This window comes from Mesorhizobium opportunistum WSM2075 (genome assembly GCF_000176035.2).
GTDB lineage: Bacteria > Pseudomonadota > Alphaproteobacteria > Rhizobiales > Rhizobiaceae > Mesorhizobium > Mesorhizobium opportunistum.
This window is the reverse complement of sequence record NC_015675.1, coordinates 4,565,659-4,675,986: the sequence shown is the minus strand read 5'-3', so window position 1 is coordinate 4,675,986 and position 110,328 is coordinate 4,565,659. Positions and strand designations below refer to the sequence as shown.

Genomic DNA, 110,328 nt, shown 5'->3' with positions numbered 1-110,328 from the left:
TCCGATGGGCATGCTGGTCTAAGAAGGAAAAGGGCGGTGCGGAAATTCTTCACCAGCCTTTTCGCCTTCATTCTATCCGGCCTGGCTGGCGGCCTGGTCGCGCAGGAACTGGCCGTCGTCACCGACGCGCAGGAAGAATACATCCTCGTCTTCATGGCGTCGGTTCTGGTGACGATCATCGTAACCTTCGTCTTCTTCGTGGCGCAGTTGATGAGCGATCCGCCGGCAACCGTCGGCAAGACGGGAATGTGGTTGCTGATTGTCTTTGTGGCGCTGCTTGTCCTGCTGATTGCCGCGATCCTTTATACCGACGGCAGCATGACGGCAGTGAAGGGCGACATTCCCATCGTGCTCGGACTTGGCCTGCCGGGCCTTGTGATCATACTGGTGCAATGGCTGTTCGTGCGATGGCGGTTGAAGCGTGGCATGGCCAACATGAAGGCGGGTTGATCGATGAAGACGGTGCTTTGCTACGGCGACTCGCTGACCTGGGGCTACAATGCCGAAGGCGGCCGCCACGCCTTTGAGGATCGCTGGCCCAGCGTGCTGCAGGCAGGGCTCGGCGGCGGCGTCCAGGTCATCGCCGATGGTCTCAATGGCCGCACCACCGCCTTCGACGATCACCTTGCCGGTGCCGATCGCAACGGCGCGCGGCTGCTGCCGACGGTGCTGACGACGCACGCGCCGATCGACCTGATCGTCATCATGCTCGGCGCCAACGACATGAAGCCATGGATCCACGGCAATCCGGTTGCCGCCAAGCAAGGCATCCAGCGGCTGATCGACATCGTACGCGGCCACGACTATCCATTCGACTGGCCGGCGCCGCAGATCCTGATTGTTTCGCCGCCTCTCGTCAGCCGCACCGAAAATGCCGACTTCAAGGAAATGTTTGCCGGCGGCGACGACGCCTCGAAGCTGTTGGCGCCGCAATATGCCGGGCTCGCCGACGAAGCCGGCTGCGGCTTCTTCGATGCCGGCACGGTCGCGCAAACCACCCCTCTCGACGGCGTCCACCTCGACGCCGAAAACACGCGGAACATCGGCAAGGCCCTGACGCCCGTCGTGCGCGTCATGCTGGAACTGTGAATAAGGAGAAAAATCGTGGCTGAGAACTACGACGTCATCATCATCGGCTCCGGCCCCGGCGGCTATGTCACGGCGGTGCGTTCCGCCCAGCTCGGCTTCAAGACGGCGATCGTCGAGCGCGAGCACCTCGGCGGCATCTGCCTCAACTGGGGCTGCATCCCGACCAAGGCGCTGCTGCGCTCAGCCGAGATCATGCACTATTCCGATCATTTGAAGGACTATGGGCTGAAGCTCGACGGCAAGGTCAGCGTCGACACATCGGCCGTCGTCGACCGCTCCCGCAAGGTTTCGCTGCGGCTCAATGGCGGCGTCGGCTTCCTGATGAAGAAGAACAAGGTCGACGTCATCTGGGGCGAGGCCAAGCTGTCGAAACCGGGCGAGATCGTCGTCTCCAAGACGGGCAAGAAGCCGATGGAACCGCAGCCGCCGGTGCCGAAAGGCATCAAGGGCGAGGGCACCTACGCCGCCAAGCACATCATCCTGGCGACCGGCGCCCGGCCGCGCGCGCTGCCCGGCATCGAGCCGGACGGCAAGCTGATCTGGACCTACTTCGAGGCCATGGTGCCGAAGGAGATGCCGAAGTCGCTGCTGGTGATGGGCTCGGGCGCCATCGGCATCGAATTCGCCTCCTTCTATCGCACCATGGGTGCCGAGGTGACCGTGGTCGAGCTTCTGCCCGCGGTGATGCCGGTCGAGGATGCTGAAGTCTCAAAATTCGCGCAGAAGCAGTTCGAAAAGCAAGGCATGAAGATCATTCTCGAAGCCAAGGTGACCAAGGTCGAGAAGGGTGCCAACTCGGTCACCGCGCATGTCGAGATGAAGGACGGCAAGGTCGAGAAGATCACCGCCGACCGCATGATCTCGGCCGTCGGCGTGCAAGGCAACATCGAGAACCTTGGCCTGGAGACGCTTGGCGTGAAGACCGAGCGCGGCTGCGTCGTCATCGATGGCTACGGCAAGACCAATGTGCCCGGCATCTATGCCATCGGCGATGTCGCCGGCCCGCCGATGCTTGCCCATAAGGCCGAGCATGAAGGCGTGGTTTGCATCGAGAAGATCGCCAATTTCCCTGGCGTGCATGCCACCGACAAGTTCAAGATTCCGGGCTGCACCTACTGCAATCCGCAGGTTGCCTCCGTCGGCCTGACGGAAGCGAAAGCCAAGGCCGAAGGCAAGGATATCCGCGTCGGCCGCTTCCAGTTCGCAGCCAACGGCAAGGCCATCGCGCTCGGCGAGGACCAGGGCTTCATCAAGACCATCTTCGACAAGAAGACCGGCCAGTTGCTCGGCGCCCACATGGTCGGCGCCGAAGTGACCGAACTGATCCAGGGTTTCGTTGTGGCGATGAACCTCGAAACCACCGAGGAAGAGCTGATGCACACCATCTTCCCGCATCCGACGCTGTCGGAGATGATGAAGGAGAGCGTGCTCGACGCCTATGGCCGCGCGCTGAACGCATGATAGAATCGCCGCAAGAGACTCAGCCCCGAAGGCCGCGGGATCTCGGCGGCAAGTCAGTTCGTTTCCGGATGCATTTTTACGCACGCAAGGAGAAGGCATATGCACTTGAACGGCGTGGGCTGGATCGCAGCCATCATAATCGGCGGCCTGGCAGGCTGGTTGGCCGAAATGTTCATGAAGAGCAACACCGGCATTTTCATGAACATTATCATGGGCATCGTTGGCGCGGTGGTGCTGAACGCGATCTTGCAGGCGCTCAATTTCGGCCCATTCGGCGTCGGCTGGATCGCGTATCTGATCACCGGCTTCATCGGCGCCTGCCTGCTGATCTGGGTCGGTCGCCTGGTGCGCCGCTAGTCGATATGGTTCCGGCTATGCGAAAACGGTCGTAGCGGCATGCGCCGCTGCAGCCTTTTTCTTTGTGCCGAAAAGTCCTAGATGACGTAAAGCTGACGACCGCCGACGGGCGGTCGCAAGAAAAGCCAGGGTTCAGATGGTCACTGTCCTCGACACGATCGCCAACGCGCCGCGGCTGCGGCATCCCGAGAAGGCGCACAAGCCCGACCAGGAAGTGCTGCGCAAACCCGACTGGATCCGCGTCAAGGCGCCGGTCTCCAAGGGTTACGCCGAGACACGCGAGATCGTGAAATCCCACAAGCTGGTGACGGTCTGCGAAGAGGCCGGCTGCCCCAACATCGGCGAGTGCTGGGAAAAGAAGCACGCCACCTTCATGATCATGGGCGAGATCTGCACGCGCGCCTGCGCGTTCTGCAACGTCGCCACCGGCATTCCAACGGCGCTCGACCCCGATGAGCCGGCCCGCGTCGCCCACGCCGTCAAGCAGATGGGCCTCAGCCACGTCGTCATCACCTCGGTCGATCGCGACGATCTTGCCGATGGCGGCGCACAGCATTTCGCCGAAGTCATTCGCGCCATCCGCGCGGCAACGCCTTCGACCACGATCGAAATCCTGACGCCCGATTTCCTGCGCAAGGATGGCGCCCTGGAGATCGTCGTGGCGGCCAAGCCCGACGTCTTCAACCACAATCTGGAAACCGTGCCGTCGAACTATCTGAAGGTTCGGCCGGGCGCCCGCTATTTCCATTCGATCAGGCTGCTGCAGCGGGTCAAGGAACTCGACCCGTCGATCTTCACCAAGTCAGGCATCATGGTGGGTCTGGGTGAGGAGCGGAATGAAATCCTGCAGCTGATGGACGATCTGCGTTCGGCCAATGTCGACTTCATGACCATCGGCCAGTATCTGCAGCCGTCCAAGAAGCACCATCCGGTGATCCGCTTCGTCACCCCGGAAGAGTTCAAGTCCTTCGAGACAATTGGCCGAACCAAGGGTTTCCTGCTGGTGGCATCGAGCCCGCTGACGCGCTCGTCGCACCATGCCGGCGACGATTTCGCCCGGCTGCGCGCAGCGCGGGAAGCGCAACTCCAGAAGTCGCTCTAGCCGGTCTTATGCCGAAATTCGAAGCCACCCGCCGCGTCGCTCACACGCCGCAGCAGATGTTCGCGCTGGTCGCCGATGTCGAGGCCTATCCGCAGTTCCTGCCGCTGTGCGAAGCGCTGACCGTGCGCTCGCGCAAGGAGCGTGACGGACGCACCGTTCTCCTTGCCGACATGAGCATCGGCTACAAGGCGATCCGCGAAACCTTCACGACGCAGGTGCTTTTGAAGCCCGACGAGAACGCCATCGACGTGAAATACATCGATGGCCCGTTCAAATATCTGAGCAATGTCTGGCGTTTCGAACCCGATGGCGCCGGCTGCGCCGTGCGCTTCTTCATCGACTATGAGTTCAAGAGCCGCATCCTGGGCGCGCTGATGGGCACCATGTTCGACCGCGCCTTTCGCATGTTCGCCGAGGCTTTCGAAAAGCGCGCCGACGTCATCTACGGTGTCGCGCGGCAGGCCTAATTCTGACCAAGCGCTTGCAGGCCCAGCTTCAGGGCGTGTCTCACCGTCTCGTGGCGGATAAATTCGCGGCCCTTGTGGCCAAACAGCTGGCGCTCGGCGACAACCGGGTGGCCGGCCAGGGCTAGCCCGAACCAGACGAGACCGACCGGCTTGTCGGCCGAACCTCCGCCAGGACCGGCAATGCCGGTAACGGCAAGAGAAAGGCTTGCGCGTGAATGCGCCAGCGCGCCGGCCGCCATCTCCAGCACCGTTTCGCGCGATACAGCTCCATGCGCGTCGAGCGTTTCGGCGGAAACGCCGAGCATCTCCATCTTGGCTTCGTTGGAATAGGTGATGAAGCCGCGGTCGACCACAGCGGAGGAGCCGGCAATGTCGGTGAGCGCCGCGATGATCAGGCCGCCGGTGCAGCTTTCCGCCGTCGCCAGCATGATGCCACGTTGCTGGCAGGCCAGCAGCAGAGAGTTTGCGAGCTCGGCGTTACTCATTCCGGCACCTCGCCGGGAAACACCACGCTGGCGGTGGCGATCGCCGCAATGCCTTCCTCACGGCCGACGAAGCCGAGTTTCTCGTTGGTTGTCGCCTTGATCGAGATGCGGTCGGCGGAAATGCCCAGCATCTGGGAAAGGGCCGATGTCATCGCCTCGCGGTGCGGGCCGACGCGCGGCGCCTCGCAGATCAACGTGATGTCGGCATTGGCGATGCGGCCGCCGCGCTCGCGCACCAGTCTTGCCGCATGTTCGACGAATATCCGGGATGCGGCACCCTTCCACTGCGGATCGGACGGTGGAAAATGCGTGCCGATGTCGCCGGCGCCGCAGGTCGCCAACAGCGCGTCGGTCAGGGCGTGCAGGCCGACATCGGCGTCCGAATGGCCGGATAATTTCTTTTCATGCGGAATGGCGATGCCGCACAGGGTGACATGGTCGCCCGGCTCGAAGGCGTGGACGTCGTAGCCGTTGCCGGTGCGGATGTCCGGAAAGTGTATCCGTTCGCTGGAAAGCCGCTGGTGTGCCATGGCGATGTCCCGTGCCCAGGTGAGTTTGACATTGTCCGGCGAACCCGGAACGATCTTGACCGGAATATGCGCCCATTCGGCGATGGCCGCGTCGTCGGTGAAATCCAGCCTGCCCAGCTGATGCGCCCTGTCATGCGCGGCAAGGATCGGCCCGTAGGGAAAACCTTGCGGCGTTTGCGCCGCGTGCAGCCCGCTGCGGGAAACCGTCTCTGCGACCACGCCGGAGGCCGATTCGCGCTTCAGTGTGTCGGCGACGGGCAGGGCGGGCAACGCCCCCTCATGTTCGCCGATGGCGGCGATGGTGCGGTCGATCAATTCCGCGTCGACGAATGGACGCACGGCGTCGTGAATGAGAACCTGGGCCGGTTCGTGGCCTTTCAACGCAAGCAAGCCGAGCCGGACGGACTCCTGCCTGGTCGCGCCGCCGATGACGGCGGTGACGCGCTGGACGTGGGTGCCCGCCGCTTGCCGGAACAGCTCATGATCGTCGGCATGGATGGCGACGACGATCTGGCCGGTTCGCGGATGGGCCAGGAACATCTCCAGCGTATGGGCAATGACGGCGCGGCCGCCGATGCACTGGTACTGCTTGGGCCCGTTGGCCTGCCCGGCACGAGCGCCGCGGCCGGCGGCGACGATCACCACGGCAACCCCGCCTTGCGCGCTCGCGTTTTCACTTCCCTCGGTCATGCCGATTGGCTTAGCGCACGATCCCGAAAAGTGTAATCGGTTTTCGGAAAAGATCGTGCGCCAAATATGTACATCTAAAGCGTCCTTTGCGGGTCCCGGAGGAATGCGCGGCGCTCTCGTCGCGGCAAAAATCCGGCGGCAGGCATTTTCCCAATTGCGCCTTAATGTGGCGTCATTCCGCGTTGCACATTGCGGCGGTTCTGGCTAGAGAATGTGCAACGAATGGACATGCTTGGTTTTTGTGCATGGTTAATGTGACCAAATTGGCCGCTCCGCTCGACGTCGGCGGCGTGAGTATCCGCAATCGCGTGTTCCTCGCGCCGATGTCCGGGATTACGGACCAACCGTTCCGGCAGCGCGCACATGCGCATGGCGCGGGCCTTGTCGTGTCCGAAATGGTGGCCAGCGGCGAACTCGCCAAGGGCCGGGCCGGCTTCGACCTGCGCATACGTCATTCCGGCCTGCCCGTCCATATGGTGCAGCTTGCCGGCCGCGAGGCGATCCATATGGCCGAAGGCGCGCGTATAGCCGCGGGCGAGGGCGCCGATATCATCGACATCAACATGGGCTGCCCGGCCAAGAAGGTCACCGGCGGTTATGCCGGCTCGGCATTGATGCTGGACCTCGACCATGCGCTCTCGCTGATCGAAGCCGTGGTCGGCGCGGTCAAGGTGCCGGTTACGGTCAAGATGCGGCTCGGCTGGGACGAGGGCGCGCTCAACGCGCCGACGCTCGCACGCCGTGCCGAGCAGGCAGGCGTCAGCATGGTCACCGTGCATGGCCGCACGCGCTGCCAGTTCTATCAGGGCAAGGCCGACTGGCGCGCGATTGCCCGCGTCAAGGAGGCCGTCTCAATCCCGGTGGTCGCCAATGGCGATGTCTGTTCCCCGGCTGAGGCCGCCGCGATCCTCGATCAGTCTGGCGCCGACGCGGTGATGGTCGGCCGCGCGCATTACGGCGCGCCCTGGATCGCCGGCGGCATCGCAGCCGCGGCCGCGGGCGAAATGGCGGTTGGCGTGCCGCAAGATCCTACGGCGCTGGCCGACTATGTCGTCGCCCACTACGAGGACATGCTGGCGCTTTACGGCGTGGAGAGCGGCTTGCGGCAGGCGCGCAAGCATCTGGGCTGGTATCTCGATCGCCATGCCGTCGCCGACGACAGCCGGAAGGCAATATTGACCGCGTTCGAACCGGTCCGCGTCGTTGCCTTGCTGCGGGATGTGTTTTCGCGCGATCCGCAACCCTTGAACCTGCGGAGCGCCGCATGAACGCCACCGCTGGCCAGGGCATTGAAATGACCGATGCCGCGCAGATCGTGCTCAACACCATCCGCCGCCCGGTGATCATGATCAGCGAGGAAGGGTTCATCACCTTCGCCAACGCCGATGCCGAGGACTTCTTCCGCTCCAGCGCCACCATGCTGGCGCGCAACACCCTGTCCAAGCTCATCCCGTTCGGCAGCCCGCTGCTGACGCTGGTCGACCAGGTGCGCGAGCGCCGGGCTCCGGTCAATGAGTATAGGGTCGATGTGTCGTCGCCACGCCTCGGCATCGAGAAGGTCGTCGATCTCTATGTCGCGCCGGTGCCCGAGTTTCCGGGCTCGGTGGTGGTGATGTTCCAGGAACGGTCGATGGCCGACAAGATCGACCGGCAGATGACCCATCGCGGCGCCGCGCGCTCGGTGACCGGCCTGGCGGCGATGCTTGCCCATGAGATCAAGAACCCGCTCTCGGGCATAAGGGGCGCGGCCCAGCTGCTCGAACTGTCCGCGTCCGACGAGGATCGCGCGCTGACCCGGCTGATCACCGACGAGACGGACCGCATCGTCTCCCTGGTCGACCGCATGGAGGTGTTTTCCGACGAGCGGCCGATCGATCGCTACCCCGTCAACATCCATGTCGTGCTCGACCATGTGAAAGCTATCGCCAAGAACGGTTTTGCGAAAAGAATCAAGATCTTGGAGGATTATGATCCATCATTGCCTCCGGTCTTCGCCAACCGCGACCAGCTGATCCAGGTGTTCCTCAACCTGGTCAAGAATGCCGCCGAGGCGATCGGCAGCGATCCGCAGGGAGAGATCGTGCTTTCGACGGCGTTCCGGCCCGGCATTCGCGTTTCGGTTCCGGGCACGCAGGACCGCGTGTCGCTGCCGCTGGAATTTTGCGTGCGCGACAATGGCTCCGGCGTCTCGGAAGATATCCTGCCGATACTGTTCGACCCTTTCATCACCACCAAGCCGAACGGCTCGGGGCTGGGGCTTGCATTGGTCGCCAAGATCGTCGGCGAACATGGCGGCATCATCGAATGCGAATCGACGCCGCGTGCCACCACGTTTCGCATTTTGATGCCCGCCTGGAAGGAAACCCAGTTCGGTGCCGATGAAGACGGCGAAGGAGACCGCAAATGACCGTTCGCGGCAATATTCTCGTCGCCGACGACGATGCGGCGATCCGCACCGTGCTCAACCAGGCGCTCTCCCGCGTCGGCCACGAGGTGCGCGTCACCTCCAACGCCTCGACATTGTGGCGCTGGGTGGCGGCGGGCGAGGGCGATCTGGTGATCACCGACGTGGTCATGCCGGACGAGAACGCTTTCGACATGCTGCCGCGAATCAAGAAGGCGCGGCCGGAACTGCCCGTCATCGTCATGAGCGCCCAGAACACCTTCATGACGGCGATCCGCGCATCCGAAACCGGCGCTTACGAATACCTGCCGAAGCCCTTCGACCTGACCGAGCTCCTCAACATCGTCAACCGCGCCCTGTCGGAGCCGCGGCGGCCGAAGATCGATGCGCGGCCGGAAGAACAGCCCGACGCGATGCCGCTGGTCGGCCGTTCGGCGGCCATGCAGGACATCTACCGCATGCTGGCGCGCATGATGCAGACCGACCTGACGGTGATGATCTCGGGCGAATCGGGCACCGGCAAGGAACTGGTGGCGCGCGCGCTGCATGAATATGGCCGTCGTCGCGGCGGCCCGTTCGTTGCCATCAACATGGCGGCGATCCCGCGCGACCTGATCGAATCGGAACTGTTCGGGCACGAGAAGGGTGCTTTCACCGGCGCCCAGAACCGCTCCACCGGCCGCTTCGAGCAGGCCGAGGGCGGCACGCTGTTCCTCGACGAGATCGGCGACATGCCGATGGAGGCGCAGACGCGCCTGCTGCGTGTCCTCCAGCAGGGCGAGTACACGACCGTTGGCGGCCGCACGCCGATCAAGACCGATGTGCGCATCGTCGCCGCCACCAACAAGGATCTGCGTACGCTGATCAATCAGGGACTGTTCCGCGAGGATCTGTTCTACCGCCTCAACGTCGTGCCGCTCAGGCTGCCGGCGTTGCGCGAGCGCTCGGAGGATGTGCCCGATCTCGTGCGCCATTTCTTCAAGCTCGGCGAGATGGAAGGGCTGCAGACCAAGCGCATCTCGTCCGGCGGCATCGAGCTGATGAAGCGCTATCCCTGGCCGGGCAATGTGCGCGAACTGGAGAACCTCGTTCGCAGGCTGGCCGCGCTCTATTCACAGGACGAGATTTCGGCCGAGATCATCGAGGCTGAGCTCAAGACCGGCGAGCGTCCCGTGGTGCCTGATGGCGGCAACCTCATTCCCGACGACTTGTCGATCGGCCAGGCCGTGGAGCACTTCCTGCAGCGCTATTTCGCCTCTTTTGCCGGTGAATTGCCGCCCGCTGGCCTTTACCAGCGCATTCTGTCCGAAGTCGAATATCCGCTGGTCCTGGCCTCGATGACGGCAACGCGCGGCAACCAGATCAAGGCGGCGGAACTGCTGGGGCTCAACCGCAACACGCTGCGCAAGAAGATTCGCGAACTGGGCGTCAACGTCTACAAATCGTCGCGGCCGGGCTGAGCGCTGGTCTGACGCGGTCTTTTCAGGGGACGGAACGGCGAAAGATTCCCGTCGTTGTCACACTTGTTGCATAATCGCCACAATGCGTTGCATAGATCGGACGCAATCATTGGCTCCATACGGCGACATGACTCCGCAGGCACCGAACCTCAACAAGCCGCTTTTCAGCGAACATGGCACGCGCGACGGACGTCGCTTGCTGGCGCTGCCCGGCGTGGTGGCGGTCGTCGGCGCGCTGATCATGGCGGCCATCTCCTTCACCATCCTGGTCGGCGCGACGCCGATCGCACCCGATGCCAGGACGACCTGGGCGCTGATCGCGCTCAACGCGGTCTTCGTGCTCTTCCTCATCGCGTTGGTTGCACGCGAGGTGCATCGCATCGTCATGGCGCGCCGGCATGGCAAGGCGGCCTCGCGGCTGCATGTGCGTATCGTCGCCATGTTCGCGCTCGTCGCCGCCATTCCGGCCATCATGGTGGCGATCATCGCCTCGATCACGCTCGATATCGGCCTTGATCGCTGGTTCGAGATCCGCACCAAGACCATCGTCAATTCCTCGCTGTCGATCGCCGATGCCTATGTCCAGGAGAATGCCCGCAATCTGCAGGGCACGACACTGTCGATGGCCTATGACCTCGATGCGTCGCGTACGCTCTACGGCCTTGATCGCACGGGCTTTCTCGACCTCATGAGCAAGGAGGCCGTGGGCCGCTCGCTGGCGCATGCGGCGCTGATCAGGTCCGACGGCTCGTTCGTCATGAGCGCCAAGACCGATGCCGATTTCGCCATGCCGGAACCGCCCGAAGGCTCCGTCAGCGGCGCCACCGACGGCAGGCCGGTGCTGATCGAGCCGCGCACCCGCAACATCATGGGCGCCATCGTCAAGCTGCGTGAGATCGAGGGCATGTACCTCTACACCATCCGCTTGGTCGACCCCGAGGTGATCAAGGCGAGGCAGATCGTCAGGTCCAATACGGACGAGTATCGCAATCTCGAGGACAACAGGCGCACCTCGCAGGTGGCTTTCGCGCTGCCTTACCTGTCGCTGACGCTGATCATCATCCTGTCCGCGATCTGGACCGGTATTGCCGTCGCCGACCGTCTGGTGCGCCCCATCCGCCAGCTCATCGGTGCCGCCGACGAGGTGGCGACCGGCAATCTCGACGTCGCGGTTGCCGTCAGGCCCTCGGATGGCGATGTCGCCTCACTTGGCGACACCTTCAACAAGATGCTGCTGGAATTGAAATCGCAGCGCAACGAGATCCTGTCGGCAAAGGACCTGATCGACGAGCGGAGGCGCTTTTCGGAAGCGGTGCTGGCCGGCGTCACCGCCGGGGTCATCGGCGTCGATCCCTTCGGCATCGTCACCATCGTCAACCGTTCGGCCGAATCGATGCTGGCCATCTCCGCCAGCGCCGCACTGGGACAAAACCTCTCCGCCATTCTGCCGCATGTCGGCCGCGTCTTCGAGATCGGCCGCCAGTCGGGCAAGCCGGTCTATCGCGAACAGGTGACATTCTTCCGCGCCGGCACCGAGCGCACCTTCAACGTGCAGATCACCGTCGAGGCTGGCGACGACGGCTCGGAGGAGAAGTCCTACGTCGTGACGGTCGACGACATCACCGACCTCGTGCAGGCGCAGCGTTCTTCCGCCTGGGCCGACGTGGCGCGGCGCATCGCCCACGAGATCAAGAACCCGCTGACGCCCATCCAGCTTTCCGCCGAGCGCATCAAGCGCCGCTACGGCAAGGTCATCACCGAGGACCGCGAGGTTTTCGACCAGTGCACCGACACCATCATCCGGCAGGTCGAGGACATCGGCCGCATGGTCGACGAATTCTCGGCTTTCGCGCGCATGCCCAAACCCGAGATGAAGGCCATTGATTTGCGCGAATCGCTGCGCGAGGCCTCGTTCCTGGTCGAAGTCAGCCGCGCCGACATCACCTTCGAGCGGATCTTCGGCAATGAGCCGCTCAAGGGCACTTTCGACAGCCGGCTGATGGCGCAGGCTTTCGGCAATGTGATCAAGAATGCCGCCGAGGCGATCGACGGATCGGAACAAACGGACGGTTCGCACGGCATAATCCGGATTCAAGCCGGGCGTCAGAATGGCGCGATCAGAATCGACGTCATCGACAATGGCAAAGGCCTGCCGCGCGAGAATCGCCAACGACTGCTCGAGCCCTATATGACCACACGCGAGAAGGGCACCGGGCTTGGTCTCGCTATCGTCAAGAAGATCGTGGAGGACCATGGCGGCAAGCTGGAACTCCATGATGCGCCTGCGGACTTCCATGGCGGGCGTGGCGCGATGATCAGCATCATCCTGCCGCCCGCCGCGGCCGCGCCATCGCGTGGTGAAGCCAGGACGGAACACGAAAGAGAAACTGAAAAGGTCGGTAATGGCGTCTGATATTCTCATCGTCGATGACGAGGAAGACATCCGCGAGCTCGTCGCAGGCATCCTGAGCGACGAAGGTCACGAAACCCGTACGGCATTCGATGCCGACAGCGCGCTGGCTGCCATAGCTGATCGCGCGCCGAGGCTGATTTTCCTCGACATCTGGCTGCAGGGCTCGCGTCTGGACGGGCTGGCGCTGCTCGACGAAATCAAGACCATGCATCCCACCCTGCCAGTGGTGATGATCTCCGGCCACGGCAACATCGAAACGGCGGTCTCCGCCATCCGCCGCGGCGCGTATGACTTCATCGAGAAGCCGTTCAAGGCCGACAGGCTGATCCTCATTGCCGAGCGTGCGCTCGAGACCTCGAAATTGCGGCGCGAGGTTTCGGACCTCAAGCTGCGCAGCGGCGAAACCTTCGACCTGATCGGCATGTCATCGGCGATGAGCCAGCTGCGCCAGACCATAGAGCGCGTCGCGCCGACCAACAGCCGCGTCATGATCATCGGCCCCTCGGGCTCGGGCAAGGAACTGGCCGCGCGCGCCATCCACACGCTGTCGGCGCGCAAGGGCGCACCGTTCGTGACGCTGAGCGCCGCCAACATCACGCCCGAACGCATGGAGATCGAGCTGTTCGGCACCGAATCGAACGGTGTCGAACGCAAGGTCGGCGCGCTCGAGGAGGCCCATCGCGGCATCCTCTACATCGACGAAGTGGCCGACATGCCGCGCGAGACGCAGAACAAGATCCTGCGCGTGCTGGTCGAGCAGCAGTTCGAGCGGGTAGGGGGCACCAAGCGGGTCAAGGTCGATGTGCGCATCATTTCCTCGACCTCGCAGAACCTCGAGGCGATGATCGCCGATGGCCGCTTCCGCGAGGATCTCTATCATCGCCTGGCGGTGGTTCCGGTCATGGTGCCGGGGCTGGCCGAGAGGCGCGAGGATATTCCCTATCTGGTCGACAATTTCATGAAGCAGATCGCACGCCAGGCCGGCATCAAGCCGCGCCGCATCGGCGACGACGCGCTGGCCGTGCTGCAGGCGCACAACTGGCCGGGCAACGTCCGGCAGCTGCGCAACAATGTCGAGCGTTTGATGATCCTGGCGCGCGGCGACAATATCGATGCGCCGATCACCGCTGACCTTTTGCCCGCCGAGATCGGCGATGTCATGCCGCGCACGCCGAATCAGTCCGACCAACACATCATGGCGTTGCCGCTGCGCGAGGCTCGCGAACAGTTCGAGAAGGACTATCTGATCGCGCAGATCAACCGCTTTGGCGGCAACATCTCGAAGACCGCCGAATTCATCGGCATGGAGCGCTCCGCCTTGCACCGCAAGCTGAAATCGCTGGGCGTCTGACGAACGACGTCCATTCAGTCGCGCCTGGGCCAAGCATTTGCCGGTTACGGCGACGCCGGAATCGCATAAGAAACCGTTTCGAAATTCGCTCTGGCGAGTCACATGGTGGCGGTTTCGAGAACCGTAGCGCAGCGGACATTTGGTCCGTGAGCAACGGTAGCGCAGAAAACGCCGTCAGATCGCCGCCGGAGTAGAATTTCCAAACGGTTTCCAGAAGCCCGAGAGTTATCCCAGGGGTCCCCAATGCCGCGCATTGCCTATGTCAACGGGCGCTATGTCGCCCACGCGGACGCTTCCGTGCATATCGAGGACCGTGGCTATCAATTCGCCGACGGTGTCTACGAGGTCTGCGAGGTGGCGCGCGGCTTCATCGTCGACATGCCGCGCCACCTTGCCCGGCTCAACCGCTCGCTGACCGAGCTGTCGATCGCCTGGCCGGTCACGCGCAACGTGCTGCCGCTGATCCTGCGCGAGGTGGTCAACCGCAATCATGTCGTCAACGGCTTGGTCTATGTCCAGGTGACGCGCGGCGTCGCCAGCCGCGATTTTGTCTTTCCTTCGGCGGACACCAAGCCGGCTTTGGTGGTGACCGCCAGGAAGGCGGACCCGGCCGCCGGCGCAAAACGGGCCGACAGCGGTATCGCCGTCATCACCGTGCCGGAGAATCGCTGGGACCGCGTCGACATCAAGAGCGTCGGGCTGTTGCCCAACGTGCTGGCCAAGCAGAAGGCCAAGGAGGCCGGTGCGCAGGAAGCCTGGTTCGTGGATGCCGACGGCAACGTCAAGGAAGGCGGCTCGTCGAACGCCTGGATCGTCACCAGGGACGGCGTCCTGGTCACCAGGCCGGCCGACCACGGCATCCTGCGCGGCATCACCCGCACCACCATGTTCGAAGTGGCGGCAAAGCTCGGTTTGAAGATTGAGGAGCGCGGCTTTTCCATCGCCGAGGCCAAGGCGGCACGCGAGGCGTTCATCAGCTCCGCGACGACGATTGCCATGCCTGTCGTGGCCATTGACGGCGATCCGATCGCCAACGGCCACCCCGGCTCAATAACACTTTCGTTGCGGCAGGCCTTTTTTGACGTTGCGGAAAAAAGTCCAGCCTGATAACCGCTCAGGTGGAATGAACATCAATATATCTCGTTCTGCTTGTCGTTACTGACGGCAAGACGGTGTTTGCGTGCTTGACATGTGCCGGCTAATTTGGCGCATTGGCTGCAAACCGAAGGGGATCGGCGAAAGACAAGAACAATGGCGGAACGATCGCAAAACCTTCAGGACCTGTTCCTGAATTCAGTTCGCAAGAGCAAGAACCCGCTCACCATCTTCCTCATCAACGGCGTGAAGCTGACCGGCGTGGTCACTTCGTTCGACAATTTTTGTGTGTTGCTGCGCCGTGACGGTCACTCCCAGCTCGTCTACAAACACGCCATTTCCACGATCATGCCGAGCCAGCCGGTTCAAATGTTCGATGGCGAGGAAAGCCAGGGCGCCTGATTGGCACGTGAGAAGGACGCGGACGCCACCGTTCGCGGAAAACCAACCCATCATCCCGGGACGGAAGCCGACGGTCCGACCCGGGCCGTCGTCATTGTGCCGGTGCTTACCCGCCAGCCTCGCGGCGACGACGAGACCAATCGTCCGCGGCTGACGCGTTCGGCCGATGCGCGCCATGACGAGGCGGTCGGCCTCGCCCGCGCCATCAACCTCGATCCGGTCCATACGGCGGTCGTGACCGTCAACGACCCGCGGCCGGCGACCTTGCTCGGCAGTGGCAAGGTCGAGGAGTTCGCCGAAATCGTCAAGGAGCGCCACGCGGAGCTGGTCATCGTCGACCACCCACTGACGCCGGTGCAGCAGCGCAACCTCGAGAAAGAGCTGAACGCCAAGGTGCTGGATCGCACCGGGCTGATCCTCGAAATCTTCGGCGAGCGTGCCCGCACCAAGGAAGGCACGCTGCAGGTCGAACTTGCCCATCTCAACTACCAGAAGGGTCGCCTCGTTCGCAGCTGGACCCACCTTGAGCGCCAGCGCGGCGGCGCCGGCTTCCTCGGCGGTCCCGGCGAAACCCAGATCGAATCCGACCGGCGGCAGTTGCAGGAAAAGATCATCAAGCTCAAGCACGAGCTGGAGACCGTGCGCCGCACGCGCGACCTGCACCGCGCCAAGCGCAAGAAGGTGCCGTTCCCGGTGGTGGCGATCGTCGGCTACACCAATGCCGGCAAGTCGACGCTGTTCAACAGGCTGACCGGCGCGGACGTGCTGGCGCAGGACATGCTGTTCGCCACGCTCGACCCGACGCTTCGCCGCGTGCGCCTGCCGCATGGCACTCCGATCATCCTCTCGGACACGGTCGGCTTTATTTCGGACCTGCCGACGCATCTGATCGCGGCTTTCCGCGCCACGCTGGAAGAGGTGGTCGAGGCCGATCTCGTCATCCATCTGCGCGATATTTCGGACCCCGACACGGCGGCGCAGGCCGAGGACGTCGAGCGCATCCTGGCCGACCTCGGTGTCGATGCCGGTGACGCAAAGCGCGTCATCGAGGTCTGGAACAAGATCGACCAGCTCGACGAAGGCAACAGGAGCCGGCTGCTGGCGCCCGATATGGCAAAGGGCGGCGCTGCCGGCAGCAAGGGCCCGCCGATCGCCGTATCGGCCGTGACCGGCGAGGGTATCGATGCGCTGAAGGCGATCATCGAGACCCGGATGGCAGGCGAGCTGGAGGACCTGACGGTGACGATCGAGCCGGCGCAGTTCGGTCTTGTCGACTGGCTCTACCGCAATGGCGATATCGTCTCGCGAACCGACAATGAAGACGGCAGCGCCACCATCTCGCTCAAGGCCACGCACAGCGCCCGCGAAGAGATCGAAAGCCGATTGCGCCGCAAAAACAACGGCTAGCCCCCAGTAATTCCAGGAAAAGTGTAGAACGGTTTTCCGTCTGGAATTACCTCTATAGGCTCATTTCACGCTTTTTGCTTCCTGCCAGAGCGCTTCCATCTCGGGCAGGGTCGCCTTCTCCAGCGTGCTGCCGGATTTCTCCAGGGCCTGCTCGACATAGTGGAAGCGCGACCGGAATTTTTCGTTGGTGCCGCTGAGCGCGGCTTCCGAATCGAGCTTGAGGTGACGGCCGAGATTGACGACCGCGAACAGCATGTCGCCGAACTCGTCCTTGATCGACGCCGTATCGCCCTTGGCCAGCGCCTCGCGCAGCTCGCCGATCTCTTCCTCGATCTTGTCGAGGATGGGCGCTGCCTCGCTCCAGTCGAAGCCGACACGGGCAGCCTTCTCCTGAAGCTTCAGCGCCCGCGTCAGCGCGGGCAGGGCGACCGGAACGCTGTCCAGGAACCCTCTGCCATTGTCTTCCGGGTCGAGGCCGCGCGCCAGGCGGGCGTCTCGTTTCTCAGCCTTCTCCTGCGCCTTGATCTTCTCCCACATGCCCTTTGCCATGCCGGCGCTGCGGGCCCTCTCGTCGCCGAAGACATGCGGATGGCGGCGGATCATCTTGGTTGTGATCGCCTGGACCACATCCGGAAAGGCGAACGCGCCGGTCTCCTCGGCCATCTGTGCGTGGTAGACGACCTGCAGCAGGAGATCGCCGAGCTCGTCGCGCAGATCGTCGAGGTCGCCCCGCGCGATGGCATCCGCCACCTCATAGGCTTCCTCGATCGTATAGGGGGCGATGGTCGCGAAATCCTGCTCGATGTCCCACGGACAGCCGGTCTTCGGCGCGCGCAGCGCCGCCATGATCTCGATCAGGCGTGAAATGTCTTTCGATGGCGTCATCTAGAGCTATTCCAGGAAAAGTGTGAAACGGTTTTCCGTCCGGAATTGCGTCAAAACGGAGAGCTAGAACGGTTCTGTGTTTTCGTGAAACGCAGAACCATTCTAGCGGATGCTAACCCGCCGCCGGTCGCGCGGCCAACGCCGTCAGTCGGCGAGGGCGCCTTGTCCACAGCTGAGCCGCTTCAGTCGAGCACGGAAACGATCGCCTTGGCGAGGTCGTCCATGCTGTCCTCGGGCAGCCCGGCGACATTGATGCGGCTGTCGCCGACCATGTAGATGCCATGCTCGGCACGCAGCCGCTCGACCTGCGCTTCCGTGAGGCCAAGCCGCGAGAACATGCCGCGATGGCTGGCGACGAAGTCGAAGCGGTCGGAGTTGGACTGCCGGCGCAGCGCCTCGGCGAACTGGACACGCAGCCTCAGCATGCGCAGGCGCATCTCTTCGAGCTCGGCTTCCCAGTCGGCGCGCAAATCGGCGTCCTCCAGCACGATGCGCACCGCCGCGGCTCCGTGGTCCGGCGGCATCGAATACATGGCGCGCGCTGCCGACAGCATCTGGCTCATCGCCACATCGGCCTGGGCGCCGTCCTTGGCCAGGATCATCGCCGCGCCGACGCGGTCGCGGTAAACGGCAAAGTTCTTCGAGCAACTCGACGCGACGACCATTTCCGGAACCTTAGCGGCCAGCAGCCGCAAGCCCAGCGCGTCGGCCTCGAGGCCATCGCCAAAGCCCTGATAGGCGATGTCGACGAACGGCAGCAGGCCGCGCTCGACGACCAGGCCGGTGACGGCCTCCCACTGGGCCGCGTCCAGATTGGCGCCGGTCGGATTGTGGCAGCAGCCATGCAGCAGCACCACGTCGCCGCTTTTGGCCGTCCGCAGCGCCGCCAGCATGTCGTCGAAGCGCACAGTGCCTGTCCCGGCATCGAAATAGGGGTATTCACGGATCTGCAGGCCGGCGGCGCGCATCACCGGCATATGGTTTGGCCAGGTCGGATCCGACAGCCAGACCGTTGCATCCGAACGCGTCCGCTTGAGCAATTCCGCCACCAGCCGCAGCGCACCTGAGCCGCCCGGCGCCTGCGCCGCGCGGATGCGCGTCATGTCCGCGCCGGGGCCGAAGGCGAGCTTGGCCATCACCGTGTTGAAGCCGGTATCGCCGGCAAGGCCGAGATAGGTCTTGGTATCCTGGCTGTTCAGGAGGCGCTTTTCCGCCTCACGCACAGCACGCATCACCGGCGTCTTGCCGTCGCGATCCTTGTAGACGCCAACGCCGAGGTCGACCTTGTTGGGGCGCGGATCGGCGCGATAGAGGCCGATCAGGGCAAGGATCTTGTCGGCGGGAGCGGGCTGCAGGTCTTCGAACATCATTATGGTTCCGTTGGCGCGGCGGAGTGATACTGAAATCGAGCCCGCTTCACCAGCGGTTTCGGTTAAAACAAAGGCAAAAGCGACATTTGGCGATGCCACTTGTTGCGCCGCGAGATCGGCATCGGACAAACAGGACGGTTGCCCGGTTTTGCCGGTGAGGCGAGGGCCGCCGAGAACGATACCCCAGGCGGACCCAGCGAAAAAATTGGCAGGGACCGGATTAAAATCCCCACATGCTCCGTAAACAGGGCATGAAACGGTCGATGCCACGCTTTGACATCATAGGACAGCTCGGCTCGCTGCGGCGCTACGCCCGTTCGCTGACGCGCGACGGCGCGGACGCCGAGGATCTGGTGCATGACGCGCTGGTGCGCGCCTATGAGCGGCGCGGCACGTTCCGCTCCGGCGGCAATTTGCGCGCCTGGCTGCTGTCGATCGTCCACAACACGTTCATCGACCGCATGCGCTCGCGTCGCTCGGAAGCCGCGCGCATCGAACAGGCAGGATATCTGGCCGACGGCAGCACGCCGGCGCCGCAGGAGCATTCGGTGCGCCTGGCGCAAGTGCGCGACGCTTTTTTCAGTTTGCCGGAAGAGCAGCGTTCGGCGCTGCATCTGGTCGCCATCGAGGGCCTTTCCTATCAACAGGCGGCCGATGCCATCGGTGTGCCGCTGGGAACGCTGATGTCGCGTATCGGCAGGGCCCGGGCAGCACTTCGTCAGATGGAAGACGCAGCCCCGGCGCGCGGCAAAAATCATCTCAGGATCGTGGGAGGCGAGTCATGACGACCGCTGCAGTCGACCCCGTCACCGACATCGATCTCGACGCTTATGTCGACGACCAGATCGACGTCACGCGCCGCATCGAGGTCGAGGCTTTTCTGTCGGCCCGTCCGGAAGCGGCGGCGCGCGTGATGTCTGATCTGCGGACCCGCGACGAGCTGCGCGTGGCGCTTGCCGGCTCCAAGGGCATGGCGCGGCCGGCGACCGCTGACGCCGCGCGGCGGCTGGAGAGGGGGCTTGCCCGAGGGCGCATCTTCGGCGTGCTGCAGCGTGCGGCGGCGGTGGCTGCCTTCGTCGCCGCCGGCTGGCTGGCAAACGGCATTGTCGGCCCGATGTCGGTGACCAAGGTCGTCGCTTCGCCGCAGCCGCCGGCCTATGTCGAAGAGGCGGTGCGGGCGCACAGGACGACGCTGGTGCGCGAAACCATGCCCTCGCAGCCCGAGGCGCCCAATTACGACGCCGGCGAGATCCGCGCCGCGACCGCCATTGTCATGCCGTCGCTGCCCAAGGACTGGAAAGTGCGCGACGTGCAGATCTATCCGTCGCGCTTCGGTCCAAGTGTCGAGATGGCTGTCGATACCGGCGATATGGGACTGGTGTCGCTGTTCGCCATCCGGCCGGGAACCTTCGATGTCGTCAAGCCGACCGTCGCGCCCTCGGGCGACATTGCCTCGGCCTATTTCCAGATCGGCGAGGTCGCTTACGCGGTGGTCGCGAAAAGCGACGTCCACGACCTCGACCGTGCCGCCGAGATGCTCGCCAGAACGCTTTACTGACCGATCCACAAAGGAGAACTCAAATGAATACGCCCAATCTGGGATATCGCGTCGGTACCGGCGCCCAAACCGGAGCCGCCTTCGACGAGGGCCTGCGCCAGCATATGCTGCGCGTCTACAACTATATGGGCCTTGGCCTCGTGGTCACTGGCCTCGTCGCCTTCATGGTGTCGTCGACGCCGGCGCTCTACGTGCCGATCTTCTCCAGCCCGCTGAAATGGGTGGTGATGCTGGCGCCGCTGGCCTTCGTGATGCTGTTTTCGTTCAAGATGCAGACCATGTCGGCGGCAAGCGCGCAGATGATGTTCTGGGCCTTCTGCGCGGTGATGGGCCTGTCGCTGGCCTCCGTGTTCCTGGTCTTCACCGGCACCAGCATCGCGCGCACCTTCTTCATCGCCGCCACCATGTTCGGCGCCACCAGCCTCTACGGCTACACGACCAGGCGTGACCTGACGCAGTTCTCGTCCTTCCTGATCATGGGCCTGATCGGCGTGGTGATCGCCAGCATCGTCAACATCTTCCTCGGCTCGACCGCGCTGCAGTTCGCCATCTCGGTCATCGGCATCGCCGTCTTCATCGGCCTGACCGCCTGGGACACGCAGACGATCAAGGAGCAGTATTCCGAGAATTTCGACGGAGAATCGCGCCAGAAGCTCGCCGTCTTCGGCGCCTTCTCGCTCTACCTGAACTTCATCAACATCTTCCAGCTGTTGCTGAATTTCACCGGCGAGCGCGAATAACCACCGTCCGCTATGGGCAAGGGCGAGGATCATCGCCCTTAATGCAGGGTGGCCGGAGGGAAACCTCCGGCCACAATTCGTTTGCGTCCCAGGAGCTTGAGTCCCCGGGAGCTTTTGCTAGTCTGACCGCCGGCCTTCAACACCGTGCGAGGACATGTGGCAGACAGCCAAACGCTTCATAGCGACGGCATCTCGGCTGTTATAGTCGGGCAGGGCGCCGAACTGGTTTCACTGCGGGACGAGCGGGGATTTGAGTTCCTGTGGCAGGCCGGACCGGAGTGGCGGCGCCATTCACCGGTGCTGTTTCCGATCGTCGGCCGGCTGAAGGGCGACCAATTGCGCCATCGTGGCCGGACGTATCCGATGACCCAGCATGGCTTCGCGCGCGACAAGCCGTTCGCATGGGCGCAGCGGAACTCCCGGTCCTGCACGCTGGTGCTCACCGACGATGCCGACACCCGTGCCCGCTATCCCTTCGCCTTTCGCCTTGATGTGACCTACACGCTGGATAGCCGCCAGCTTGGCGTGACCTTCGAGATCAGCAACACCGGTGACGAGCCGTTGCCGGCATCGATCGGGGCGCATCCGGCCTTCAATTGGCCGCTGCTGCCGGACCTGGCCAAGACGGACTACCGGCTGACCTTTGCCGAAGACGAGCCGGCGCCGGTACGCCGCCTGAAGGATGGCCTTCTGATCGCAGCGCCGCAGCCGACGCCCATCGAGGGCAGGACGCTTGCACTGTCCGAACGGCTGTTCGATGACGATGCCGTCATCCTGGATCGGCCTGCGAGCGCCAGCGTACGCTACGCTGCCGACCACGGTCCGGCGATCGAAATGTCATGGCAAGGAATGGAAGAGCTCGGCATCTGGTCCAAGCCAGGCGGCGCGCCGTTCCTGTGCATCGAACCCTGGCACGGTATGGCAAGCCCGGCCGATTTCGACGGCGAATTCGCAGACAAGCCCGGCCTGATGCTGATCGAACCGGGCGCGAAGGGTGCGCTGGGCTACCGGATCAGACTGGAGCAGGGGCGGCCGTGACCAGCGGACGGCCAGCTGGAGAACCAACGCCGTGGGGCATCAAATGAAACTTGGCTTCCTTGGCACAGGTGCGCTCACGGCAGCTATTGTCACCGGGCTCAAATCCGGCGCCGACAATCCGGTTTCGGTCGTGTTGTCGCCGCGCAACGAAGAGATTGCCGCGAACCTCGCTTCCCGCTTTCCGAATGTCCGTGTCGCGGCCGACAATCAGGCGGTCCTCGATGCGTGCGACACCGTAATGCTGGCGGTCCGCCCGCAGATTGCCCATCAACTGTTGCCCGAATTGCGGTTTCGGCGCGACCATCATCTCATCAGCCTGATAGCCACGCTGTCGCGTGAGGAAATAATCGGCCTGACTGCACCCGTGAGCCGCGTGACGAAAGCGTTGCCCATGCCGATGATCGCTCATCGGTTGGGGGCGACGATCATTTACCCGCCTGATCCGGGCGTGAGGGCATTGCTGGGCGGACTGGGGAATGTGATCGAGGTCGACAGCTCGAGCGAGTTCGACGCGTTGAGCGTGGTCACCGCGACCTATGCCACATACTTTAAATACCTCGACACGATTCATCGCTGGCTGGAAGCGCATGGTGTTCCAGACACGAAGGGCCGCGACTATATCGCGGCGCTCTTCAAGGCGCTGGGACACGCTCCGGAGACGGCGCCCGACGCCGACTTCACGCATCTGGCGCAGGACTATGCGACCCGTGGCGGTATCAACGAACAGGTTCTGAGAGAACTCACGGCCCGCAATGTCTTCGACGCGCTCACGGAAAGCCTGGATGGTGTGCATCGGCGCATTTCGGCGGCTGGGGCCACCTGACGGAACCGGACGAGAAGCGTTTGTTGAAGTGCCGGCCCAGGCTGGAGCAGGGTCTCGGGTGGAGGTTTCCCCGGAGCCAAAGACCATGCCCGGCGAGAAGCTCGGGCGCTGTCAAAAAACAATCCACCTATTGGCGACGTATTGGATGCGTCGAGCAGGAGAGAGATGGGTATGGCCGAGACTCTGAATTCTGTCGTTGACGCGATCGGAGGAACCCCGTTGGTTCGACTCGACAGGTTGACAGAACGGGCAGGCGTAAAGGGCACAATCCTTGCCAAGCTGGAGTACCTAAATCCAGGCTTTTCAAAAAAGGATCGTGCGGCATTGGGGATAATCGAGGAGGCCGAAGCCTCCGGCGTTCTCAAGCCAGGACAAACAGTCGTCGAGCTCACATCCGGAAACATGGGCACGGGCCTTGCCATCGTCTGCGCGATCAAGGGCTACCCATTCGTCGCGGTGATGTCGAAAGGCAACTCGCAAGAGCGTGCCCGAATGATGCGCGCGCTCGGTGCGGACGTGATCCTGGTCGATCAGTTGCCGGGGTCAGTGCCGGGGCAGGTCTCGGGCGGCGACCTGGCACTCGTTGAACAGACTGCCAAGAATGTATCGGCGGAGCGCGGCGCGTTCCGTGCGGACCAATTCAATCGAGACGGGAACTGGCTCGCGCACTACCATAAAACCGGGCCGGAAATTTGGGATGCCAGCCACGGAGGTGTCGATGCATTCGTGGACTTCATCGGCTCGGGCGGAACTTATGTGGGAGTGACGAAAGCGCTTAAAGAGCGCAACCCTTCGATCAAGTGCTTTGTCGTGGAGCCCGAAGGTGCCGCCGCCGCCGCGGGTGAGAAGATCACACAGGCCGAGCATCCGATCCAGGGCGGTGGCTATTCAATGCCTGACCTGGCTTTCCTGAAGAACGCACCGGTCGATGGCTACATTCAAATATCCGGTGGCGAGGCGCGCCAGACCGCTCGTTTGCTGGCGCGCAGCGAGGGCATTTTCGGCGGGTTCTCATCGGGTGCCAATGTTGCCGCTGCACTTCGCCTCCTTTCCGGGAAAGAATCAGGGAAGCACATAGCCGTCGTGATTTGTGATTCAGGGCTGAAATATCTGTCGACCGATCTCTGGGGTTGAAAAGCGCTGGTTGGGTTGGCGCTGCAGAGGCGAGGACTGTCCACATCTCCAATTGCTCAAGCGCCGCGTCGCTACGGATAAAAGTCGCATAAGATAGATTATGGAACTAGCGCATTGGCGAGCAGCTGGAAATTGCTGCTGATTTTCATGGGCTTGAGACCATCGATGCGTGTTGCCTCGCGTGAATGGTCAACGCTACGCTGTGCGAATGACGACAGCAAAGCGTGAGATGGATTCGGCGATCGAGGTGTTCGTACATGGATACAGCACCGACAAAAGCCGCACCTTTCCTTATGAGGCCAGCCGTGTCGGGCCATTGTGGCTGATGCGCGATGCCGAGCGCAAGAATCCTCGCGAGTACCGCAGCGAGGAATGGGTCGTCCATGACGTTGCCGCCCAGCAGGCCGATACGATCGTGCGGCAGCATGCGCGGCCGGGTTTCACCATGTCCGTCGTGATCGCGAACGACGAAGCGGACGGGCTGACGCGAACCGCTTACAAGGCTCTCGGCTACCGGCTGCTACGGACGGAAGGCTTCTTCGTCCAGCCATTGCGCCAGATTCCAAGCCCGCCGGCAGTCGTCTCGATCGAACGCGTGCGGACAGCCGAACGGGCAGCGCAGTTGGCAAAGATCGTGCGCAGGCGGCCGATCCCGGACGAATTGCTCGGCGACGGCGCGCCGTTCCGCCAATATGTGGCGGTCGATGGCGACGACATCGTTGGACGCGTGCGCAGCATAGACGCCGTGGGCGCCACGTGGTGCGCGGCCATGTATGTCGAGCCTTCGCACCGGCGTCGCGGCATTGGCCAGGCGCTGTTGTCGAAAATGCTGTTCGACGACCGGGCCCATGGGTCGACATGCTCGGTGCTGGCTGCGACCCACGCCGGAGCGCTGCTATACAATCGCATGGGCTTTGAGCGGATCGGCACGCTGCTGATATTCCAACCGAAGAAGCAAGTGGCCAAATGAGAAAGCGTGCTTATCACGCTGTTTCATAAGGGATTTCGATCACCATGCCGTCATAGGCGGGCTCGATGCCGTCGGGTGTTTCAGCCATCACCGTGGCGTAGTCGAGCGGCACATGCATATGCGTCAAGACAGAGTGTCTGGGCGCCAGCCGTTCGATCCACTCCAGCGCCTGGCCAAGCGACAGGTGGCTCGGGTGTGTCCTGTACTGCAGCGCGTCGATGATCAGCACGTCGAGGTCGCGCAGCCGCTCGACGGTGGCGTCCGGAAAATCGCTGATATCAGGGCAATAGGCGAGCGCGCCGATGCGGAAGCCGAGCGAGATGATGTCGCCATGGATCTGTGGCAATGGCTCGAGGGTGAGGGTGCCCCCCTCGCCTTCGATCACGACAGGCTTTGCGTGATCGATGATATGGGCGTCGACGATCGGCGGATAGGAACTGCCTGGCGGCGTCTCGAAGCAATAGCCGAACGCCTGGCGCAGCCGCAGCATTGTCGGCTGGTCGGCATGGACATCGATCCGGTGACGCTGGTCGAGGACGAAGCCGCGCAGATCGTCGATGCCGTGGATATGGTCGGCATGCGGGTGCGTGTAGACGGCGGCATCGATGCGCTTGACCGACGCCAGCAGCATCTGCTGGCGGAAATCCGGTCCGGTGTCGATGACGACGGTGGTGCGGTTGCCATTGGCCTTGATCCGTTCGACCAGGACAGCGGTGCGCATGCGCCGGTTTCTCGGATTGTCCGGGTCGCAATTGCCCCAGTCGCCGGTGATGCGCGGCGTACCCGGCGACGAGCCGCAGCCGAGAATGGTGAGGCGCAGCAGGTCAGTCATCGTTCAGGCGCTTTGTTCGACAGGTCGCGGCATCTTGCCGAACAGACGGAAGAAATTGTTGGTCGTCGACGTGGCGATTTCAGCCTCGCTGACGCCGATCGTTTCAGCCAACACCTTGGCGGTCTGCGCGACATAGGCCGGCTCGTTGCGCTTGCCGCGAAACGGCACCGGCGCCAGGTATGGCGCGTCGGTTTCGACGAGCAGGCGGTCATGCGGGACATTGGCGGCGATGGCGCGCAATTCGACTGAATTCTTGAAGGTCAGGATGCCCGAGAACGACACATAGCCGCCGAGCGCGACGCCGACCTCGGCCAGCCGGCGCCCCGAGGAAAAGCAATGCAGGATGAAGGGGAAGGTGCCCTTCCCGGTTTCGTCTTCGAGTATGGCCGCCATGTCGTCGTCCGCATCACGCGAATGGATGACCAGGGGCAGCCCGGTCTCGCGCGCGGCGGCAATGTGAGCGCGAAATCCCTGCGCCTGCGCATCGCGTGGCGCCTTGTCGTAAAAGTAATCGAGCCCGGCCTCGCCGATCGCCACCACCTTGGGATGAGCCGACAGGCGGACAAGATCGGCGGTGGTGACGTCGAGTTCTTCGGCGGCGTTGTGCGGATGGGTGCCGACCGAACAGTAGACCTCGTCGAAAGATTCCGCGATTTCAAGGATTTGCTGAAACCGTTTCACGCGGGTCGAGATTGTCACCATGCGGCCGATTCCGGCCGCTTTGGCGCGGGCGACAATGGCCGCCCGCTCCTCGGCGAAATCTGGAAAATCCAGATGGCAGTGGCTGTCGACAAGCATCAGGCGTTCACGCCCGGCTGTTCGACATAGCGTGGAAAGACGCCCTCCGGCACGGGCAATGCCGTGCCGGGCACAAGCGCATGGTCGGCATGGACATGCTCGAAATCACGCTTGTCCGCCGGCACCGCCAGCAGATCGAGCAGCTTCGCGGCCGATCCCGGGACAAAGGGCTGGCACAGCACCGTCACGCGCCGGACCACCTCGGCGGTCGTCCACAGCACCGTTTCCATGCGCTCCGGATCGGTCTTTTTCAGCGCCCATGGTGCCTGTCCGGCGAAGTAGCGATCGGCTTCCGCCACCACATCGAAGATCGCCGCCAATGCAAGATGAATGCCCTGCCCGGCCATGGCCTTTCGGGCCGTGGCAAGAGCCGCCACCGCCTGATCGAGGATCGCGCTGTCGGCCTCCGTCAGGTCGCCACGCTTCGGCACCACGCCGCCGCAGTTCTTGGCGATCATCGACAGCGAACGCTGCGCCAGGTTGCCGAGCCCATTGGCGAGATCGGCGTTGGTGCGATTGACGATCGCTTCATGGCTGTAGCTGCCGTCCTGGCCGAACGGCACTTCGCGCAGGAAGAAGTAGCGCACCTGGTCGAGACCGTAGTGTTCGACCATGGTGAACGGGTCGATGACGTTGCCGACCGATTTCGACATCTTCTCGCCGCGGTTGAACAGGAAGCCGTGGCCGAAGACGCGCTTCGGCAGCGGGATGCCCGCCGACATCAGGAACGCCGGCCAATAGACCGCGTGGAAGCGCACGATGTCCTTTCCGATGATATGGGCATCGGCTGGCCAGAAGCGCCATTTCTCATCTTTTTCATCGGGATAGCCGACGCCGGTGATGTAGTTTGTCAGCGCGTCGACCCAGACATACATCACGTGCTTTTCGTCGCCGGGCACAGGCACGCCCCAATCGAAAGTGGTGCGCGAGATCGACAGGTCCTTCAACCCCGATTTGACGAAGCTCATCACCTCGTTGCGGCGCTCGGCTGGGCCGATGAAGTCGGGCTGGCTTTCATAAAGCGCGATCAGCTTGTCCTGATAGGCCGACAGTCGGAAGAAATAGCTCTCTTCCTCTACCCATTCGACCGGCGTGCCCTGCGGTCCGTAGCGGACATTGTCGGCGCGGACCTCCGTCTCCTCCTCGCCGTAATAGGCTTCGTCGCGCACCGAATACCAGCCGGCATAGCCGCCCTTGTAGATGTCGCCATTGGCGTCCATCGCCTTCCAGATCGCCTGCGATGAGGCGTAGTGCCGTTCTTCCGTGGTGCGGATGAAATCGTCGTTGGAAGCGTTGAGGGCAGCCGCCATGCGCTTGAAATCGGCTGAATTGCGGTCGGCCAGTTCGCGCGCCGAAATGCCTTCGCGCTTGGCCGTCTGCAGCATCTTGATGCCGTGCTCGTCGGTGCCCGTCAGGAAGAAGACCTGCTTGCCGTCGAGGCGCTGGAAGCGCGCCAGCGCGTCGGTGGCGATCACCTCGTAGGCATGGCCGATATGCGGCTTGCCGTTCGGATAGGAAATCGCGGTCGTGATGTAGAATGTGTCGCGTGACATGAATGAACCGTCATGAATGTCTGAATGGAAGCTGTGGCGGTGGATATCGCATCGGAATGGCGATTGCCATCCCGGTGGGGCCGTCACATTCGCATCGCAGAGTTCAGGCGGTCGATCATGGTCAAGGCGTGCTGCTTCTTGTCGAGATTGTAGGTGTCGGTCTCAGATATAGCGTCCAGCGCCTCATGCCAAGTGTCCGACAGGTTTTTGGCCCGAGTGAGATCACCAGACAGCGCTGCCTGGCTCGCCGCGTCTGACAACAAATCAAGTGCACGGCGATTGAAGATGTCGAACTGGATCGCCTGGTCGCGTCCGGCGACGGCCTCGGCAAGGCGATAGGCGCCGCCGACATCGCTCTTTCCTGCCGCCACCAGCCCATCGAGGGTCCGGGCGATCTCCAGCCCGCCATACTGCGTGAGAAGGATGGCATTGCGGGCGCTGCCCCCTGCCCGTTCGACGAGCGCCGCCCGCGCGGCCGGATCGTCCGGTGGCGGCGGCTCGGCGGTTTCCAGCACGGCCAGCAACTCGTCGGCATCGAGCGGCGTCAGGCGCACCACCTGGCAGCGCGAGCGGATCGTCGGCAGCAGGCTGCCTGGCGCGTGGACGATGAGAACGAACAGCGTTCGTGCCGGCGGCTCCTCAAGATTCTTCAGCAAAGCATTGGCGGCATTGGCATTCATGTCGTCGGCCGGATCGACGATGACGACCCGGTAGCTGCCGTCATGCGAGGTCAGTGACAGGAAGCGGCTGACCTTGCGGATCTCGTCGACGGTGACGACGGTCTTGAAGCTTTTGGTCTTGTCGTTCAGCGGACGGGTCAGATGCAGCACGCCCGGGTGCGCCCCGGTAGCGATCTGGCGGAACAGCGGCGAGGCCGGATCGGGAACGGCAAGGCTTTCCGGCGCCTGCCCGAATGCCGGGTGCTTCAGCAAATGATGTGCGAGATGGAAGGCCAGCGTCGCCTTGCCGATGCCGACCGGCCCGGCGAAGATCAGCGCATGCGGCAGCTTTCCCGATCGATAGGCGGCGGCGAGCATGTCCGCGGCCTGCCGATGCCCGACCAGACGAGGCGTTTCGGACGGTTCGGGCACGCCGTCCAGCGTGTCGTGCTGTTCCGGCGCGATGCGTTCGAAGATCATACCGGTGCGGCCTGCCTGTTGCGCGTGGGCGCCCTCGCCTCCAGCGCCGCGAACACGGCGGCGGTGACGACGTCCTCCACAGTGTCGGGCTTGGCGGACGCATCGACGACGATGCAGCGCTCCGGCTCGGCCGCGGCGATCGCCAGAAAGGCCGCGCGGCGCGCCTGGTGGATGGCCAGCGTTTCCTTTTCGAAGCGGTCGGCGCCGTCATCGCTGCCGCGCCGCAGCGTCGCGCGCCTGAGACCCTCTGCCGGGTCGATATCGAAGATCAGCGTCATGTCGGGCATCATGCCGTTGATGGCGACCTGCTCCAGCGTCGCCATGAACGCCGGGTCGATGCCGCCGGTAACCCCCTGGTAGACGCGCGAGGAATCCAGGAAACGATCGCAAAGCACGATGGAACCGCGCTCGACCGCCGGCCGGATGACCTGCTCGACATGGTCCGAACGCGCGGCGGCGAAGAGCAGCGCTTCCATCTTCGGTCCGAATGGCTCCGCCGCGCCTGAAAGCAGGACATGCCTGACCGCTTCGGCGCCCGGCGAACCGCCAGGTTCGCGCGTCAGCAGCACATCATACTTCTTGGCGCGCATCTTTCTCGCCAGCCGCTCGATCTGCGTCGACTTGCCTGCGCCCTCGCCGCCTTCGAAGGTAATGAAAAATCCGCGCGCCAATCGAAAGGGCCTTTGTCCATGTTGGAGTGGATTGTTGCGCTCTAGATAGTCCGCGTTCGGGGAAACGTCCATGCTGTCGGCGTTATCGCAGCCAGCCGATCGCCAGTTCCTTGACCGCATCGAGCGCGCGCTGCGGCAACGTGCCGACGCCGATCGACTCGGCGGCGAAAAGCGGTGTCTCCTGGCTCAGCGTGTCGCCGATCCAGACGCGCAGCGCGCCGACCGGCTGGCCTTCCTCCACGGGTGCGGCGACCGGGCCGTTATAGACGATCTTTGCGGTCAGCTTGTCGCGGTTGGTGATCGGCAGGAAGATGGCGATCGGCCCTTTTGCCTTCAGCGTCACGCCGGATTTCGCACCGCCGAAAACCTGGGCCTCGCCGACCACCTCGTCCTTGGCGAATATTTCGGTTTTCTCGAAGGAGCGAACGCCCCAGTCGAGCAGCTTGCGCGCCTCTTCGGCGCGTTCCTTGTCGTTGGCCAGCCCGCTCAGCGCCGCGATCACCCGCGTGCCGTTGTGGCTGACCGAGCCCACGATGCCGAAACCGGACGCCTCGCTCGCCCCCACGGCCAGGCCATCGGCGCCGATATCCATCGCCAGCAGCGGGTTGCGGTTCCTCTGCGAGATCTTGTTCCAGGTGAAATCCTTCAGGCTGTAGTAGCGATAGAAATCCGGGTAATTGCGCCACAAATGCAGGGCGAGCTGCGTCAGCTCGCGCACGCTTGTCTGCTGGCCATCGGCCGGCAGGCCGGTCGAATTGACGAAAGTCGATGTCTTGAGGCCGATCTGGCGGGCGCGTTCTGTCATCTGCGCGGCAAAATTGTCCTCCGACCCGGCCATGCCTTCGGCGATGACGATGCAGCCGTCATTCGCGGCCTGCACGGTCACCCCCTGGATCAAATCCTCCAGGCGGACGGACGATTTCAGTTTGGCAAACATGGTCGATGTTCCAGACGGGGCGCCGCCCTTGCGCCAGGCGTTCTCGCTCACCACGAAGGTGTCGTCGAGCTTGAGGCGTCCGGACTTGATGGCGTTGAACACCACCTCCATCGTCATCAGCTTGGCCATCGAGGCCGGCTGGATCGGCTTGTCGGCATCCTTCGAGAACAGCACCGTGCCGGTGTCGGCATCGATCATGAAGGCCTGTGCGGCCTTGGTCTCGAAAAGCTGTGCGTGGGCCGGAGCGAGTGAAAGCAGGAGGCCGAGAAGAAAAAACCCGGCAAAAGGCTGAAGCAAGCGAAACTGCATGAAATTCGACCCGTTGGCCGGTCTCTCCCGGCAAGCCCGTGAAACTATGGGGCTTTTTCCAATGCGGATCAACTGTGACGGATCAACTGCGGCGGATCAACTGTTCAGCGGAAAACCGGCTCTCGAAATCAGTCGCGCACGGCCAGCGCATCGGGCGCGCCATGCGACCATGCCGCCTGCAGCATCTCGTCCAGGCCGCCATGGCCATTCGGATAGAGATTGACCGCATACCAGTCATTGCCGTCGAGATCGGAACGCTGGATCTCCGTTCGGCCAAAGGGCTGAAGTGCCGCCGCCACGCGTTTGGCTTCAGCGGCATCGTCGAAGGTGCCGGCGGCGACATAATCGGAACTGGACGGCGACGCCTGCGGATTGGACTTCTTCCATGACCGCAGGATGTCGGCCGGCGACATGCCGCTGTCGTCCAGCGCGGCGAAGACATCGGCACGCTGCACGCGTTCATTCGCATAGGACAGCGAGGCCACCGCAAACGGCGATTGCGGCGGCAGGCTGATCTCCGGGCGCTCGGGCACGATCGGTCCGAAGTCGGGCAGCACCACGTCGCCGAAAGCGGTCGCTTGCGCCGACAAGCCCGGCTGCGCCGCGAACGCCTCTCCGGAATTCGTCAGCTGGCCCGGGAACGGTGCGGCGGCAGCACCCACCGGCAGGCTCGGCGACGGTCCGTTCATGGCCACCATGACACCGGTTGGCAAGCCGTCCGACGGATCCGGTATCCTGTTGCCTGGATGGTAGGATGCCATCAGATACTGGTCGTCGTCGCCCTCGAGCGGCGCACGACCGACATATTCGACCTTCACCTTCGCGGTACCGACCTTGGCGTAGTCGAGCATCTGTGCCGCGCGCTCCGAGACATCGATGATGCGCCCCTCATGATACGGCCCCCGGTCATTGACGCGCACGATGACCGAGCTGCCGGTTTCGATGTTGGTGACACGGGCATAGCTCGGCAGCGGCATGGTCGGATGCGCAGCGGTCAGATGCGTCATGTCGTAGACTTCGCCATTGGCGGTCAGCCGACCGTGAAAGGCGTCGCCATACCACGAAGCCAGGCCGACCTTGGCGTAGCGCTTGTCTTCCTTGGGATAATACCACTTGCCGCGCACCTGGTAGGGTTTGCCGAGCTGGTCGCGACCGCCGCCGCGCCGCATGAAGGCAGCACGCGGGCTTGCCTTCACGCCATATTCGGTTTCGGCGAAATATTCCTTGGAGCGATGCCTGGGATTGACCATCCCCTTCGGCTCAGGCTGCGACGCGCAAGCCGCCAGCAAGGCAGCCGACGCGGCAAGCAGCGCAAGCGTGGAAGCGCGACGAAGACGCTGATGCGTCGTAGCCTGCATTTTTCCTGAAATCCCCTACAGTCTCACTCAAAACGCCGTCGTTTGAACATCGGAGGAGCCAAAGCACTCACTCGACAACACCAACGACGCCTTGAAACCCCGATCCTTTGTGCACAGGAATTGTTTATCACGGTATTAACCGATTGTGGCCGGAACCGGGCAAGATTGTGGCCCTCCCATTGCTGTGCCGACGGCCAGCCCTGGACCGATCGTTCGGTAGGTTCGTGGTGGTGCATGCCAAAGCTCGGGAATTGTAATAACCCTGTATATATCTACTCTCGGAAATCATATGTGCCCCGATAGTGCACTTTTCAGGGTTTGCCGGAATGATTGTCTGCCCTTGCGCTGACATAAGCTTTGAGGGAGGATCATTCAGCCTTGGGAGGGGCTGGGGGAATGAAAATAAAATCGTTGATGGCACTTGGTGCCACTGTCGCAATTTGTGGCTGCCAGACTAGCAATCAAGATGACTACATGCAGATAGGATATGGGCCTAGCTTTGAGGTCGCGCATGCTCAATGTGAGATGCGGAAAGGATCGGTAGACCAAGGTTATCTTGCGATCGGATCACCGGCTTTTGTTGCCGGTGCTGGCCTGGGCAACGCTCTCGACAATGCGATCGCCGAGGATCAATACATGAAGAACTGTCTGATCATCAGCGGTTGGAAGCTCGCACCTCGCGGGAAAGGCGCCGCCGCGGCAACAGCCGCCGCGACCGGCGCGCCACCAACACCTTATGGCGTGGCACGCGCGCCTGGCAGTTGGATAAACACTGCCCTGCTGGATTGGTCCGCCGCCAACAACAAATGCGTTGCCGGTGACAAAGCCGCCTGTGCCACTCGGACCAAGCTCGGCGCCCAGTTGAGGGCTGCCGGGGTCAATCCGACGCCGGTGTGAGAGTTGACGGGTCTCCGGAGATCCATCTAGGGATGGAAGCGTTACGTCACCACCTGACGGGAAGCCACCAGGCAACATCTTTGCCGGGGTATTTTAGCACCTGCTTGAATTTCGTCTGAAGCAGGATCATGATGCAATGGGTCCAGAGGGGTAAGACGTCATGGAATTCGCAAGCTGTTATGAGCAGAGCGCAAGCATTTTTGCGTCGTCTGCCTTCCTGGACATGACGGCTATTTTCGTAATTTTGGCCGCGTTTGCCGCTGCACGTTTGATAGCAATGTCAGGCACGGGATCTGTCGACCAGCTTCAGACCGCGTAAAGCCCGGCGCGTATGGCCGGGAAAAGGTGACCGCATGGGGTATGATGCTCTGGGCGGTTAGAGCAACGATGCGGTTGCGGCACGCCTTGCTGCCCGACGTGGTAAATCCGATATCGTCGATCGAGAAGACGATGGCAGCCGCCCTACTCCAAAGGCGGCTCTTCGCTCGGGGGCGTCAAAACGGTGATATCCATTCTGGCGATCGTCGATGCGGCGCGCCCCTGGGCCCCAGGATCAGTATCGCCTGTTTCGGCGACCATGGCCTTGGCGCGATGTCCTACGCTATCTGCGCTTTTGCCCGGCGCAAATCCTTCGCCTGTTTCTGTCTTTGCGGGTTTCAGTAGGGTTTCCGGTGTTTGCCGATGCTGACTTCCAATCGCCGAGACCATGGATACCTCCGCTTGTAAGGCCCCTATTATACCTGGGTAAGCTGTCGCGAGCCTGACCAGAGGGATGGCGCCGGCAAGGGACGGTTCAATAGATCTGCACGCCCAGGCGGTCGTTTCGTCTCCATCGGAGCGCCGCACGGTATCGGGCATCATCCGCCGGCACGAGCAGGATGAAGCGTTCGGGAACAATGGCGCTCGGGTCGACCCTCAGCTCCGCGCCGTGAGCATGCTGGTTTCTGATCGAGCATTTTATGGTCGAACTCTCGGTAACGATCGTCCCTTCCTTCAGAACGGTCTGCCGGGCATGAGAGCGCCGCTCGTTCTGGGGTTGATTGGGATCGGTCATCTCGCTGCCACGACGAACGTCACACGCATGTACAGAACTTTCACAAGAACCGCGTTTCGATCAGCATGTGCTAAAATAGTTCCGGAACACTTTATTCGATGTAGGAGCTCGCCAGATTTCTCGGCCTTGCCCGCACCGTGTGAGGCCGCGCGGAAACGCGACCGCCAGTCACGCTAAAATTCTGGTCATGCAGAACATTTATGCGCACCAACTGTCGGCACAGCAGGAAGGCACCACAGCGGTGGTTGACGCAGCCCTCGATGCCGCTTTACAGGAATGAACAGCGACCGGTCGGGAATGCCTTCGGTGCCAATCCGATGCCAGCAGACGAAAACCCGCCGGACGTGTACTATCCAAGTGATTGAAAAATCACGACGGAGGGATGGCCGAGCGGTTTAAGGCACCGGTCTTGAAAACCGGCGTGGGCGCAAGTTCACCGTGGGTTCGAATCCCACTCCCTCCGCCATTAAATTCGCCAGTTCAGTGTTTTCCGGCGCAATCCCTAGATCGCGACCCAGCCTGTCACGACGATGAGAACGGCTGTGACGAGGGCTCCCGAGACGTACAGGATGGTGCTGACGCTGCCTCCCTTGGCGGCGTTGCCGCCGCGCAGGTAGATCGCCAAATGAGCAAGGCGGATCGCCAGATGCAGCCAGACCAGTGTAGCCAGCACGACAGGTCCGACGCCGACCATCATCGCCAAGACGGCAGGCACGACAAAGGGCGCCAGCGCCTCGACCGAATTCAGGTGTACGCGGTCTATCCGGTAAAGCAGATTGTCGTCGTCTGCGGGGACTATTGGCCCAGACAGGACACCTGCTCGCCCCTTGGACGAGCCCGAGAGAATCGCCAGCAGGACTGAAACGAGACAAAGCGCCAGGATTCCAACGATACTCAACCCATAGGCTTCCATGTCCGACCTCTCAAAATGTCAGCGGGAGAACAGGCCGTGGAACCGCTGCAGATATAGCGGCCAACCTTGCTCGCCACCAACGCCATTGCGTACGCTTTCCCAGCCGTCGCCATGCCGCTCAAGTTTCCGGTGCTCGATCTCGACCCGAGTCCGGTTTTCGGTTTCGGCGGTGAACCGGACTTCCCATTCGCTGGTCTTGTCGAGATCGGTTTCGACCTGCCACCGGGGACTGATGTCCCAGCTTAGAAGCAGGCGATTGGGCGGTTCGTAGGCCAGCACTCGCGCCCATCGGCACTCGCTGCCGTCGATGCCGCGATCATAGATGTTGCCCCCTACCCGACGCTCGAAGACTGTCTCTGCGATTGGCACGGCGAGCAGGTTGTGCTCGCGCGGCTTGAAGCTGTTGAAGTCCTCGGTAAACACCTTGAAAGCCGTTGCAATGGGGGCTTCGACGACGATCGAGTGCTTCACGGATGTAGGTGCGGTTTGCGGGCTCATTTCTGCTCCTCTGATGACCGCTCGACGGCAACCTTGTAGGCCGCCAGGGTTTTGCTCCAGAACCGGTCAAGTTCCGCGCGCAGGCGCGCCAGCCCATCTGGATCAACCCGGTAGATGCGTTGCTTGCCGGAGCGGGTGTCCGCCACGAGCCCGGCATCCTTGAGCACCTTCAGGTGTTGCGAAACCGCCGACCGGGTGACGGGCAAGGCATGAGCCAGTTCGGTGACCGAACAAGGCTGTTCGACCAGCAACTCGAAAACCGTGCGCCTTGTCGGGTCGCCCAGCGCCGTCCAGCTATTCGCGTTAGTGGCCACTAACGCGAAAATAAGTCAGCCTGCCGATTGTGTCAACTTCGTTATGTCCGCAGGCGGCCTTGTTCATTCCCAGTGTCTGCCCTCCATCCGTTCCCTGTACTGATCCGGGAGCCATGGGACCGGCGCGCCAACCCAGGCTCGCGTCCAATGCGTGCTGACCCCGTTCTCTTCTTCTGGCATTAGCCGGCTATCGACGCCGGACCAAAGTCTTGACAGCCGCAAGCAAAGGTCTGACGTAACCGCTTTGGTTCCGCACTTGTCCATTGGACGTTCTTTAATTTAGCCAATATGAATATATGATTGCGTTGAGGGAGCGCCGCTATGTTCATTGACTACTACGAAGTTCTCGAAGTCAGCCCGAATGCCAACTCCGAAACGTTGGAACGGGTGTTTCGTTATTTCGCCATGCGTTACCACCCCGACAATCAGGCCACCGGCAATGAGGCGCGCTTCAGCGAAATCGTAGAGGCTCACAACACGCTCAAGGACCCTGTCAAACGTGCGCAGTACGACATCCAGTACAAGGACCATGCGGGGCTCAGCCGGGAGTTGTCCGTGGAAGCCGGAAACACCAAGGGCATGGAGCGTGACGTCGTCATTCAAGCCAGACTGCTCGCGCTCCTTTATGTAAAGCGCAGACAGGACGTCAACAATCCCGGCATTGGAGATGTCGAGCTTGAGCGATTGTCAGGCTGTCCGCGAGAGCATCTCGAGTTTCATCTCTGGTATATGAAGGCAAAGGGTTGGATCGCAAGGATCGAGAACGGGACGATGGCGATCACCGTCGAAGGCATCGACCGCGCCAATTCCGATCATCGCCGTGACCCGACCACAAAACTCCTGGACCACACGGTCTCCTGAAGCTCGTGCTTGTGGCCGGTCGGGCGGCGTATCCGCGGCGATGAGAAGCGTTGCGGTGCGGCGATGGTCCGATTTGCTCAGTCGGATCTCTGGGTGCGTTCGGCGATGGCAAATGCCTGCAGGTTCCTCGTCTTGCCGACGTCCTGATCCGCATTTGCGATAATCGAAAAGAAGGCCGCTCTCGCGATATCCTTCTTCGAGGCGCCGGGATGCTCCTTCTTGGCAGCCTTGACGAGCTGCTTGGGAGACATGTCGGGCGTGACGACCCTCATGAGGGTGTCACCGATCGCACTCATTTCATTTGCGTCCATGATGGGCATCCCCTGCTGACTGCAAATGCCACGATAGCAAGGACAACTCGCGGCCGCCAACATGGTTCTTGATCAACATGGGCCTTGAAACGAAAAACCCCGCCGGCAGGGACCGGTGGGGTTAGTCCTGGGAGGACGCGCGTAACGCTGCGTTCGTCGACCGCGCGTTCCCCCTATATCGCCCGCGTGCGACACCGATGTGACACGCAGGCGGGCGGCATGCTCCATGCCCGGCATAGTCGGACGCTCGGCATCAAGCCTTTCGAAAGGAGAGATGTGCTTCTCTCGGGAAGCGCAAGCGCTGGAGGCGCTGTCGAAAGACGAGGCGATAGGCGGGCGAATGGATATCTTTGGCATCAAGACGCTGTTGATCTGCGCGCTGATCTTCATTCCGTTCGAACATCTGTTCGCCGAGCGGCCGCAGAAGATCTTCCGCAAGGGCCTTGGTGTCGATCTGCTCTATCTGATGTTCAACGCCTTTATCATAAAGGTGGCCATGGTCATCATGGCGGCGGGTATCCTCGGCGTCGTTGCAATCCTCATCCCGCGATCGGTAACGCAGGCCGTCAGTGGCCAGCCCATCTGGCTGCAGGTTGCCGAAATCACCCTGATCACCGATGTCGGCGTCTACTGGGCGCATCGGGCCTTTCACAAGATCCCGGCACTTTGGAAGTTCCACGCGGTTCACCACGGCATTGAGGAACTGGATTGGCTCGGGGCCTTCCACTCCCACCCGGTCGACGCAATCGTCACCAAGGCGATATCGCTGACGCCGATCCTTCTGCTTGGCTTCTCGGAAGGCGCGATCGCCGTCTTTTCGTTTATCTATCTCGGGCACACGATGCTCGTTCATTCGAACCTGCGGATTCCGTTCGGCCCGTTGAAGTGGCTGATCGCCGGCCCGCAGTTCCATCGCTGGCACCATGCCAACCAGCGCGAAGCCTATGACAAGAACTTCGCCGGGCAGTTGCCCTTTCTCGATCTGGTGTTCGGCACCTACAATGCCACCGGCGACAAGGTGCCCGACAAATACGGCGTCGACGATCCGATCCCGTCCACCTATTTCGGCCAGGTCGGCTATCCGTTCATGCGCCGCAAGAAGCCATCGGATCGCGTCGCGCCAGGCCCCGAAGCCCGGCAGCCGGCATCGACGGAGCACGGCCCGTTGCCGCCGGTCTTGCCCGACATTGGCGGCATCGCCTGATTGCCTCGAGGCCAGGGCGCCTTTCCACGGGCACGCATTTTGCGTCGAATCGGCTAAGTCTTGCGGCATGAACGAGACCTCACTCTATGCGCCGGTGAAGCGGTTCCTCGAAAGTCTCGACTTCGTCGTGAAAGGGGAAATCGGCGGCTGCGACATCGTCGCGCTGCGCGAGGGTGAACCGCCGGTCGTGGTCATCTGCGAACTGAAGCTGCAGTTCAATCTGGAACTGGTGCTGCAGGGCGTCGACCGTGCGGCCGCTTGCGACGAAGTGTGGCTGGCGGCACGCATGTCGGCGCGCGGCAAGGGGCGCGAAAGCGACGCCAGGTTCCGCAATCTCTGCCGTCGGCTCGGCTTCGGCCTGCTCGGCGTGACCGCGAACGACCGGGTCGAGGTGCTGCTCAGCCCGGTCGCAATGGCGCCGCGCAAGAATGCGCGCAAGCGCTCTCGGATCGTCGATGAGCACCAGCGCCGTCGCGGCGATCCGGTCGTGGGCGGCGGGACGCGCAATCCGATCATGACCGCCTACCGCCAGAGCGCCCTCACCTGCGCCGCCGCGATGATGGATGGACCCAAGCGGCCGCGCGACCTGAAGACCTTGACACCGATCGCGCCGAAGATTCTGCAGCACAATGTCTATGGTTGGTTCGCGCGTGTCGACCGCGGTCTCTACGGTCTCACCGATGCCGGCCGCGCCTCGCTGGTCCGTTGGCCGCAGGCTTCGCACGATGAAGCACGACACGAGATTTTGATTGCGCCGACCCCCTGAAAGCGGGCGCTTGCCGAGCATGAAGCGCCCCGCTTGGTTGATTTGTCAGATAAAATATGCTGCTAGTCCCGCCCATGAATAGACCCTGCATGATGGCCATCGCGTCCCTGGCGCTGGCTTTTCCGGCCAGCGCGATGGACAACGCATTGCGTGCCGGACTGATGAAACTCGATCCGCAAACCCGCCTAGAACAGCGCTGCGACGCCGAGGTCCTGGACCGGATCACGCATGACGATCGCAAGTTCAAGGCCGACCGAGTCGTTGCCTATGCCTTCGCGACGCCCGAGATGAGCGCCGACGCGATCAAGAGCTCGGGTGCGGCGTTCCGCAGCAAGGGACAATGGTACCGGCTGAAATTCAAATGCCAGACCGGGCCGGACCATATGGAAGTTCTCCAGCTCCGCTACCGGATCGGTGACGAAATTCCCGAGACCGACTGGGCGAAGTACAATCTCTACGACTAGCTCGTCCGCCGACGATTGCTGAAGCCCCTGTAATGCCAAGGCCATGAAAGTGGTTTTCAAGCGTTGTCCATTGCTGCGTCTTGACGCCAGCGGACCATGCCTTTAGGCCCGTCTGGACAGTCGACGACGAACACTCGGCGCGAACGAGCAAGGGCCTCCTGGTCGATGGAAATATTCACTGCCGCGGGCTTATCGGCTCTTCTCCAGGTCATCGCCATCGACCTTGCGCTCGCCGGCGACAATGCCATCGTCATCGGCCTCGCCGCGGCGGGCCTGCCCGCCAACCAGCGCAAACAGGCCATTCTCGTCGGCATCGCGGCGGCCACGGTTCTGCGCATTTTCTTCGCCCTGATCACGCAATGGCTGCTGACCATCGGCCCCATTCTGCTCATCGCCGGCGGCCTGCTGCTGCTCTGGGTCTGCTGGAAGATGTGGCGCGAACTGCGCGTCAGCCACGAGCAGGAGCGCGATGCGACCGAAGCGCTGTCGAATGGCGACTTCGACAAGGACGGCGTCATTGGCGGCAAGGGACCGAGCAAGACCTTCTCGCAGGCCGCGTGGCAGATTGTCATCGCCGACGTTTCGATGTCGCTCGACAATGTTCTGGCCGTGGCCGGAGCGGCCATGAACCATCCGACGGTGCTGATCATCGGGCTGGCCTTGTCGATCGCGCTGATGGGCTTTGCCGCGTCGTTTGTCGCGCGCCTGCTGCACAAATATCGCTGGATCGCCTATATCGGCCTGGCGATCATCCTCTACGTCGCGGTGAAGATGCTTCTTGATGGCGCCGTGCAGCAATTCCCCGATCACTTCGCCTTCCTGGCGCCCTGGTTTGGACCGGGAGGCGGCCACTAACCGCTCCTGGAGCAGCCCTGCTCGCGACGTTTCGCAATGTCCTGGCCTGTCGTCCGGTTTGCTTGATCAGGCAAGCCATGCTATTGCGCCGCGCGTATTGGCTTGTGCCAAGCGCCTCAGACCGACATCTATAGCGACTTGAGGCCGGACCCGTTTCGGCCCGTACCCTCATTGGAAACTTGCCTATGTCCGCCCCCCGCGTCAGTTTCGTCAGCCTTGGATGCCCGAAGGCCCTTGTGGACTCCGAGCGCATCATCACGCGGTTGCGCGCCGAGGGCTATGAGATCGCCCGCAAGCATGACGGCGCCGATCTTGTCGTCGTCAACACCTGCGGTTTCCTCGATTCCGCCCGCGACGAGTCGCTCAACGCCATCGGTTCCGCGCTGTCGGAAAACGGCAGGGTCATCGTCACCGGCTGCCTCGGCGCCGAGCCGGACGTGATCCGCGAAAAGCATCCAAACGTGCTGGCGATCACCGGCCCGCAGGCCTATGAGAGCGTCATGGCCGCCGTGCATGAGGCCGCTCCTCCTTCGCACGATCCCTATATCGACCTTTTGCCGCCGCAGGGCGTCAAGCTGACGCCGCGCCACTATGCCTATCTCAAGATTTCGGAAGGCTGCAACAACCGCTGCACCTTCTGCATCATTCCGGCTCTTCGCGGCGATCTCGTCTCGCGGCCCGCTGCCGACGTGCTGCGCGAGGCCGAGAAGTTGGCCAAGGCCGGCGTCAAGGAACTGCTCGTCATCTCGCAGGACACCAGCGCCTACGGCATCGACATCAAGTACCAGACGTCGCTGTTCGGCGACCGCGAAGTGCGAGCGAAATTCCTCGATTTGTCGCAGGAACTGGGCAAGCTCGGCATCTGGGTGCGCATGCACTACGTCTACCCCTACCCGCATGTCGCCGACGTCATCCCGCTGATGGCCGAGGGAAAAATCCTCCCCTATCTGGATATCCCGTTCCAGCATGCCTCGCCGCAGGTGCTGAAGAACATGCGCCGGCCCGCGCACGGCGAAAAGACGCTCGAGCGCATCCGCGGCTGGCGCGACGTGTGCCCCGATCTCGCCATCCGCTCGACCTTCATCGTCGGCTTCCCCGGTGAGACGGACGACGATTTCGAGATGCTGCTCGACTGGCTGGACGAGGCAAAAATCGACCGCGCCGGCTGCTTCAAATACGAGCCGGTCCGGGGCGCCCGCTCCAACGACCTCGGCCTCGAACAGGTGCCGCAGGAGATCAAGGAAGCACGTTGGCATCGTTTCATGCAGCGCCAGCAGAAGATCTCGGCGACGCAGCTCGCCAAGAAGGTCGGCAAGCGCCTGCCGGTGCTGATCGACGAAGCGCACGGCACATCGGCAAAGGGCCGCACCAAATACGACGCGCCCGAGATCGACGGCTCGGTCCACATCCAGTCGCGCCGTCCGTTGCGCGCCGGCGACATCGTCACCGTCAAGATCGACCGTGCCGACGCCTACGATCTTTACGGCTCGGCGGTTTGACGGCTGCCGAAAGGGCGCCTTTGCGGCGCCTCGTTTTGGCATTTTTTTCGTCAGAGCTTCACGGACTCGATTGCAGACAGGGACCGGTCGATGCCCTGGTTGAGGGTCCTGTCCAGTCGCGTGCCGGCTGACTGGCCTTCGATCACCGACAGCCTCGCGGCAAATCCCAGATGGTAATCCACGAACCACTCGGGCCGCGGCTCGGGCTCCGGAAACGGCCCCCACCACGGAGGCAGCTTCGGCAGCTTCGGTGGCGTCGGGCACCAATCGTCGAGGTCGCTCAGCACCCCTTTCATGTCTTGCCCGCCGCGCTCGGCGATCCATGCATGGCGCACGAATTCGTCGGCGATCGCGGCGCCCAGCTCGTGAGGCGGGAGCGGCTGAGGATTGAGGGCGATTTGTGCAAGCCGCCCCTGTGGTCCGCGCGGAATGACGTCATAGATGGCTGGAATACGCCTACCAATAATGGCTAGGAGTTTTTTATTCAATTGCATAAGATTTTCTCCTGCTGACGTTCGTAACGCCGGCCAATTTTGTCCGGGTGGCAAGATGAATATGTAAGTAAAAAGGCAAATGCGTCTGTGAAGGCGGTCACGGAACTGCGTTACAGACAATTGCGCCCGGTCGGATGCTTCTGCCGCCATTTACCAAATTTCGCGATGGTTCAGGCCTCTTAACCCGCTCAGCCGCGATCCGCACTATGGTCTCAGGACCATAAATGCGGGAATTCGGATGGATACCAGACCTGCCGGGCAGGATTACATCGCGACGCTGGACCTGCTCAGGCTGGCCGCGGCACTTGCCGTCGTGCTCTTCCACTATTTCTTTCGTGGCGCGGCCGCCGAAGGCGTTCTCGCCGAGGGCTATCCCGATGCCGCGCCATTCGCCATCTATGGCTACCTTGGCGTCAATCTATTCTTTCTGATCAGCGGCTTCGTCATCGCGTGGTCGGCGGAAAGCCGCAGCTGGCACCAGTTTGCGATCGCCCGTTTCGTTCGCCTCTATCCCGGGTTCCTGTTTTGCATGACGATCACCTTCATCGTCGTCGCTTCGGTCGGCGCACCGCTGTTTGCAACCTCTCTCAGGCAGTATGCCGCCAACCTGTCGATGTTCGCGCCGGCCCTCGGCCAACCTTTCATGGACGGCGTCTACTGGTCGATCGTGCTTGAACTGGTTTTCTACGGATGGGTGACGCTGGCCCTGCTCACCGGTGTTTTTCAGAAGCGCAAGCTTGAGCTGATCTTCATCTGGCTGGCGATATCGGCGTTGAACGAATTCTTCGTCGGCAGTCATGCGGCAAGGCTGTTGTTCATCACCGAGTTCGGCCCGTTTTTCGCCGCGGGCGTGCTGGTCCACCATCTGCATGCGCATGGCCGGTCACTGCCGGCGTTGCTGCTGCTTGGCGCAGCGTTCCTGTTGTCCTGCGGAACGCTTTCGGTGACGCAGCACTGGATGCTGAACGAATATGGCCTCGCCGTTTCGCAGCATCCTCTCTGGGCCGCCAATGTCGTCATGCATGGCGCATTGATCGGCGCGGTCCTGCTGCGCAATCATGTCAGGCCGTCCGTTCTGACGATGGCGCTCGGCGGGCTGACCTACCCGCTCTACCTCCTGCACCAGAACATCGGCTATCTCGCCATCGATGCCGCCGCACCGTTGGTTGGCAAATGGCTCGCGGCATTCGGTTGCATCGCGGTTCTGCTCGCCGCCTCCTGGACGGTCTGGCGTTACTGGGAACGGCCCGCCCAACGGTTGCTCAAGACATGGCTTGGCCATGCCGTGGAAATTGTGCTGGCAAAGTATCGGGCGGCCCCCGGCCGAACCCAACCCGCCGAATGAAAAAGGGCGCCGCGCGGCGCCCTTTCCGTTCGAGATCCGTGCAAGCTTACTGCGGCAGCTTGTCGTCGACACCCTTGACGTAGAAATTCATGCCAAGAAGCGTGCCGTCGTCGGCGACTTCGCCGTCCTTCAGCCATGCCGAGCCGTCCTGCTTGGCGATCGGTCCGGTGAAGGGGTTCCAACCGCCGGCGATCTTCTTCTCGGTCGCCTCGGCCATCGCCTTCACGTCGTCGGGCATGTTGGTGTAAGGCGCAAGCTTCACCGCGCCGTCCTTGATGCCGAGCCAGACATTGTCCGGCTTCCAGGTGCCGTCGATGGCCGCCTGGACCCGGCTGATATAGTACGGACCCCATTCGTCCGTCAGCGAGGTCAGCTGCGCGTTCGGCGCGAACTTGATCATGTCGGAAGACTGGCCGAAACCGTGCAGCTTGCGCTCTTCGGCCACCTGCAGGGCAGCGGTCGAATCGGTGTGCTGGACAATGATGTCGGCGCCCTGGTCGAACAGGGCCTTGGCGGCATCCGCTTCCTTGCCCGGATCGAACCAGGAGTTCACCCAGACGATCTTGGCCTTGAAGTTCGGGTTGATCGACTGCGCGCCGAGCATGAAGGAGTTGATGCCCATCACCACTTCCGGGATCGGGAAGGAAACGATGTAGCCGGCGACGCCGGACTTCGATTCCTTGGCGGCGATCTGGCCAAGCACGTAGCGGCCTTCATAGAAGCGCGCATTGTAGATGCCGAGATTGTCCGATGTCTTGTAGCCGGTGGCGTGCTCGAACATCACCTTCGGGAACTTCTTGGCGACCTTCACTTCGGCGTCCATGAAGCCGAACGAGGTGCCGAATATGATCTTGCAGCCCTCGCGCGCCAGCCGCTCGAAGGCACGGTCGGCATCGGGACCTTCGGAGACGTTCTCCAGGTAAGCGGTTTCGACCTTGTCGCCGAGCGCCTTCTCGACTTCGAGCCGGCCCTGATCATGCTGGTAGGAGTAGCCGAAATCGCCGATCGGGCCGGTGTAGACCCAGCAGGCCTTCAACTTGTCGGCAGCCTCCGCTGACGCCGCCAGCGACAAGGCCGCTGTCGTCGTCATCAGGGCAATAAGCAGTTTTTTCATTGTGTTACCTCTCTGTGTTAAGCCTTGGAGCTTCCCGTTTTTTATTGTTGTCAACGATCCGGAACGAATGGCTGCCCCAGGGATGCCGGCGTGTTCATCATCGTCAGACGCTTGTTGCGCGAGATTAGAACGAGAACCACGACGGTTGCCAGATAGGGCAGAGAAGAAAGCATCTGCGAGGGCACCGGAATGCCAAAAGCCTGTGCATGAAGCTGGCCGATCCACACCGCGCCGAAGATGTAGGCGCCGGCCAGCACCCGCCACGGCCGCCATGACGCGAACACCACCAGCGCCAGCGCGATCCAGCCACGGCCCGCGCTCATGTTCTCGACCCACTGCGGCGTATAGACCAGCGACAGATGGCCGCCGGCAAGGCCGGCGCAGGCGCCGCCGAAGATGACCGAGAGATAGCGGTAGCGGATGACCCTGATGCCGAGCGCATGCGCCGAGGTATGGCTGTCGCCGATCGAGCGCAGCGTGAGCCCGGTGCGGGTCTTGAACAGGAACCACATCACGGCGGCCGTCAGCGCGATCGAGATGTAGAAGATCGGATCCTGGCCGAACAGCAGCCTGCCAACTATGGGTATGGAGCTGAGGCCGGGAATATCGAGATTGGGCAACCTGACGCCGGGCTGGCCGACGAAGCTGGTCCCGATCATGCCGGAGAGGCCGAGGCCGAGCAGCGTCAGCGACAGGCCGGTCGCCACCTGGTTGGTGGCCAGCGACAGCGTCATGACGGCAAACAGCAGCGAGAACGCCGCCCCCATGGCGATCGCCGCCAAAAGGCCGATCCAGGGCGAGCCGGTCAGGTAGCCGGCGCCGAAGCCGCCGACCGCGCCCATGATCATCATGCCTTCGACGCCGAGATTGAGCACGCCAGAACGTTCGACCACCAGTTCGCCGATCGCCGCGATCAACAGCGGCGTCGCCGCCGTGGCGATGGTCAGGAGGATGTTGACGGTGATGTCCATCAGCGGGCTTCCTTCAACTTTGGCGCGGCTTCGAGCTTTGCAGGAGCTTCCTGTTTCGTCAGCGCCAGGCCGATCAGGCGGATGCGGTAATGGATGAGCGTGTCGCAGCCGAGCACGAAGAACAGCAGCATGCCCTGGAAGACGCGCGCCACCTTGTCGGAAATGCCGAGCGCGCTTTGCACCGCCTCGCCACCGAGATAGGTCAGCGCCAGCACCAGGCCGGCGGCGACGATGCCGAGCGGATTGAGCCGGCCAAGGAATGCGACGATGATGGCGGTGAAGCCGTACCCGGGCGAGATCACCGGCTGCAATTGCCCGATGGCGCCGGAGACTTCCGAGATGCCGGCCAGACCTGCCAGCGCGCCCGACAGCAGGAAGGCGAAGAACACCATCCGGCTGAGGCCGAAGCCGGCGAAGCGCCCTGCCCTCGGGCTGGAGCCGAGCACGCGGACTTCGAAGCCTTTCAGCATGCGGCCCATCAGGATCCAGATCAGCACCGCGGCAACCAGCGCGAAGACGAAACCCCAATTGGCGCGTCCGGCGTCGGGCATCAGTTCCGGCAGCACGGCCGAGTCGCCGAACTGGATCGTCTGCGGAAAACCATGGCCTTGCGGATCGCGCCATGGGCCACGCACCAGCCAGTCGAGGAAGAGCTGGGCGACATAGACCAGCATCAGGCTGGTCAGGATCTCGTTGGTGTTGAACTTGGTCTTCAAAAGCGCCGGGATCGCCGCGTAGGCCGCACCGCCGACCATGCCGAGCAGAAGCATCAGCGGCAGCACCAGCGGCCCTTCGAATTGCGGAAACAGCACCGGAATGGCGGAGCCGAAGATGGCGCCGAAGATGAACTGGCCTTCGGCGCCGATGTTCCAGATGTTGGCCTTGTAGCAGACGGACAGGCCGACGCCGATCAGGATCAGCGGCGCCGCCTTGATCGCCAACTCATGCAACTGCCAGACCTGGCTGATCGGCTCGATGAAATAGATCCGGAACGCAGTCAGCGGGTTGACGCCGAGCAGCGCGAACAGCACCGCGCCGGCAATGATCGTCAGCGCGAAGGCAATGAACGGCGAAAGTGCCGAAAACAGCGCCGAGCGCTGCGGGCGTTTGACGAGTTCGAGGCGCATCATGCCGTCTCCAGCGTGTGTTCGGCGTGGCCGGGCTCGGCGCCGCCCATCAGCAAGCCGATCTTCTCGAAGGTTGCTTCGGCGATCGGCAGCGGCTTGGAAAGTTCGCCATTGTGCATGACGGCGATGGCATCCGATATTTCGAACAGCTCGTCGAGATCCTGGCTGATGACCAGCACCGCCGATCCGCTGCGCGACAGTTCGATCAGCGCCTGCCGGATGTGAGCGGCGGCACCGGCATCGACACCCCATGTCGGCTGGTTGACCACCATGACGCTGGGCCGGCGGTCGAGTTCGCGGCCGACGATGAACTTCTGCAGATTGCCGCCCGAAAGTGCCGCGGCTTCCGGATCCGGCGCGCTCTTGCGCACATCCATCGCTTCGATGATGCGTTGGGCGGCGGCGTAGACAGCACCGCTCTTCACCATGCCGCCGGTGCCGACAAAGGCCTTGCCGTCGGTTGCATGGCGCGACAGCAGAAGGTTTTCCGAAAGTTTCATGCGCGGTGCCGCGCCATGGCCGAGGCGCTCTTCCGGCACGAAGGCGGCACCCAGCAGCCGCCGTCCGGTGATGGTGAGGCCGCCGGCATCCTTGCCGCGGATGCGCACCGAGGCAGAATCCTGTTGCAGGACTTCCCCCGAGACGGATTCGAAGAACTCGCCCTGGCCATTGCCGGCGACGCCCGCGATGCCGATCACCTCGCCGGCGCGGACATTCAAGCTGATGTTCTTGAGCGGAATGGAGAACGGCGTTGCCGGTTTGCGGGTAAGGTTGCGGATTTCGAGCAGCGGCTGTGCGGTTTCGATCCCCTCGACCGGCGCGCGCACCACGGCCTGCACTTCGTTGCCGACCATCATGCGGGCCAGCGATGACGCCGTCTCCTCGCGCGGGTTGCAGTGGCCGACCACCTTGCCGTGCCGCAGCACGGTCGCGCGGTCGCAGATGCGTTTGACCTCTTCCAGCCGGTGCGAAATGTAGAGGATCGATTTGCCTTCCGCGCGCAGCCGCTCCAGCGTCTCGAACAGCTTGTCGGCCTCCTGTGGCGTCAGCACCGAGGTCGGCTCGTCGAGGATGATGAGCTGCGGCGTTTGCAGCAGGCAGCGGATGATCTCGATGCGCTGGCGCTCACCAACCGACAGGTCGCCTACCAGCGATTCAGGATCGAGCGGCAGGCCGTAGCTGTAGGAAAGCGCCCTCGCCTTGGCGGCGATGCTGCTGATCGGCGAGCCGTCATCCAGCGACAGCGCGATGTTCTCGGCCGCGGTCAGCGCCTCGAACAGCGAGAAATGCTGGAACACCATGCCGATGCCGAGCTTTTTCGCAGCACCTGGACTGGTGATCCGGACCGCCTGGCCGTTCCAGAAAATCCCGCCGGAATTGGGTTCCAGCGAGCCGAACAGCATCTTGACCAGCGTCGACTTGCCGGCGCCGTTTTCGCCGAGCAGCGCGTGGATTTCACCTCTGGCGATGTTGAGATCGATATGATCGCACGCCGTCAGTGTGCCGAATATCTTGGTCAGGCCACGAACCTCGAGCAGGTTCGCCCCATCATGATTTGCACTCACAGTGCCTCCCATCCGTATTGCCGGATATGTTCTGTGTTCCCGCAAGCATGGTAGGCGCCGCCGGCTCTCAACGGAAAGCGGCACGCGTCTTGAAAGAGCTTCAAGAATTTCAGCGGAAATTCAAGGGATAACAAGGCTGGCGGGACTAAGGAACGAGAATTGTCGTTCCGGTGGTCCTGCGGCCTTCGAGATCCGAGTGCGCCTTGCCTGCATCCTTCAGCGCATAACGCTGGTTGATCTTGATCTCGACGGCGCCGCTCAGCACCACCTCGAACAGGGCCTTCGCCGAGGCGTCAAGGTCCTCGCGCTTTGCGTTGTAGACGAACAGCGTCGGCCTCGTGGCGAACAAGGAGCCCTTCTGGGCCAACAGCGACATCGAGAACGGCGGGATCGGCCCCGAGGATTGGCCGAAGCTGACGAACATGCCGAGCGGCCTCAGGCAGTCGAGCGAGGCCGGAAATGTGTCGTTGCCGACCGAATCGTAGACGACGTCGCATTTCCTGCCGCCCGTGATGGCCGCGACGCCGGCGACGAAATCCTGTTCCTTGTAATTGATGACATGGTCGAAGCCGTGCGCCCTGGCGAGCTCGATCTTGTCGGTCGAGCTTGCCGTGCCGATGACGGTTGCGCCCAGATGTTTCGCCCATTGGCCAAGGATGAGCCCGACGCCGCCGGCCGCGGCATGAAACAGGATCGTGTCGCCTGCCTTCACCTTGAAGGTCCGGCGCAGGAGATATTCGGCGGTCATGCCTTTCAGCATCATCGCCGCGGCCTGTTCGTCGCTGATGCCATCCGGAACCTTGACGACCCGGCTGGCATCGATGACGCGCTCCTCGGCATAAGCACCTGTCGTCACCGCATAGGCGATCCGATCGCCCGGCTTCAGCCAGTCGACGTCCTGCCCCACCTTCAGCACCACCCCGGCGGCCTCGCTGCCCGCGATGAGCGGGAATCCGCCCGGCGGCGGATAGAGGCCGGAGCGATGATAGACATCGATGAAATTGAGGCCGATCGCCGTATGCCTGACCAGGATCTGCCCCGAACCCGGCTGGCCGGGATCGGCATCCTCGTAGGTCAGAACTTCCGGGCCACCATGGGCGTGGATGCGGATCGCTTTGGACATGGATGGGCTTCCTCGAGACGTGGGCTGGTCAGGCCTTCTTGGCACCAAGATTTGGAAAGAACTGCATGATGCCACCGATGCAGGCGAGGTAAAGCCCGGTAACGGAAATACCGATCTTGGTGAACGTGCCGACCTGTTCGCCAAGCACGCCGATCTGGTCGTAGAAGGCCGCGAGAGCCGCCTGCGCAAGCGCAAGCGCGCCGAAAGCGCACCACAATAGCGTCATTGTCAGATTGATGCGCCGCAGCCGCACCACCCGCACCGGGTGAATGAAATTGATCGGGACGAAGGTCAGGATGCCGGCCACCACCACCACCGCGAACGAAACCCATTGTCCCGGCTCGATGACAAACAGCGTGAACACCACCATGTTCCAGACGACGGGGAACCCCTTGAAGAAATTCTCCTTCGTCTTCATGCCGGTGTCGGCATAGTAGATCGCGCTGGAGACGACGATGATCGCCGCCGACAGGAACGACAGGCCCTCGCCCATGAAGCCGCGCTGGTAAAGCGCGAAGGCCGGGATCAGCACATAGGTCACGTAGTCGATGATGTTGTCGAGCATTTCGCCCGACCAGGTCGGCAGGATTTCCTTGACCTCGAGTTTCCTGGCGATCGGCCCGTCGATGCCGTCGACGAACAATGCCAGCCCGAGCCACCAGAACATAGCAGTCCAACGCTCTTCGCTCGCCGCCACAAGCGACAGGAAGGCCAGGAACGAGCCCGAGGCGGTCAGCAGATGCACCGAGAACGCCCTTGCCTGCGGCCAGGTGACTTTCTTCCTCGGCCGCGGAATCCGGTCCGCGATCTTCTTGGCGGCTTTTCTGGCAGCCGTATTCCTGGCCGCCAAGTTCCTGGGCGCCGAGTTCTTGGGCGCCAAGTTCTTGGGCGTTGTGTTCTTGCTCACGGGCCCCGCCAATCCAGCTTGCAGATTTCGGCCGAGCGGCCGGCAAAATTCCAGTTGCGGCCAAAGGCCCGCATCTTGCTCTTGTCGGATTTGGCCACGATGATCTCCGGCGCGATCCAGTATTCCGAATTGCTGATCACCGTATCCTTCTCGCGATCCTTGCCCGCTATCGGCGTCACCGCCCCGTCGATGATCTTCGGTATCTGGAAGATGCGCGTCTTGTCCCGCGTCTCATAGGTGATCGGGACCTGTTCGACGCCCAGGAATTTTCCGACGAGGATCGACAGCAGCGACGTGGTCCCGCCCGCCTTGCCGGTGAAGATCTTGGTCAGCGCCTTGACGGCGTAGATCGAGGCGCGTTGGTCGATGAACAGGCCCGCGGTCCAGTTGCCGCGGCTCATGTAGCCGGGGATTTCCATGACCAGTCCCAGGTTGAGGCCGGAGAGGTCGACCTCTCCGAAATGACCGGCATCGATACGGAAACCCGCCCAGGTCTGGCAATAGCCCTCGGTTGGCGGATGACTGCCAAGCGACAACACGCAAGGGCAAAAAACCGTGCAATTGCAGGAGAGTACGAGCTCTCCTTTCATTGCCCAGCCCGGATCTGTCATTGAATTTCCCCCACTCAAAGCGAGACTACTAGCAGCGCGGCTGCCCAGACAAGCAGTATCGCACCGGCCAGCCGGGTTGGAAGACGGCTCGCCGTTTGTTTTTCGATGAGGGTGAACAGACCGATCAACGCCATCCAGAAGACGTTCATGACGCCGACGGCGAACATCACCAGCATCAGCGCCCAGCAGCAGCCGAAACACCATAAGCCTTGCGCAACTCCGAGCCGGAAGACGCGGACGGCTCTCGCGCTCCAGTTCGAAAACAGGATCGAGAACGGGTTCCGGCATTTCTTCAGGCAGGCCTGCTTGAGGCCGCTGAACTGGTAGAGGCCGGCAACCAGCAATGCGAAGGCGCCGGCGATGCCCAGCACCGGATCGTACATCTGGCCGGACGCGGCGGATGCATGCACCGCAAGCGTCAGCACCGCGAACATCGCGGAGGCGAGGAACCAGACGCTGAGATACCCTGCGACCAGCACCAGCGGGTGGACGACGGGTTCCCCCTTGATCCGTGCCGTATCGGCGATCTCGCAATAGGTGCGGATCATCGGCGCCGCGGAAGGCAGCATCGCCGCGATCGCCATCAGGAACCACATCAGGATGAGCGCCAAGGCGCGCGGGCCGATGCTTCCCTCCAGCGGCGCCGGCGACAGGCAGAGCGCGAAGAACCGTTCCAGGACATCGGGCAGCGGCAGTTGCGGCAGGTGGCGCAGCAGAGCGTCGCCGGGCGCGCTGCCGCCGGTCTCGGCGCCGCGGATCGCCATAGCGGCCAGGAACAGCCAGGCAAGCGCGATGCCGGCGCCCACAACGACGTTGACCGTCAAGCGCGGGTTGCGTGCAATGTCGGCCATGGCGCGGCCGGCGCGGTCGAGATGGCTGAAGTCGTCCTGGTGGCCGGTCATGGCAACCGAATGGGCCGAATCGCCGCGTTGATCAAGCCGCATGATCTGACCTATATGCTCAGCAACTGGCAGGCCGGGTGGCCCGCCTCGCACAGCAAGCCGGAAACCGATCTTGGAGCGTAAGCAAACAGCACGGATACTGGTCGCCGGCACAGGGCCGGCGGGACTGATCGCGGCACTTGCCTTCGCCGATGCCGGTTTCCGGGTAACGCTCGTCGGGCCGGAGGCTTCGGTCCCCGATGGGCGCACCACGGCCCTGATGAACCCTGCTTTGAAGGTGCTTGAACGGCTCGGCGTGCTCGAAGACATCAAGCCCAACGCCGCACCCTTGAAAGTGATGCGCATCGTCGATGCGACCAGCCGGCTGATCCGCAGTCCCGTCGTCACCTTCCGCGCCAGCGAGATCGATGAGGACCAGTTCGGGCTCAATCTGCCCAACGCCGTCTTCGGCCCCGCACTGGCCAGCAAGGTTGCCGCGCATCCGGGGATCGAACGGCTGGTGTCGATGGTCAAGACCTGGCATCTCGACGCCGACATGGCCCATGCCGCTCTCGCCGACGGCAGCGAGGTCGGCGCATCGCTGGCGGTCGCCGCCGATGGACGCCTGTCGCCCGCCCGCGAGGCAGCGGGCATTTCGACCGCGTCGCGCTCCTATCCTCAAGCCGCGCTCGTCCTGAACTTCCATCATAGCCGCGACCACGCTTCCACCTCTACGGAGTTCCATACCGAGACCGGTCCGTTCACGCAGGTTCCGCTGCCCGGCGATCGCTCGAGCCTCGTCTGGGTGGTCAAGCCCGAGACCGCCAGGGAGCTTGCCGCATTGGACGACGCAGCGCTCTCGTTGCGGGTCGAGCAGCAGATGCAGTCGATGCTGGGCCGGGTGACCGTGGAGCCGGGCCGCCAGATTTATCCGCTTTCGACCGTGACCCCCCTGCGCTTTGCCCGGCATCGGGTGGCGCTTGTCGGCGAGGCCGCCCATTTGTTCCCGCCGATCGGCGCGCAGGGTCTCAACCTGGGCATCAGGGATATTGACGATCTGGTTGGAATCGCGAGCGAAAATCGTGAAGACCCTGGCGAGCCCAAGGCGCTGGCCGCCTACGATTTCAAACGCCGGCCCGACATCCTGGCGCGCAGCAGCGCTGTCAATCTGCTCAACATGTCGCTGCTTTCCGACATGCTGCCGGCGCAGATGGCGCGCGGTGCCGGTCTCGGCGTGCTCGGGGGCGTTGCACCGCTGCGTGCCTTTTTCATGCGCGAGGGACTTCGTCCCGGCAGCGGCTTTGCAGCACTTGCGGGTGGCCTGCGAAAGCCGGTGCGGCGAAACTGACGATCTTGCGGATTTTGCCGCGATATCGCGACTTCAATCAAAAACTTTGCTCCGCGCGCTGCGTAGCTTGAAGACGCTAAAAACGCTTCGGGATTGAATTGACTCGGAGTCTGCGCCAAATAAAGCCAAGGAATTCAGTGGTGAGTACGATGAAAACGGCCAAATTCGCGATCGGACAGGTGGTTCGCCACCGGTTGTTTCCGTTTCGTGGCATCATTTTCGACGTCGATCCACAATTCGCCAACACCGACGAATGGTACGAGGCCATCCCCGCGGACGTGCGGCCAAGCAAGGATCAGCCATTCTACCATCTGCTCGCCGAGAATTCGGAAACCGAATACATCGCTTACGTATCCGAGCAGAATCTGCTGGCGGATCAATCGGGCGAGCCGGTTCGTCATCCGCAGATCAAGGAGATGTTCGACAAGAGGCCGGATGGACGCTACGAGCCGAAACGGCAGTCCAGGCACTGACTTTCCGGCATTCCGGATGCGTCCAGGAACGAAAAAAGCGGGGCATGACCCCGCTTTTTCTCTGGCTTCGGTATTGGCCCGATGCCGGTGATCAGTTGGCGGTCTTCGCCTTGTCCTGTTCGTCCTTGAGCTTCTTGGCGAAGTCCTGGTTGTTCTTGGCGACGAAGTCCTGCAGCTTCTTCTGCCGGTCCTCGATGTCCGACTGCTGCAGCGGCGGGCCGTCATAGGCGCCGCTGAAGCCCTGCAGTGCGATCTTGATCGGGTTGGCCTGGTTCTGGAAATTGATCGAGGTCAGCGTGATCCCCTGGCCCTTCTTGAACGAGGCGACAAGCTGGTCGGTCAGCGGCACTTCGGCCACGCAACGGTCCGGGAAGCAGATGACATAGTCGAGCTTCTGCGCTTTGCCGGTGTCGATCTGCAGGCCGATGCCGGGAGGCACGAGGCGGCCCGTCGGGACCGTCACCTGGAACACCTTGCGGTTCACCTTGCCCTTGAGCTCGATCAGGCTGACACCGGTGACGAGCTGGCCATTGCCCGCGGTGACGATATTCTGGACGTTGCAGATGTCGACGTCTTCCTGCTTGGTGCAGGCCTTGAACCAGCCCTGTGGAATCTGCGGCTGCTGCTGTGCGGAAGCAGCGGGAAGCCCTGCACCCAGAAAGCCGACCACGCCCGCGGCCATGACCGAAAGGCGGTACGCATTGCTGTTCAGGCTCGTCATGTCGTGCACTTCCTCTCAAATAATCCCGGGACCGGCTTCTTCGCGCCGCGTGGTCCAGCTACCTGTTGCCGAAATGAGGCAACAGAATGACTTCGGACGGCGTGTTACACTGCAAGCGGTGTCGAATCCAGCCCGCCCACTTGTAATTCTTGATGACACCATTGGCCGGCACGCAGCCGCCTCATGCTAGTGTGCGCATCGAATCATCAAGCCGACCTGTTAAGGAGACGGTCATGGGCCGCGTTCTTGTTTGGCTGATCACCGCGATATCGTTTCTCACCCTGCCGCAGCCAGCGCTTTCGGCGCCAAAATACGCTATTGCGATGCAGGGCGAACCGGCCCTGCCGCCGGACTACACCCATTTCAGCTACGTCAATCCCGACGCGCCGAAGGGTGGCAGCATCACCTATTGCGTCGTCGGCAGCTTCGACAACCTCAACCCTTTCATCCTGAAGAGCCTGCGCACGACGGCGCGCGGCATGATGGACACGATCTTCGGCAATCTGGTCTTCGAGCCGCTGATGCAGCGCAGTGCGGACGAGGCTTTTACCCTTTATGGGCTGCTGGCGGACAGCGCCGACATGGACCCGGAGCGCAAGAGCATTGAATTCCATCTCAACCCGAAGGCCAAATGGTCCGACGGGCAGCCGGTGACACCCGAAGACGTGCTGTTCACCTATGATGCCTACACGCAGAAAGGCCGTCCGCCCTACAGCGACCGCATGGCCAGGATCGCCAAGCTGGAAAAGACCGGCGACCACAGCGTGCGCTTCACCTTCAACGACAAGGCCGATCGCGAGTTTCCACTGATCATCGCGCTGACGCCGATCATTCCCAGGCACGCCTTCGCCATGGACACGTTCGACAGGACGACGTTGAAGCCGTTGATCGGCAGCGGTCCCTACACGATCGCGCAGGTGCAGCCCGGCCAGCGCGTCGTCTTCAAGCGCAATCCCGACTACTGGGGCAAGGACGTTCCCGCCAAGCGCGGTTTCGACAATTACGACCAGATCACCATCGAATATTTCCTCAACGCCAACGCCAAGCTCGAAGCGTTCAAGAAAGGCCTTTGCGCCATCGACGATGACGGCGATCCGGTCAAGCGCGAGCGCGATCTCGACTTCCCCGCCTTCCACAAGGGCGAGGTGGTCTCTGAAACCTTCGACACCGGCATTCCGCCTGTGGTGACCGGCTTCTTGTTCAACACCAGGCTGCCAAAGTTCTCCAATCCGGTGGTTCGGCGCGCGCTCGGCATGCTTTACGATTTCGAATGGGCCAACAAGAACCTGTTCGGCGGCAAATACGCGCGCACGATGAGCTATTGGCAGAACTCCGAGCTTTCCGCGCTCGGCCATCCGGCCGACGACAGGGAAAAGGCGCTGCTGGCGCCCTACCCCGGCCGTGTGCCGTCCGACGTGATGGACGGCACCTGGAAACCGCCGGTGACCGATGGTTCGGGCCAGGACCGCAAGGTGTTGAAGACGGCTTTCGATCTCCTGAAAAGCATCGGATACCACCTGCAGGGCGGCACGATGCTCGATCCCGACGGCAAGCCATTCGGTTTCGAGATCATGACCTCTTCGCAAGACGAGGAGCGCCTGGCCGGTATCTACCAGCGCACATTGGAGAAGATCGGCATCAACGTCAGCATCCGCAGCCTTGACGGCGACCAGATCCAGTCGCGCAAGCAGCGTTTCGATTTCGAGGTGCTGGTCGGCTCGAGCGGCTTCAACAATTCGCTCTCCCCAGGCATCGAGCAGATCGGGCGTTGGTCGTCCAACGCCGCCAAGACCGAAGGATCGTTCAATCTCGCCGGCGTCGCCGACCCGGCGATCGATGCCGCGATCGAGGCAATGCTGCGGGCTCGCTCGAAGGAAGATTATGTCGCCGCGGTCCGTGTCCTCGATCGGCTGCTGATCTCGGGCAACTACATGGTGCCGATGCAGTACAACACGCAGCAATGGCTTGCTTACTGGAATTATCTGGAACATCCGAAGAAGACGCCCATATTCGGTTATCAACTGCCAACATGGTGGCGCAAGCCGAACTGAAAATCCGGAGATCGAGATGAGCGAAGCGAACGCCATTACCGTCGATGTGGTGTCGGACGTCGTCTGCCCGTGGTGCTTCATTGGCCAGAAGCGGCTGGACAAGGCGGTCGCCGCGGCCGGCGATGTCGAAGTGCACATACGCTGGCGGCCATTCCAGCTCGACCCGACCATTCCGCCCCAGGGCAAGGATCGCCGTGAATACATGCTGGCCAAGTTCGGCAGCGACGAGCGCATTCGCGAAATTCACGCCCGCATCGAGCCGCTTGGCGAGGCCGAGGGCATCTCCTTTGCCTTCGACGCCATCAAGGTGGCGCCCAACACGCTGGACGCGCATCGCCTGATCCGTTGGGCCGGCGCCGCCGGTGAGGCCGTGCAGAACAGTCTGGTGCGCCGCCTGTTCCAGTTGAATTTCGAGCAGGGCGTCAACATCGGCGACCATGCCGTGTTGGTCGAAGCCGCCCGCGAGGCCGGCATGGATGCGTCCGTCGTGGAGACATTGCTGCCGACCGACGCCGATGTCGAAGCGGTGCGCACCGAGATCGCTACCGCCGCGCGCATGGGCATATCAGGCGTGCCGTGCTTCCTGCTCGAAGGCAAATATGCCGTGATGGGCGCGCAGGATGCCGACACCCTGGCCGACGCGATCCGTCAGGTGGCGGCCGCCAAGGCGCGTGGCGAGTTGGAGAAGGTCGGCTGAGCCGATCACGGGCCATTTCCGGCTGCCGGCAAAGATAGCGGCGGCAAGGAATCAGGCATCCAGAACGGCGTGTTTTCGCAAATTCGGATTGGTCCGCGCCGAAAAATCGGCCTGCCGGGTAAGCCAAAAGAGTAACGAAACCGTGTAAATGCCTTCCCCAAGGGAAGGTGAAGGCGTCTCGGCTCGCCATCGGGTAATCATTTGAAATTATTGTGTTAAATTGCCCCTTCGTCGGCTTTCTCGCGGCGCTGGGAAAGCCCGTCCTGTTGCCTTGTCGACACGCTCGCCACCACAATCCGGCTGACCCCCTACAAAAATTAATAGAAAATGATCAATTGGTGTTACCATCCGTAACAAAAGAAAAAAGGTTTGGGCGGGATCGTGATTCGGATCGGCAGACGATCGCAGGAGTCAGTACCGGATGGACTACACCGCGGCGCCGCAGGGCAGTCGCTTTTGACGCCGGTATCCTCGATGCGCAGTTTCTGGGGGCTCATGCGAGCCTACTGGATTTCGGACCGCTGGAAGGAAGCCTGGACGCTGACAGTGGTGATCGCACTGCTCACCGCGGCATCCAGCAAGGCAGGCGTCTGGTTCGCCGAAGCGTCCGGTGAACTGGTCAATTCGATCGCCTTCTTCCACGACGCCGCCAACACCACGCCGCTGCGCACCCTGCTGGTCAACGCCGGCATCCTCGTATTGCTGGTCGTGCTCAAGGACGCCGGCTTCACGGGCGTCCGCAACCTTGTCTCGGTAACCTTGCACCGCAAATGGCGCGGTTGGCTGGACAGCCGTTTCAACGAGGCGCTGCTCGACGGCAACCACACGCATTTCCATGCGCAGCATGCGTCGACCGGCGGCAGCACGCCCGCTCCCGACAACATCGACCAGCGCATCCAGGAATCGATCAAGGACATGACCGGCGGCGCCATTGGGCTGGCCATGGGTGTGCTTGGCGTCGCCACCTCGCTCTATTTCGTCGGCCAGAAGCTGCTTGAAAACTCCGTCGAGGTGAAAGGGCTTGAGTTCCTCGGCAGCTATGGCAGTGCCGTCCTGGCCTTCCTGGCGGTCGCCACCTACGTGCCGTTGAACACATGGATCGCGGTCAGGCTCGGCAGCCTGCTCGAGCGCCTCAACGTTCGCATGCAGCAGGCCGAAGGCAGCTACCGCGGCGAGCTGACGACGTTCCTGCGCCGCAGCTTCCATGTCGCGGCATCCCACGGTGAGGGTGTGCAGAAGAGCATGCATCGCCGGCTCTATGTCGACATCGACGGAACCTGGTCGCGGCTGAACATCGTCAACACCGTCTATATGTCATTCGAGCTGATCTACAATTTCATCGGCGCCCGCATTGTCGCCTACGGCCCCGGCCTCGTGCCGTTCATCCATAACGGCCTTGACCTCAAGGGCTATATCACCGGCTCCGAACTGGTCAATTCGTTGATCGGCCAGTGTTCGTGGTTCATCCATGTCATGCCGGCGATCGCCACGCTGCGCGCCAACAGCCAGCGTGTCACCGAACTCGCGAATGCGATCGAGACTGTTCAGCATCCGCAGGAATTCTACAGCCAGACCGGCCGCTCCGACTTTAACTATGCCAGCCAGAATCCGGTCTTCGGCCTGACCATCCAGAAACTCGAACTGGCGCATCAGGGCGAGGACGCAACGCCGTTCCTCAGTGCCGCCAACCTGCGCTTCCGGCGCGGCGAGTGGACGTTCCTGAAGGGCGAGTCCGGTTGCGGCAAGACCTCGCTGATCAAGGCGATCAACGGCCTGTGGCCCTATGGCCGCGGCACGATCGTCTTCCCCGAAGGGGTGAAGAGTTTTTATGCCGCCCAGGAGGTCAAGCTGCAGCAGGTGTCGCTGAAACAGCTGGTCTGCCTGCCGGGCTCCGAATACAACCATGGCGACGCACAGGTGGCCGCGGCGCTGCACAAGGCCGGCCTTGGCGACTTCATCGAGCACATGGCCAATGAGCACCGTGAGGGCAAAAGCTGGGATCAGGTTCTGTCGGGCGGCCAGAAGCAGAAGCTGGTTGTGGCGCGCATCATCCTGCAGCAGCCGGGGCTGCTGTTCCTCGACGAAGCAACCGGTGCACTCGATCCCGACGGCAAGATTGCCTTCCATCAAGCCATCAAGGACAACTGCCCCGATGTCACGGTGATCAGCGTCATGCACGAAGCCGTGGCGCCGAGATCCGTTGCCGGCACGGAGTTCTACCACTCGATGGTGCTGATCGCCGACGGCGTCGCCTCCAAGAAGCCCCTGGCTCCGAGCCTGCCTGTCGAACTCACCACGATCCTCGCGCAGCCGCGGCCGGTCGAAGACAAATGGCTGCGGTTCCCGCGCCGGCTGAAGCAGAAATAACGACGCTTTCACCGTGACTTGCCGCGCCTGGCGGCGGCCGGTGATCACAGTCTCGCGATCGGAGCCGTCAGGCGCCGTTTTCCTCCCTCACGATGATTGACTCGGCAAGGCGCGCTTCTATGTTGCGCCGGCTTGCAGACAGTCGAAACGCAAACCCGCAAGCGGAAAGGTCACCGCGCCATGCCTGGCGACAGTATTAGTCGAACGCAACCGCCGTCCGCCTAGACGTGACCTGAACGGTTCATGTCCTGCCGGACGGCAAGGAGTGAACCATGAACGATTTTTTCCCCGTAGCGGACGACGAGGCCGTCGCCATCGCCCGCATCCTTGCTAACGACCATGTCGCCGACGTGGTCGAGGCACTCAATCACGAATCGCGTGAAACAGCGACCGAGCTGCTTTGCGAGGTGCCGTTCGAGCGGTTGGTCGAGATTTTCGACCAACCTGAACTTGAAGACGCTCCCGAACTCGTGGAGGCCCTGCCCCGCCCCAAGGCAAGCAAGCTGCTCACCGCCATGTCCGTCGACCGCGCGGCCGACATCCTGCGCGAGCTCGATGAACCGGCACGCTCGGAACTCCTCGGTGCGCTGGCACCACCGCTGCGCGCGACCCTGCTTTCCATCCTGGGCTATCCCGAAAGCAGCGCCGCATCGATCATGACGACGGAGTTCGTCAGCGTCCCTTCGGACTGGACCGTCGGGCGCACGCTCGACTACATCCGCAAGGTCGAGCGGACACGCGAAACCGTCTACGCGATCTACATCGTCGATCCGCAAACGCATCTCCTGGTGCGCTCGACCGGCCTGCGCCGGTTGATCACCGGCGAACCCGACGACTCGATCATGTCCGTGGCGCCTGATCGTATGCCGGTGACCGTCACCCCGTTGACCGATCGTGAAACCTTGGCGCAGACGATCTCCAAATACGATCTGCTCGCCGTTCCCGTCGTCGACCATGGCAAGATACTCGGCATCGTCACCATCGACGACATCATCGACACGATGATCGAGGAGACGACGGAGGACGTGCACCGCTTCGGCGGCATGGAAGCGCTCGACGAACCCTACATGAAGATGAGCTTCCTCGCCATGATCAGGAAGCGGGGCGGCTGGCTTTGCGCGCTGTTCATCAGCGAGATGCTGACGGCGAACGCCATGCAAAGCTATGAGGGCGAGCTGGAGAAGGCGATCGTGCTCACCTTGTTCATCCCGCTGATCATGAGCTCCGGCGGCAATTCCGGTTCGCAGGCGACGTCCCTGGTCATCCGGGCGCTGGCGTTGCGCGAGATCGGCCTGCGCGACTGGTGGCGGGTGGCGCTGCGCGAACTGCCGACCGGCCTCGTGCTGGGCGCCATGCTCGGCGTGGTCGGCATCTGCCGCATCGCGCTCTGGCAATATATGGGCTTCTACGATTACGGCCCGCACTGGCCGCTGATCGCCACGACCGTCGGCGCGGCGCTGGTCGGCATCGTCACCTTCGGTTCCCTGTCGGGATCGATGCTGCCGTTTGCCTTGAAACGGATCGGCTTCGACCCGGCCAGCGCCTCGGCGCCATTTGTTGCCACGCTGGTCGATGTCACCGGCCTGGTGATCTATTTCTCGGCGGCGCTGGTGATCCTGCGCGGCACGCTGCTGTAGCAGCGTCAACGCTTTCCGCCGCTGGCAGTCGCCGGCGGCGGAACCCTCTCTCCCCGAAATGATCTTAGACCTGCCTGCCGTAGATGGTGTCGCGGAGTGCGTCGGGGAAGGCGCCCATCATGCCTGCTATCGCCGTGTTGGTCAGTGCCACCACCGTCAGGTCCAATGCCGGATCCACGAACCAGGAATGACCATAGACGCCGCCCCAGCGCCAGGTGCCGGCGGTCTGGGGCGTCGATGCTGCGAGCGGGTCGCGCAGGACACCAAATCCGAGCCCCCAGCCCCAGCCGGGCATGGTGGTTTCAAGACCCGGTATCGCGTCCATGGTCATCGCCGCTGCCATATCGGGGTGGATGACTGGCTTGCCGCCCGAACGCAGCGCTTCGAGCAGCTTGAGGACATCGCTTGCCGTCCCATTCATCCCGGTGCCGCCCGAGGCGAAGGAAGCATGGTCGAAGACGCGGCCGGGCGAGAATGCGATAAAACCGTCGGCGAAGGGCACGCGGTGATACGAGCCCATCGCGACGGCCTTGCCCTGCCCGTCGGCATAGGGCGTCACCAGCCGCGATCGATCGCGCACGGCAAAGGATGCGTCATGCATGCCGAGCGGCTGGACGACCAGGCGATCGACCAGCTCCGGCAAGGAAACGCCGGTGGCCCTCGCCATAACCTCGCCCAGCACATCCATCGCCACCGAATAGCCCCAGCCGGTTCCCGGCACGTAGGACAGCGGCAGCGAGGCGATGCGGTCGAGGTTGTCGGCCATGGAGAGGCCGGGCTGGTCGAGACCGTCGGAGACGCCGGCGCGATGATAGGGTCCGTCCGCCGGTTGCCGGAAACCGTAGCTGAGCCCGGCGGAGTGCGTCAGCAGCTGCCGGATGGTGATGACGGGTTCACTGCCATCAGCCAGCTTCGGGCGGAATTCAGGGATGTACTTCGATATGGGATCGTCGAGGCCGATGACATCCGCTTCGACCAGGGCAAGTGCCGCCGTCGCGACCACGGGTTTGGTCACCGACGACAGCCGGAAGATCGCGTCCGCCGTCATCGGTTTGTTCGTCTCGCGATCGGCAAGGCCGGCAGCGCGGCTGTAGAGGATTTCGCCACGCCTGGCGACAAGGATCATGGCGCCGACGATGCGCCCGTCCTCGATGGCCCGGTCGACGACCTGATCGACACGTCCGCCAAAACTACCGTCAAGCGGTGCGGAAATGGTGGTTTCGGACATCGATAGCTCCCTTACCGCAAGCGCCAGGCGGCGGACGAAGCGTGTCAGACGCGCTCGCCGTCCTTCACGCGGTATGTCGGCTTGTACATGGTGACGAGCTCTTCCGCCGCGGTCGGGTGCACGGCCATCGTGCGGTCGAAATCATCCTTGGTTAGTCCGGCCTTCAGCGGAATGCCGAGCAGCTGCGCCATTTCGCCGGCATCCGGCCCCAATATGTGGGCGCCGAGCACTTTTCGCGAAGCGCCATCGACCACCAACTTGATCAGCATTTTTTCGTCGCGGCCCGACAGCGTATGCCGCATCGGCCGGAAGCTGGCGCGGTAGATCTCGATATCGGCGAAACGCTTGACGGCTTCATCCTCCGACAGGCCCACCGTGCCGATTTCCGGCTGTGAAAAGACGGCGGTCGCGATCGTGACGTGGTCGGGTGCGCTCGGGTTGTCCTTGAATGCCGTCTCCACGAAGCACATCGCTTCGTGGATCGCCACCGGCGTCAGCTGCACGCGGTTGGTGACGTCGCCGATCGCCCAGATGTTGTCGATGTTGGTGCGGGAATAATCGTCGACCTTGATCGCGCCGACAGGGGTCATCTCGATGCCGATGCCTTCAAGGCCCATGTTCTCGGTGTTGGGGATACGCCCGATGGCCAGCATCACCTGGTCGACCGTCAGCGTCGTGCCGCTGGTGAGCAGGGCGTCGAGCCGGCCGTCCGGGCGCTTGCGCACCCACTCGGTCACCGAATGCAAGAGTATCTTGATCCCCTTCTTCTCCATGGTCTCGTGCAGCGTGCGGCGCAGATCCATGTCGAAGCGGCTGAGGATCTCCTTGCCGCGATAGACCAGCGTGGTGTCGACGCCGAGACCGTGGAAGATGTTGGCGAACTCGACGGCGATATAGCCGCCGCCTTCGATCATGATCGCCTTCGGCAGCTCCTTGAGGTCGAACGCCTCGTTGGAAAAGATGCAGTGCTCGTGGCCGGGCAGCGCCGGATGCGCCGCCGGACGGCCGCCGGTGGCGATCAGGATCTGGTCGGCGGTGACGGTGCGGTCTTCGCCCAGAAGATGGACCACGTGCGGGTCGACGATCACCGCCCGCGAGTGAAAGGTCTCGCCGCCGGAGCCCTCGACATTCTTCTTGTAGATCGCCTCCAGCCGGCTGATCTCGCGATCCTTGTTGGCGACCAGCGTTTGCCAGTCGAAAGTGGCTTCCGGCACGGTCCAGCCATAGCCGGCCGCGTCGGCAAAAAGCTCCGGAAATTGCGAGGCATAGACATAGAGCTTCTTTGGCACGCAGCCCCTGATGACGCAGGTGCCGCCGAACCGGTACTCCTCGGCGATGCCGACGCGCTTGCCGAGCGACGCGGCGACGCGTGCCGCCCTCACCCCGCCGGAACCGCCGCCGATGACGAACAGATCGTAATCATAACCGGCCATGACGCGGCTCCTTGAACTTCAGGAAAATGAGCTTCGGAAATCCCGTCACAGGTAGGCTGCAAACCGTCAAAAGAAAAGCCCGGACAAGCCGGGCTTCGCAAATGGCCGCAAGGCCGTTTGAGGATGCTGATCAGTTCGCCGAATTGTCCGCGGGGGCCGAACCATCGGCAGGCGCCGCGCCATCCGCGGGAGCGGCTCCGTCCGCGGGGGCGGCAGCATCGGCGGGCGCCGCCGGCGCCTTCGCCTTGGCCGCCGCGGCCAGCGTTTCGCCGACCTGCTGTGCGAGATCGCGGGCAACGCCGTTTTGCCAGATGTCGGCCGCCTTGACCAAATCACGCGTCACCGTCGGGCCGCTGTCGAGCAGCTTCTTGCCGGCCTCGGAGGTATAGAAGGCCGCGATGTCGTTGAGATCTTTTTCGGAAAACACCTTCGCGTAGGCAAGGGCTGCTTCCTTCTCGAGATCCGCGCGGCGCGAGGCCATGGCCAGCGCCTTCTCGTTGATCGTCTTGCCGATCAGCTCCTGCATGTCCGGGTTCTTCTGGATGAGCTGCGATTCGAGCGCGGCCGCCGCCTGCGGCAAGATGTTGTCGAACGGGTCGGTCGCATGGATCGCCGCGACCGCCGCCCGGGCAGCCTTCAGGTGCGATTCCGTGACATCCTGTGAAAACGCCGGCGAGGAGAAGGCGATAACGGCCGAAGCCGCCAGAACGGCGCAAAGGCTGCGAACCCGGTTATGCAACATCATGGTCGATAGAACTCCCTGGTTTTCGGGCGGCATGGACGGTTTGGATACCGTCGCCGCCGGCGATGATGGCCGCTGACGCCAGCCCGATGAAAAGACCATGCTCGACCACGCCCGGAATGGCGTGGAGAGCATTCGAAAGCGCTCTTGTATCCGGAATGCGGCCAAAAGATGCATCGAGGATAAAATGGCCGCCGTCTGTAACAAAAGCCTGGCCTCCCGTCATCCTCAATGTAACCGGACCGGAAAGACCGAGCTTTTCAGCCGCTGCCGCGACCGCGATCTCGGTGGCGCGCAGGCCGAACTGGTTGACTTCGATCGGCAGCGGAAACCGGCCGAGCGTCTCGACCATCTTCGACCGGTCGGCAATGACGATCATGCGCTGCGAGGCCGCGGCGACGATCTTCTCGCGCAGCAGCGCGCCGCCGCCGCCCTTGATCAAGGTCAGCGCCGGATCGACCTCGTCGGCGCCGTCGACCGTGAGATCGAGCTCCGGCGTTTCCTCCAGCGTCGACAGAGGCACGCCAAGTTCGCGACACAGCGCGGCCGTGCGTTCCGAAGTCGGCACGCCGATGACGGTCATGCCGGTTGCGACCCTGTCGGCAAGCAGCCGCACGAACTCTTCCGCCGTGGTGCCGGTGCCGATACCGAGCCGCATGCCATCCGTGACATGGGCAAGCGCCGCCCGCGCGGCCTCGACCTTCAACTGTCTTGCATCCATGCCGCTTATTGCCCAGAAATCCTGGTGTTTTGGGCTCGTAGCATTTTTGCCGCCGGGATCAAAGCTTTTGACCGTGATCAAAGCCTTTGGCAGCCTGTCCACCCGTCTGCTTGCCTTGACGCGCGGCAGCCGCTATCGCCTGCCGATGCACAAACCTGCGCAGGATGGATCATGAGTCGCCCGATCATCGTGTTCGACCTCGACGGAACGCTGATTGATACGGCGCCGGACCTGCTCGACAGCCTCAACCACAGCCTGGCGGCAAGCGAGCTCGCGGCCGTCGACGAGGCCGGCTTCAGGCGCTTCGTCGGCCATGGCGGCCGCGTCATGATCGAGCGGGCGCACGCCGCCCAGCAGCGATCGCTCGACGTCGCCGAGCACGACCGGCTGCTGAAGCTGTTCCTCGATCACTACACCGACAACATTCCCGGCAAATCCCGCCCCTACCCCGGTGTCGTCGAGGCGATCGCGCGCTTCGAGAAGGCAGGCTATCTGCTGGCCATCTGCACCAACAAATACGAGGCCAACTCGCTGGCGCTGATCGAAGCGCTCGGCTTGACCAGGCATTTCGCGGCCATCGCCGGCCAGGACACGTTCGCGTTCCGCAAGCCCGATCCGCGCCACTTGACCGAAACCATCAAGCTCGCCGGCGGCGATCCGCACCGCGCCCTGATGGTCGGCGATTCGCAAACCGACATCGACACCGCCAAGGCCGCCGGCATTCCGGTCGTCGCCGTCGATTTCGGCTACACCGACCGCCATGTGCGCGAGTTCGAGCCCTCGGCCGTGATCTCGCATTTCGATGCACTGACGCTGGAACTGGCGGAGCGGCTGATCGCCGCCGCGGGACACTGACAAAAAAAGCGGTCGGCGCCACGCTGGCGACAGGTTCCGAATGGCGGCAAATCCGATCCGTATCAGAACGCCGGACACCGCCTTGACTTCCCCAGCCTGCCTCCCTTATATCGCGGCTCGCTTGGCCTTCGGGCAACGAGCGGGCGATTAGCTCAGCGGGAGAGCACACCCTTCACACGGGTGGGGTCGCAGGTTCAATCCCTGCATCGCCCACCATCTAACCCTTCGAAGCGGTTGGATGAATTGGACCGAAAATCCCAAGAATGATCGGGACTGGCGCTCAGTATTTTCGCATTCGGCCTCATCTAGAATTTTGGCCGGAGGAACTTGACGCTTGGGAACTATTTGCTTTGAAAGCGTAGCGATGCAATTGGCTCTCCGTCGTCCTCTGCAAAGCGCTCTATGTAAAATTGACGCCCGGTGTCCCATTTGAACCCGTTTTTCTCTCCTTGGTATACGTACCAACGGCCAGAGCCGGGGTTTCTGAAAAGAATAACATTGCCGGGTGCAATCTTTTCGACGATCGTGAGCAGGGTTCCATCTGCCTTGCAGAACTGCATGCCGGCCTTGACGGTCAAAAGCGGCACGGATCGTACATCACTATCCAAAATGCATTTGGACGTGTCGAATTTTCCCGCAGCATCTACCAGCGCGTTGTTGACGACCGAGGGTTGAGATTTTGCTGCCTGAGCGGCAACAGCAGCAGCAACAAGCGCTCTAAGCTTTGACTCGTCTACGCCTCCTGAACCTTCTTTGCCGGCAGGCCCCGCGTCACCTTGAGGTCCTTGGTCCCCTTTCGGCCCACGGGGCCCGGTTGGCCCAACATCGCCTAGGTCCCCTTTGTCTCCTTTGATGCCCTTCGCCGATACATTGGCCGCACTCACCGTATCGAGCTTAGCCCTTAAGTCGGTGATTTCCCGTTGCGCAGAATCCAATTGGCTTTGCAAGCCCGTCGCATACCAAATGCCGCCTGCAAGCAGGCCGGCAAGGGAAACCACCCCCACCGCAGTGTCGAGTAAATTACGATTACCTTCAGCCATATCCCGCCCCTCAACGACCCAAAAAAGAACCAAGCAAATTGACGCTGAACTGGCAAGCGGGTGAAATAGATCGGAAGTGGAAAACGCAGTTCAAATTCCGCCATCTAAGGAAACAGGTTGAGGTTAACCCTTAAAGGTACAGTTCGCTTCGGGTAGGGTCACCGGGCAGATGCAATGGTCATGCATTCTAGCTACGGAACAAACCAACCCACCAGCGAGTTTTCCTCTGTTGAACCTTGAGGGAAAACCATGTCCAGATTTCTCGTGTCGACAAGCGTCGCCGTTCTTCTTGCCGCCGCGCCGGCCTTTGCCGCGGATGACACGCCGCTGCCGCCGCCCAATGCCAAGAAGCTGTCGGATATCCTCGCCAAAGTCGAGCAGCGCGACGGCTTCCGCTATGTGAAGGAAGTCGACTGGGATGATGGCGCCTACACCGTCACCTACTACACCGCGGACAAGGCCAAGGTCGAAATCACCTATGACCCGGTGACCGCCGAGCCGAAATAAGGCTCCTCGCAAGCACCTGTCGTTCGGCTGATCGTGCGCCAGCAGTTGTCGGCGCAGCATTTGTGCGGCGGCGCCTGAGCAGCCTGCAACGCGTGGCCATTACGCCACGGCCTTTCGGCTCCTCTTGCGTTGGCTCGTCTTTGATGGCTGACTGCATCGGCGCCGCATTGGGGAATGGGCATGGCGACGGCGAAGCACATATTGAAGCGCATCCTGATGATGCTTGCCGGTTATCTGGTCGCCGTGCTGGTCGGCCTGGTCGCCGTGGCAGCGATTTACGGCGCGCTCAGTTCCCTGCCCGACGCGCCCGAATATTTCGACGTCATGGGCGTCACCCCGATCGCGGTCCTGGTGGTGCCGCCGCTCGGCATGTTCGTCTATTTCCTGACGATCGTGGTGACCGGCCTGCAGACGCTCATCTTCGCGCTGATTGCCGAGTTCTTCTCGCTGCGCAACTTCCTGCTGCACATGTTCTTCGGCGCCGCCGCCGCTGCCGGCGGCTTTTTCCTGATATGGCCGGGCACAACGGAGGACATGGACCCTGAACGCTGGGCCGACATCGGCATCATCGCCGCCGCCGGCCTGTTCGCCGGCCTTGTCTACTGGCTGATCGCCGGCCGCGAGGCCGGCTTCCGGCGGCCCCTGGCGGCAGGTTGACTATTATCAGCTCGAGGGCGAGCGCACCGCTTCGGTCGCGTCCATGGCCTGCTTCAGCCGCGAATCGCGATCGTAGACGTCGCCGAAATATTCGACCTTGCCGGACATGTCGGGCCAGGCGGTGAAATAGGCGACGTAGACGGGAATCTTGCGCGTCACATCCTGGGTCGAATGTCCGTGCTTCAACTTCTCGGCGATGTAGTCGACCGAGGTGTCGAGCACGGCGGCGGCCATGCCGCGCGGATCCTGCAGCCGCACGCAGCCATGGCTGAGCGCGCGCATGTCCTGCTTGAAGAACGATTTCTGCGGCGTGTCGTGCATGTAGATCGCATGCTTGTTGGGGAACAGGATCTTCAGTTCGCCCAACGCGTTGGCCTCGCTCGGCTGCTGGCGCACACTGTAGGGGATGTTGGCGCCATAGCCGCCCCAGTTGACCGCCGACGACGGAATGCGCTTGCCGCGCGAATCGGTCACCTCATAGCCGGCACGGTCGAGATAGCCGGGATCGTTGCGCAGCCGGGGCAGCATTTCATTGACGATGATCGACTGCGGCACGCCCCAATAGGGGTGAAAATCGACCTGCTTGATCTGGTCGTAGAAGAAAGCGGTCTGGTTGGTGGTCCGGCCGATCACGGCGCGCGTCTTCAGCTTTTCCTGGCCGTCGTCGATATAGCTGGCGGTGAATGCCGGCTGGTTGATGAAAACGCGCGGACTGCCGAGGTCGGAAGGCAGCCAGCGCAGTTCTTCCAGCGCCACTTGCACCTTGAGCAGCCTGTCGGCCTTAGACGTCCCGGCCAGCAAGGCGACGGTCCGCGGTCCGATCACGCCGTCCCCCTTCATGCCTTCCTTCTGCTGCACCGCCTTGATCAGCGGTATCAGCTCGGGAACGTAGACCTCGCTCGTCGCCAGCCGCGACAGCATCTCGCCATAGGCGCCGCCCATCTCGTCATCGAGATTGCGCGCGATCAGCGTCAGCAGTTTCGGCAGCTCCGGGCTGGTGTCGCCCGGCTTCAGCAGCAGCTTGGGATCGACGACGATCTCGTTTTCGGCGCTCGCCTGCAAGGATTCCAGTTCGACGCGCAACGCCTGGTATTCGGGGTTCTGCGGATGGCGCGATTCGAGATAGGTGCGCACTTCCTGCGTATGCGCCAATGTTTTCAGCACGCCCACGAGGTCGAGCGGCTTGGCCGGGAAATCATAATAGCCGGTCATGCGATTGGGTTCGATCCGGCCGCTTTGGGCGTCATGGGCGTAGCGCAGCACACGCGCCGACAGCGCCATCTCGAAGCGTACGAGTTCCTTCAGCCGTGCCGCCTCGTCGGCCGTCGACGCGCTGGCCGCGGGCACCTCGACCGTATAGTCGGCGGGCGCCAGGCCATAGCTCGCGGCCTCCCCCAGCACCCGCACCGCATCCTGCGCACGGCTGTTCGGGGTGGTTCCGCCCACCCAGATGAAATCAGGGTTGGCCGAGTAGTAGGCGATCAGCGCCTTGGCGATGTCCGGCTCGGCGTAGAGCTCATAATCGGAAAGCCCTGCAATGGCCTCGTGGAAAGCAGCGACCGTGGCCGATGGCACAAAAGCGGCGTCTTGCGGCGTCGCCGGCTGCGGCGCGGCCGCCAATGCCGAGAAGTCGACACGCACCAGCCTGTCGGCCTTGTACGTATAGTAGGAGGGACTGCTGATCTTCACGCCGCCACCACCAGCCGAGACTTTAGGCTTGGGTTTGTTCTTTGGCGGCGGAGGCGGAAAATCGCCTTTTGGCGCGTGCTTGACGCCGCCGCCGAACAGCATGTCGAAGAGCCCTTGAGCGCCTGCCTGAGGCGTGCCGAAAGCAAGTGTCGCCGTAATCGCCATCAGCGACACTGCGGTTGCTTTTTTACCGAGGAATTTCATGGATCACCCGCTCCGGCCGCAACCGGTTCCCGTTCCGCACGTTAACCGTCCCGCTCACCGCATGGCGGATGTAAGGCGCGACTATACCGATTCATACCGATTTCGTTAAGCTTTCATAAATTTCCGAAAGCCTGTTGCAGAACAGTTTCACAACATCGTGACGGCTGGAGCGAGGGTGTTCGCTCCAGCCCGGGCAACGCCCTGGAATCAGGCGTTGGCGCCTCCGTCGATGGTCAGCGCGGCGCCGGTGACGAAACGTCCTTCCGGACCGGCGAGCCAGGCCACCATGCCGGCGATGTCATCGGCCTTGCCGAAGCGAGGCGTCGCCATCTTCCGGCGCTGATGTTCGGCATGCGGTCCATCCGCCGGGTTCATGTCGGTATCGGTCGAGCCGGGATGGACGATGTTGGCGGTGATGCCGCGCGGGCCGAGGTCGCGCGCCAGCGCCTTGGTCAGGCCGACCAGCGCCGCCTTGCTGGCGGAATATGCTCCAAGGCTGGTGTCGGTGACGCGTTCGGCGAGATTGCTGCCGATCGAGATGATCCTGCCGCCCTCGCCCATGTGTCGCGCAGCCGCCTTCGAGGCGATGAACGGAGCCCTGAGATTGACCGACATGGTTTCATCGAAATCGGCGAGCGAAAGCGTGTCGATGGGCGCCGCTCGCCAGATACCGGCGCTGTTGACCAGGATATCGAGCCGGCCGAACGCGGCCACGGCATCGTCGACCGCCCGGTCTATCGCCGCGGCGTCCTTGTTGTCGGCTTTGATGGCGATCGCGCGGCCGCCTTCGGCCTCTATCTCGGCGACGACAGAGCGGGCTTGCTCCTCGCCATGCACATAGGTCAGCGCGACGCTGGCGCCATCGGCCGCGAGCCTTCGTGCGATCGCCGCGCCGATGCCGCGGCTGCCGCCGGTGACGAGCGCCGACTTGCCGTGCAACCTGGGGCCATTCAACCTGCGGTCGTTCAACTTGGTGGAAGACATTGGTTTCTCCATTTATGTAGTGATTGATACATAAATATCTGGCAGCCTTGTCCAACCGCGTCAACAGATTTATGTATCGATCAACACAGAAAGAGCGACATGTCGGAAAGAGGCCGCCCTCGCACCTTCGATCGAACCGCAGCGCTGCGGCGGGCGATGGAGCTGTTTTGGGTCAAGGGCTACGAGGGTACTTCGATTGCCGAACTGACCACGGCGATGGGAATCAACTCACCCAGCCTCTATGCCGCCTTCGGCAGCAAGGAAGCACTGTTCCTCGAAGCGACCGAATATTACACGCAAGCCGAAGGCACCGAGATCTGGGCCGCCTTGGAAAAGGCGCCGACGGCATGCCAGGCGATCGAGAACTTCCTGCGGCAGACGGCAAAAGCCTATTCGCAAACCGATCGTCCGCAAGGCTGCCTAATCACGCTCGGTGCGCTGCATCAGGATTCGACCAGCAGCGCCATCTGCGCCGATCTGCGCCGCCGCCGCGCTGAGAACCAGGTGGCCCTGCAAGAGCGGCTCGAGCGTGGGGTCACCGATGGCGAATTGCCGGCGGGGTTCGATTGTCGCGCCGCCGCGATTTTTTTCGCAACGGTTCAGCACGGCATGTCGATCCAGGCGCGCGACGGTGCTTCGTGCTCCGCGCTGATGGCGACGGTCGCCGGGGCGATGGCCGCCTGGCGGACGATGGCCGGCGCCGACAAGACGTGACAAACGCCAGCCATTGTGCTGGAAATTCAAACAGCAGCCAGGTGCGCGATCGGGAGGAAAGCCTGTGAAGAAGGGTTATCGCGAACTGTTGGATGAGGCGAATGCCGAGATCGAAGTGGTTTCGCCGGAGGAAGCCGCCGGACTGCTCGAGGACGAAGGCACCATCTTCGTCGACCTGCGCGATCCGCGCGAGATCGAACGCGACGGCAGGATTCCCGGCGCCAAGCATGTCACCCGTGGCATGCTGGAATTCTGGATCGATCCCGAAAGCCCCTATCACAAGCCGTTCTTTGCCTCGGAAAAGAGCTTCGTCTTCTTCTGTGCCGGCGGCTGGCGTTCGGCGCTGGCCACCAAGACGGCGCAGGACATGGGACTTTCGCCGGTCAAGCACATCCTTGGCGGCTACACCGCCTGGAAGGCGGCCGGTTTGCCGGTCGAGCCCGGCGACAAGAAGAAATAATCTCGACGTCGCTCAATGCAGCAGCGACGGCTCGCGGGCCACGAAGGCGACGGCGCGTTCGACCACGCCCTTGTCGGCGAGAATGCGCCGGTGGCCGAGCCCGTCGGCCCAATGCAGCCGCACGTGATCCCCGGCACCGGCATAGCGCCTGGCATGATCGGCCGGCACCTCGCGGTCGTCAGGTGCGTGGATGACAAGCGTCGGCACCGGCGCCTGGGCGAGCTGGCGGTCGCCGGTGAATTCGTGCAGCGGCCGGCCGGAAAGGTGTTGGACACGGTCCGCCATCGCGACCTGTGAGCGCGGCCCGACATTGAGCATGCGGCTGAAGTCGGCGAAGATCGCCGGCAGCGAGCTTGGCGCCGCGATCAGCACCAGACGTCCGGCCGCCAGTGGCGGGACGTTCTTGACCGAACCGGCGATGGCGTTGGCCGCGACGGCGCCGCCGAAGGAATGGCCGATCGCCGCCGCGAATGGACCGAACCATTCGCCGGCAACGCGCACCGCTTCAACGGCGTTGACCATGTTCAGGTGCCTGCCCCGCGACTGGCCATGCCCCGGCAGGTCAAGCGAAACGACCCTGTAGCCGGCCGCGCGATAGCCTTCGATCAACGCGCGCATATATTCGGTGCGCGAACGCCAGCCATGAACGACGAGCACCGTGCCGGCGGCCGTCCTGCCCGGCTCCGGCCGGAATTCGTGCACCATGACGCAGCCGGTCGCGGTCTTCAGCCGGTGATGGCGCGCTTCGGCCATGAACTCGGCGGCGCGGCCGATGGCGCGGCGCTCGCCGTCGGTCAGCGCCTTGGCGCTCGGCGTGCGGCAGAACAGTTCGAAAGCCGCGCGCCCGGTGATGCGTGGCGCGATATGTTCGGCCGCACCAAACACACCTCGGATGACCTTCAGCCCGAATGATGCCATAGTGAGAATCCATCCATACGTTCAAGCATGAACATAATAGTTCAAAGATGAACAATAGACAAGAGCTACCCTGGGACAACCCACGTTTTCGCAACTGGGTCGCGGTGGCGCGCGCCTGCCATGTGCTGGAGCGCACGCTGGCGGTAAAGCTCGCGCCGCTCGATCTCAAGCCGGCGCAGCTCGACGTGCTGATGAACCTCTACCGCCACCCCGGCATGTCGCAGCACGACCTTGCCCGCAAGCTGCTCGTCGGCCGCTCCAACATCACCATGCTGCTGCCGCAGCTGGAGGCACGCGGCCTGCTGCGTCGCGAGACCGACGAGAAGGACAGGCGCATCCTGCGGCTCGCTCTGACCGAAGCCGGCGAGGCACTGCTGATGCAGGCGCTGAAAGTGCACATGGCGCTGATCGAAAAGGCGATGAGCCAGTCGACGCCGGAACAGTGCGACATGATCGGCGACCAGATGCGCAAGATCTATGAAGTGCTGAAGGAAGCCTAGCACCCAAGGTGCACCGGCTACCACATCGTCTTCTTCGCCCGCTCCGGCCATTCCTTGTCGTAAGCCTCGCCGTCGATGTTCTTGCGGCTGGTGATTTCCAGGATCTGTCCGGGCGTCGGCAGCGACTTCGGATCGACATGCCTGGCCGGATTCCAGAGTTCCGATCGCACGATGGCGCGGGCGCACTGGAAATAGACCGAATCGACATCGATGACGGTCACCGAGCGCGCCGCCTTGCCGTCGACACTGAACGACGCGCAAAGCGCTGCATCCGTGGTGATATGGGCCCGACCGTTGATGCGCAGCGTGGTGCCGGAACCCGGCACCAGGAACAGCAGCCCGACACGCGGATCCCTGATGATGTTCTTCAGCGAATCGGCGCGGTTGTTGCCACGCCGGTCCGGCATCATCACCGTTCGCGGATCGACGATCCTGACGAAGCCGGCGAGATCGCCGCGCGGCGAACAGTCGAGCCCCTCCGGTCCGCTGGTCGCCAAGGCGACGAAGGGCGAGGCCTCGATGAAGGCGGCATATTCGGGGATGAGATGGTCGAGTTCCTTGACCAGCGAGGCCTCGCCCGGAATTCCATAGAGCGCCTCGAGCTGCTCGACCGTGGTGATGATGGACATCGTTTTCGCCTCCGAACCTTTGCCGGCGCTACTCCAGATATGTGACGTCCTGACGACGCCAGCATGCCGGGGAATCAGCGATCCCGGCTCAAGCCCTTCGCCGCCAATTCCGCGAGATAGGCATTCCAGCGCTCGTCCTTCTCGTGGCCGAGCGTGTGCAGGTAATTCCAGGTGAAGATACCGGTGTCGTGGAAATCGTCGAAGGTGATGCGCACGGCATAATTGCCAATCGGCTCGATCTTCAGGATCGCCACATTCCGCTTACCGGGAACCGTCACGCGCTGTTCGGGCGAATGGCCCTGCACCTCCGCCGAAGGCGATGCCACGCGCAAGAGCTCCGCCGGCAGCTCGAAAGGCTGGTGACCGGGAAACGTCACGGTGAGCTGCTTGCGGTCCTTGGAGACCCTGAGTTCTTTTGGCGCGGTCATTCTGTTCGATCCGGTGTCATCCACCCTTCCCTACGCTGCTTCGCCAGGGCGGAAAAGGCCGTTTGAGATGAGCCGACATGCAATGTCGGCCTCGAGATGTTACCAAGGATCAACACCTTCTATCTTGAATGGCTAGCCGCTTCGTATCACATAGCGGTATATAACGACGCCACTCACGGCTACGGGAAGCGCTTGAAGCATGGACATGATCGACCCCTTCGGTCGCACGATCAGCTATCTCAGAGTGTCGGTCACCGACCGCTGCGATTTCCGTTGCACCTATTGCATGGCCGAGGACATGGCCTTCCTGCCCAAGAAGGACCTGCTGTCGCTGGAAGAACTCGACCGGCTCTGCACAGTCTTCGTCGAAAAGGGTGTCAGAAGGCTGCGCCTCACCGGCGGTGAACCGCTGGTGCGCAAGAACATCATGCATCTGGTGCGCCAGCTGTCGCGGCATCTCGAAAGCGGCGCCCTGGAAGAATTGACGCTGACGACCAACGGCTCGCAGCTTGCGCGCTTTGCCACCGAACTCGCCGATTGCGGCGTCAAGCGCGTCAATGTTTCGCTCGATACGCTCGACGCCGACAAGTTCCACAAGATCACCCGCTGGGGCCATCTCGACAAGGTCATGGCCGGCATAGACGCCGCGCAGGCGGCCGGACTGAAGGTCAAGCTCAACGCGGTGGCGCTGAAGGATTTCAACGACGCCGAACTGCCCGAGATGATGCGCTGGGCGCATGGCCGCGGCATGGACCTGACGGTCATCGAAACCATGCCTATGGGCGAGATCGACGCCGACCGCACAGACCAGTACCTGCCGCTATCGCTGCTGCGGGCCTCGCTGGAGCGCCAGTTCACGCTGACCGACATCCCCTTCAAGACCGGCGGCCCGGCGCGTTACGTTCATGTCGCCGAGACGGGTGGAAAACTCGGCTTCATCACACCGATGACGCACAATTTCTGCGAGAGCTGCAATCGCGTCCGGCTGACCTGCACCGGCACGCTCTATATGTGCCTCGGCCAGGAAGATGCCGCCGATCTGCGCGCGCCCTTGCGTGCGTCCGAAGGCAATGAGTTGCTCGCCGACGCTATCGACGAAGCCATCGGCCGCAAGCCCAAAGGTCATGATTTCATCATCGACCGCCGAACCAGCCGCCCATCGGTGTCCCGGCATATGAGCGTCACCGGCGGCTGACCTTCCCACGGATTTGTGCAAGGATTGCCTCGTGGCCATCGGACTACGGGCAAGGCATGCGGCGGTTCTTTTCGATCGTGACGTCTTTCGCGACGATTTCGGCAAGCGCCGCGATCGCCGCGCCTTTCACCTATATGAACGAGCGTTTCGGCACGGTCTGCACCTTCCCGGATGAGATCTTCAACGATCGCCAGCCTGAGCCGGACAATGGCGACGGACAGGTATGGCTGAGCGCGGACGGCGCCAGCCTGACCTGCTCCGGCATCGCCAACATCGACGACGAAACCCCGAAAGGGTTTCTCGCCGAAGAGAAGGCGAGCAAGGAGCCAGGCTACAAGATCACCTACAGCAAGACCGGCAAGGACTGGGCGGTGTTGTCGGGGCTCAAGAACGACAAGATCTTCTACGAGCGGCGTTTGTTCGGAAAGGATGGCGTCATCCGCACGGTGTGGATCGACTACCCGCAGGCTGTGAGATCGAAATACGACCCGCTGGTCGGCGCGATCGCCGGCAGTCTCAAGGGGCCATGAGCATTCTCCAGCACATCCCAGAAAAAGTCTGATCCGCAAACGGTTGTCGGATTTACCGCCAGCGCGTTCCGGCCTAGCTTTCCCCGCGGCGGAATCGTCGCTCACAGGGGGTACATCATGCGCAAACTCATTCTTTCTCTCGCATTGCTCGGCCTTGCGGCCGTGCCCGCGGCAGCCCAGTCGATCGGCGGCACCTACACCGTTGCCGGCACCAATTTCGACGGATCGCCCTATGGCGGCGAGGCCACCATCACGCTGACCAGCGGAACCACCTGCACGATCCATTGGGAGACGGGCGGCTCTTCTTCCGACGGCATCTGCATGCGCAACGACAATGCCTTTTCGGCCGGCTATGTCATGGACAAGGACATCGGCCTCGTCGTCTACAAGGTTCAGGATGATGGCTCGCTGCATGGCCTGTGGACGATCGCCGGCAAGGAAGGCAACGGCACCGAGATCCTGACGCCGAAGAAATAGCCACCTCGGCGGCACGGCTTGTCGGGATGCGAATTCGCTTTCCGGCAAGATACGCGACGAATCCGGGCATGATTTCCCATCAGGACGATGGACGACCCGGCCCTGGTACAGCCCTTTGCCGTTGCTGTTTCGCGGCGGGCTGTTACAGGCTTGCTTGCCAAAGCAACCGGTAGATGTCTTGCCTCTTTCTCCAAATCTTCGCGGCGCGTTGTTCATGATGGTGGCGATGGTTGGCTTCACGCTCAACGACGCCATCACCAAATACTCGTCGCAATCGATGAACATGGCGCAGGTCATGCTGATCAGGGGAGCGTTCGCCTCGCTCTTCGTCGGCCTGCTGGCCTGGCAGCGTGGCGCGCTTTTGCAGCCGCGCCTGATGCTGCAGCCTTTGGTGGCAATCCGCGTCCTGGCCGAAGCCGGCGCCACGGTGTCATTCCTGGTGGCCCTGGCCCATCTGCCGATCGGCAGTGTCTCGGCCGTTCTGCAGGCGCTGCCGCTGGCGGTGACGATGGGTGCGGCGCTGTTTTTCGGCGAAGCGGTCGGCTGGCGACGCTGGCTGGCGATCGCCGCCGGTTTCGCCGGCGTTATGATCATCGTGCGGCCGGGCTTTGACGGTTTCAGCCTGTATTCCCTCTGGGCGCTGGCCAGCGTTGCCTGCTGCACCGTGCGCGATCTCGCCACCAGGCGCATCCCTCGGGCCATCCCGACCATGCTCGTCTCGACCGCCACCGCCCTTGCGATGACCGTCGTCGGCGCGGCGTTGCTGGCGCCGATGGGCGGCTGGACGCCGATGACCGGCAAAAGCACGGCGCTGCTGGCGCTGGCGGCGGTGCTGGTGCTCGTCGGCTATCAGTTCATCATCATGGCGATGCGCTCGGGCGAAATCTCCTTCGTCGCGCCATTCCGCTACACCGCACTCCTTTGGTCCATACTGCTCGGCTTGATCGTCTTCGGCGATTTCCCGGACGCGCCGATGATCGTCGGCGCAACAATAGTCGTCGGCTCGGGTCTCTATACGCTCTATCGCGAACGGGTGGTCGGCCGGCGAAGGATCGTCGCCGAAAGCACCGGGCCGGCCATGGCGCCAGATGGCATCTAGGAAGATGGGATCTAGCCAGATGGGATCCAGGAAGACGGGATCCAGGAAGTTGCTTGCGATTTCCGGCGGCAGGCCTACAGGCTGAGCGTCATGAAGCGAGACGTCGCGGGGATCATCCTGGCCGGGGGCCAGTCGAGGCGAATGGGCGGCGGCGACAAGAGCCTGTTGCCGCTCAACGGCGGCTGCGTGCTCGACCAGGTGCTGTCGCGCCTTGGCCCGCAGATCGAGACCCTGGCGCTGAGCGCCAATGGCGATCCGGAACGCTTTTCCCGTTTCGGTTTGCCCGTGCTTGCCGACACGGTCGAGGGCTTTGCCGGACCGTTGGCCGGCATCCTGACCGGCCTCGAATGGGCCGTTGCCGGCACGCACTGCAAGGCGATCGTCACCGCGGCCGGCGATACCCCTTTCCTGCCGCTTGACCTCGTCGACCGCCTGGCGGCGGCGGCAGGCGAGCATCCAGGGTCAATTGCCGTCGCCGCTTCGGCCGGCCGACGGCACCCGACCTTCGCGCTGTGGCCGGTCGGATACCTTGATGCGCTGCGGCACTTTCTGGTCGATGAGGACAACCGGCGGGTTTCGGCCTTCATCGAGCGCCATGGTCATGTCGAGGTGGAATTCCCGGTCCCGCAATCCGCCGGGCTCGACCCTTTCTTCAACATCAACGTACCCGACGACCTTGCCCAGGCCGCGCGCCTGTTGCAGAGCATGACGCCATGAACATCTTCGGCATCACCGGCTGGAAAAACTCCGGCAAGACCACACTGACCGAAAAGCTGGTCGCCGAGCTCGTGCGGCGCGGCTGGAAGGTCTCGACGGTCAAACATGCCCATCATGATTTCGACATCGACAAGCCGGGCGCCGACAGCTTCCGCCATCGGCAGGCCGGCGCCACCGAGGTTGCGATCGTGTCCGGCAATCGCTGGGCGCTGATGCACGAGCTGCGTGGCGAGGACGAACCGCCGCTGGATGGCATCCTCTCGCGGCTTGCCCCGTGCGACATCGTGCTGGTCGAAGGCTACAAGCGCGAATCCCACCGCAAGATCGAAACCAGGCGGCTGGACGCAAAGGACCGGACGCCGCTTTCGGCGGACGATCCCAATATTGTCGCTGTCGCCGCGGATTTCGCCATCGCGGACAAGAGCCTGCCGGCATTCGACCTCGATGACGTAGAATCGATAGCCGACTTCATCGAGCGCACGACCGGTCTCGTTGCTTGAGAACTAACGTAACGGCAGAACGCCGTTGCCGATTTTGGTGGTTTTGCAGTTGCTTTTTTCTTGGAAAGAGTGGGAGTATCGCCCCCAGCGGGCGGTCAAAAGCACCGCCCCACAGAGCCGTTTCGGAACGACGGCCGGGACCGTAAAGAGAGGACTATCATGCGTATTGCACTGCGTATCGCGCTCGCCGCATCGGCCGCGCTGCTGACGCTCGGCGTAGCCCAGGCCCAGGAGAAAACCCTGAGGATCGGCACCGAGGGCGCCTACCCCCCGTTCAACAACCTGACGTCTGACGGCAAGCTCGTCGGCTTCGACATCGACATCGCCCAGGCGCTTTGCGACCAGATGAAGGTCAAGTGCACCTTCGTCGCTCAGGATTGGGACGGCATCATCCCGGCGCTTCAGGCCGGCAAGTTCGACGCCATCGTCGCCTCGATGTCGATCACGCCGGAGCGGAAGGAAAAGGTCGACTTCTCGCACAAATACTACAACACACCGTCGGCGCTCGCCGTGCCGAAAGACTCGACGCTGAAGGGTGTGACCAAGGAAGATCTCGCGGGCAAGACCATCGGTGTCGCCACCACGACCACCCATTTCAATTATGCCTCGAAGACCTACACCGACAGCACCGTGAAGGGCTATCCGAGCAGCCCCGAAGAGCAGGCAGATCTTGCCAATGGTCGTCTCGACGCCATCGAGGACGACATCGTCGTGCTGCAGCAATGGCTGGATTCGCCTGATGGCGCCTGCTGCAAGATCCTCGGCCAGCCGTCGCCGCAACCCGTCGATATCTTCGGACCGGGCGCAGGCATTGCGGTGCGCAAGGGCGAGACTGACCTGGTCAACAAGCTCAATGAAGCCATCGACGCCATCCGCGCCAATGGAAAATACAAGGAAATCAACGACAAGTACTTCAAGTTCGACGTCTACGGCGCCGAGTCCTGATAGACAGGTTCAAGACGGCGGGGAATTCCCCGCCGTCTTTCTATTCATCTTGGGAACGCCGTGGGGATAAGATCCGTCGATGCCAGCCCAGAGCATATGGACACTTCTCAGTTGGGGACCTGATGGCTGGAGTGATGATATTGCGTATGGCATCGTAGTAACGGTTCTGCTCGCACTGGCGACGCTGCCCATTGGCTTGACGATTGGCTTTTTCATTGCGCTGGGCAAGCAATCCGAAGAGCCCTCGCTGCGCCTCGCTGCCAATATCTACACCACGGTCTTCCGTGGCCTGCCGGAACTGGTGACGCTCTTCCTGTTCTTCTTCGGCGTGCCGATCCTGCTGCAGCACCTCATCCGCTATTTCCGCCCCGAAGCGACGATCGACGTCAACAGCTTCGTCGCCGGGATGATCGTGCTCTCGCTGATCTTCTCATCCTACGCCAGCGAGGTTTTCCTTTCGGCCTTTCGTGCCATCCCGAAGGGCCAATATGAGGGTGGCTACGCCATCGGACTTTCCTACGGGCAGACAATGCGCAAGGTGATCTTGCCGCAGCTGCTGCGCATCGCCTTCCCCGGTCTCGAGAATTGCTGGCTCAGCCTGTTGAAGGACACCTCGCTGGTGTCGGTCGTCGGTCTGGCAGAGACGTTGCGCAACGCCGGTGTGGCCGCTCGCGTGACAAAACATTCGTTCCTGTTTTATGGCGTGGCGGCTTTGGTCTTTCTCGGTCTGGCCATCGTGTCGTCTTTCGCCACCAGCGCCATCTTGCGCTCGCTCGGCAAATGGGAGGCGCAACGATGAGTGCCACGGCCACGATGGTTGAACGGCCGCCGCCGCAGGTGCGCGGCTGGCCACGCAAGCGTATCGTCGGCTATGCGCTGGTTGGCCTGTGGATAGCCTTTGGCCTTGGCATCGTCAGCTACCTCTTCTTTGCCTGGAACGCCGCCTTCTTCGCCAAATATGCACCCGCCTATCTGCGGGGGCTGGGCGTCACCCTGTCGCTGGTGGCCATCTCGATGGTGCTTGGCGCCGTTCTGTCGATGCCTGTTGCGTATGGGCGTATGTCCAGGAACCGGATCCTGTCCGGCCTTGCCTATTGCTACGTCTACTTTTTCCGGGGCACGCCGCTGCTGGTCCAGACATTCCTGGTCTATTACGGGCTGGGTTCGTTCCGGCCGGAGCTCCAGATGGTCGGGCTTTGGGATTTTTTCAAGGACGCCTTCAACTGTGGCGTCTTTGCCTTCTCGCTCAACACTGCCGCGTACCAGGCGGAAATCCTGCGCGGCGCCATCGAGAGCGTGCCGAGGGGCCAGTGGGAAGGAGCTGCTTCGCTTGGCCTGCACAAATTGCAGACGCTGCGCAAGATCGTCCTGCCGCAAGCGCTGATCGTCGCCTTGCGGCCTTACGGCAATGAGCTGATCCTGATGGTCAAGGCGTCGGCGATCGTCGCCATCATCACCGTCTACGACCTGATGGGCAATGCAAAACTCGCCTTCGCCAACTCCTTCGACATCCAGGCCTATATCTGGGTTGCCCTGGTGTATCTCGTGATGGTCGAGTTGTTGCGCCATGGCATCGAATGGATCGAGCGGCGGATCACCATCCACCTGAAACGCTGATCATTTTCGATTCGGCTGTACCAGTCGATCGGACCATGCGCGTCTTGACGAATTGAGCGCAGGGCCTAGAGCTTTCGCAACAATTCCATTTTCAGTCTGAAGGGCAAGCTCATGGCATCTGTGGCATTTCTCGGTCTTGGCGTCATGGGCTATCCCATGGCCGGGCACCTGAAGAACAAGGGCGGCCACGACGTCACCGTCTACAACCGCACCCGCGCGAAAGCCGAACAGTGGGTCACCAAACATGGCGGCAGCCTTGCCGCGACGCCTGCACAAGCCGCCGAGGGCAAGGATTTCGTCTTTTCCTGCGTCGGCAATGACGACGATCTGCGCTCGGTGACGACAGGTCCCGAAGGCGCGTTCAAGGCGATGAAGAAAGGTTCGGTCTTCATCGACAACACCACGGCCTCGGCGGAAGTCGCGCGCGAACTGGCGGAAGCCGCGCGGTCGAGCGGGTTTTCCTTCCTCGACGCGCCGGTCTCCGGTGGCCAGGCCGGCGCCGAGAACGGCGTGCTGACGGTCATGGTCGGCGGCGACCAGGCCGCCTTCGACAGGGCAAGGCCCGTCATCGACGCCTATGCCCGCATGGTTGGACTGATGGGACCGGTAGGCGCCGGCCAGCTCACCAAGATGATCAACCAGATCACCATTGCCGGCCTCGTGCAGGGTTTGGCCGAAGGCATCCATTTCGGCAAGAAGGCCGGGCTCGACATCGAGAAGGTGATCGAGGTGATATCCAAGGGCGCGGCCGGTTCGTGGCAAATGGAAAACCGGCACAAGACGATGAACGCCGGAAAATATGATTTCGGTTTCGCCGTCGACTGGATGCGCAAGGATCTCGGCATCTGCCTGGCGGAGGCCGACCGCAACGGCGCCAGCCTGCCGGTGACCGCGCTTGTCGACCAGTTCTACAAGGACGTGCAGGCGATGGGCGGCAAGCGTTGGGACACGTCCTCGCTGCTGGCACGGCTGGAGAAGTAGGCGACGATGTCCCTGCCCGTTCCAGGTTGGACCGCGCAGGACATCGTCACGCATCTGCGCTCGATCGGCACCGTGGAGAACCGCGCCGGCATGGCCCGGTTCGGCATCAACACCGCGACCGCGCTCGGCGTCGGCAACACGGATTTGCGGCCCCTGGCGCGCAAGCTGAAGCGCAACCACGAGCGGTCCCTAGCGCTGTGGAACAGCGGCATTCGCGAAGCGCGGCTGATGGCGGCGTTCACCGGCGAGCCGAAGAGGATCACCATCGAAGATTGCCGCCGCTGGGCCGGCGACTTCGATTCCTGGGAGATCGTCGACACTGTCTCCGACCTGTTCGTCGATACGCCGTTCTGGCGCGAGCTGATCGAGGAGTTCGCCGTCGACGAGCGTGAATTCGTGCGCCGCACGGCCTTCGCCATGCTCGCATGGGCGGCCGTGCATCTGAAAAAGGAGCCGGACGCGACGTTCCTGTCCTACCTGCCCTTGATCGAAGCCCATGCCGGTGATGAGCGCAACTTCGTCAGGAAGGCGGTCAACTGGGCGTTGCGGCAAATCGGCAAGCGCTCGACGGACTTGCATGCCCCTGCCCTTGTCCTGGCGCGGAAACTTGCGGCCGCCACGGACAAGACCGCGCGCTGGATCGGCAAGGACGCCGCGAAGGAACTATCCGATGCCAAGACACTCGAACGCCTCGCCGTCAGAAAAGTTTGACATCGCCAATATCCGTTTCACCGAGGTGACGCGGGCAACGCGCGGCGGCTTCGAGACCTTGTTCGAACAGCCCGGCGCGCCGAAATATTGCTGGTGCATGGCATGGCGGTACTCCGGCCGCGAACATATCCAGAGCGACGAGAAGAAACGCCTGATGATGGCGCTCATCGATGCCGGCACACCAGTCGGCATCCTCGCCGAGATAGACGGCAAGGCGGTCGGCTGGTGTTCCGTTGCGCCGCGCGAAACCTACCGCAGGCTTTCAAATCGGCAAGATGACAGCGAGACCGGCGTGTGGTCGATCGCCTGCTTTTATGTGCCAAGGGCGCTGCGCGGCGGTGGCCTTGCCTCCGCATTGCTCGACGCAGCCATTGACCATGCCTTCGCCAAGGGGGCGCGCATCATCGAGGCCTATCCGGTGGAGGATGCGTCGCCGAGTTATCGTTTTATGGGCTTTCGCGATCTATTTGCGGTTCGCGGCTTCCACGAGATCGGCATGGCCGGTTCTCGCCGACATGTGATGCGGTTGGAGCGTTGACGTCATCGGCGTCGGCGTCTTTACTCGCCCGCAAAGGAAGCGGCCGATGAGCAATCTTCTCAAGTCGATCGTAGCGCTCGCGGCCGCGCCGTTTGCATCCGCGGCCACTTCCGCCTCGGCCGAAACCTCACATATATTCTGGAAGGATCTCCGCCCGGCGACCCAGGCGGTTGCCGAAGACGCAGGGTTGCCGATGATCGCGGCAAAGCTGCCCGATCACGGCGAGACGCTGTCGCTCGATCTAAGGGGTAAGACCATAGAATTGGCCGGCTATGCATTGCCGGTCGATCGCGACGGCGACCTCGTCTATCAGTTTCTGCTGGTGCCGTGGACGGGTGCGTGCAGCCACATGCCGACGCCGCCGCCCAACCAGATCGTGCTGGTCACACCAGCCCGTCCATACAAGATCTCGCAAGCCTACCAGCCGGTGGCCGTCACCGGCGCCCTGAGGCCGGAGATGGAGAAGAGCCAGCTGTTCATTCTCGACGGCGTCAGCGTCATTCAGTCCGGATATAGCGTGCGCAAGGCGGAGGTGGTCGGCGTCGACACCGTACCGGACACCATCACCTTGCCGGTGAACTCGCCCTGGAGTTTCCTCAACAAAAAGAAGAACTGAGCGGGTGCCATTCGCTCAAGCAGCGTTGGCGCCCGATTCCTTGTCCAGCACCATGTAGTCGAGCGGGATTTCGGTGGTGTACTTGATCTGCTCCATGGCGAAGGACGACGACACGTCACGGATCTCGATCTTGGCGATCAGCCGCTTGTAGAATGCGTCATAGGCGGCAATATCGGGCACCACGACGCGCAAGAGATAATCGACGTCACCGCTCATGCGGTAGAATTCGACCACCTCGGGAAATTCCTGGATGACCTCGGAAAACCGCCGCAGCCATTCGTGGCTGTGCGAATTGGTGCGGATCGACACGAAGACGGTGACCCGCACATTGACCTTCTCATGATCGAGAATGGCGACGCGCCGCTTGATGACGCCCTCTTCCTCGAGCTTCTGGATCCGGCGCCAGCAAGGTGTGGTCGACAGACCGACCTTCTTGGCGACATCGGCGACCGCGAGCGTCGCGTCCTCCTGCAGGAGGCGGAGAATTTTTCTGTCGAGGCGGTCCATTGAAGCGCTCCTGGGGAATAGATTGGCTATACTCCCTCTTATTTCGGCCTTTCACAAGAAAGAAATTCTGCCGAACGGCGTAAAAGCGAGTGATTTCTTGCTGAATGCCTAGCCGAGGCGATAGCGGATTTCCGACCGCAGGAAAGGCAGCAAATCCATTTCAAACCACGGATTCTGCTTCAACCAGCCGGTATTGCGCCAGGACGGATGCGGCAGCGGCAAGACTTTCGCACCAACGGAATTCTCCCAAATGGCGCGCCAGTCCCTCACCGTTTCCGTCAGCGAGGGGCGGCGCGCGGCGCCCATGTGCCAGGATTGCGCATAGATGCCGATCGTCAGCACCAGGTCTATCCGCGGCATCAGGGCCATCAAGGGCGCGCGCCAGGCAGGCGCGCATTCGCGCCTCGGCGGCAGGTCGCCGCCCTTGGCGTCCTGTCCCGGAAAGCAGAAGCCCATCGGCACGATGGCGAATTTCTCGGTGTCGTAGAATTCGTCGCTGGTCACGCCGAGCCAGTTGCGCAGGCGGTCGCCCGAGGCATCGGTGAACGGCATGCCTGACAGGTGCACCTTGGTTCCCGGCGCCTGGCTGGCGATGAGGATGCGGGCGCTGGACGATGGCCGCAGCACCGGTCGCGGCTCATGCGGCAGCGGTTTGCCGATGGGGTTTTCGACGCAGATGCGGCAGGCGCGGACTGCTGCCGCGAAGCTGTCGAGTTCCACGCTCAAGCAGCCGCACTCGGCCGGCTGGAGATCGTTTGATGCCAACGCAGCACATTGGTGCATTCCTCCGGCACCTTGATGCGTGCCGGTTTCATGAAGTCGACGGCGATCAGGCCGGTGATATCGGCAATCGAATAATCGTCGCCGGCGGCGAATTCCCGGTTCGCCAACTCGCCGTCGAGAAGTTTGAGAAATTCGACGGCCTTCGGCTTGTTGGCCTCGCCCCATTCGGGGATCTGCGGGATTTCCCAGTCCTTCATGGCCGGATGGATGTGGCGAAAAGCCTGCGTGACGCTGCTGAGCAGGTTGAACTCCATCCGCCTCTGCCACATCTCGACCTGCGCCTTGCCGAGCGCACCGCGTCCGAACAGGGCCGGCTCCGGATGCAACTCCTCGAAATAGCGGCAGATGGCGACGGATTCCGTGATGACGGTGCCGTCATCGAGCTCGAGCACCGGCAGCCTTTGCAAAGGATTGCGCGAACGCACCGCCTGGCCCTTGTGCTCGAGCGCTCCCATGTCGATGGGCACCAGCGGCACCGCGATCCCCTTCTCGGCAAGGAAAATACGAACCCGCCGCGGGTTGGGCGCCCGGCCACCGTCGAAGAGCTTCATTCGATCCTCCTTTTCCTCCAGGTAGATGCGCTTCACCAGAAGCGAAAAATCTCCCGAGCGGCGTCGCCAATCGACGCCAGCGTACCGTGTTTTCGTTCCACGACCTCGCCGTGATGGCTGTCGCGCCAGTCCTGCGGCTGATCGAACGTGCCCGCCCAGATACCAGATTTCGCCGCGCGGGCAGTCGCTTCCTCGCTTTCGAAGCCGCCATAGGCGACGGCCCAGCCGGCCTCGACCTGGGCGCGGTTGAGGTCGGTGCCCCCGGCCTTGCAGTCGCCAAGCAACCGGCCATAGCGGTCACGCTGCCAGCCGCTGCAGGTGACGGGCCTGCCGGCGATCAGGCGTACCAGCGACTGGCGCGCGAGCGTGCCACAGGGATAGTCGGCGCCGTTCCTGCGGCAGGTCTGCGTGTACTCCGGGGCGTCGATGCCGCGCATGCGGATGCGTTCGGTGCCGAGCGTGATGGAATCGCCGTCATTGACGATGGCCGTGCCTTGCGTCTTGCGCGTCTCGACCCTGTCGAGGCGCGCCGCGAGCAAGATCAGCAGTCCCAGGATGATGGCAGCCAGGCCGTAGTCCAGCAGCTTGCGCCACAAGCTTCTCGGGCGCGGCGCCGCGTATCGCCGGCGCGGTCTTGGCGACCAGGAACGACTCATATGGCAAACGGTTGGTTAATCATTCGAACGTAGCTTAACACCTTGAAATCGCTGCGCGCATAAATTGAAGTTTCCATGCCTTTGCAACGCTCGAACACAGCGGACAAGTTCATTGTGGACCGCAGGAAACCCCATCGCAACAGCGATGTGGCACGCGCGGTGCGCAAGACGCGCGACCGTCTTTCGCAGCAGGCCGGCAATCTCGATTTCGACCGCGAACTCCTGAAACTGCACGCCCGCGCGATGACAAGCGGCGCCGTGGTCATCCCGCTGCTCGTCCTGGCGATCGCCGCGGCCGGCCGGCTCGCCGGCGTCGGCAATGAGATTGGGCTTTGGGCGCTATTCACGCTCACCTGCTACACGATCGTCGTCTTCATGGCGCGTCGGATCGAGCGCACGGAAGCTTCCGAGCTCAACCCATTGCAAGCGCGCAGGGAATTCCTGGTCGGCCATTTCCTTTGCGGTCTCGGCTGGGCATGGTTCGTCTGGCTGGGCTGCGGCGCCTGCGCGGTCGACCAGTTGCATGTGGTCAAGGCGGTGGTTCTGTTGTTTGCCATGGCGGGGACGGCTATCATGGCCTCGTCTCTTCGCGGGGCACTGTTGGCGACCTTTGCCGTTCCGGTGGCGCTTTATGCCTATGCCGGCGCCAAGCTGTGGATGCCGCTCGAGGCGATCATGGCCGGACTGCTGGTCTTGTCGTTGCCTTTCTTCGCCTATGTCGCCCGTCACCTCAACGATTCATCCCTCATGATGTTGTCGTTCCGCTCGGAAAAGGACGCGCTGATCGCCGAACTGGAGACAGCGAAATCGATGTCGGACGAGGCGCGGCGGCGGGCCGAGGATGCCAATTTGGCAAAATCGCGTTTCCTCGCTTCGATGAGCCACGAATTGCGCACGCCGCTCAACGCCATTCTCGGCTTTTCCGAGGTGATGGCTAACGAGGTGCTGGGGCCGATGAGCAATCCGACCTATCGCGACTACGCGCATGACGTGCATGATTCCGGCCAGCATCTGCTCGACCTGATCAACGAGATCCTCGACCTGTCACGCATCGAGGCCGGCCGCTACCAGCTCAATGAAGAGCCGGTGATGTTGCTCAACATCGTCGAGGATTGCTGCCACATGATGGAGCTGAAGGCACGCAACAAGGATATTCGCGTGATCCAGGATTTCGAACAGACATTGCCGCGCCTGTTCGCCGATGAGCGCGCCTTGCGCCAGATCACGCTCAACCTCCTGTCCAACGCCATCAAGTTCACCGCCACCGGCGGCGAAATCCGCGTGCGCGTCGGCTGGACGGCGGGCGGTGGACAATACATTTCGATCAAGGACAATGGCCCGGGCATCCCCGAGGACGAGATCCCGGTGGTGCTCTCGGCGTTCGGCCAGGGTTCGATCGCCATCAAGAGCGCCGAACAAGGCACGGGACTTGGCCTGCCGATCGTGCAAGGTCTGCTTGCCATGCATGGCGGCGAGTTCGAACTTCATTCCAAGCTGCGCGAAGGCACCGAGGCGATCGCCATCTTCCCGCTGAGCCGGGTGATGGAAGAACTGCCGGCTTTGCCGACCGCGGCGGTGGCGGCACGGCGGCGATAGGCGCCTGGCCGACCGACCTGTCAGGAACGGGGATTGCGGACGACGATGGCGGCGGACGAGTGGGATGCCAGTGGTGTCGAGATCAAATCGCAGCGTCTCCGCCTGAAGCTGTTTACGGCCGGCGATGCTGACGAGGTCTTCGCGGCCATCACGCCCGCAATCACCCGCTTCATGCAGTGGGAACCGCCTCGATCGCCAAGTGCCTTTGCCGAGGTATGGCGATCCTGGCTGGTGTCCATCCTTGATGGATCGGATTTGCATTTCGTCGTGCGTTGGCTGGCGGACGATCGTTGTCTGGGGCTCGTCGGCCTCCACACGGCAAGGACTGCCTGCCCCGAGATCGGAATCTGGATCAGGGAGGACGCACAGGCAAACGGCATCGGCGGGGAGGCCGTTGCCGCCGTCGCGGCATGGGCGTCCGTGGAACTCGATCCCGATTGCTTCGCGTACCCTGTCGCCGAAGAGAACGTGGCGAGCAGAAGAATCGCGGAACGCCTTGGCGGCCGTGTGGTCGAGACCCGCTCCAATCTGAAATATGCCTCGGTCGTCTACCGCATCCCCAATTTCAGGCGTTGACTCGCCGAGGACCGAACGGCGCTAGCCCCGAACAGCCGCCGCCATGCCCGAGCTGGTCAATGCCGCCGCCTTGACCAGGCCTGCGCCAAGGGCCGCCCCTGCCCCTTCGCCGTGGCTTATGCCCCAGTCGAGCAGCGGCCGAAGGCCGAGCCGCTCGGCGGCCTGGGCGTGGCCCGGCTCCGGCGACAGGCTGGCGAGAAGACAATGGTCTATTGCCGAAGGGTTCGCGGCATGCAGCACCGCCGCGGCGGCCGTCGCGGCAAAGCCGTCGAGCAGCACGGGGATATTCTGCATCCTCGCGGCGAGGATGGCGCCGGCCATCGCCGCGAACTCGCGGCCGCCGACCCGGCGCAGCACCTCCAACGGGTCTTCGAGATGGCCGGCGTGAAAGGCCAGCGCCGCATCGACGACGTCCGCCTTGCGGGCCTGCATCGCCGCATCGGCGCCGGACCCCGGGCCGATCCAGTCGGCACCCCTGCCCCCGAACAGCGCGGCGAGCAAGGCCGCGGCGACGGTCGAATTGCCGACGCCCAGATCGCCGAGGCAAAGCAGGTCGGTGCCGCCGGCAATCGCTTCCATGCCGAAGGCCATTGTGGCTGCGCAGCCGCGCTCGTCGAGCGCTGCGTCCTCGGTGATGTCGCCGGTCGGGATGTGCAGGGCAAGATCGAACACTTTCAGCCCGAGGTCGTTGGCAATGCAGATCTGGTTGATCGCGGCACCGCCGGCCGCGCAAAGCTCGACCGCGTTGGCGGTCGCCGCCACCGGACGCGGCGAAATACCCTGCCTGACAACCCCATGATTGCCGGCAAAGACCGCCATCAGCGGCCTTGTCACGGCGGGCGGAGCCCGGCCGCTCCAGGCCGCAAGCCACGCGGCGACGTCCTCTATACGGCCAAGCGAATTCCCCGGTTTGTCGGCTTTGGCGAACAGCGTGCGTACGCGTGCTTGGGCAGTCATGTCGGCTGCCGGCAGGTTGGCGAGCAGGTTGCGAAAATCGTCGAAAGGCAGTGCGCTGGTCATGTCGGGAGCAATCGTTCCTGGAGGTGGTGAGCGGCATAGCTGCCTTGCGTGATCGGCACAACCTCTCGATCGTCCTTCTTGCCCGGTCGCCCTTCTTGCCCGATCGTCCTTCTTGCTTGATTGCCGCAAAGACGGCGGCGGAGGGCGCGATCGCGAGGGCTTGCATTGGCTTTGCCGTTGCACCATGTGGAGATGGAACGAGGGATTCCGAGCGGAAACCTCAAGAGAAAGTCATGACGGCCATCGAATCCCCGTGCATCCTCGTCTGCTCGATCGACATGAAGACCGGCTTCTGCTTCGGCTGCGGCCGCACGCGCGAGGAAATCGGTGCCTGGATGGGGATGACGCCGGAAACGCGCCGCAGCGTGATGGCCGAACTGCCGGCCCGGCTGGAAACGGTCGAGCGCCGGCCGCGCCGGGAAACGCGCCGCACCCGCATGGCGCGCGAACGCGACGCACTCTAAGCAGTTGATCGTTTCACGGAAACGGCGAACTGCTCTAACTCTTTGGTTTGACGAGGCACGGATGGGCCGGCTGTTCTGGATTCTGATGGCCGTGATCGGCATGGGGGCAGTCCTGCTCATGCTCAACGATTCCGCCGGCAGCACGCTCGGCGTCGACAATGACGATTTCGGCCGGCTGATCTGGCTTGGCGCCTTCGGTGCCCTTATCGGCGCCGGCCTGCTGCGGTCGGGCCGCCCGTTGGGCGACATGGCCCGCAATCTTGGCGCCTGGGTGGCAATCGTGCTCGCGCTGATCGCCGGCTATCAGTATCGCTACGAACTGCAGGACGTTGCCAGCCGGGTGACCGCGGGCCTCGTTCCCGGCAGTCCGCTGGCGCTCGGCGTCGAAGACGGCCACGCCACCGTGACCCTCGACAAGGCCGACAATGGCCACTTCGAAGCGCGCATCCTGATCAACGGCAACCCGGTCCGCGCCGTGGTCGACACCGGCGCGACCAGCACCGTGTTGACGTCGCAGGACGCGCAAGCCGCTGGCTTCAATCCGGCGGTGCTCAACTACACGATACCGGTTTCGACCGCCAACGGCATGGCGCGCGCCGCAGCCGTCAAGACCAACGAGGTGGCGATCGGCGGCATCGTGCGCAAGGACATGTCGGTGATGGTGGCGGCACCCGGCATGCTCAGCCAGAGCCTGCTCGGCATGAACTTCATCGGCTCGCTGTCGGGCTTCGACGTGCGCGGCGACCGCATGGTCCTCCGGGACTGAGGTGCTTCAGGCCGCTTCCGCCGCCGCTCCGCCGAATACCACAGCCGCGAAAGCCGTCTTCAGCACGTCCGGCCCGGCGCCGGGCCGGGTCGCGTCGGTCGATAGAATCTGGCGGTAGCGGCGCGCGCCGGGCAGTCCGTGGAACAGCCCGACCATGTGGCGGGTGACATGGCCAAGCCGCCCACCCTGTTCTATATGGCGCGCCGCATAGTCCGCCATCGCATCGATCAGGGCGGCGAAATCGAATGCCGCTGGCTCAGTGCCGTAGAACGCGGCATCGACGCCAGCCAGAATACCTGGTGTGTGGTAGGCGGCGCGGCCAAGCATGGCGCCGTCGACATGATCGAGATGCCCACGCGCTTCGTCAAGCGACTGAATTCCGCCATTGATCCCAATGAATTTGTTCGGTTTTCCGGCCTTCAGCCGATAGACCCTGTTGTAGTCGAGCGGCGGGATGTCGCGGTTTTCCTTCGGGCTCAACCCTTCCAGCCAGGCCTTGCGCGCATGCACCCACAAGGCGTCGGTACCGGCTTCGAAAACCCCGTTCGCCAGCGCATCGAGCGCCGGTTCGGGATCCTGTTCGTCGACGCCGATGCGGCATTTCACGGTGACGGGGATCTTCACCGTCGCTTTCATGGCCGCGACGCAGTCGGCGACAAGGTCGGGCACTTTCATCAGACAGGCGCCGAACGTACCTGACTGGACGCGGTCCGACGGACAGCCGACATTGAGATTGATCTCGTCATAGCCGAACGCTTCGCCAATGCGCGCCGCCTCGGCAAGTTTCGCGGGGTCGGAGCCGCCGAGCTGGAGGGCGACCGGATGTTCCGCCTGATCGAAGCCAAGCAGCCGATCGCGCGCGCCCTGGATGACCGCGTCGGCCACCACCATCTCGGTGTAGAGCAGCGCACAGGTCGTCAGCTGGCGATGGAAGAAGCGGCAATGCCGGTCCGTCCAGTCCATCATCGGCGCCAAAGCCAGTCTATGCTCTTGATATTTCAGCATTTTTTCTTTAACATCAATTCGTTAGTCGCCATGGCCGCTACGCCACTTTACGCCAGAATACGACCCTTTTCGCCACGTTTCGATCTCTCAGTGCACACGGAGCGCACACGAAAAAATGGCCACCTACACAAAGCTCTCGTCCGGTTCCTGGCGTGTCCAAGTCCGTCGCAAGGGTCGCTACGTCAGCGAGACCTTCCTGCGCCGGGACGACGCACGGCGATGGGCAACCGAAACCGAGCGCCAGGTCGATCGCGGTGAGACGCCGACCAAGTCCCGTGTAGCGCGCCTGAAGACCTTCGGCGAACTCATCGACCTTCATATCGACGACATGTGCGATGTAGGCAAGTCCCCTCGCCGCTCCAAGGCCGCGGCCCTCGATATGCTGCAAAGGCATCTTGGCAAATGCAACATTTCTGCACTCGATCGAGAACGGCTCATTCGCTTCGGTCGTGATCGGGCCGCCCAAGGCGCTGGACCGATGACGCTAGGCATAGACATCGGCTTCATAAAACTTGTCCTGTCTCATGCTGCGGCCGTCCACGGTCTACCGGTGAAGGTCGAACCCGTAGATTTCGCGCGTATGGCACTTAAGCGCCTCGGTCTTGTCGGCAAGGGGTGTGAGCGCGACAGGCGGCCCACCCAGGATGAACTCGACAGGCTCATCGCACACTTCGAATCAAACCCTCTTCAGAAAACGCCGGTTGGCCGGATCATACGTTTCGCCGTTGCAACCGCGATGCGTCAGGAGGAAATTTGCAAGGCGCGTTGGTCCGATCTGGAGTCTCGAACGCGGATGCTTCTCATCCGCGACCGGAAAGACCCACGCAACAAAAAGGGCAACAATCAGCGCATACCGCTATTTGCGGCAACTGGATACGATGCGTGGGCCATTGTTGAGGAGCAGCGGGCAAAGCGAAGCAATGACGATGATCGAATTTTCCCATTCAATCATAGGTCAGTCGGGACCGCCTTCCGTCGAGGGTGCGCTGACCTGAGCATCCACGACCTTCATTTTCACGACTTGCGGCACGAAGGAACGAGCCGCCTTTTTGAAGCTGGGTTCACAATCGAACAGGTAGCGCTGGTCACGGGGCACAAGGACTGGAAGATGTTGCGGCGCTATACGCACCTCAAGCCGGAAATGCTCCACACTATCCACGCGGCGAAGGCTGCATAGTTGGCGGGAGTACGCGTTCTTAGGCTTAGGTTGCGGTCGAAGTATTTCATCGCCCCTGGATGCTGACACGGCGCACTCTGCAGAAGTTGATCAATACCGCTGCAGCTCACGTGCCAGGCGACCACGAGATCATGAGCCCAGCGGCCAGGGTGAAGGCGGCACCACGATGCTGCTGCCAAAGTCGATCGGCCGTTCGGCTTCACGAAAGCTAGCATCGCGAAGACCTGCGACGTGCAAAGAGACGCGCCCCATCAATCGTGCAATGGCATGCCTCAGCGTGCGCATCGGTCATGCGCCCACATGACGAGGTTGGACGGCGTGGTGATTTCGCCACAGCGTATACTACGAGCTCGTTGCTCGACGTGGCCGAGCTTTTTCCCACCTGCTCCAATCCGCAGCATTCTCGGGGAGTGATGCCGTAGCCTGGAGGCCCGCGTCATATGCAGCTACGGGAGGTTCACAAAACAGGACCATTCCGCTGGGATTCCTCGTACGAAAGCGCCGTCACGAGCTTGATGGCTTCGTTCCAATATCTCTCCACGTCAGCACGGGTAGCGGTGCGGCCCGATCGATAGGCTGGCAGATCGCCCGCACGTGCCTTGAGGTCGCGCAATACGGACGCAATGTGCGGCCATGGAAAATCCGTCGGATCGCCGATGTCCCGGTCGGCACCAACAATCATGTCCAGTTTCGCGATGATCCCAGCGAGCGACAGAGCAGCAACACTGGGGATAGCATCTTGAAATTTGAGTGCCTCGGTCATCGCAAAGACCTCTGCCTCGCGAGCCACCGCATATTCGGCGCTCGCCTCCGGCGCGGCCACCGACATCCGCCAAGACGAGGACTTGCCTGAGGTCAATGCCGGAATTCCGGTATTGGCCATCATTCGTGCCTCCAAACGTTGCTGCACCCGACACAATAGCGATGAGGCATATCGAGCTTGTCGCCACTCGCTCCAGAGGCCCAAAGCTGGGTCTACTGCTTGCCGTTCGGGCCCCTTCGGCTTATCGCCTTGCCGGTCGATGACGAAAGGCAAAGTCGTGGTATTGTCGGAATCAGCCATGATCCGAGCTCCAGACAGCTTTGGCCGTGGTCAGGCTAGGCACGGTGCGTCAACACTGCGTCTAGCCGCACCCTCGACAACCGGCCAAGGGTATCCACTGATACCTTTGGATCATAGCGCAATGATCTAAAGGGATCAATAGAAATTGGTGACAGCAGCACAAATGCGGGCGGCCCGAGCTTTGATCAGCCTATCGCAATCGGAGCTTGCCAAGCGGGCCGGCGTCTCAATTCCTACTGTAAAACGATGTGAGAGCGACAGTGAGCGCGTCGCTGCAGTCTCTGCTGAAACCCAGGACAAAATCCGTGTCGTTCTTGAGGCAGAGGGTGTGGAATTCACTAACGGCAATCATCCGGGCGTCAGATTGCGGCGGCCCTGACCGACGAAGCAGCGGGAATAAAGTTCATCGCAGAGAACAGCGGCGGCGCTGGCGTTCGTTTGTCTCGCAATCAGAGCTAACGCCCTGCTCGCCATGAAACTGGATCGTTAACCCATCGATTGACATCGGATTCACGCCAACCGGCGCCACTGACGCTGATCTTGATCTGGGCCGGGAACGTGCCTTCGGCGATCTTGCGATAGATGGTTGAACGGGACAGGCCGGTCCGGGCAAGGACGGTTTTGAGGCGTATGATACGATCCGGCTCTTGCATAGCTTGCCTGCGCCTCACTGGTTCTTGCTGATTTCTGCTGGGACAGGAAGGACGAACCCATGCCGCAGGCAATCAGGTTTGTCGCCTCAGCCGCCTGCGGAGTGGAAACGGCGGCAAATCGGAGGGGTCTCAAATCCCAAGGCCCCGCCCCTTACCGATGCCATGGCTGAAGGCCAGTTCCGCGCCCAAGCGACGACCCGAATCCACGTTGATGCCAAGCTCATGTTTGCGGTTTGCCAGTAGGGATTCAAGTTGAGGGTCGCGTTCAAGGCTCTTGGCCATCTCGGACATTGCCGTGCGCGTTAACTTGTAGCCGGACATGTCGCCGGCCTGATATTGCTCCTGTCCCGTACGGTCGAGCTTTTGCCAACGTTCCACGAAACGGTCGGCACGGCGGCCGGGATCGTTGTCCAGTCCGGTGCGGATTTCCGTCTCAAGCTGGAGAGCAAGCACTATGCGGCTGACGCGGCCGGCGCTCACTTCGCGAACAAGTTCCGGATTTTTCACATAGGCCGCTTCGGCATCGCGCCAGCCATAGGGCCGCACCTTCTCGAAAGCGCTGCGGGCATCCTTCAGTTCTTGCATCTGCTCCAGACTGCCCTGGCCATCCGCGTTTCCAGTGCTGAGGATCGCGTCGATAGCGCGCGCGTGACGAACAAGCGCTTTCGTGCGAGCGCTGCGCAACGCCGCTTCCGGGTCCACCGGCATATCCCTGTCGCGCGGCACTCCAATGGCAGAAGGATCTCTTTCCGGCGTCCGGACTTCATCTCCGATCCGCACACCGACATTTTCCCTTCCCGGCCCAGGTCCACGTTCCTGCGTGGGCTCGCCGTCTGCGGGCGAGCGCAACCCGTCCAGTAGTCCGCCGATCCTGTCGCGCAGCTTCTCAGGAACGATGCGGCGCACGATCTCGACCACGCGCTGTCGGAACGTGATGCCCCGCCGCTCGGCATAGCTCTGCGCCGGGTCTACCTGCTCGTAATCCGACGCCATGTCCTTGGCGCGGTCGCGTGACAGGGTGCGGACGAGCCGCTCACGGGTCGCGAAGTCATCGCCGCCATAATGCAGATCCATCCCGTCTCGATGCCGCGACAGGGCGACGTAGCTGCCATGCGCATCCATGCCCGGCGTTGCGAGCACATGGGTCCGGTCGACGGTCATGCCCTGAGCTTTGTGAATGGTCGCGGCGTAACCGTGGTCAACGTGTGCGTAGTCTTTCAGGTCGAAGAGAACCGATCTGTCGTCATCGGTGCGCACGGTCATGCTTCGTGTGCTGACTTCCTCCACGATTCCCAGCGTGCCGTTCTTTACGCCGAGCCCCCGCTCGTTGCGCAGGAACATGACCCGGTCGCCGCTGGCGAAGGTCCTTGGGCCGCGTTCGACATGGACCTGAACATCGTCGCCGAGATCGCCGGCGGAGCGCATGCGCTCGCGCGCAGCCTGGTTGAGGGCGCGCACCTCGTCGTTTGTGTGGGTGAGGATGATCCGGCTTGCCGCTGGATGCGCCTGCCTGTCGCGATCCCAGCGCTCGACGAGTTCACCTCGCGCGTCGTCGCGCGTCGCGGCCTGATGCACCATGCCTTGCGCATCGTAGGCGCTGATCGCAGCATTGATCCTGCCGGTTGCCAGATCGCGCGTGGCATCACGCTGCCAGTCCTGGCGCTGCCGGCGCACCTGGCCGATTTCGACGCCGCCGTGTCGCTCGTGAATCGATCGGAATGCAGCACCGGCTTCGATCGCCTGCAACTGCTGCGGATCGCCGACGAGGACGACTTTTGCGCCAACGTTGGCGGCATGGGAAAGCACGCGCTCCAACTGGCGCGTGCCGACCATGCCGGCCTCATCGATCACCAGGACATCGCGCGTGGTGAGCAGATCCCTGCCCTGTCCCCAGCTATGCTCCATGCTGGCGATGGTGCGTGACGGGATGCCTGATCCGCCTTCCAGATTCTCGGCGGCAATGCCGGAGAGTGCGGCGCCTCGGACCTCGTAACCCGCCGCTGCCCATGCCTGGCGCGCGACGCCCAGCATGGCGCTCTTGCCCGTTCCGGCAAAGCCGACAATGACACCAAGACCGCGACCATCGGTGATGTGATCCAGTGCATCGACCTGCTCGCCTGAGAGGACAAGGCCGCGTTGCGCTGTCAGCGCCAGAGCTACCCCGCGATGTTCGTCACTCACCGTGTGTCGCTCGTCCAAATCGATACGCTCTGCCGCGCGGTGAAGGCGCTGTTCGGTCTCGATCATCTGCCTTGTGGTGAACCGGTCTTCGCCGCGTCCGTCCTTGCCGAGTTCGACCAGATCGGGTGCGCTGCTGATGGCTGCTACCACCGCGTTGAACTGCTCCATTCCATCGCTGTGGCGGTGCGAGAACTTCGCCATGTCTTTTCGGGTGAACGTCGACTGCTGATGCGTGATGGCGTCGAGCGCCAGGTGAGGATCCGCAATGATGCGCGCACCATTGTTGCGCGCGATCTCGCGATGCAGTTCGGCGCGATCTGCTTCAATGCCGCCAGCGTCAAGGCCACTGCCCTCGATGCGTTGAGCCGGTGCACCAATCTGCGTTTGCGGCTCCAGTGAAATGCCCTGCGCTTCCAGACTGCGATGATCGATGCGGGCGTCGATGTCGAGTTCGGCCAGGCGTTCATTGGCCAGTTCCGCCCATCGCTCGCGCCAGCGCTCAACCAGCTGGGTAGCATTCCAGTCTCGAACCTTTGACCCGAAACCGTTCTCATCGGCGGACCGCATGGTGAGCATGACATGGGCATGCGGTTTTGGACTGCCATCTTCGGCCCTGTCCCAATGCACATTGAGATCGGCGACCATGCCCCGGCTGACAAACTCGACTTGTACAAAGTCGCGCGCCAGTTCGATGCCTTGCGCCTGGCTGAGTTCACGCGGGAGCGCAAACTCGACCTCGCGGGCAAGCTGGGCATCCTTGCGCACCTCGAACGCCTCGACATCGTTCCAAAGCCTCTCACGGTCGCGCCAGACCTCCGGTGCATCCTCAGGCAACATCACCTCGGAATGAACGACACCGCGCTTGCTGGAAAAATCATGGCTGCGTTCGATCCGCTCGTCGCGTAAACGCGAAGCCGAGCGGTAGGCGGCAGACGCCACGGCGCTGCTCCCGGCCTTGCGGCCAATGACCTTGACGTGAAGATGATAGATCGCCATCGCGACCAGATCATTTGCACGTCAAAGCGCACGTCGGCACGACGTATAAGCGCGCCCTCCCTCGAAAAATTCTCGGGATGGACCAGCCCGTCCCGGGCTGTCTCGGCAACCCTGAAGCCTTCCGGCGAGCTCTCCCCTATCATCGCGACATCGACAATCGATGGAGACAGCCATGCGTAAACCGCGGGATTTTGACGCCGAACTGAAAGCACTGGAAGACAAAGCTCGGGAACTCAAAACGCGAAAGGTGCAGCAGCTTGGCGAGCTGGTGATCGCCGCCGGCGCCGATCAATTGAGCCCCGACGAACTGGCCGGCGCACTGGTCGCAATTGCCGAGACGAAAGACATCTCAAAGCGTGAGGCATGGGCCAAGCGTGGCGTGATGTTTTTCGAGAGCGGCTCACGGCGAACTGCTCCGGCATCTCAGCGCAACCCTCGCGGCGCTCCAGCGCAACCGGGCAGCCCACAATCGCCGGCAGGCGGCACTGGCTCGGCATGACATGCGCACATGGCAGGTCGAGCGACGCCAGCGCACCCGACATCTAATCGAACTCGGCGGTCTCGTCGTCAAGGCAGGCATCGTCGAGCTGACCAATGACGATCGCACTACCATCTACGGCGCTCTGCTTTGGATGGCCGACAAGTTGCGGAGCCCTGAGGGCGGGCATGCACGGAGCCTTTGGGCCGCGAAGGGAAAGGAGGCGTTCAATGCGGAATGCAGTGAAGAGTAAACAGCCACGAAACATAGCGCTGGTTGGCCACTGCGAGCGGCGCGGAGACCTCAAATATCGCAGCGCCGCTCGCCTCGCGCCGGCAGTCGCTCCCGGGCTCTAAAACCGCGATGGTCTCGATTTGACCTAAGCCGATTGGCACCTTCCGTCGCCGATGTGGAGTTGGGGGACCTGTCCGCTTGAGTCTGAAAAGGACATGGCGTTCGAGATCGTGGCTGTATATTTAACGATCATGACGGTTCCAGATTTCTCCAAATCAACAATTGACACGCTTGCGAAACGAGCACGCTTCCAGTGCTCGAATCCTGATTGTGGGGCTCAGACTGTTGGTCCAAATAGTGATCCCGCGAAAGCGACAACCATTGGCGAGGCTGCGCATATCATGGGCGCACAGCCAGGGGCCGTGCGCTACGAGGCAGGGATGTCAGACACGACGCGCTCGGCAATCACGAATGGCATCTGGCTCTGTCGAAATTGCCATGGGCAGATTGATCGGGACGCGACCAAGTATCCTACGGAACTACTCTATGCTTGGCGGAAAGACCATGAGGACCGTGTCGCCCTTGAGCTGGGGACGCGCGGAGATCGCATTCGACACGAAACGGAGATGGCGTCCCTCGATTTTCTTTCGCGATATCCTCCAATCATTCAACGCATTGTCATCGACAAACCTGATGGATGGGAATGGCGTTTTGTCGCGGAACTTATGAGGCATTTGAACAAGCCGCAGTTCAAGCGCCTTAGAAACCTCCTGGCCGGTCACTATTATATCCCGCAGTCTCGCATCCAACGCGACCAGTTCCCTAACTGGATTGCGGAACGCACCCACGTAATGTCGAAGCTGATCAGCCCGCTCGCCGCCCTTTTGGACCGGCTGACCGCAAGTTGGGGAGCACCAGGGCAACCCGCCGATATCGAAGAGATGCACGACGTCTGCATCTTGATCCGAGATGCCTTGGCCGTGATCGTCGATTTCGAGGAGTCTATGTACTTCGCGCACATTCCCGAGGAAGGCGAAGCCATACGAACGGTTCTGACAAACGCGGTTGGACGCAATGCGGCTAAGTTAGCTGAGATCCCCGAGAAGCTTGATGAGATGGTGGCAATGATTGCCACCGATCATGGAGGAACAGCCGAGAAGCCTCTAATTATTCATTGGACGGTTCCCTTCGATCTCCCCGACGACTTCAACGAACGCTTCAATGAAGCCTTGAGGGAATATGAACGCGAAAGCTTGCAGTGATCCATGCCAGACCAAATAAGGTGATTTGGATTGCAGTTGACGTATCCAACCCGTGCTCAACGGCGCAAAACGCCTCGATTACGATCGGCCATATATCTGTCGCAGTGTAAAGCTGCTAATCTCAGCGGGGCTGGGTAACACCGCGATGCGTAGATTGTTCATAATCGGCCGATCGTCAATTCTGCTGATCATTCTCGCATGGACACTTTCGGCTGGAGAAGTGCTGGCAGAAAGCGATGCAAGTCGGTCTGCCGTTCCAATCAACCGTGTGCCCACCTCGGCGCATGGTGAAAGGCGTTTGGCGCTTGTGATTGGCAATTCGGCCTATCAGTTTGTTCAACCACTCAAGAATCCGAATGCGGATGCAACATTGATTGCCAAGAGTCTTGAGCAAGTTGGATTCTCGGTGGAATTGGTTCTGGACGCAAATCAGCTGCAAATGAAGCGATCTTTGATCGCCTTCGGCAAAGCTCTTCGCCGGGACAATGTGGATGTCGGTCTCGTTTACTACGCTGGTCACGGTGTCCAAGCCCAAGGCGAAAACTATCTCATACCGGTGGACGCCGCTTTGGATGACGAAGACGAGATCGATATCGAGGCTGTACGTGTAAACAGCTTTCTGCAGACGATGAATGACTCCAAGGCCGGCATAAACATTGTCATTCTAGATGCATGCCGCAGCAATCCGTTTGCTAGCTCGTTTCGCTCGCTCAGCAGAGGACTTGCGCCCGTTGAGGCGCCGGCAGGAACATATATCGCATACTCGACGTCCCCGGGTAGGATTGCTCAGGATGGAGAGGAGGGAGGCAACAGCCCTTACAGTCAGGCGTTGGCCGAAGCCATTACGGTTCCTGGGCTTTCCCTCGAGTCGGTTTTCAAAATGGTAAGGCGAAATGTAATCAAGGCAACCGGATCAGCACAGGTCCCTTGGGATAGTAGTTCAATCACTGGCGAATTCTACTTCTCTCGTCAAGAGTCCCCAGGGCCGCCCGTGAAAGACTTTCCCGCTCCTGTGCCATCTCCGGAGGTCAAACTTGCTCCAGGTATATCTACCTTCAGCAGAACCGACCCGCCTTCAATTTCCGCAACGAGCGTTGGGAAAGCAATTTTCTATGAAGAGCGCACCGCCACCAAACAGGGTTCGGCAGACCCGGGGAACGTCATCTGGTCGCTTGTGCAGGAGTCGCCTGGTGGTGATCTGCCTCGGGAGCCGGCGATCCGCGCGGAGGCGACCATTCCGGGCAAAAATTTCCGGCTTCGCATGACCTTCCGCCGCAACACGGACAAGACGCTGCCGGCAAGCCACATAGTCGAGATGATCTTCCTGACTCCTGACGGGTTTGAAGGCGGCGGTGTCGACAACATTTTGCGCGTCGCCATGAAAAGCTCCGAGCAGGATGCTGGCAGCCCGCTAATCGGCATTCCGGCCAAGATCTCGGACGGCTTCTTTCTTGTCGCGCTCAATGACGCCAAGGCGGACGAGGACGCCAACCTTACTTTGCTACGTAGCCAGCAATGGTTCGACATACCCATAGTTTATAAATCCGGAAGGCGGGCCTTGATGACGCTGGAGAAGGGGAGTGGCGCAGAGGAAACTTTCCAAGAAGCCCTTCAAGCATGGGCTCAGCTATCCATTATGGCAGCTGAACCGGCCGATGCGCCAAAGAAGTTGCAAGAGCGGCTTTCCAATGAAGGCGACATTCCCGATCGCTTTCACGAGCCTGTACAAGTGTTGCCACCTACGGACGATGCATCCGCATCTCGGCAGCCCCCACCCAAAACCCCCTTCCCGATCGACGACCTACTCAAGTCTTTGAAATAAACCGCCACAAAAAAACCCGCCGCCATGAAAGGCAGCGGGCTTACTGTTCTTGCCAGTCGGCTCAGACCTCTGCTTGGCCGCGTCGGGCGTGCCTCCGATAGCAGAAGAACGCCTCTTCGATAGTGGGTGTTGCGATGTAGCGGTCTAGCGACTCGAACCCCATAGATGCTTGGATCAAGGTTGCGCCACAGCGGATCCAGACACCCCGACCTCCTCCAGAAGCGCGCGCAGCTATCCCGTAAATATCTTGTTTTACTTAACTATTTGTCCTGTCCATCATCCGATTTATATCCGGCCCTATCCGTCGCTACTACGCCACGGAACGCCGAGGTTTGTCGGTCCAGCACATGGCTCGTAAACAACCGAGGTCTATTGCGGCTGGATTTGAAAGCCAAGGTGTGCGCCGGCTCGGATGTGCAGACCAATACACTACGCCTCGTTTGTTCTGTCGTGAACACTCGGCTTCGAGCATCCCGACGCGAGACCGCCTCCGACGCTAATGATAATGAGCTTGGGAAAAAAGCGGACCCATTTCCAACCGCTGCACACCGGCTGGCTAATCATTGACCTGAAATCGCGAAGGGTAGGCTTAGGTGAAAGGTTGCACCGCGCCCGTGGGAACCGATCGCCCACATGCGCCCACCATGCGACTCGATGATTGAACGGGCTACCCGAAGGCCCATGCCCGTTCCGTCTGGCTTTGTTGTAAAGAACGGATCGAATATCTGTTCCGCGAGGTCCTGGGGGAACCCTGGGCCGGTATCGCTGACAGAAACAAGTATGTGGTTGTCGACGCGCTGCGACTTGACGACGATCTCTCTTACCCCATCGACGTTCTTCATCGCTTCGATGCTGTTGACGATCAGGTTCATTGCGACCTGCTGCAATTGCACGCGATCTCCAGCGATCTGAGGAAGATCGGTCGCCAGCTCCGTTCGTACCGATATCTTGTATCGCGCCGCCTGGTCGCGCAATAGGGCCACGGTTCCTCGATTGATCTCGTTTAGATCGAGAACCTCACGATCCAGGCTGCCCCTTTCGAACTGTGAGCGTATTCGTTTCAGAATGTCGGCGGCACGTTGTGCATCTCTTACCATTCTGTTGACGGCCGTGCGCAGTTGATCGTAATCGGGTTGGTCTCGATCGAGTCCTCGCAGGCAGACGGTGGCATTGGTGAGCGCACCGGTGATCGGTTGAGTGACTTCATGCGCAAGGGATGCTGCCAGCTCTCCCATGGTTGTCACCCGATTAATGCGAGCAAGATCGCCCTGCGCTTGGCGCAAGGCTTCTTCGGCCCGCTTCAGGTCGTCGATGTCGGTCGTCGTACCGACGAATCTGAGGAGTTTGCCCTCGGGATCGCGCAAGACCACGGCTTGTTGGAGATGCCAACGATATGCCCCGTCCCGAGCGCGCAGAGATCGGGTTTCCATTGCGAAATCCTGCCCCGAATGAACCCCCTCCCAAAAGCTCTTGACCGCCATCGCCCGATCATCGGGGTGGATCGCAGTCATCCAGGCCTCGGGATGCGACCGCGCGAAGTCGAGGGTCTGGCCCGCAAATTCGAGCCAGACTTGGTTCACGAAATCCGGTGTCCCATCGGGCTTGAGCGTCCAGGCGGATACCGGAAGTCGCTGCAGCAATCCAACCTGAAGCTGCAGGTCGTCATACGCTTGCTGCAGCCCCGTCCACATCTGGTTGAATGCCCCAACGAGAAAGTCAAGCTCATCGCTTGGCCCAGACGGCCGCCGCTGGAGTCGAAGCGGTTCTTGCGAACCACGAAGATCATATCCCCTGAGCGAGGTTCCTATCGCCGTGATGTGACGTGTGACCAGCCGGTGGACCGTAAGGAGGATGAAAAAGGAAACCATGAACGTCTTTATCGCCTGAGCGACCATGATCGTCGCCGCGGTGTTGAGAAGCTGGCGATAGATTTCATCGTACGTGGCTTCGACCGCGAGGATGCCAATCAACTGCCTGGCGTCGCCTTTGGAATAATAAATCTTGAGTTCGTGCCGCTCGGGTGGATTGGGTTGGTGGGAACCTGCGGTTACGACGAGAGGGGCAGCTTGATCCGTGGTCTCTCGCAGTTCGACGTAGTGGATATTAGGCAACCGGAGAATCCCCTCGACCTGCAATTGGAGCTGGCGCCCGTCCATCTCCCAGAGCCCTTCGCTGAGACTTTGCCGGTAGCTGCTGTCAATCTCAGACATCTTTTGATCTATTGCTTGGACGTCGCTGCGATAGTCGAGGTAAAGCTGCGCCAATGTCAGAAGAAGCGTGATCACCGAGCTGAAGATTAGGACGCGAACAAGCAGGCGCCCCCCTATGCCGCGGAGAGGGTCTGGCAACAAGCGCCAAACAGACGCACCGCGCCTCAGCTTCGGCGATCCGCGATCGGATTTGCCGCCGCCGGTGCTGGCGTATGTCGATTCAGGTTGCAAAACACACCCTTGCGGCGACAAGCTCGCACAATTCATGTTAGCATGACTGCTCTGCCGCGCGAGATGGAGACCAGTACCATCGCATAGTTCGCCTTCCTACACTATGGTGCGAATGTGGAATGCAAGGGACGCCCACAAATGGCGAGATGGGCCGGCTTCAGGCGAGTACTGTGTGGAATTGTCGCTGTTGCCGGGACGCTCGGCGAACCAGCGTCCGCGGCGAAGCGTTTGCAGCTCGTCAATGATGATTTTTTGGGTCCCTTCGAGAGCATAGCCGGCGACAAGGCGCCCGGATTCGGCGTCGAAGTCGTCAGGCAGGTCTTTGCCGGCTTGGGACAGGACGTCTCCTTCGAATTCTTCCCCGCCAGGCGTGCTTGGATGAGCGTAGTCCGCGGCGAGCGCGATGGAATGCTCGCCACGTTGCACACCGAGGGACAGCGGTTCTGCTCTTTTCCGAACGAGCCGCTGATCCGGGATAGGTGGGTTTTGTTCGTGCGCACGGCCGACATCGGGAGGCTGAAGTTTTCGTCGCTTGACGATCTCATTGGACACACCGTCGCCGTCCGCAGACCGATCCCCGGCGTGTCCGAACAACCGACCGTGTCGCCCGAGCTGTGGAATTTCTTGCGCGAGCATAAAAACATGGTCCCAACAAACGACACCGACGCCAGCTTGCGCATGCTGGCAGCCAGCCGTGTCGATTACGCGGTCACGAGCCTCGTCTACGGGATGAGTGAGATTACAAAATTGAGATTGTCCGGAAAGATCGAGCCAATCTTGTCCCGTGGCGTGGCGGAACAAAATGTATATGTCTGCTTCACCAAGGCGCGCGTTTCGCCCGCTCTGATCGACGCCTTCTCGATCGCTTTGAAGCAGTTCAAGCAGACCGAAAAGTTCCAGGCGATCTACCGAAAATATTTCCCGAACGGCGCTCCGTCCGATTTTCCGCGATGAGCCATTCAGCATCTTAGCCAAGACCAAGGCCTGGCTCGAGGAGAAGGTATGCGTGCTTCCAGGACTAACCGTAAACGACATGCGGCTTACTCTGACCCACTTCGATGATGTAGCCGTCTGGATCGCGAATGTAGCAGCGAGTCTCCCCATACTTTTCCATCGGCTCCGTGATGAACTCAGCGCCCCGGCCTTGCCAGCGTCGATAGCAGTCGTGGATGTCAGCAACGCGGATGTTCATGAAGCTGCTGAGCGAATCGGGATCTGGGGGAACGCCGAGCGTCACCGACGGTTTGTCAGGTGTGGGGCCGCCGCCGATGTTGACGATAAGCCACGTGTTCGCGATCCGGATGTATCCCGGCGCGCCACTGCTATCGCCCAGGCTCAGGATGCGGCCTCCGAAGACCATCTCATAAAATCGTGCGGAGCGTTCGATGTCGGCGACTGTCAGAAAATGTGCGACGGTAAAGCCATACTGCGGGGGCATTGTATAGATGTGATCCTCAACTCGTACTTCGGCCATCCGCGGCTCCTATTGAGAGAGTTCTTGAGGTCTTCGCGGGCCGCCACGGCCCGCGCCGACAGGTTTTAGTATGGCTTCGCCGACACGGGTTTTAAGTTGGCCTTGGGTATCGATCCGTTTCTCAGCCGGGGCCGGGGACGTACAGGAAATTCCACCTCGACGGTGTCACACATCATGGCTGCCGACGTCGGAGACGAAACCGTCTCGGCCGAAGCCCCAGTATGCTTTTCGGGAAACGCGATGAGGGCTCAAACGCCCTTCGCGGCCAGCAACTTGCGGTATTCGGCGACGGGCATCCCGCCCCAACCCCAATTCTCCATCTCCACTTCCTCAAACACGACCCAGGTCCACTCCAGCGGCTTCCCGAGGACGTCGAGCAGCACCTCGCTCATGCCTTTGTAGATGGCTGCTTTCTGCTCCGCAGTTACATGGTTCACACCGGGCTCGGTGCCCTCGCGCGTGAGCTGGACGGTAACAATAGGCATGAAGAGCCTCCCTTGACTAATGGCTCAGTGGCCAGCGCTCTGGCCGCCGTCGACATGAAGTGTTTCCCCCGTCACGAAAGACGCGTCCTCCAGGTAGAGGACCGCGCCGACGATGTCGGAAATCTCACCCAGGCGGCCCAGCGGATGCAAGGCCGCCAGCCTCTCGTAGGTCTCCGGGGCATGCATCGGCGTCCTGATGACGCCAGGAGACACGGCGTTCACCCGGATTCCGCTGCGGGCATATTCGATCGCGAGACTGCGGGTAGCTGCATCAACTCCGCCCTTTGTCAGCGAAGCAAGCACCGATGGCACCTTCGAACTGGCCTGCTTCACCAAGCTGGTTGTGACGTTGACGACATGGCCGCTACCCCGACGTTCCATTGCGGCGATCACGGCCTGTGTGGCGAAGAAGAAACCGGTCAGGTTGGTGGCAACCGCGCGGGCATAATCCTCTGCCGAGTAATTCGTGAAACTGCTGGCAAGGAAGACTCCCGCGTTGTTTATCAGCGTGTCCACCCGCCCGAAACGCTGCAATGTTTCCTCGACCACCCTTGGCCCTGTCGCGGGGTTGCCGATATCGCCCGCGATCGTGAGCAAGTCCGATCTGTCGGAAGGTTGGATAGATCGAGAGGTAGCGACGACGCGGCAATTCCGGCCGAGATAGGCCTCGACCAGCGCTGCGCCAATGCCTTGCGACCCGCCGGTGATGACAACCACTTTCTGTTCAGTTTCCATGACAGACCTCAGCGAGACTGAACCCTGACGACTGGACTGCGCCCCGTCATGTTCAAGACGAAATGTACGTGCAGTATGGTCAGGCGCCATCGTCCAATGGTGTCGCATATACTTTAGTATCGGCATTCATACGACGATCTACGCTCCTTTGTAGGCGAGTGGCGCCTCCACAGTGCCGAGAATATTTGACGGGGACGAGCACTGCTCGCCAATACGCGGGGCGCCGATCCTCGCGGCGTATCTCCTAAAGTATTGCCGACACCTTGGCTCAATAGAATGCTTCGGCGGGATCTGCTGTGATTTTTCCGGAACATCGCGAACGGCGTTCCCGAGGCGGGGCAGCGTTAGTGGAGGATCTGGTCATGCTAACAGGACGCGCGAATCCATCATCCGCATCGTGCCAGCCGCTGGCATCGCATCTTATAGAAGAGATCAGCCATCGGGTGATCAACGAATATGGCGAAGCCATCGCGATTCTGTCGCTGGCAGCCTCCGTGGGAGAGGCTGCGCCGGCGTTAAGGCGCGCAGCGGACCGTCTGCTGACGATGGCAGAGGCGCATCAATCGCTTCTCGTGCCCATCACTGAGGAATATATCGACCTCGGTGATCATGTTGGGAAGCTGTGTCACAGCCTTTCACGCGCCTCCCTCGACGAGCGGAGCATTCAGCTGACCGTGGCAACGGACGAAATCCGGCTCGACGCCGCGCGCTGCTGGCGCGTCGGTCTGATTGTCTCCGAGTTGGTCCGCAACGCAGCACGCCACGGCCTGGGGGATAGACATGGTTCAATCCGTGTCTCACTGAACAGGAGTGGCAACAGCGTCTGGTGTGTTGTCTGCGACGACGGATGCGCGGCCTATCATCGGCCAGAGGAAGGCGGGCGGCGGCTGATACGCGCGCTGACGGCGGAAATTGGCGGCTCTGCGCAGTGGAAATTCACCCCGCGTGGATCGGTTGCGTGTGTGTGTTTCCCTCTGATCACGTCCTAGCTTCCGCACACGAAACTGCCAGCATCGCGGTCTGCGTTCCATCGGAATGTCGGCGGAAGTCGAGCCAATTTCACGCGGCAGTGTCGATACGGATCGACGCCGCCCGACTGCGGAACGGAATGCGCTATCCCTGCCGATGGTTGTCTCGGGCGTGCAGGATCTCGTCCGCCACCTTGCCCACTTTTCGCTCAGGCGCGGCAAATCTCGTAGAGAAACCAGCTGCGCCGTTCGCTTTCGTCGATCCATCCCTCGATCAAGCTCGCGGTGGCAACATCCGAATAGCTGTCGCACAGCTCGTGCACGCGACGCAGCTCCGCCACCAACTGCTTGTTGTCGCCATGAAGCTCCGCGAGCATGCCCTGGGGATCAACATAATCAGCGTTGTTGTCGAGGATGCGCTGGCGTCCCGCGATATCGGAGATCGAACGGATCGTGGTTCCGCCGATCTTACGCGCACGCTCGGCGATCGCGTCGGTCATCGCGAAGATTTGGTCGCCATGCTCGTCGAGCAACAGGTGATAGTCCCGGAAATTCGGACCGCTGATGTGCCAGTGGAAATTCTTGGTCTTAAGATACAAGGCGAACACGTCAGCAAGCAGACCGGCGAGGCCGGCAGCGATGTCGCGGGTTGCCTCGGAACCAAGATCTGTCGGAGTGCGAAGGAAGCGATCCGAACCGGCTGTCTTGCTCAACTGTTGCGTCATTTTCTCACTTCCCTCTATAGGCCGCGCTCCGGCGTCGTTTCGATAAACGACATAGGAAATGCCGTGTTCTGATCCAATCAGACGAAGGTGTGGGGGGATCGCAGCGACGCTATGCATTTACTCTGGGCTTCACGTGTGAATTGACGCGAGGAGGATTTGGCCGCGTTCACCGTCAAACC

Annotated in this window: 117 protein-coding genes and 2 tRNA genes (1 of these 119 only partly in view); 68 read left to right on the top strand and 51 right to left on the bottom strand. The window is 62.1% G+C overall.

All coding sequences use genetic code 11. The features are described 5' to 3' along the window. The 7 genes from MESOP_RS22480 to MESOP_RS22450 form a co-directional block, all read left to right on the top strand. On the top strand, positions 1-22 hold the final stretch of the coding sequence (locus MESOP_RS22480) for a pyruvate dehydrogenase complex dihydrolipoamide acetyltransferase (RefSeq protein WP_013895641.1). Its footprint begins 1,400 nt before the window's first position; only the last 22 of its 1,422 coding nucleotides appear in the window; the start codon falls outside the window, past its left edge; the stop codon is at positions 20-22. Between the two features lie 14 nt (positions 23-36). Further along, the gene (locus MESOP_RS22475) at positions 37-450 is read left to right on the top strand and encodes a hypothetical protein (RefSeq protein ID WP_013895640.1); all 414 of its coding nucleotides are present in this window, start codon (positions 37-39) and stop codon (positions 448-450) included. Positions 451-453: 3 nt separating this feature from the next. Continuing rightward, positions 454-1,089 carry an SGNH/GDSL hydrolase family protein gene (locus MESOP_RS22470; RefSeq protein ID WP_013895639.1) on the top strand — a complete coding sequence of 212 codons (636 nt, stop codon included), beginning with the start codon at positions 454-456 and terminating at the stop codon, positions 1,087-1,089. A 15-nt stretch (positions 1,090-1,104) separates the two neighbouring features. Next, the gene (gene lpdA, locus MESOP_RS22465; protein WP_013895638.1) at positions 1,105-2,550 is read left to right on the top strand and encodes a dihydrolipoyl dehydrogenase; all 1,446 of its coding nucleotides are present in this window, start codon (positions 1,105-1,107) and stop codon (positions 2,548-2,550) included. A 99-nt stretch (positions 2,551-2,649) separates the two neighbouring features. Continuing rightward, entirely contained in the window at positions 2,650-2,907 is a 258-nt protein-coding gene (locus tag MESOP_RS22460; protein WP_013895637.1) for a GlsB/YeaQ/YmgE family stress response membrane protein, read from the top strand. A gap of 136 nt (positions 2,908-3,043) precedes the next feature. Next, entirely contained in the window at positions 3,044-4,009 is a 966-nt protein-coding gene (lipA, locus tag MESOP_RS22455; protein ID WP_013895636.1) for a lipoyl synthase, read from the top strand. A gap of 8 nt (positions 4,010-4,017) precedes the next feature. Continuing rightward, positions 4,018-4,476, top strand: a complete 459-nt coding sequence (locus MESOP_RS22450) for a type II toxin-antitoxin system RatA family toxin (RefSeq protein WP_013895635.1) — start codon at positions 4,018-4,020, stop codon at positions 4,474-4,476. On the opposite strand, the gene MESOP_RS22445 is transcribed toward MESOP_RS22450, so the two are convergent. Further along, positions 4,473-4,961, bottom strand: a complete 489-nt coding sequence (locus MESOP_RS22445; protein ID WP_013895634.1) for a CinA family protein — start codon at positions 4,959-4,961, stop codon at positions 4,473-4,475. The two genes, MESOP_RS22450 and MESOP_RS22445, sit on opposite strands and share 4 nt — an antisense overlap. After that, positions 4,958-6,181 (bottom strand): bifunctional 2-C-methyl-D-erythritol 4-phosphate cytidylyltransferase/2-C-methyl-D-erythritol 2,4-cyclodiphosphate synthase, encoded by a 1,224-nt coding sequence (locus MESOP_RS22440; protein ID WP_013895633.1) that lies wholly within the window; start codon positions 6,179-6,181, stop codon positions 4,958-4,960. Before MESOP_RS22440 ends, MESOP_RS22445 begins: the two co-directional genes overlap by 4 nt. A gap of 245 nt (positions 6,182-6,426) precedes the next feature. On the opposite strand from MESOP_RS22440, the gene dusB reads away from it, so the two are divergent. The 8 genes from dusB (at position 6,427) to hflX (ending at position 16,713) form a co-directional block, all read left to right on the top strand. Then, positions 6,427-7,449, top strand: a complete 1,023-nt coding sequence (dusB, locus tag MESOP_RS22435; protein WP_013895632.1) for a tRNA dihydrouridine synthase DusB — start codon at positions 6,427-6,429, stop codon at positions 7,447-7,449. Continuing rightward, the gene (locus tag MESOP_RS22430; protein WP_013895631.1) at positions 7,446-8,588 is read left to right on the top strand and encodes a two-component system sensor histidine kinase NtrB; all 1,143 of its coding nucleotides are present in this window, start codon (positions 7,446-7,448) and stop codon (positions 8,586-8,588) included. The genes dusB and MESOP_RS22430 overlap by 4 nt, the downstream gene beginning before the upstream one ends. After that, positions 8,585-10,045: a nitrogen regulation protein NR(I) gene (ntrC, locus tag MESOP_RS22425; protein ID WP_013895630.1), complete on the top strand. Its 1,461-nt coding sequence runs from the start codon at positions 8,585-8,587 to the stop codon at positions 10,043-10,045. The genes MESOP_RS22430 and ntrC overlap by 4 nt, the downstream gene beginning before the upstream one ends. 82 nt (positions 10,046-10,127) lie before the next feature. Beyond that, entirely contained in the window at positions 10,128-12,458 is a 2,331-nt protein-coding gene (locus MESOP_RS22420; protein WP_425339696.1) for a sensor histidine kinase NtrY-like, read from the top strand. Next, the gene (gene ntrX / locus MESOP_RS22415; RefSeq protein ID WP_013895628.1) at positions 12,448-13,809 is read left to right on the top strand and encodes a nitrogen assimilation response regulator NtrX; all 1,362 of its coding nucleotides are present in this window, start codon (positions 12,448-12,450) and stop codon (positions 13,807-13,809) included. The genes MESOP_RS22420 and ntrX overlap by 11 nt, the downstream gene beginning before the upstream one ends. Before the next feature lie 243 nt (positions 13,810-14,052). Then, positions 14,053-14,916 (top strand): D-amino-acid transaminase, encoded by an 864-nt coding sequence (locus MESOP_RS22410; RefSeq protein ID WP_013895627.1) that lies wholly within the window; start codon positions 14,053-14,055, stop codon positions 14,914-14,916. Between the two features lie 144 nt (positions 14,917-15,060). Then, positions 15,061-15,306 carry an RNA chaperone Hfq gene (hfq, locus tag MESOP_RS22405; protein ID WP_006202172.1) on the top strand — a complete coding sequence of 82 codons (246 nt, stop codon included), beginning with the start codon at positions 15,061-15,063 and terminating at the stop codon, positions 15,304-15,306. Further along, a complete protein-coding gene (gene hflX, locus MESOP_RS22400; RefSeq protein ID WP_013895626.1) occupies positions 15,307-16,713 on the top strand; it encodes a GTPase HflX in 1,407 nt (468 codons plus the stop codon). A 60-nt stretch (positions 16,714-16,773) separates the two neighbouring features. Here hflX and mazG read toward each other — a convergent pair whose 3' ends face one another. Then, positions 16,774-17,598, bottom strand: coding sequence for a nucleoside triphosphate pyrophosphohydrolase (mazG, locus tag MESOP_RS22395; protein ID WP_013895625.1), 825 nt, complete (start codon positions 17,596-17,598; stop codon positions 16,774-16,776). A gap of 182 nt (positions 17,599-17,780) precedes the next feature. After that, on the bottom strand, positions 17,781-18,965 hold the full coding sequence (locus MESOP_RS22390) for an amino acid aminotransferase (RefSeq protein WP_041164955.1): 1,185 nt from the start codon (positions 18,963-18,965) through the stop codon (positions 17,781-17,783). Positions 18,966-19,219: 254 nt separating this feature from the next. Here MESOP_RS22390 and MESOP_RS22385 point away from each other — a divergent pair, with 254 nt between their 5' ends. The 7 genes from MESOP_RS22385 to MESOP_RS22355 all read left to right on the top strand — a co-directional run bounded on the left by MESOP_RS22385 (position 19,220) and on the right by MESOP_RS22355 (position 25,231). After that, positions 19,220-19,753, top strand: a complete 534-nt coding sequence (locus tag MESOP_RS22385) for a sigma-70 family RNA polymerase sigma factor (RefSeq protein ID WP_041164234.1) — start codon at positions 19,220-19,222, stop codon at positions 19,751-19,753. Beyond that, positions 19,750-20,526, top strand: coding sequence for an anti-sigma factor family protein (locus MESOP_RS22380; protein ID WP_013895622.1), 777 nt, complete (start codon positions 19,750-19,752; stop codon positions 20,524-20,526). Before MESOP_RS22385 ends, MESOP_RS22380 begins: the two co-directional genes overlap by 4 nt. A 23-nt stretch (positions 20,527-20,549) precedes the next feature. Continuing rightward, on the top strand, positions 20,550-21,266 hold the full coding sequence (locus tag MESOP_RS22375; RefSeq protein WP_013895621.1) for a Bax inhibitor-1/YccA family protein: 717 nt from the start codon (positions 20,550-20,552) through the stop codon (positions 21,264-21,266). A 156-nt stretch (positions 21,267-21,422) separates the two neighbouring features. After that, entirely contained in the window at positions 21,423-22,304 is an 882-nt protein-coding gene (locus tag MESOP_RS22370) for an aldose 1-epimerase family protein (protein WP_013895620.1), read from the top strand. A gap of 43 nt (positions 22,305-22,347) precedes the next feature. Continuing rightward, positions 22,348-23,127, top strand: coding sequence for a pyrroline-5-carboxylate reductase (locus MESOP_RS22365; protein ID WP_041164233.1), 780 nt, complete (start codon positions 22,348-22,350; stop codon positions 23,125-23,127). Between the two features lie 171 nt (positions 23,128-23,298). Continuing rightward, positions 23,299-24,261 carry a PLP-dependent cysteine synthase family protein gene (locus tag MESOP_RS22360; RefSeq protein ID WP_013895618.1) on the top strand — a complete coding sequence of 321 codons (963 nt, stop codon included), beginning with the start codon at positions 23,299-23,301 and terminating at the stop codon, positions 24,259-24,261. Positions 24,262-24,469: 208 nt separating this feature from the next. After that, positions 24,470-25,231, top strand: coding sequence for a GNAT family N-acetyltransferase (locus MESOP_RS22355; protein WP_041164232.1), 762 nt, complete (start codon positions 24,470-24,472; stop codon positions 25,229-25,231). 13 nt (positions 25,232-25,244) lie between these two features. Here the strand turns inward: MESOP_RS22355 and MESOP_RS22350 are convergent, their stop codons facing one another. The 7 genes from MESOP_RS22350 to MESOP_RS22320 form a co-directional block, all read right to left on the bottom strand. Next, complete coding sequence (locus tag MESOP_RS22350) at positions 25,245-26,063, bottom strand: MBL fold metallo-hydrolase (protein ID WP_013895616.1); 819 nt, start codon at positions 26,061-26,063, stop codon at positions 25,245-25,247. 3 nt (positions 26,064-26,066) lie between these two features. Then, positions 26,067-26,861 (bottom strand): TatD family hydrolase, encoded by a 795-nt coding sequence (locus MESOP_RS22345; RefSeq protein ID WP_013895615.1) that lies wholly within the window; start codon positions 26,859-26,861, stop codon positions 26,067-26,069. Further along, on the bottom strand, positions 26,861-28,414 hold the full coding sequence (metG, locus tag MESOP_RS22340) for a methionine--tRNA ligase (protein ID WP_013895614.1): 1,554 nt from the start codon (positions 28,412-28,414) through the stop codon (positions 26,861-26,863). The genes MESOP_RS22345 and metG overlap by 1 nt, the downstream gene beginning before the upstream one ends. Positions 28,415-28,497: 83 nt before the next feature. Continuing rightward, the gene (locus MESOP_RS22335) at positions 28,498-29,553 is read right to left on the bottom strand and encodes a DNA polymerase III subunit delta' (protein WP_013895613.1); all 1,056 of its coding nucleotides are present in this window, start codon (positions 29,551-29,553) and stop codon (positions 28,498-28,500) included. Continuing rightward, on the bottom strand, positions 29,550-30,224 hold the full coding sequence (tmk, locus tag MESOP_RS22330) for a dTMP kinase (RefSeq protein ID WP_013895612.1): 675 nt from the start codon (positions 30,222-30,224) through the stop codon (positions 29,550-29,552). Before tmk ends, MESOP_RS22335 begins: the two co-directional genes overlap by 4 nt. A gap of 82 nt (positions 30,225-30,306) precedes the next feature. Then, entirely contained in the window at positions 30,307-31,470 is a 1,164-nt protein-coding gene (locus tag MESOP_RS22325) for a D-alanyl-D-alanine carboxypeptidase family protein (RefSeq protein ID WP_013895611.1), read from the bottom strand. A 128-nt stretch (positions 31,471-31,598) separates the two neighbouring features. Beyond that, positions 31,599-32,828 carry a septal ring lytic transglycosylase RlpA family protein gene (locus MESOP_RS22320; protein WP_013895610.1) on the bottom strand — a complete coding sequence of 410 codons (1,230 nt, stop codon included), beginning with the start codon at positions 32,826-32,828 and terminating at the stop codon, positions 31,599-31,601. A 396-nt stretch (positions 32,829-33,224) separates the two neighbouring features. Between MESOP_RS22320 and MESOP_RS22315 the strand changes: the two genes are divergently transcribed. Beyond that, positions 33,225-33,725, top strand: a complete 501-nt coding sequence (locus MESOP_RS22315; RefSeq protein WP_140569814.1) for a hypothetical protein — start codon at positions 33,225-33,227, stop codon at positions 33,723-33,725. 462 nt (positions 33,726-34,187) lie between these two features. Here MESOP_RS22315 and MESOP_RS33955 read toward each other — a convergent pair whose 3' ends face one another. Both MESOP_RS33955 and MESOP_RS22305 read right to left on the bottom strand, forming a co-directional pair. Further along, entirely contained in the window at positions 34,188-34,433 is a 246-nt protein-coding gene (locus tag MESOP_RS33955) for a hypothetical protein (protein WP_013895608.1), read from the bottom strand. Between the two features lie 85 nt (positions 34,434-34,518). After that, complete coding sequence (locus MESOP_RS22305) at positions 34,519-34,779, bottom strand: hypothetical protein (protein ID WP_013895607.1); 261 nt, start codon at positions 34,777-34,779, stop codon at positions 34,519-34,521. Between the two features lie 376 nt (positions 34,780-35,155). Between MESOP_RS22305 and MESOP_RS22300 the strand changes: the two genes are divergently transcribed. Further along, positions 35,156-35,245: transfer RNA gene (locus tag MESOP_RS22300), tRNA-Ser, on the top strand. Between the two features lie 36 nt (positions 35,246-35,281). On the opposite strand, the gene MESOP_RS22295 is transcribed toward MESOP_RS22300, so the two are convergent. The 3 genes from MESOP_RS22295 to MESOP_RS36040 are packed head-to-tail and all read right to left on the bottom strand — an operon-like array spanning position 35,282 to position 36,504. Continuing rightward, on the bottom strand, positions 35,282-35,677 hold the full coding sequence (locus MESOP_RS22295; protein ID WP_245264941.1) for an MAPEG family protein: 396 nt from the start codon (positions 35,675-35,677) through the stop codon (positions 35,282-35,284). A 33-nt stretch (positions 35,678-35,710) separates the two neighbouring features. Beyond that, positions 35,711-36,190: an SRPBCC family protein gene (locus tag MESOP_RS36045; protein ID WP_013895605.1), complete on the bottom strand. Its 480-nt coding sequence runs from the start codon at positions 36,188-36,190 to the stop codon at positions 35,711-35,713. Beyond that, positions 36,187-36,504, bottom strand: a complete 318-nt coding sequence (locus MESOP_RS36040) for an ArsR/SmtB family transcription factor (RefSeq protein ID WP_013895604.1) — start codon at positions 36,502-36,504, stop codon at positions 36,187-36,189. Before MESOP_RS36040 ends, MESOP_RS36045 begins: the two co-directional genes overlap by 4 nt. 321 nt (positions 36,505-36,825) lie before the next feature. On the opposite strand from MESOP_RS36040, the gene MESOP_RS22280 reads away from it, so the two are divergent. Next, positions 36,826-37,365 carry a DnaJ domain-containing protein gene (locus MESOP_RS22280; RefSeq protein WP_013895603.1) on the top strand — a complete coding sequence of 180 codons (540 nt, stop codon included), beginning with the start codon at positions 36,826-36,828 and terminating at the stop codon, positions 37,363-37,365. 77 nt (positions 37,366-37,442) lie between these two features. Here the strand turns inward: MESOP_RS22280 and MESOP_RS22275 are convergent, their stop codons facing one another. Further along, positions 37,443-37,676, bottom strand: coding sequence for a hypothetical protein (locus tag MESOP_RS22275; protein WP_013895602.1), 234 nt, complete (start codon positions 37,674-37,676; stop codon positions 37,443-37,445). A 340-nt stretch (positions 37,677-38,016) separates the two neighbouring features. Here MESOP_RS22275 and MESOP_RS22270 point away from each other — a divergent pair, with 340 nt between their 5' ends. The 5 genes from MESOP_RS22270 (at position 38,017) to rimO (ending at position 42,464) form a co-directional block, all read left to right on the top strand. Continuing rightward, positions 38,017-38,880, top strand: coding sequence for a sterol desaturase family protein (locus tag MESOP_RS22270; protein WP_083833390.1), 864 nt, complete (start codon positions 38,017-38,019; stop codon positions 38,878-38,880). 67 nt (positions 38,881-38,947) lie between these two features. Further along, positions 38,948-39,646 carry a DUF2161 domain-containing phosphodiesterase gene (locus MESOP_RS22265; RefSeq protein WP_013895600.1) on the top strand — a complete coding sequence of 233 codons (699 nt, stop codon included), beginning with the start codon at positions 38,948-38,950 and terminating at the stop codon, positions 39,644-39,646. 56 nt (positions 39,647-39,702) lie between these two features. Continuing rightward, positions 39,703-40,110 (top strand): DUF930 domain-containing protein, encoded by a 408-nt coding sequence (locus tag MESOP_RS22260; RefSeq protein WP_032927719.1) that lies wholly within the window; start codon positions 39,703-39,705, stop codon positions 40,108-40,110. A 165-nt stretch (positions 40,111-40,275) separates the two neighbouring features. Then, a complete protein-coding gene (locus MESOP_RS22255; RefSeq protein WP_013895598.1) occupies positions 40,276-40,965 on the top strand; it encodes a TerC family protein in 690 nt (229 codons plus the stop codon). 185 nt (positions 40,966-41,150) lie between these two features. Then, entirely contained in the window at positions 41,151-42,464 is a 1,314-nt protein-coding gene (gene rimO, locus MESOP_RS22250; RefSeq protein ID WP_013895597.1) for a 30S ribosomal protein S12 methylthiotransferase RimO, read from the top strand. Positions 42,465-42,514: 50 nt separating this feature from the next. Here rimO and MESOP_RS22245 read toward each other — a convergent pair whose 3' ends face one another. Beyond that, positions 42,515-42,958 carry a hypothetical protein gene (locus tag MESOP_RS22245; protein ID WP_013895596.1) on the bottom strand — a complete coding sequence of 148 codons (444 nt, stop codon included), beginning with the start codon at positions 42,956-42,958 and terminating at the stop codon, positions 42,515-42,517. Positions 42,959-43,196: 238 nt separating this feature from the next. On the opposite strand from MESOP_RS22245, the gene MESOP_RS22240 reads away from it, so the two are divergent. Next, the gene (locus MESOP_RS22240; protein WP_013895595.1) at positions 43,197-44,303 is read left to right on the top strand and encodes an acyltransferase family protein; all 1,107 of its coding nucleotides are present in this window, start codon (positions 43,197-43,199) and stop codon (positions 44,301-44,303) included. A gap of 46 nt (positions 44,304-44,349) precedes the next feature. Here MESOP_RS22240 and MESOP_RS22235 read toward each other — a convergent pair whose 3' ends face one another. The 8 genes from MESOP_RS22235 to MESOP_RS22200 form a co-directional block, all read right to left on the bottom strand. After that, positions 44,350-45,417: a BMP family ABC transporter substrate-binding protein gene (locus tag MESOP_RS22235; protein ID WP_013895594.1), complete on the bottom strand. Its 1,068-nt coding sequence runs from the start codon at positions 45,415-45,417 to the stop codon at positions 44,350-44,352. Between the two features lie 50 nt (positions 45,418-45,467). Further along, a complete protein-coding gene (locus MESOP_RS22230) occupies positions 45,468-46,388 on the bottom strand; it encodes an ABC transporter permease (RefSeq protein WP_013895593.1) in 921 nt (306 codons plus the stop codon). Next, positions 46,388-47,518 (bottom strand): ABC transporter permease, encoded by a 1,131-nt coding sequence (locus MESOP_RS22225; RefSeq protein ID WP_013895592.1) that lies wholly within the window; start codon positions 47,516-47,518, stop codon positions 46,388-46,390. Before MESOP_RS22225 ends, MESOP_RS22230 begins: the two co-directional genes overlap by 1 nt. Next, a complete protein-coding gene (locus MESOP_RS22220; protein WP_041164228.1) occupies positions 47,515-49,092 on the bottom strand; it encodes an ABC transporter ATP-binding protein in 1,578 nt (525 codons plus the stop codon). Before MESOP_RS22220 ends, MESOP_RS22225 begins: the two co-directional genes overlap by 4 nt. Positions 49,093-49,225: 133 nt before the next feature. Further along, entirely contained in the window at positions 49,226-50,203 is a 978-nt protein-coding gene (locus MESOP_RS22215) for a quinone oxidoreductase family protein (protein ID WP_013895590.1), read from the bottom strand. A gap of 28 nt (positions 50,204-50,231) precedes the next feature. After that, the gene (gene pcsA / locus MESOP_RS22210) at positions 50,232-51,011 is read right to left on the bottom strand and encodes a phosphatidylcholine synthase (RefSeq protein WP_280739558.1); all 780 of its coding nucleotides are present in this window, start codon (positions 51,009-51,011) and stop codon (positions 50,232-50,234) included. A 95-nt stretch (positions 51,012-51,106) separates the two neighbouring features. Further along, positions 51,107-51,721: a DUF1326 domain-containing protein gene (locus tag MESOP_RS22205; RefSeq protein WP_013895588.1), complete on the bottom strand. Its 615-nt coding sequence runs from the start codon at positions 51,719-51,721 to the stop codon at positions 51,107-51,109. Positions 51,722-51,735: 14 nt separating this feature from the next. Beyond that, entirely contained in the window at positions 51,736-52,665 is a 930-nt protein-coding gene (locus tag MESOP_RS22200) for a DUF2182 domain-containing protein (protein WP_013895587.1), read from the bottom strand. Positions 52,666-52,735: 70 nt separating this feature from the next. Between MESOP_RS22200 and MESOP_RS22195 the strand changes: the two genes are divergently transcribed. Then, complete coding sequence (locus MESOP_RS22195; RefSeq protein WP_013895586.1) at positions 52,736-53,950, top strand: UbiH/UbiF family hydroxylase; 1,215 nt, start codon at positions 52,736-52,738, stop codon at positions 53,948-53,950. A gap of 149 nt (positions 53,951-54,099) precedes the next feature. Beyond that, positions 54,100-54,423, top strand: coding sequence for a heat shock protein HspQ (gene hspQ / locus MESOP_RS22190; protein ID WP_041164227.1), 324 nt, complete (start codon positions 54,100-54,102; stop codon positions 54,421-54,423). Positions 54,424-54,514: 91 nt separating this feature from the next. Here the strand turns inward: hspQ and MESOP_RS22185 are convergent, their stop codons facing one another. Then, positions 54,515-55,144, bottom strand: coding sequence for an invasion associated locus B family protein (locus MESOP_RS22185; RefSeq protein ID WP_013895584.1), 630 nt, complete (start codon positions 55,142-55,144; stop codon positions 54,515-54,517). Between the two features lie 233 nt (positions 55,145-55,377). On the opposite strand from MESOP_RS22185, the gene MESOP_RS22180 reads away from it, so the two are divergent. The 4 genes from MESOP_RS22180 to mgtE all read left to right on the top strand — a co-directional run bounded on the left by MESOP_RS22180 (position 55,378) and on the right by mgtE (position 61,896). Next, positions 55,378-57,195, top strand: a complete 1,818-nt coding sequence (locus tag MESOP_RS22180) for an extracellular solute-binding protein (RefSeq protein ID WP_013895583.1) — start codon at positions 55,378-55,380, stop codon at positions 57,193-57,195. 16 nt (positions 57,196-57,211) lie between these two features. Next, positions 57,212-57,892: a DsbA family oxidoreductase gene (locus MESOP_RS22175; RefSeq protein WP_013895582.1), complete on the top strand. Its 681-nt coding sequence runs from the start codon at positions 57,212-57,214 to the stop codon at positions 57,890-57,892. Positions 57,893-58,366: 474 nt separating this feature from the next. Then, entirely contained in the window at positions 58,367-60,259 is a 1,893-nt protein-coding gene (locus MESOP_RS22170) for an ABC transporter ATP-binding protein/permease (protein ID WP_013895581.1), read from the top strand. Positions 60,260-60,531: 272 nt separating this feature from the next. After that, positions 60,532-61,896, top strand: a complete 1,365-nt coding sequence (gene mgtE / locus MESOP_RS22165) for a magnesium transporter (RefSeq protein ID WP_013895580.1) — start codon at positions 60,532-60,534, stop codon at positions 61,894-61,896. A 64-nt stretch (positions 61,897-61,960) separates the two neighbouring features. Here the strand turns inward: mgtE and MESOP_RS22160 are convergent, their stop codons facing one another. The 4 genes from MESOP_RS22160 to rpiA all read right to left on the bottom strand — a co-directional run bounded on the left by MESOP_RS22160 (position 61,961) and on the right by rpiA (position 66,020). Next, on the bottom strand, positions 61,961-63,124 hold the full coding sequence (locus MESOP_RS22160; protein WP_013895579.1) for a serine hydrolase domain-containing protein: 1,164 nt from the start codon (positions 63,122-63,124) through the stop codon (positions 61,961-61,963). A gap of 44 nt (positions 63,125-63,168) precedes the next feature. Further along, positions 63,169-64,557 carry a glutathione-disulfide reductase gene (gene gor, locus MESOP_RS22155; protein ID WP_013895578.1) on the bottom strand — a complete coding sequence of 463 codons (1,389 nt, stop codon included), beginning with the start codon at positions 64,555-64,557 and terminating at the stop codon, positions 63,169-63,171. A 130-nt stretch (positions 64,558-64,687) separates the two neighbouring features. Beyond that, positions 64,688-65,302: a DUF2059 domain-containing protein gene (locus MESOP_RS22150; RefSeq protein ID WP_013895577.1), complete on the bottom strand. Its 615-nt coding sequence runs from the start codon at positions 65,300-65,302 to the stop codon at positions 64,688-64,690. After that, a complete protein-coding gene (rpiA, locus tag MESOP_RS22145) occupies positions 65,289-66,020 on the bottom strand; it encodes a ribose-5-phosphate isomerase RpiA (protein WP_013895576.1) in 732 nt (243 codons plus the stop codon). The genes MESOP_RS22150 and rpiA overlap by 14 nt, the downstream gene beginning before the upstream one ends. Positions 66,021-66,191: 171 nt before the next feature. Between rpiA and MESOP_RS22140 the strand changes: the two genes are divergently transcribed. Both MESOP_RS22140 and MESOP_RS22135 read left to right on the top strand, forming a co-directional pair. Then, the gene (locus MESOP_RS22140; RefSeq protein WP_013895575.1) at positions 66,192-66,875 is read left to right on the top strand and encodes a phosphoglycolate phosphatase; all 684 of its coding nucleotides are present in this window, start codon (positions 66,192-66,194) and stop codon (positions 66,873-66,875) included. A gap of 141 nt (positions 66,876-67,016) precedes the next feature. Beyond that, positions 67,017-67,091 (top strand) — tRNA-Val (locus MESOP_RS22135). Positions 67,092-67,216: 125 nt separating this feature from the next. Here the strand turns inward: MESOP_RS22135 and MESOP_RS36035 are convergent. After that, positions 67,217-67,915, bottom strand: a complete 699-nt coding sequence (locus MESOP_RS36035; protein WP_013895574.1) for a collagen-like protein — start codon at positions 67,913-67,915, stop codon at positions 67,217-67,219. Positions 67,916-68,164: 249 nt separating this feature from the next. On the opposite strand from MESOP_RS36035, the gene MESOP_RS22125 reads away from it, so the two are divergent. Together MESOP_RS22125 and MESOP_RS22120 are read left to right on the top strand one after the other, a co-directional pair. Then, complete coding sequence (locus tag MESOP_RS22125; RefSeq protein WP_013895573.1) at positions 68,165-68,422, top strand: PepSY domain-containing protein; 258 nt, start codon at positions 68,165-68,167, stop codon at positions 68,420-68,422. A 174-nt stretch (positions 68,423-68,596) separates the two neighbouring features. Beyond that, a complete protein-coding gene (locus MESOP_RS22120) occupies positions 68,597-69,079 on the top strand; it encodes a hypothetical protein (RefSeq protein ID WP_041164226.1) in 483 nt (160 codons plus the stop codon). A gap of 6 nt (positions 69,080-69,085) precedes the next feature. On the opposite strand, the gene MESOP_RS22115 is transcribed toward MESOP_RS22120, so the two are convergent. Both MESOP_RS22115 and MESOP_RS22110 read right to left on the bottom strand, forming a co-directional pair. Continuing rightward, entirely contained in the window at positions 69,086-70,972 is a 1,887-nt protein-coding gene (locus MESOP_RS22115; protein WP_013895571.1) for a L,D-transpeptidase family protein, read from the bottom strand. A 207-nt stretch (positions 70,973-71,179) separates the two neighbouring features. Then, positions 71,180-71,956 carry a 3-oxoacyl-ACP reductase family protein gene (locus tag MESOP_RS22110; protein ID WP_013895570.1) on the bottom strand — a complete coding sequence of 259 codons (777 nt, stop codon included), beginning with the start codon at positions 71,954-71,956 and terminating at the stop codon, positions 71,180-71,182. A 99-nt stretch (positions 71,957-72,055) separates the two neighbouring features. Between MESOP_RS22110 and MESOP_RS22105 the strand changes: the two genes are divergently transcribed. Then, positions 72,056-72,670: a TetR/AcrR family transcriptional regulator gene (locus MESOP_RS22105; RefSeq protein ID WP_013895569.1), complete on the top strand. Its 615-nt coding sequence runs from the start codon at positions 72,056-72,058 to the stop codon at positions 72,668-72,670. A 64-nt stretch (positions 72,671-72,734) separates the two neighbouring features. Further along, on the top strand, positions 72,735-73,130 hold the full coding sequence (locus MESOP_RS22100) for a rhodanese-like domain-containing protein (RefSeq protein WP_013895568.1): 396 nt from the start codon (positions 72,735-72,737) through the stop codon (positions 73,128-73,130). Positions 73,131-73,142: 12 nt separating this feature from the next. On the opposite strand, the gene MESOP_RS22095 is transcribed toward MESOP_RS22100, so the two are convergent. Continuing rightward, entirely contained in the window at positions 73,143-74,048 is a 906-nt protein-coding gene (locus MESOP_RS22095; protein ID WP_013895567.1) for an alpha/beta hydrolase, read from the bottom strand. Positions 74,049-74,095: 47 nt separating this feature from the next. Here MESOP_RS22095 and MESOP_RS22090 point away from each other — a divergent pair, with 47 nt between their 5' ends. After that, complete coding sequence (locus MESOP_RS22090; RefSeq protein ID WP_013895566.1) at positions 74,096-74,548, top strand: MarR family winged helix-turn-helix transcriptional regulator; 453 nt, start codon at positions 74,096-74,098, stop codon at positions 74,546-74,548. Between the two features lie 17 nt (positions 74,549-74,565). On the opposite strand, the gene MESOP_RS22085 is transcribed toward MESOP_RS22090, so the two are convergent. Both MESOP_RS22085 and MESOP_RS22080 read right to left on the bottom strand, forming a co-directional pair. Further along, entirely contained in the window at positions 74,566-75,177 is a 612-nt protein-coding gene (locus MESOP_RS22085; RefSeq protein WP_013895565.1) for a pyridoxamine 5'-phosphate oxidase family protein, read from the bottom strand. 74 nt (positions 75,178-75,251) lie between these two features. Continuing rightward, positions 75,252-75,605, bottom strand: a complete 354-nt coding sequence (locus tag MESOP_RS22080; protein ID WP_013895564.1) for a gamma-butyrobetaine hydroxylase family protein — start codon at positions 75,603-75,605, stop codon at positions 75,252-75,254. Between the two features lie 199 nt (positions 75,606-75,804). Here MESOP_RS22080 and moaA point away from each other — a divergent pair, with 199 nt between their 5' ends. The 13 genes from moaA to MESOP_RS22015 all read left to right on the top strand — a co-directional run bounded on the left by moaA (position 75,805) and on the right by MESOP_RS22015 (position 85,531). Then, positions 75,805-76,800: a GTP 3',8-cyclase MoaA gene (moaA, locus tag MESOP_RS22075; RefSeq protein ID WP_013895563.1), complete on the top strand. Its 996-nt coding sequence runs from the start codon at positions 75,805-75,807 to the stop codon at positions 76,798-76,800. A gap of 56 nt (positions 76,801-76,856) precedes the next feature. Continuing rightward, positions 76,857-77,330: a hypothetical protein gene (locus MESOP_RS22070; RefSeq protein WP_013895562.1), complete on the top strand. Its 474-nt coding sequence runs from the start codon at positions 76,857-76,859 to the stop codon at positions 77,328-77,330. 117 nt (positions 77,331-77,447) lie between these two features. Beyond that, on the top strand, positions 77,448-77,807 hold the full coding sequence (locus tag MESOP_RS22065) for a hypothetical protein (RefSeq protein ID WP_013895561.1): 360 nt from the start codon (positions 77,448-77,450) through the stop codon (positions 77,805-77,807). 178 nt (positions 77,808-77,985) lie between these two features. Continuing rightward, positions 77,986-78,906, top strand: coding sequence for a DMT family transporter (locus MESOP_RS22060; RefSeq protein ID WP_013895560.1), 921 nt, complete (start codon positions 77,986-77,988; stop codon positions 78,904-78,906). A gap of 90 nt (positions 78,907-78,996) precedes the next feature. After that, positions 78,997-79,623 (top strand): molybdenum cofactor guanylyltransferase MobA, encoded by a 627-nt coding sequence (mobA, locus tag MESOP_RS22055; protein WP_013895559.1) that lies wholly within the window; start codon positions 78,997-78,999, stop codon positions 79,621-79,623. After that, positions 79,620-80,123, top strand: coding sequence for a molybdopterin-guanine dinucleotide biosynthesis protein B (gene mobB, locus MESOP_RS22050; RefSeq protein ID WP_013895558.1), 504 nt, complete (start codon positions 79,620-79,622; stop codon positions 80,121-80,123). Before mobA ends, mobB begins: the two co-directional genes overlap by 4 nt. Positions 80,124-80,282: 159 nt before the next feature. Beyond that, positions 80,283-81,068 (top strand): ABC transporter substrate-binding protein, encoded by a 786-nt coding sequence (locus tag MESOP_RS22045; protein WP_013895557.1) that lies wholly within the window; start codon positions 80,283-80,285, stop codon positions 81,066-81,068. Between the two features lie 79 nt (positions 81,069-81,147). Next, complete coding sequence (locus tag MESOP_RS22040; RefSeq protein WP_013895556.1) at positions 81,148-81,867, top strand: ABC transporter permease; 720 nt, start codon at positions 81,148-81,150, stop codon at positions 81,865-81,867. Then, entirely contained in the window at positions 81,864-82,685 is an 822-nt protein-coding gene (locus MESOP_RS22035) for an ABC transporter permease (protein ID WP_013895555.1), read from the top strand. The genes MESOP_RS22040 and MESOP_RS22035 overlap by 4 nt, the downstream gene beginning before the upstream one ends. Positions 82,686-82,796: 111 nt before the next feature. Beyond that, the gene (locus MESOP_RS22030) at positions 82,797-83,666 is read left to right on the top strand and encodes an NAD(P)-dependent oxidoreductase (protein WP_013895554.1); all 870 of its coding nucleotides are present in this window, start codon (positions 82,797-82,799) and stop codon (positions 83,664-83,666) included. 6 nt (positions 83,667-83,672) lie between these two features. Next, a complete protein-coding gene (locus MESOP_RS22025) occupies positions 83,673-84,377 on the top strand; it encodes a DNA alkylation repair protein (RefSeq protein WP_013895553.1) in 705 nt (234 codons plus the stop codon). After that, a complete protein-coding gene (locus MESOP_RS22020) occupies positions 84,337-84,915 on the top strand; it encodes a GNAT family N-acetyltransferase (protein WP_013895552.1) in 579 nt (192 codons plus the stop codon). The genes MESOP_RS22025 and MESOP_RS22020 overlap by 41 nt, the downstream gene beginning before the upstream one ends. A 46-nt stretch (positions 84,916-84,961) precedes the next feature. After that, entirely contained in the window at positions 84,962-85,531 is a 570-nt protein-coding gene (locus MESOP_RS22015; protein WP_013895551.1) for a DUF3299 domain-containing protein, read from the top strand. Between the two features lie 15 nt (positions 85,532-85,546). Here the strand turns inward: MESOP_RS22015 and MESOP_RS22010 are convergent, their stop codons facing one another. The 4 genes from MESOP_RS22010 to MESOP_RS21995 all read right to left on the bottom strand — a co-directional run bounded on the left by MESOP_RS22010 (position 85,547) and on the right by MESOP_RS21995 (position 88,028). Then, on the bottom strand, positions 85,547-86,038 hold the full coding sequence (locus MESOP_RS22010; protein WP_006205209.1) for an Lrp/AsnC family transcriptional regulator: 492 nt from the start codon (positions 86,036-86,038) through the stop codon (positions 85,547-85,549). Between the two features lie 108 nt (positions 86,039-86,146). Then, positions 86,147-86,821: a uracil-DNA glycosylase family protein gene (locus tag MESOP_RS22005; protein WP_041164224.1), complete on the bottom strand. Its 675-nt coding sequence runs from the start codon at positions 86,819-86,821 to the stop codon at positions 86,147-86,149. Continuing rightward, the gene (locus MESOP_RS22000; RefSeq protein WP_013895549.1) at positions 86,761-87,372 is read right to left on the bottom strand and encodes a glutathione S-transferase; all 612 of its coding nucleotides are present in this window, start codon (positions 87,370-87,372) and stop codon (positions 86,761-86,763) included. Before MESOP_RS22000 ends, MESOP_RS22005 begins: the two co-directional genes overlap by 61 nt. Positions 87,373-87,404: 32 nt before the next feature. Further along, positions 87,405-88,028, bottom strand: a complete 624-nt coding sequence (locus MESOP_RS21995; protein WP_013895548.1) for a thermonuclease family protein — start codon at positions 88,026-88,028, stop codon at positions 87,405-87,407. A 75-nt stretch (positions 88,029-88,103) separates the two neighbouring features. Here MESOP_RS21995 and MESOP_RS21990 point away from each other — a divergent pair, with 75 nt between their 5' ends. Further along, positions 88,104-89,624: a sensor histidine kinase gene (locus tag MESOP_RS21990; protein WP_013895547.1), complete on the top strand. Its 1,521-nt coding sequence runs from the start codon at positions 88,104-88,106 to the stop codon at positions 89,622-89,624. 45 nt (positions 89,625-89,669) lie between these two features. Next, positions 89,670-90,200, top strand: a complete 531-nt coding sequence (locus MESOP_RS21985; protein ID WP_013895546.1) for a GNAT family N-acetyltransferase — start codon at positions 89,670-89,672, stop codon at positions 90,198-90,200. Positions 90,201-90,221: 21 nt separating this feature from the next. On the opposite strand, the gene MESOP_RS21980 is transcribed toward MESOP_RS21985, so the two are convergent. After that, positions 90,222-91,220, bottom strand: a complete 999-nt coding sequence (locus tag MESOP_RS21980; protein WP_013895545.1) for a nicotinate-nucleotide--dimethylbenzimidazole phosphoribosyltransferase — start codon at positions 91,218-91,220, stop codon at positions 90,222-90,224. Between the two features lie 233 nt (positions 91,221-91,453). On the opposite strand from MESOP_RS21980, the gene MESOP_RS21975 reads away from it, so the two are divergent. Continuing rightward, positions 91,454-91,684 carry a DUF1289 domain-containing protein gene (locus MESOP_RS21975; RefSeq protein WP_013895544.1) on the top strand — a complete coding sequence of 77 codons (231 nt, stop codon included), beginning with the start codon at positions 91,454-91,456 and terminating at the stop codon, positions 91,682-91,684. A 61-nt stretch (positions 91,685-91,745) separates the two neighbouring features. Beyond that, positions 91,746-92,450 carry a TIGR02281 family clan AA aspartic protease gene (locus MESOP_RS21970; protein WP_013895543.1) on the top strand — a complete coding sequence of 235 codons (705 nt, stop codon included), beginning with the start codon at positions 91,746-91,748 and terminating at the stop codon, positions 92,448-92,450. A gap of 6 nt (positions 92,451-92,456) precedes the next feature. Here MESOP_RS21970 and dusA read toward each other — a convergent pair whose 3' ends face one another. After that, entirely contained in the window at positions 92,457-93,455 is a 999-nt protein-coding gene (dusA, locus tag MESOP_RS21965) for a tRNA dihydrouridine(20/20a) synthase DusA (protein WP_013895542.1), read from the bottom strand. 115 nt (positions 93,456-93,570) lie between these two features. On the opposite strand from dusA, the gene MESOP_RS21960 reads away from it, so the two are divergent. Then, a complete protein-coding gene (locus MESOP_RS21960; RefSeq protein ID WP_013895541.1) occupies positions 93,571-94,632 on the top strand; it encodes a tyrosine-type recombinase/integrase in 1,062 nt (353 codons plus the stop codon). A 457-nt stretch (positions 94,633-95,089) separates the two neighbouring features. Here MESOP_RS21960 and MESOP_RS21955 read toward each other — a convergent pair whose 3' ends face one another. The 3 genes from MESOP_RS21955 to traA form a co-directional block, all read right to left on the bottom strand. Beyond that, positions 95,090-95,695, bottom strand: coding sequence for a hypothetical protein (locus MESOP_RS21955; RefSeq protein ID WP_245264935.1), 606 nt, complete (start codon positions 95,693-95,695; stop codon positions 95,090-95,092). 455 nt (positions 95,696-96,150) lie between these two features. Next, positions 96,151-96,348, bottom strand: a complete 198-nt coding sequence (locus MESOP_RS21950; protein WP_013895538.1) for a helix-turn-helix transcriptional regulator — start codon at positions 96,346-96,348, stop codon at positions 96,151-96,153. Between the two features lie 129 nt (positions 96,349-96,477). Further along, a complete protein-coding gene (gene traA / locus MESOP_RS21945; RefSeq protein WP_013895537.1) occupies positions 96,478-99,525 on the bottom strand; it encodes a Ti-type conjugative transfer relaxase TraA in 3,048 nt (1,015 codons plus the stop codon). 172 nt (positions 99,526-99,697) lie between these two features. On the opposite strand from traA, the gene MESOP_RS21940 reads away from it, so the two are divergent. From MESOP_RS21940 to MESOP_RS33945, 4 genes are all read left to right on the top strand, one after another. Then, entirely contained in the window at positions 99,698-100,024 is a 327-nt protein-coding gene (locus MESOP_RS21940; protein WP_013895536.1) for a conjugal transfer protein TraD, read from the top strand. Between the two features lies 1 nt (position 100,025). After that, a complete protein-coding gene (locus tag MESOP_RS21935; RefSeq protein WP_013895535.1) occupies positions 100,026-100,256 on the top strand; it encodes a conjugal transfer protein TraD in 231 nt (76 codons plus the stop codon). Between the two features lie 196 nt (positions 100,257-100,452). Then, positions 100,453-101,499: a hypothetical protein gene (locus tag MESOP_RS33055; protein WP_150111222.1), complete on the top strand. Its 1,047-nt coding sequence runs from the start codon at positions 100,453-100,455 to the stop codon at positions 101,497-101,499. Between the two features lie 145 nt (positions 101,500-101,644). Continuing rightward, positions 101,645-103,321: a caspase family protein gene (locus tag MESOP_RS33945; RefSeq protein WP_013895533.1), complete on the top strand. Its 1,677-nt coding sequence runs from the start codon at positions 101,645-101,647 to the stop codon at positions 103,319-103,321. A gap of 560 nt (positions 103,322-103,881) precedes the next feature. Here the strand turns inward: MESOP_RS33945 and MESOP_RS33050 are convergent. Next, complete coding sequence (locus MESOP_RS33050) at positions 103,882-105,606, bottom strand: sensor histidine kinase (protein WP_167313572.1); 1,725 nt, start codon at positions 105,604-105,606, stop codon at positions 103,882-103,884. Positions 105,607-105,900: 294 nt separating this feature from the next. Here MESOP_RS33050 and MESOP_RS21915 point away from each other — a divergent pair, with 294 nt between their 5' ends. Further along, a complete protein-coding gene (locus tag MESOP_RS21915) occupies positions 105,901-106,716 on the top strand; it encodes a substrate-binding periplasmic protein (protein WP_013895531.1) in 816 nt (271 codons plus the stop codon). 64 nt (positions 106,717-106,780) lie between these two features. Here MESOP_RS21915 and MESOP_RS21910 read toward each other — a convergent pair whose 3' ends face one another. The 3 genes from MESOP_RS21910 to MESOP_RS21900 form a co-directional block, all read right to left on the bottom strand. Beyond that, positions 106,781-107,236 carry a VOC family protein gene (locus MESOP_RS21910; RefSeq protein WP_013895530.1) on the bottom strand — a complete coding sequence of 152 codons (456 nt, stop codon included), beginning with the start codon at positions 107,234-107,236 and terminating at the stop codon, positions 106,781-106,783. 248 nt (positions 107,237-107,484) lie between these two features. Beyond that, complete coding sequence (locus MESOP_RS21905; RefSeq protein ID WP_013895529.1) at positions 107,485-107,721, bottom strand: tautomerase family protein; 237 nt, start codon at positions 107,719-107,721, stop codon at positions 107,485-107,487. A gap of 24 nt (positions 107,722-107,745) precedes the next feature. After that, positions 107,746-108,456: an SDR family NAD(P)-dependent oxidoreductase gene (locus tag MESOP_RS21900; protein ID WP_013895528.1), complete on the bottom strand. Its 711-nt coding sequence runs from the start codon at positions 108,454-108,456 to the stop codon at positions 107,746-107,748. Positions 108,457-108,818: 362 nt separating this feature from the next. On the opposite strand from MESOP_RS21900, the gene MESOP_RS21895 reads away from it, so the two are divergent. Next, a complete protein-coding gene (locus MESOP_RS21895; RefSeq protein WP_013895527.1) occupies positions 108,819-109,445 on the top strand; it encodes a sensor histidine kinase in 627 nt (208 codons plus the stop codon). A 188-nt stretch (positions 109,446-109,633) separates the two neighbouring features. On the opposite strand, the gene MESOP_RS21890 is transcribed toward MESOP_RS21895, so the two are convergent. Then, the gene (locus MESOP_RS21890; protein WP_013895526.1) at positions 109,634-110,149 is read right to left on the bottom strand and encodes a Dps family protein; all 516 of its coding nucleotides are present in this window, start codon (positions 110,147-110,149) and stop codon (positions 109,634-109,636) included. Between the last annotated feature and the right edge of the window lie 179 nt (positions 110,150-110,328).

Bases quoted from the DNA above. Each gene is read 5' to 3' on its own strand.
- MESOP_RS22470 (WP_013895639.1), top strand. From the start codon at position 454: ATGAAGACGGTGCTTTGCTACGGCGACTCGCTGACCTGGGGCTACAAT.
- MESOP_RS22460 (WP_013895637.1), top strand. From the start codon at position 2,650: ATGCACTTGAACGGCGTGGGCTGGATCGCAGCCATCATAATCGGCGGC.
- lipA (WP_013895636.1), top strand. From the start codon at position 3,044: ATGGTCACTGTCCTCGACACGATCGCCAACGCGCCGCGGCTGCGGCAT.
- MESOP_RS22450 (WP_013895635.1), top strand. From the start codon at position 4,018: ATGCCGAAATTCGAAGCCACCCGCCGCGTCGCTCACACGCCGCAGCAG.
- MESOP_RS22445 (WP_013895634.1), bottom strand. From the start codon at position 4,961: ATGAGTAACGCCGAGCTCGCAAACTCTCTGCTGCTGGCCTGCCAGCAA.
- MESOP_RS22440 (WP_013895633.1), bottom strand. From the start codon at position 6,181: ATGACCGAGGGAAGTGAAAACGCGAGCGCGCAAGGCGGGGTTGCCGTG.
- dusB (WP_013895632.1), top strand. From the start codon at position 6,427: ATGGTTAATGTGACCAAATTGGCCGCTCCGCTCGACGTCGGCGGCGTG.
- MESOP_RS22430 (WP_013895631.1), top strand. From the start codon at position 7,446: ATGAACGCCACCGCTGGCCAGGGCATTGAAATGACCGATGCCGCGCAG.
- ntrC (WP_013895630.1), top strand. From the start codon at position 8,585: ATGACCGTTCGCGGCAATATTCTCGTCGCCGACGACGATGCGGCGATC.
- MESOP_RS22420 (WP_425339696.1), top strand. From the start codon at position 10,128: ATGCGTTGCATAGATCGGACGCAATCATTGGCTCCATACGGCGACATG.
- ntrX (WP_013895628.1), top strand. From the start codon at position 12,448: ATGGCGTCTGATATTCTCATCGTCGATGACGAGGAAGACATCCGCGAG.
- MESOP_RS22410 (WP_013895627.1), top strand. From the start codon at position 14,053: ATGCCGCGCATTGCCTATGTCAACGGGCGCTATGTCGCCCACGCGGAC.
- hfq (WP_006202172.1), top strand. From the start codon at position 15,061: ATGGCGGAACGATCGCAAAACCTTCAGGACCTGTTCCTGAATTCAGTT.
- mazG (WP_013895625.1), bottom strand. From the start codon at position 17,598: ATGACGCCATCGAAAGACATTTCACGCCTGATCGAGATCATGGCGGCG.
- MESOP_RS22390 (WP_041164955.1), bottom strand. From the start codon at position 18,965: ATGTTCGAAGACCTGCAGCCCGCTCCCGCCGACAAGATCCTTGCCCTG.
- MESOP_RS22385 (WP_041164234.1), top strand. From the start codon at position 19,220: ATGAAACGGTCGATGCCACGCTTTGACATCATAGGACAGCTCGGCTCG.
- MESOP_RS22380 (WP_013895622.1), top strand. From the start codon at position 19,750: ATGACGACCGCTGCAGTCGACCCCGTCACCGACATCGATCTCGACGCT.
- MESOP_RS22375 (WP_013895621.1), top strand. From the start codon at position 20,550: ATGAATACGCCCAATCTGGGATATCGCGTCGGTACCGGCGCCCAAACC.
- MESOP_RS22365 (WP_041164233.1), top strand. From the start codon at position 22,348: ATGAAACTTGGCTTCCTTGGCACAGGTGCGCTCACGGCAGCTATTGTC.
- MESOP_RS22360 (WP_013895618.1), top strand. From the start codon at position 23,299: ATGGCCGAGACTCTGAATTCTGTCGTTGACGCGATCGGAGGAACCCCG.
- MESOP_RS22355 (WP_041164232.1), top strand. From the start codon at position 24,470: ATGACGACAGCAAAGCGTGAGATGGATTCGGCGATCGAGGTGTTCGTA.
- MESOP_RS22350 (WP_013895616.1), bottom strand. From the start codon at position 26,063: ATGACTGACCTGCTGCGCCTCACCATTCTCGGCTGCGGCTCGTCGCCG.
- MESOP_RS22345 (WP_013895615.1), bottom strand. From the start codon at position 26,861: ATGCTTGTCGACAGCCACTGCCATCTGGATTTTCCAGATTTCGCCGAG.
- metG (WP_013895614.1), bottom strand. From the start codon at position 28,414: ATGTCACGCGACACATTCTACATCACGACCGCGATTTCCTATCCGAAC.
- MESOP_RS22335 (WP_013895613.1), bottom strand. From the start codon at position 29,553: ATGATCTTCGAACGCATCGCGCCGGAACAGCACGACACGCTGGACGGC.
- MESOP_RS22325 (WP_013895611.1), bottom strand. From the start codon at position 31,470: ATGCAGTTTCGCTTGCTTCAGCCTTTTGCCGGGTTTTTTCTTCTCGGC.
- MESOP_RS22320 (WP_013895610.1), bottom strand. From the start codon at position 32,828: ATGCAGGCTACGACGCATCAGCGTCTTCGTCGCGCTTCCACGCTTGCG.
- MESOP_RS22315 (WP_140569814.1), top strand. From the start codon at position 33,225: ATGAAAATAAAATCGTTGATGGCACTTGGTGCCACTGTCGCAATTTGT.
- MESOP_RS33955 (WP_013895608.1), bottom strand. From the start codon at position 34,433: ATGGTCTCGGCGATTGGAAGTCAGCATCGGCAAACACCGGAAACCCTA.
- MESOP_RS22305 (WP_013895607.1), bottom strand. From the start codon at position 34,779: ATGACCGATCCCAATCAACCCCAGAACGAGCGGCGCTCTCATGCCCGG.
- MESOP_RS36045 (WP_013895605.1), bottom strand. From the start codon at position 36,190: ATGAGCCCGCAAACCGCACCTACATCCGTGAAGCACTCGATCGTCGTC.
- MESOP_RS22280 (WP_013895603.1), top strand. From the start codon at position 36,826: ATGTTCATTGACTACTACGAAGTTCTCGAAGTCAGCCCGAATGCCAAC.
- MESOP_RS22275 (WP_013895602.1), bottom strand. From the start codon at position 37,676: ATGGACGCAAATGAAATGAGTGCGATCGGTGACACCCTCATGAGGGTC.
- MESOP_RS22270 (WP_083833390.1), top strand. From the start codon at position 38,017: ATGGATATCTTTGGCATCAAGACGCTGTTGATCTGCGCGCTGATCTTC.
- MESOP_RS22265 (WP_013895600.1), top strand. From the start codon at position 38,948: ATGAACGAGACCTCACTCTATGCGCCGGTGAAGCGGTTCCTCGAAAGT.
- MESOP_RS22260 (WP_032927719.1), top strand. From the start codon at position 39,703: ATGCTGCTAGTCCCGCCCATGAATAGACCCTGCATGATGGCCATCGCG.
- MESOP_RS22255 (WP_013895598.1), top strand. From the start codon at position 40,276: ATGGAAATATTCACTGCCGCGGGCTTATCGGCTCTTCTCCAGGTCATC.
- rimO (WP_013895597.1), top strand. From the start codon at position 41,151: ATGTCCGCCCCCCGCGTCAGTTTCGTCAGCCTTGGATGCCCGAAGGCC.
- MESOP_RS22245 (WP_013895596.1), bottom strand. From the start codon at position 42,958: ATGCAATTGAATAAAAAACTCCTAGCCATTATTGGTAGGCGTATTCCA.
- MESOP_RS22240 (WP_013895595.1), top strand. From the start codon at position 43,197: ATGGATACCAGACCTGCCGGGCAGGATTACATCGCGACGCTGGACCTG.
- MESOP_RS22235 (WP_013895594.1), bottom strand. From the start codon at position 45,417: ATGAAAAAACTGCTTATTGCCCTGATGACGACGACAGCGGCCTTGTCG.
- MESOP_RS22230 (WP_013895593.1), bottom strand. From the start codon at position 46,388: ATGGACATCACCGTCAACATCCTCCTGACCATCGCCACGGCGGCGACG.
- MESOP_RS22225 (WP_013895592.1), bottom strand. From the start codon at position 47,518: ATGATGCGCCTCGAACTCGTCAAACGCCCGCAGCGCTCGGCGCTGTTT.
- MESOP_RS22220 (WP_041164228.1), bottom strand. From the start codon at position 49,092: ATGGGAGGCACTGTGAGTGCAAATCATGATGGGGCGAACCTGCTCGAG.
- MESOP_RS22215 (WP_013895590.1), bottom strand. From the start codon at position 50,203: ATGTCCAAAGCGATCCGCATCCACGCCCATGGTGGCCCGGAAGTTCTG.
- MESOP_RS22205 (WP_013895588.1), bottom strand. From the start codon at position 51,721: ATGACAGATCCGGGCTGGGCAATGAAAGGAGAGCTCGTACTCTCCTGC.
- MESOP_RS22200 (WP_013895587.1), bottom strand. From the start codon at position 52,665: ATGCGGCTTGATCAACGCGGCGATTCGGCCCATTCGGTTGCCATGACC.
- hspQ (WP_041164227.1), top strand. From the start codon at position 54,100: ATGAAAACGGCCAAATTCGCGATCGGACAGGTGGTTCGCCACCGGTTG.
- MESOP_RS22185 (WP_013895584.1), bottom strand. From the start codon at position 55,144: ATGACGAGCCTGAACAGCAATGCGTACCGCCTTTCGGTCATGGCCGCG.
- MESOP_RS22180 (WP_013895583.1), top strand. From the start codon at position 55,378: ATGGGCCGCGTTCTTGTTTGGCTGATCACCGCGATATCGTTTCTCACC.
- MESOP_RS22175 (WP_013895582.1), top strand. From the start codon at position 57,212: ATGAGCGAAGCGAACGCCATTACCGTCGATGTGGTGTCGGACGTCGTC.
- MESOP_RS22170 (WP_013895581.1), top strand. From the start codon at position 58,367: ATGCGCAGTTTCTGGGGGCTCATGCGAGCCTACTGGATTTCGGACCGC.
- mgtE (WP_013895580.1), top strand. From the start codon at position 60,532: ATGAACGATTTTTTCCCCGTAGCGGACGACGAGGCCGTCGCCATCGCC.
- MESOP_RS22160 (WP_013895579.1), bottom strand. From the start codon at position 63,124: ATGTCCGAAACCACCATTTCCGCACCGCTTGACGGTAGTTTTGGCGGA.
- gor (WP_013895578.1), bottom strand. From the start codon at position 64,557: ATGGCCGGTTATGATTACGATCTGTTCGTCATCGGCGGCGGTTCCGGC.
- MESOP_RS22150 (WP_013895577.1), bottom strand. From the start codon at position 65,302: ATGATGTTGCATAACCGGGTTCGCAGCCTTTGCGCCGTTCTGGCGGCT.
- rpiA (WP_013895576.1), bottom strand. From the start codon at position 66,020: ATGGATGCAAGACAGTTGAAGGTCGAGGCCGCGCGGGCGGCGCTTGCC.
- MESOP_RS22140 (WP_013895575.1), top strand. From the start codon at position 66,192: ATGAGTCGCCCGATCATCGTGTTCGACCTCGACGGAACGCTGATTGAT.
- MESOP_RS36035 (WP_013895574.1), bottom strand. From the start codon at position 67,915: ATGGCTGAAGGTAATCGTAATTTACTCGACACTGCGGTGGGGGTGGTT.
- MESOP_RS22125 (WP_013895573.1), top strand. From the start codon at position 68,165: ATGTCCAGATTTCTCGTGTCGACAAGCGTCGCCGTTCTTCTTGCCGCC.
- MESOP_RS22120 (WP_041164226.1), top strand. From the start codon at position 68,597: ATGGGCATGGCGACGGCGAAGCACATATTGAAGCGCATCCTGATGATG.
- MESOP_RS22115 (WP_013895571.1), bottom strand. From the start codon at position 70,972: ATGAAATTCCTCGGTAAAAAAGCAACCGCAGTGTCGCTGATGGCGATT.
- MESOP_RS22110 (WP_013895570.1), bottom strand. From the start codon at position 71,956: ATGTCTTCCACCAAGTTGAACGACCGCAGGTTGAATGGCCCCAGGTTG.
- MESOP_RS22105 (WP_013895569.1), top strand. From the start codon at position 72,056: ATGTCGGAAAGAGGCCGCCCTCGCACCTTCGATCGAACCGCAGCGCTG.
- MESOP_RS22095 (WP_013895567.1), bottom strand. From the start codon at position 74,048: ATGGCATCATTCGGGCTGAAGGTCATCCGAGGTGTGTTTGGTGCGGCC.
- MESOP_RS22090 (WP_013895566.1), top strand. From the start codon at position 74,096: ATGAACAATAGACAAGAGCTACCCTGGGACAACCCACGTTTTCGCAAC.
- MESOP_RS22085 (WP_013895565.1), bottom strand. From the start codon at position 75,177: ATGTCCATCATCACCACGGTCGAGCAGCTCGAGGCGCTCTATGGAATT.
- MESOP_RS22080 (WP_013895564.1), bottom strand. From the start codon at position 75,605: ATGACCGCGCCAAAAGAACTCAGGGTCTCCAAGGACCGCAAGCAGCTC.
- moaA (WP_013895563.1), top strand. From the start codon at position 75,805: ATGGACATGATCGACCCCTTCGGTCGCACGATCAGCTATCTCAGAGTG.
- MESOP_RS22070 (WP_013895562.1), top strand. From the start codon at position 76,857: ATGCGGCGGTTCTTTTCGATCGTGACGTCTTTCGCGACGATTTCGGCA.
- MESOP_RS22065 (WP_013895561.1), top strand. From the start codon at position 77,448: ATGCGCAAACTCATTCTTTCTCTCGCATTGCTCGGCCTTGCGGCCGTG.
- mobA (WP_013895559.1), top strand. From the start codon at position 78,997: ATGAAGCGAGACGTCGCGGGGATCATCCTGGCCGGGGGCCAGTCGAGG.
- mobB (WP_013895558.1), top strand. From the start codon at position 79,620: ATGAACATCTTCGGCATCACCGGCTGGAAAAACTCCGGCAAGACCACA.
- MESOP_RS22045 (WP_013895557.1), top strand. From the start codon at position 80,283: ATGCGTATTGCACTGCGTATCGCGCTCGCCGCATCGGCCGCGCTGCTG.
- MESOP_RS22040 (WP_013895556.1), top strand. From the start codon at position 81,148: ATGCCAGCCCAGAGCATATGGACACTTCTCAGTTGGGGACCTGATGGC.
- MESOP_RS22035 (WP_013895555.1), top strand. From the start codon at position 81,864: ATGAGTGCCACGGCCACGATGGTTGAACGGCCGCCGCCGCAGGTGCGC.
- MESOP_RS22030 (WP_013895554.1), top strand. From the start codon at position 82,797: ATGGCATCTGTGGCATTTCTCGGTCTTGGCGTCATGGGCTATCCCATG.
- MESOP_RS22025 (WP_013895553.1), top strand. From the start codon at position 83,673: ATGTCCCTGCCCGTTCCAGGTTGGACCGCGCAGGACATCGTCACGCAT.
- MESOP_RS22020 (WP_013895552.1), top strand. From the start codon at position 84,337: ATGCCAAGACACTCGAACGCCTCGCCGTCAGAAAAGTTTGACATCGCC.
- MESOP_RS22015 (WP_013895551.1), top strand. From the start codon at position 84,962: ATGAGCAATCTTCTCAAGTCGATCGTAGCGCTCGCGGCCGCGCCGTTT.
- MESOP_RS22010 (WP_006205209.1), bottom strand. From the start codon at position 86,038: ATGGACCGCCTCGACAGAAAAATTCTCCGCCTCCTGCAGGAGGACGCG.
- MESOP_RS22005 (WP_041164224.1), bottom strand. From the start codon at position 86,821: ATGCACCAATGTGCTGCGTTGGCATCAAACGATCTCCAGCCGGCCGAG.
- MESOP_RS22000 (WP_013895549.1), bottom strand. From the start codon at position 87,372: ATGAAGCTCTTCGACGGTGGCCGGGCGCCCAACCCGCGGCGGGTTCGT.
- MESOP_RS21995 (WP_013895548.1), bottom strand. From the start codon at position 88,028: ATGAGTCGTTCCTGGTCGCCAAGACCGCGCCGGCGATACGCGGCGCCG.
- MESOP_RS21990 (WP_013895547.1), top strand. From the start codon at position 88,104: ATGCCTTTGCAACGCTCGAACACAGCGGACAAGTTCATTGTGGACCGC.
- MESOP_RS21985 (WP_013895546.1), top strand. From the start codon at position 89,670: ATGGCGGCGGACGAGTGGGATGCCAGTGGTGTCGAGATCAAATCGCAG.
- MESOP_RS21980 (WP_013895545.1), bottom strand. From the start codon at position 91,220: ATGACCAGCGCACTGCCTTTCGACGATTTTCGCAACCTGCTCGCCAAC.
- MESOP_RS21975 (WP_013895544.1), top strand. From the start codon at position 91,454: ATGACGGCCATCGAATCCCCGTGCATCCTCGTCTGCTCGATCGACATG.
- MESOP_RS21970 (WP_013895543.1), top strand. From the start codon at position 91,746: ATGGGCCGGCTGTTCTGGATTCTGATGGCCGTGATCGGCATGGGGGCA.
- dusA (WP_013895542.1), bottom strand. From the start codon at position 93,455: ATGCTGAAATATCAAGAGCATAGACTGGCTTTGGCGCCGATGATGGAC.
- MESOP_RS21960 (WP_013895541.1), top strand. From the start codon at position 93,571: ATGGCCACCTACACAAAGCTCTCGTCCGGTTCCTGGCGTGTCCAAGTC.
- MESOP_RS21955 (WP_245264935.1), bottom strand. From the start codon at position 95,695: ATGGCTGATTCCGACAATACCACGACTTTGCCTTTCGTCATCGACCGG.
- MESOP_RS21950 (WP_013895538.1), bottom strand. From the start codon at position 96,348: ATGCAAGAGCCGGATCGTATCATACGCCTCAAAACCGTCCTTGCCCGG.
- traA (WP_013895537.1), bottom strand. From the start codon at position 99,525: ATGGCGATCTATCATCTTCACGTCAAGGTCATTGGCCGCAAGGCCGGG.
- MESOP_RS21940 (WP_013895536.1), top strand. From the start codon at position 99,698: ATGCGTAAACCGCGGGATTTTGACGCCGAACTGAAAGCACTGGAAGAC.
- MESOP_RS21935 (WP_013895535.1), top strand. From the start codon at position 100,026: ATGCGCACATGGCAGGTCGAGCGACGCCAGCGCACCCGACATCTAATC.
- MESOP_RS33055 (WP_150111222.1), top strand. From the start codon at position 100,453: ATGGCGTTCGAGATCGTGGCTGTATATTTAACGATCATGACGGTTCCA.
- MESOP_RS33945 (WP_013895533.1), top strand. From the start codon at position 101,645: ATGCGTAGATTGTTCATAATCGGCCGATCGTCAATTCTGCTGATCATT.
- MESOP_RS21915 (WP_013895531.1), top strand. From the start codon at position 105,901: ATGGCGAGATGGGCCGGCTTCAGGCGAGTACTGTGTGGAATTGTCGCT.
- MESOP_RS21910 (WP_013895530.1), bottom strand. From the start codon at position 107,236: ATGGCCGAAGTACGAGTTGAGGATCACATCTATACAATGCCCCCGCAG.
- MESOP_RS21905 (WP_013895529.1), bottom strand. From the start codon at position 107,721: ATGCCTATTGTTACCGTCCAGCTCACGCGCGAGGGCACCGAGCCCGGT.
- MESOP_RS21900 (WP_013895528.1), bottom strand. From the start codon at position 108,456: ATGGAAACTGAACAGAAAGTGGTTGTCATCACCGGCGGGTCGCAAGGC.
- MESOP_RS21895 (WP_013895527.1), top strand. From the start codon at position 108,819: ATGCTAACAGGACGCGCGAATCCATCATCCGCATCGTGCCAGCCGCTG.
- MESOP_RS21890 (WP_013895526.1), bottom strand. From the start codon at position 110,149: ATGACGCAACAGTTGAGCAAGACAGCCGGTTCGGATCGCTTCCTTCGC.